104 protein-coding genes and 1 pseudogene (2 of these 105 running past the window's edge) are annotated in these 112,415 nt (G+C 65.2%); 58 read left to right on the top strand and 47 right to left on the bottom strand.

What is annotated here, in order from left to right; translation table 11 throughout:
• Positions 1–553 carry the 3' portion of a hypothetical protein gene (locus tag RYM47_RS10020; protein WP_315387608.1) on the top strand. It extends 68 nt beyond the left edge of the window, so only the last 553 of its 621 coding nucleotides appear in the window; its start codon lies beyond the left edge, outside the window; the stop codon is at positions 551–553.
• A 251-nt stretch (positions 554–804) separates the two neighbouring features.
• On the opposite strand, the gene RYM47_RS10015 is transcribed toward RYM47_RS10020, so the two are convergent.
• Entirely contained in the window at positions 805–1,962 is a 1,158-nt protein-coding gene (locus tag RYM47_RS10015; protein ID WP_315387606.1) for a PQQ-dependent sugar dehydrogenase, read from the bottom strand.
• A 177-nt stretch (positions 1,963–2,139) separates the two neighbouring features.
• On the opposite strand from RYM47_RS10015, the gene yiaA reads away from it, so the two are divergent.
• Positions 2,140–2,571: an inner membrane protein YiaA gene (yiaA, locus tag RYM47_RS10010; RefSeq protein ID WP_315387604.1), complete on the top strand. Its 432-nt coding sequence runs from the start codon at positions 2,140–2,142 to the stop codon at positions 2,569–2,571.
• Between the two features lie 23 nt (positions 2,572–2,594).
• Here yiaA and RYM47_RS10005 read toward each other — a convergent pair whose 3' ends face one another.
• From RYM47_RS10005 to RYM47_RS09980, 6 genes are all read right to left on the bottom strand, one after another.
• Positions 2,595–2,957, bottom strand: coding sequence for a hypothetical protein (locus tag RYM47_RS10005; protein ID WP_315387602.1), 363 nt, complete (start codon positions 2,955–2,957; stop codon positions 2,595–2,597).
• A 110-nt stretch (positions 2,958–3,067) separates the two neighbouring features.
• Entirely contained in the window at positions 3,068–4,363 is a 1,296-nt protein-coding gene (locus tag RYM47_RS10000; RefSeq protein ID WP_315387600.1) for an amino acid permease, read from the bottom strand.
• Complete coding sequence (locus RYM47_RS09995; RefSeq protein ID WP_315387598.1) at positions 4,360–5,154, bottom strand: L,D-transpeptidase family protein; 795 nt, start codon at positions 5,152–5,154, stop codon at positions 4,360–4,362. Before RYM47_RS09995 ends, RYM47_RS10000 begins: the two co-directional genes overlap by 4 nt.
• Positions 5,155–5,171: 17 nt before the next feature.
• Positions 5,172–6,020, bottom strand: coding sequence for a MurR/RpiR family transcriptional regulator (locus tag RYM47_RS09990; protein WP_315387597.1), 849 nt, complete (start codon positions 6,018–6,020; stop codon positions 5,172–5,174).
• A 7-nt stretch (positions 6,021–6,027) separates the two neighbouring features.
• Positions 6,028–7,134 carry a dipeptide epimerase gene (locus tag RYM47_RS09985; RefSeq protein WP_315387596.1) on the bottom strand — a complete coding sequence of 369 codons (1,107 nt, stop codon included), beginning with the start codon at positions 7,132–7,134 and terminating at the stop codon, positions 6,028–6,030.
• Positions 7,134–8,576 (bottom strand): SH3 domain-containing protein, encoded by a 1,443-nt coding sequence (locus RYM47_RS09980; protein WP_315387595.1) that lies wholly within the window; start codon positions 8,574–8,576, stop codon positions 7,134–7,136. The genes RYM47_RS09985 and RYM47_RS09980 overlap by 1 nt, the downstream gene beginning before the upstream one ends.
• 201 nt (positions 8,577–8,777) lie before the next feature.
• On the opposite strand from RYM47_RS09980, the gene RYM47_RS09975 reads away from it, so the two are divergent.
• From RYM47_RS09975 to RYM47_RS09935, 9 genes and pseudogenes are all read left to right on the top strand, one after another.
• Positions 8,778–10,193 carry a transglutaminase domain-containing protein gene (locus tag RYM47_RS09975; protein ID WP_315387653.1) on the top strand — a complete coding sequence of 472 codons (1,416 nt, stop codon included), beginning with the start codon at positions 8,778–8,780 and terminating at the stop codon, positions 10,191–10,193.
• Positions 10,194–10,235: 42 nt separating this feature from the next.
• Positions 10,236–13,262, top strand: coding sequence for a TonB-dependent receptor (locus tag RYM47_RS09970; RefSeq protein WP_315387594.1), 3,027 nt, complete (start codon positions 10,236–10,238; stop codon positions 13,260–13,262).
• Positions 13,263–13,332: 70 nt separating this feature from the next.
• Positions 13,333–14,820, top strand: coding sequence for a serine hydrolase domain-containing protein (locus tag RYM47_RS09965; RefSeq protein ID WP_315387593.1), 1,488 nt, complete (start codon positions 13,333–13,335; stop codon positions 14,818–14,820).
• Positions 14,774–15,501, top strand: a pseudogene (locus RYM47_RS09960) (M15 family metallopeptidase). The gene RYM47_RS09965 and the pseudogene RYM47_RS09960 overlap by 47 nt, the downstream one beginning before the upstream one ends.
• A gap of 43 nt (positions 15,502–15,544) precedes the next feature.
• A complete protein-coding gene (locus RYM47_RS09955) occupies positions 15,545–15,922 on the top strand; it encodes a hypothetical protein (RefSeq protein WP_315387592.1) in 378 nt (125 codons plus the stop codon).
• Positions 15,923–16,140: 218 nt separating this feature from the next.
• On the top strand, positions 16,141–16,554 hold the full coding sequence (locus RYM47_RS09950; protein ID WP_102946612.1) for a calcium-binding protein: 414 nt from the start codon (positions 16,141–16,143) through the stop codon (positions 16,552–16,554).
• Positions 16,555–16,689: 135 nt separating this feature from the next.
• On the top strand, positions 16,690–17,439 hold the full coding sequence (locus RYM47_RS09945) for an HAD family hydrolase (RefSeq protein WP_311183644.1): 750 nt from the start codon (positions 16,690–16,692) through the stop codon (positions 17,437–17,439).
• Positions 17,440–17,443: 4 nt separating this feature from the next.
• A complete protein-coding gene (locus RYM47_RS09940; RefSeq protein WP_315387591.1) occupies positions 17,444–17,998 on the top strand; it encodes a hypothetical protein in 555 nt (184 codons plus the stop codon).
• 214 nt (positions 17,999–18,212) lie between these two features.
• Positions 18,213–19,580 (top strand): VOC family protein, encoded by a 1,368-nt coding sequence (locus tag RYM47_RS09935; RefSeq protein WP_315387590.1) that lies wholly within the window; start codon positions 18,213–18,215, stop codon positions 19,578–19,580.
• A gap of 55 nt (positions 19,581–19,635) precedes the next feature.
• Here RYM47_RS09935 and RYM47_RS09930 read toward each other — a convergent pair whose 3' ends face one another.
• Positions 19,636–21,150, bottom strand: coding sequence for an acetyl-CoA hydrolase/transferase family protein (locus RYM47_RS09930; RefSeq protein WP_315387589.1), 1,515 nt, complete (start codon positions 21,148–21,150; stop codon positions 19,636–19,638).
• A gap of 367 nt (positions 21,151–21,517) precedes the next feature.
• On the opposite strand from RYM47_RS09930, the gene glnE reads away from it, so the two are divergent.
• Entirely contained in the window at positions 21,518–24,340 is a 2,823-nt protein-coding gene (glnE, locus tag RYM47_RS09925) for a bifunctional [glutamate--ammonia ligase]-adenylyl-L-tyrosine phosphorylase/[glutamate--ammonia-ligase] adenylyltransferase (protein ID WP_315387588.1), read from the top strand.
• A 290-nt stretch (positions 24,341–24,630) separates the two neighbouring features.
• Here the strand turns inward: glnE and RYM47_RS09920 are convergent, their stop codons facing one another.
• The 4 genes from RYM47_RS09920 to RYM47_RS09905 all read right to left on the bottom strand — a co-directional run bounded on the left by RYM47_RS09920 (position 24,631) and on the right by RYM47_RS09905 (position 28,033).
• Positions 24,631–25,185 (bottom strand): queuosine precursor transporter, encoded by a 555-nt coding sequence (locus tag RYM47_RS09920; RefSeq protein ID WP_315387587.1) that lies wholly within the window; start codon positions 25,183–25,185, stop codon positions 24,631–24,633.
• A 78-nt stretch (positions 25,186–25,263) separates the two neighbouring features.
• The gene (locus tag RYM47_RS09915; protein ID WP_315387586.1) at positions 25,264–25,785 is read right to left on the bottom strand and encodes a hypothetical protein; all 522 of its coding nucleotides are present in this window, start codon (positions 25,783–25,785) and stop codon (positions 25,264–25,266) included.
• A gap of 52 nt (positions 25,786–25,837) precedes the next feature.
• A complete protein-coding gene (locus tag RYM47_RS09910) occupies positions 25,838–26,707 on the bottom strand; it encodes a DUF2145 domain-containing protein (RefSeq protein ID WP_315387585.1) in 870 nt (289 codons plus the stop codon).
• A gap of 354 nt (positions 26,708–27,061) precedes the next feature.
• Positions 27,062–28,033 carry a mitochondrial fission ELM1 family protein gene (locus RYM47_RS09905; protein WP_315387584.1) on the bottom strand — a complete coding sequence of 324 codons (972 nt, stop codon included), beginning with the start codon at positions 28,031–28,033 and terminating at the stop codon, positions 27,062–27,064.
• Between the two features lie 136 nt (positions 28,034–28,169).
• Here RYM47_RS09905 and RYM47_RS09900 point away from each other — a divergent pair, with 136 nt between their 5' ends.
• Positions 28,170–28,760 carry a malonic semialdehyde reductase gene (locus RYM47_RS09900; protein ID WP_315387582.1) on the top strand — a complete coding sequence of 197 codons (591 nt, stop codon included), beginning with the start codon at positions 28,170–28,172 and terminating at the stop codon, positions 28,758–28,760.
• An 86-nt stretch (positions 28,761–28,846) separates the two neighbouring features.
• Positions 28,847–29,554, top strand: coding sequence for a YceI family protein (locus tag RYM47_RS09895; protein WP_315387580.1), 708 nt, complete (start codon positions 28,847–28,849; stop codon positions 29,552–29,554).
• Positions 29,555–29,622: 68 nt separating this feature from the next.
• On the opposite strand, the gene RYM47_RS09890 is transcribed toward RYM47_RS09895, so the two are convergent.
• The 3 genes from RYM47_RS09890 to RYM47_RS09880 all read right to left on the bottom strand — a co-directional run bounded on the left by RYM47_RS09890 (position 29,623) and on the right by RYM47_RS09880 (position 31,452).
• Complete coding sequence (locus tag RYM47_RS09890; protein ID WP_315387578.1) at positions 29,623–30,039, bottom strand: hypothetical protein; 417 nt, start codon at positions 30,037–30,039, stop codon at positions 29,623–29,625.
• 48 nt (positions 30,040–30,087) lie between these two features.
• Positions 30,088–30,882: a siderophore-interacting protein gene (locus RYM47_RS09885; protein WP_315387576.1), complete on the bottom strand. Its 795-nt coding sequence runs from the start codon at positions 30,880–30,882 to the stop codon at positions 30,088–30,090.
• 87 nt (positions 30,883–30,969) lie between these two features.
• Complete coding sequence (locus tag RYM47_RS09880) at positions 30,970–31,452, bottom strand: PadR family transcriptional regulator (RefSeq protein ID WP_315387574.1); 483 nt, start codon at positions 31,450–31,452, stop codon at positions 30,970–30,972.
• Positions 31,453–31,769: 317 nt separating this feature from the next.
• Here RYM47_RS09880 and aceE point away from each other — a divergent pair, with 317 nt between their 5' ends.
• The 4 genes from aceE to RYM47_RS09860 all read left to right on the top strand — a co-directional run bounded on the left by aceE (position 31,770) and on the right by RYM47_RS09860 (position 38,586).
• A complete protein-coding gene (gene aceE, locus RYM47_RS09875; RefSeq protein WP_315387573.1) occupies positions 31,770–34,457 on the top strand; it encodes a pyruvate dehydrogenase (acetyl-transferring), homodimeric type in 2,688 nt (895 codons plus the stop codon).
• Between the two features lie 156 nt (positions 34,458–34,613).
• Positions 34,614–36,683 (top strand): sensor histidine kinase, encoded by a 2,070-nt coding sequence (locus RYM47_RS09870; RefSeq protein ID WP_315387572.1) that lies wholly within the window; start codon positions 34,614–34,616, stop codon positions 36,681–36,683.
• Positions 36,680–37,810 (top strand): hypothetical protein, encoded by a 1,131-nt coding sequence (locus tag RYM47_RS09865; protein WP_315387570.1) that lies wholly within the window; start codon positions 36,680–36,682, stop codon positions 37,808–37,810. The genes RYM47_RS09870 and RYM47_RS09865 overlap by 4 nt, the downstream gene beginning before the upstream one ends.
• Positions 37,811–38,046: 236 nt before the next feature.
• Entirely contained in the window at positions 38,047–38,586 is a 540-nt protein-coding gene (locus RYM47_RS09860; protein WP_315387569.1) for a very short patch repair endonuclease, read from the top strand.
• On the opposite strand, the gene dcm is transcribed toward RYM47_RS09860, so the two are convergent.
• The 6 genes from dcm to RYM47_RS09830 form a co-directional block, all read right to left on the bottom strand.
• Positions 38,565–40,079, bottom strand: a complete 1,515-nt coding sequence (gene dcm / locus RYM47_RS09855; protein ID WP_315387567.1) for a DNA (cytosine-5-)-methyltransferase — start codon at positions 40,077–40,079, stop codon at positions 38,565–38,567. The genes RYM47_RS09860 and dcm overlap by 22 nt on opposite strands.
• A gap of 97 nt (positions 40,080–40,176) precedes the next feature.
• Complete coding sequence (locus tag RYM47_RS09850; RefSeq protein WP_315387566.1) at positions 40,177–40,938, bottom strand: hypothetical protein; 762 nt, start codon at positions 40,936–40,938, stop codon at positions 40,177–40,179.
• A complete protein-coding gene (locus RYM47_RS09845; RefSeq protein ID WP_315387564.1) occupies positions 40,935–41,834 on the bottom strand; it encodes a hypothetical protein in 900 nt (299 codons plus the stop codon). Before RYM47_RS09845 ends, RYM47_RS09850 begins: the two co-directional genes overlap by 4 nt.
• Positions 41,831–42,928, bottom strand: a complete 1,098-nt coding sequence (locus tag RYM47_RS09840) for a hypothetical protein (RefSeq protein ID WP_315387562.1) — start codon at positions 42,926–42,928, stop codon at positions 41,831–41,833. The genes RYM47_RS09845 and RYM47_RS09840 overlap by 4 nt, the downstream gene beginning before the upstream one ends.
• A 740-nt stretch (positions 42,929–43,668) precedes the next feature.
• A complete protein-coding gene (locus RYM47_RS09835; protein WP_315387560.1) occupies positions 43,669–44,676 on the bottom strand; it encodes a PD-(D/E)XK motif protein in 1,008 nt (335 codons plus the stop codon).
• Positions 44,666–47,248, bottom strand: a complete 2,583-nt coding sequence (locus RYM47_RS09830) for a Z1 domain-containing protein (protein ID WP_315387558.1) — start codon at positions 47,246–47,248, stop codon at positions 44,666–44,668. The genes RYM47_RS09835 and RYM47_RS09830 overlap by 11 nt, the downstream gene beginning before the upstream one ends.
• 757 nt (positions 47,249–48,005) lie before the next feature.
• Here RYM47_RS09830 and RYM47_RS09825 point away from each other — a divergent pair.
• Together RYM47_RS09825 and RYM47_RS09820 are read left to right on the top strand one after the other, a co-directional pair.
• Positions 48,006–48,356, top strand: a complete 351-nt coding sequence (locus RYM47_RS09825; protein ID WP_315387556.1) for a SymE family type I addiction module toxin — start codon at positions 48,006–48,008, stop codon at positions 48,354–48,356.
• Positions 48,353–48,574, top strand: coding sequence for a hypothetical protein (locus tag RYM47_RS09820; protein ID WP_315387554.1), 222 nt, complete (start codon positions 48,353–48,355; stop codon positions 48,572–48,574). Before RYM47_RS09825 ends, RYM47_RS09820 begins: the two co-directional genes overlap by 4 nt.
• A gap of 39 nt (positions 48,575–48,613) precedes the next feature.
• On the opposite strand, the gene RYM47_RS09815 is transcribed toward RYM47_RS09820, so the two are convergent.
• The 3 genes from RYM47_RS09815 to RYM47_RS09805 all read right to left on the bottom strand — a co-directional run bounded on the left by RYM47_RS09815 (position 48,614) and on the right by RYM47_RS09805 (position 51,697).
• A complete protein-coding gene (locus tag RYM47_RS09815) occupies positions 48,614–49,393 on the bottom strand; it encodes an NYN domain-containing protein (RefSeq protein ID WP_315387552.1) in 780 nt (259 codons plus the stop codon).
• A gap of 81 nt (positions 49,394–49,474) precedes the next feature.
• Complete coding sequence (locus RYM47_RS09810; protein ID WP_315387551.1) at positions 49,475–50,809, bottom strand: XVIPCD domain-containing protein; 1,335 nt, start codon at positions 50,807–50,809, stop codon at positions 49,475–49,477.
• A gap of 24 nt (positions 50,810–50,833) precedes the next feature.
• Positions 50,834–51,697 carry a hypothetical protein gene (locus RYM47_RS09805; RefSeq protein WP_315387549.1) on the bottom strand — a complete coding sequence of 288 codons (864 nt, stop codon included), beginning with the start codon at positions 51,695–51,697 and terminating at the stop codon, positions 50,834–50,836.
• Positions 51,698–52,014: 317 nt separating this feature from the next.
• On the opposite strand from RYM47_RS09805, the gene RYM47_RS09800 reads away from it, so the two are divergent.
• The 3 genes from RYM47_RS09800 (at position 52,015) to RYM47_RS09790 (ending at position 54,673) form a co-directional block, all read left to right on the top strand.
• Complete coding sequence (locus tag RYM47_RS09800) at positions 52,015–52,794, top strand: hypothetical protein (protein WP_315387547.1); 780 nt, start codon at positions 52,015–52,017, stop codon at positions 52,792–52,794.
• Positions 52,795–52,857: 63 nt separating this feature from the next.
• Entirely contained in the window at positions 52,858–53,709 is an 852-nt protein-coding gene (locus RYM47_RS09795; protein WP_315387545.1) for a hypothetical protein, read from the top strand.
• Positions 53,710–53,812: 103 nt separating this feature from the next.
• Complete coding sequence (locus tag RYM47_RS09790) at positions 53,813–54,673, top strand: hypothetical protein (protein ID WP_315387544.1); 861 nt, start codon at positions 53,813–53,815, stop codon at positions 54,671–54,673.
• Between the two features lie 206 nt (positions 54,674–54,879).
• On the opposite strand, the gene RYM47_RS09785 is transcribed toward RYM47_RS09790, so the two are convergent.
• Positions 54,880–55,095: a hypothetical protein gene (locus tag RYM47_RS09785; protein ID WP_315387542.1), complete on the bottom strand. Its 216-nt coding sequence runs from the start codon at positions 55,093–55,095 to the stop codon at positions 54,880–54,882.
• A 181-nt stretch (positions 55,096–55,276) separates the two neighbouring features.
• On the opposite strand from RYM47_RS09785, the gene RYM47_RS09780 reads away from it, so the two are divergent.
• Positions 55,277–56,419, top strand: coding sequence for a YncE family protein (locus RYM47_RS09780; RefSeq protein WP_315387540.1), 1,143 nt, complete (start codon positions 55,277–55,279; stop codon positions 56,417–56,419).
• A gap of 225 nt (positions 56,420–56,644) precedes the next feature.
• On the opposite strand, the gene RYM47_RS09775 is transcribed toward RYM47_RS09780, so the two are convergent.
• Together RYM47_RS09775 and RYM47_RS09770 are read right to left on the bottom strand one after the other, a co-directional pair.
• Positions 56,645–57,724, bottom strand: coding sequence for a S41 family peptidase (locus RYM47_RS09775; protein ID WP_315387539.1), 1,080 nt, complete (start codon positions 57,722–57,724; stop codon positions 56,645–56,647).
• Positions 57,725–57,928: 204 nt separating this feature from the next.
• Positions 57,929–58,918, bottom strand: coding sequence for an MDR family oxidoreductase (locus RYM47_RS09770; RefSeq protein ID WP_315387538.1), 990 nt, complete (start codon positions 58,916–58,918; stop codon positions 57,929–57,931).
• A gap of 108 nt (positions 58,919–59,026) precedes the next feature.
• Between RYM47_RS09770 and RYM47_RS09765 the strand changes: the two genes are divergently transcribed.
• The 5 genes from RYM47_RS09765 to RYM47_RS09745 all read left to right on the top strand — a co-directional run bounded on the left by RYM47_RS09765 (position 59,027) and on the right by RYM47_RS09745 (position 62,208).
• Positions 59,027–59,386, top strand: a complete 360-nt coding sequence (locus RYM47_RS09765) for a helix-turn-helix domain-containing protein (protein WP_315387537.1) — start codon at positions 59,027–59,029, stop codon at positions 59,384–59,386.
• Positions 59,387–59,494: 108 nt separating this feature from the next.
• Positions 59,495–60,139, top strand: a complete 645-nt coding sequence (locus tag RYM47_RS09760; protein ID WP_315387536.1) for a hypothetical protein — start codon at positions 59,495–59,497, stop codon at positions 60,137–60,139.
• A 3-nt stretch (positions 60,140–60,142) separates the two neighbouring features.
• The gene (locus RYM47_RS09755) at positions 60,143–61,087 is read left to right on the top strand and encodes an XVIPCD domain-containing protein (protein WP_315387535.1); all 945 of its coding nucleotides are present in this window, start codon (positions 60,143–60,145) and stop codon (positions 61,085–61,087) included.
• Between the two features lie 125 nt (positions 61,088–61,212).
• The gene (locus RYM47_RS09750) at positions 61,213–62,025 is read left to right on the top strand and encodes an alpha/beta hydrolase (protein ID WP_315387534.1); all 813 of its coding nucleotides are present in this window, start codon (positions 61,213–61,215) and stop codon (positions 62,023–62,025) included.
• Positions 62,026–62,034: 9 nt separating this feature from the next.
• On the top strand, positions 62,035–62,208 hold the full coding sequence (locus RYM47_RS09745) for a hypothetical protein (protein WP_172448155.1): 174 nt from the start codon (positions 62,035–62,037) through the stop codon (positions 62,206–62,208).
• 75 nt (positions 62,209–62,283) lie between these two features.
• On the opposite strand, the gene RYM47_RS09740 is transcribed toward RYM47_RS09745, so the two are convergent.
• Positions 62,284–63,213, bottom strand: coding sequence for a GAF domain-containing protein (locus RYM47_RS09740; RefSeq protein WP_315387533.1), 930 nt, complete (start codon positions 63,211–63,213; stop codon positions 62,284–62,286).
• A 112-nt stretch (positions 63,214–63,325) separates the two neighbouring features.
• Positions 63,326–64,168: an MnmC family methyltransferase gene (locus RYM47_RS09735; protein ID WP_315387531.1), complete on the bottom strand. Its 843-nt coding sequence runs from the start codon at positions 64,166–64,168 to the stop codon at positions 63,326–63,328.
• A 225-nt stretch (positions 64,169–64,393) separates the two neighbouring features.
• Here RYM47_RS09735 and RYM47_RS09730 point away from each other — a divergent pair, with 225 nt between their 5' ends.
• Positions 64,394–64,879 (top strand): transposase, encoded by a 486-nt coding sequence (locus tag RYM47_RS09730; RefSeq protein ID WP_315387529.1) that lies wholly within the window; start codon positions 64,394–64,396, stop codon positions 64,877–64,879.
• Between the two features lie 273 nt (positions 64,880–65,152).
• Here RYM47_RS09730 and RYM47_RS09725 read toward each other — a convergent pair whose 3' ends face one another.
• A complete protein-coding gene (locus RYM47_RS09725) occupies positions 65,153–65,578 on the bottom strand; it encodes a hypothetical protein (protein WP_315387527.1) in 426 nt (141 codons plus the stop codon).
• A gap of 112 nt (positions 65,579–65,690) precedes the next feature.
• On the opposite strand from RYM47_RS09725, the gene RYM47_RS09720 reads away from it, so the two are divergent.
• A complete protein-coding gene (locus RYM47_RS09720) occupies positions 65,691–66,032 on the top strand; it encodes a hypothetical protein (protein WP_315387525.1) in 342 nt (113 codons plus the stop codon).
• Between the two features lie 13 nt (positions 66,033–66,045).
• Here the strand turns inward: RYM47_RS09720 and RYM47_RS09715 are convergent, their stop codons facing one another.
• Positions 66,046–67,119: a cation diffusion facilitator family transporter gene (locus RYM47_RS09715; RefSeq protein WP_315387524.1), complete on the bottom strand. Its 1,074-nt coding sequence runs from the start codon at positions 67,117–67,119 to the stop codon at positions 66,046–66,048.
• A gap of 51 nt (positions 67,120–67,170) precedes the next feature.
• On the opposite strand from RYM47_RS09715, the gene RYM47_RS09710 reads away from it, so the two are divergent.
• Complete coding sequence (locus tag RYM47_RS09710; RefSeq protein ID WP_311183703.1) at positions 67,171–67,446, top strand: metal-sensing transcriptional repressor; 276 nt, start codon at positions 67,171–67,173, stop codon at positions 67,444–67,446.
• Positions 67,447–67,537: 91 nt separating this feature from the next.
• On the opposite strand, the gene RYM47_RS09705 is transcribed toward RYM47_RS09710, so the two are convergent.
• From RYM47_RS09705 to RYM47_RS09695, 3 genes are all read right to left on the bottom strand, one after another.
• Entirely contained in the window at positions 67,538–67,909 is a 372-nt protein-coding gene (locus RYM47_RS09705; RefSeq protein WP_102946574.1) for a MerC family mercury resistance protein, read from the bottom strand.
• A 170-nt stretch (positions 67,910–68,079) separates the two neighbouring features.
• Positions 68,080–69,690 (bottom strand): ABC-F family ATP-binding cassette domain-containing protein, encoded by a 1,611-nt coding sequence (locus RYM47_RS09700; protein ID WP_315387523.1) that lies wholly within the window; start codon positions 69,688–69,690, stop codon positions 68,080–68,082.
• Positions 69,691–69,865: 175 nt separating this feature from the next.
• The gene (locus RYM47_RS09695; RefSeq protein ID WP_315387522.1) at positions 69,866–71,467 is read right to left on the bottom strand and encodes an EAL domain-containing protein; all 1,602 of its coding nucleotides are present in this window, start codon (positions 71,465–71,467) and stop codon (positions 69,866–69,868) included.
• A 197-nt stretch (positions 71,468–71,664) separates the two neighbouring features.
• Here RYM47_RS09695 and RYM47_RS09690 point away from each other — a divergent pair, with 197 nt between their 5' ends.
• Positions 71,665–72,438, top strand: coding sequence for a lytic transglycosylase domain-containing protein (locus RYM47_RS09690; RefSeq protein WP_315387520.1), 774 nt, complete (start codon positions 71,665–71,667; stop codon positions 72,436–72,438).
• A 14-nt stretch (positions 72,439–72,452) separates the two neighbouring features.
• On the opposite strand, the gene RYM47_RS09685 is transcribed toward RYM47_RS09690, so the two are convergent.
• The gene (locus RYM47_RS09685; protein WP_315387518.1) at positions 72,453–73,964 is read right to left on the bottom strand and encodes a tetratricopeptide repeat protein; all 1,512 of its coding nucleotides are present in this window, start codon (positions 73,962–73,964) and stop codon (positions 72,453–72,455) included.
• A gap of 142 nt (positions 73,965–74,106) precedes the next feature.
• Between RYM47_RS09685 and RYM47_RS09680 the strand changes: the two genes are divergently transcribed.
• On the top strand, positions 74,107–76,191 hold the full coding sequence (locus RYM47_RS09680; RefSeq protein ID WP_315387517.1) for a gluconolaconase: 2,085 nt from the start codon (positions 74,107–74,109) through the stop codon (positions 76,189–76,191).
• A gap of 9 nt (positions 76,192–76,200) precedes the next feature.
• On the opposite strand, the gene RYM47_RS09675 is transcribed toward RYM47_RS09680, so the two are convergent.
• A complete protein-coding gene (locus RYM47_RS09675; RefSeq protein WP_315387515.1) occupies positions 76,201–76,575 on the bottom strand; it encodes a YciI family protein in 375 nt (124 codons plus the stop codon).
• A gap of 211 nt (positions 76,576–76,786) precedes the next feature.
• Here RYM47_RS09675 and RYM47_RS09670 point away from each other — a divergent pair, with 211 nt between their 5' ends.
• The 11 genes from RYM47_RS09670 to RYM47_RS09620 all read left to right on the top strand — a co-directional run bounded on the left by RYM47_RS09670 (position 76,787) and on the right by RYM47_RS09620 (position 88,062).
• A complete protein-coding gene (locus RYM47_RS09670; RefSeq protein ID WP_070208768.1) occupies positions 76,787–77,206 on the top strand; it encodes a YciI family protein in 420 nt (139 codons plus the stop codon).
• Positions 77,207–77,233: 27 nt separating this feature from the next.
• Positions 77,234–77,659 (top strand): VOC family protein, encoded by a 426-nt coding sequence (locus RYM47_RS09665; protein WP_315387513.1) that lies wholly within the window; start codon positions 77,234–77,236, stop codon positions 77,657–77,659.
• A gap of 16 nt (positions 77,660–77,675) precedes the next feature.
• A complete protein-coding gene (locus tag RYM47_RS09660; protein WP_315387511.1) occupies positions 77,676–78,083 on the top strand; it encodes a VOC family protein in 408 nt (135 codons plus the stop codon).
• A gap of 57 nt (positions 78,084–78,140) precedes the next feature.
• A complete protein-coding gene (locus RYM47_RS09655) occupies positions 78,141–79,394 on the top strand; it encodes a sigma-70 family RNA polymerase sigma factor (RefSeq protein ID WP_315387509.1) in 1,254 nt (417 codons plus the stop codon).
• Between the two features lie 100 nt (positions 79,395–79,494).
• Entirely contained in the window at positions 79,495–80,697 is a 1,203-nt protein-coding gene (locus RYM47_RS09650) for a hypothetical protein (RefSeq protein WP_315387507.1), read from the top strand.
• Positions 80,688–81,788, top strand: a complete 1,101-nt coding sequence (locus RYM47_RS09645; protein WP_315387505.1) for a hypothetical protein — start codon at positions 80,688–80,690, stop codon at positions 81,786–81,788. Before RYM47_RS09650 ends, RYM47_RS09645 begins: the two co-directional genes overlap by 10 nt.
• Positions 81,789–81,832: 44 nt before the next feature.
• Positions 81,833–82,495: a hypothetical protein gene (locus RYM47_RS09640; protein ID WP_315387504.1), complete on the top strand. Its 663-nt coding sequence runs from the start codon at positions 81,833–81,835 to the stop codon at positions 82,493–82,495.
• Between the two features lie 18 nt (positions 82,496–82,513).
• Entirely contained in the window at positions 82,514–84,151 is a 1,638-nt protein-coding gene (locus RYM47_RS09635; protein WP_315387502.1) for a CsgG/HfaB family protein, read from the top strand.
• 106 nt (positions 84,152–84,257) lie between these two features.
• Positions 84,258–85,907 carry a M28 family metallopeptidase gene (locus tag RYM47_RS09630; RefSeq protein WP_315387500.1) on the top strand — a complete coding sequence of 550 codons (1,650 nt, stop codon included), beginning with the start codon at positions 84,258–84,260 and terminating at the stop codon, positions 85,905–85,907.
• 129 nt (positions 85,908–86,036) lie between these two features.
• The gene (locus RYM47_RS09625; protein WP_315387498.1) at positions 86,037–87,299 is read left to right on the top strand and encodes a histidine kinase; all 1,263 of its coding nucleotides are present in this window, start codon (positions 86,037–86,039) and stop codon (positions 87,297–87,299) included.
• Positions 87,289–88,062 (top strand): LytTR family DNA-binding domain-containing protein, encoded by a 774-nt coding sequence (locus RYM47_RS09620; protein WP_315387495.1) that lies wholly within the window; start codon positions 87,289–87,291, stop codon positions 88,060–88,062. Before RYM47_RS09625 ends, RYM47_RS09620 begins: the two co-directional genes overlap by 11 nt.
• Before the next feature lie 46 nt (positions 88,063–88,108).
• Here the strand turns inward: RYM47_RS09620 and RYM47_RS09615 are convergent, their stop codons facing one another.
• On the bottom strand, positions 88,109–88,723 hold the full coding sequence (locus RYM47_RS09615) for a hypothetical protein (RefSeq protein WP_315387494.1): 615 nt from the start codon (positions 88,721–88,723) through the stop codon (positions 88,109–88,111).
• A gap of 322 nt (positions 88,724–89,045) precedes the next feature.
• Between RYM47_RS09615 and RYM47_RS09610 the strand changes: the two genes are divergently transcribed.
• Positions 89,046–89,960, top strand: coding sequence for an oxygenase MpaB family protein (locus RYM47_RS09610; protein WP_315387493.1), 915 nt, complete (start codon positions 89,046–89,048; stop codon positions 89,958–89,960).
• Between the two features lie 49 nt (positions 89,961–90,009).
• On the opposite strand, the gene RYM47_RS09605 is transcribed toward RYM47_RS09610, so the two are convergent.
• Complete coding sequence (locus RYM47_RS09605) at positions 90,010–92,127, bottom strand: M13 family metallopeptidase (RefSeq protein ID WP_315387491.1); 2,118 nt, start codon at positions 92,125–92,127, stop codon at positions 90,010–90,012.
• A gap of 315 nt (positions 92,128–92,442) precedes the next feature.
• Here RYM47_RS09605 and RYM47_RS09600 point away from each other — a divergent pair, with 315 nt between their 5' ends.
• From RYM47_RS09600 to RYM47_RS09590, 3 genes are all read left to right on the top strand, one after another.
• Complete coding sequence (locus tag RYM47_RS09600) at positions 92,443–95,391, top strand: EAL domain-containing protein (RefSeq protein WP_315387490.1); 2,949 nt, start codon at positions 92,443–92,445, stop codon at positions 95,389–95,391.
• Positions 95,392–95,493: 102 nt separating this feature from the next.
• Positions 95,494–96,288, top strand: coding sequence for a class III extradiol ring-cleavage dioxygenase (locus RYM47_RS09595; protein ID WP_315387488.1), 795 nt, complete (start codon positions 95,494–95,496; stop codon positions 96,286–96,288).
• A 72-nt stretch (positions 96,289–96,360) separates the two neighbouring features.
• The gene (locus RYM47_RS09590; protein ID WP_315387486.1) at positions 96,361–98,004 is read left to right on the top strand and encodes a Na+/H+ antiporter; all 1,644 of its coding nucleotides are present in this window, start codon (positions 96,361–96,363) and stop codon (positions 98,002–98,004) included.
• A 27-nt stretch (positions 98,005–98,031) separates the two neighbouring features.
• Here RYM47_RS09590 and RYM47_RS09585 read toward each other — a convergent pair whose 3' ends face one another.
• Positions 98,032–98,283: a DUF3297 family protein gene (locus RYM47_RS09585; RefSeq protein WP_145481390.1), complete on the bottom strand. Its 252-nt coding sequence runs from the start codon at positions 98,281–98,283 to the stop codon at positions 98,032–98,034.
• A 136-nt stretch (positions 98,284–98,419) separates the two neighbouring features.
• On the opposite strand from RYM47_RS09585, the gene RYM47_RS09580 reads away from it, so the two are divergent.
• Entirely contained in the window at positions 98,420–98,962 is a 543-nt protein-coding gene (locus RYM47_RS09580; protein WP_315387484.1) for a hypothetical protein, read from the top strand.
• On the opposite strand, the gene RYM47_RS09575 is transcribed toward RYM47_RS09580, so the two are convergent.
• From RYM47_RS09575 to msrB, 5 genes are all read right to left on the bottom strand, one after another.
• Positions 98,959–99,246, bottom strand: coding sequence for a DUF4031 domain-containing protein (locus RYM47_RS09575; protein ID WP_315387483.1), 288 nt, complete (start codon positions 99,244–99,246; stop codon positions 98,959–98,961). The genes RYM47_RS09580 and RYM47_RS09575 overlap by 4 nt on opposite strands.
• 14 nt (positions 99,247–99,260) lie before the next feature.
• Positions 99,261–99,758 (bottom strand): hypothetical protein, encoded by a 498-nt coding sequence (locus RYM47_RS09570; RefSeq protein WP_315387481.1) that lies wholly within the window; start codon positions 99,756–99,758, stop codon positions 99,261–99,263.
• A gap of 180 nt (positions 99,759–99,938) precedes the next feature.
• Entirely contained in the window at positions 99,939–100,937 is a 999-nt protein-coding gene (motB, locus tag RYM47_RS09565) for a flagellar motor protein MotB (RefSeq protein WP_315387479.1), read from the bottom strand.
• Between the two features lie 3 nt (positions 100,938–100,940).
• Positions 100,941–101,795, bottom strand: a complete 855-nt coding sequence (gene motA / locus RYM47_RS09560) for a flagellar motor stator protein MotA (protein ID WP_315387477.1) — start codon at positions 101,793–101,795, stop codon at positions 100,941–100,943.
• Between the two features lie 89 nt (positions 101,796–101,884).
• On the bottom strand, positions 101,885–102,352 hold the full coding sequence (gene msrB, locus RYM47_RS09555) for a peptide-methionine (R)-S-oxide reductase MsrB (protein ID WP_315387475.1): 468 nt from the start codon (positions 102,350–102,352) through the stop codon (positions 101,885–101,887).
• A 140-nt stretch (positions 102,353–102,492) separates the two neighbouring features.
• On the opposite strand from msrB, the gene RYM47_RS09550 reads away from it, so the two are divergent.
• Together RYM47_RS09550 and RYM47_RS09545 are read left to right on the top strand one after the other, a co-directional pair.
• Positions 102,493–102,912, top strand: coding sequence for a classical arabinogalactan protein 4 (locus RYM47_RS09550; protein WP_315387473.1), 420 nt, complete (start codon positions 102,493–102,495; stop codon positions 102,910–102,912).
• 147 nt (positions 102,913–103,059) lie between these two features.
• Positions 103,060–103,224: a lana protein gene (locus RYM47_RS09545; RefSeq protein WP_315387471.1), complete on the top strand. Its 165-nt coding sequence runs from the start codon at positions 103,060–103,062 to the stop codon at positions 103,222–103,224.
• 62 nt (positions 103,225–103,286) lie between these two features.
• Here RYM47_RS09545 and RYM47_RS09540 read toward each other — a convergent pair whose 3' ends face one another.
• Positions 103,287–103,766 carry an Lrp/AsnC ligand binding domain-containing protein gene (locus RYM47_RS09540; RefSeq protein ID WP_315387469.1) on the bottom strand — a complete coding sequence of 160 codons (480 nt, stop codon included), beginning with the start codon at positions 103,764–103,766 and terminating at the stop codon, positions 103,287–103,289.
• Positions 103,767–103,915: 149 nt separating this feature from the next.
• Here RYM47_RS09540 and RYM47_RS09535 point away from each other — a divergent pair, with 149 nt between their 5' ends.
• On the top strand, positions 103,916–105,226 hold the full coding sequence (locus RYM47_RS09535) for a D-amino acid dehydrogenase (protein WP_315387468.1): 1,311 nt from the start codon (positions 103,916–103,918) through the stop codon (positions 105,224–105,226).
• Positions 105,205–106,281 carry an alanine racemase gene (gene alr / locus RYM47_RS09530; RefSeq protein ID WP_315387467.1) on the top strand — a complete coding sequence of 359 codons (1,077 nt, stop codon included), beginning with the start codon at positions 105,205–105,207 and terminating at the stop codon, positions 106,279–106,281. The genes RYM47_RS09535 and alr overlap by 22 nt, the downstream gene beginning before the upstream one ends.
• Here alr and RYM47_RS09525 read toward each other — a convergent pair.
• Positions 106,268–106,834, bottom strand: a complete 567-nt coding sequence (locus tag RYM47_RS09525) for a DUF3016 domain-containing protein (RefSeq protein ID WP_315387465.1) — start codon at positions 106,832–106,834, stop codon at positions 106,268–106,270. The genes alr and RYM47_RS09525 overlap by 14 nt on opposite strands.
• Before the next feature lie 1,078 nt (positions 106,835–107,912).
• Here RYM47_RS09525 and RYM47_RS09520 point away from each other — a divergent pair.
• Both RYM47_RS09520 and RYM47_RS09515 read left to right on the top strand, forming a co-directional pair.
• The gene (locus RYM47_RS09520; RefSeq protein WP_315387463.1) at positions 107,913–109,976 is read left to right on the top strand and encodes an ATP-binding protein; all 2,064 of its coding nucleotides are present in this window, start codon (positions 107,913–107,915) and stop codon (positions 109,974–109,976) included.
• 50 nt (positions 109,977–110,026) lie between these two features.
• Complete coding sequence (locus RYM47_RS09515) at positions 110,027–110,317, top strand: DUF3247 family protein (protein ID WP_315387462.1); 291 nt, start codon at positions 110,027–110,029, stop codon at positions 110,315–110,317.
• Positions 110,318–110,369: 52 nt separating this feature from the next.
• Here RYM47_RS09515 and RYM47_RS09510 read toward each other — a convergent pair whose 3' ends face one another.
• Positions 110,370–110,633, bottom strand: a complete 264-nt coding sequence (locus tag RYM47_RS09510; protein ID WP_315387460.1) for a hypothetical protein — start codon at positions 110,631–110,633, stop codon at positions 110,370–110,372.
• A gap of 152 nt (positions 110,634–110,785) precedes the next feature.
• Between RYM47_RS09510 and RYM47_RS09505 the strand changes: the two genes are divergently transcribed.
• Together RYM47_RS09505 and RYM47_RS09500 are read left to right on the top strand one after the other, a co-directional pair.
• Positions 110,786–111,868, top strand: coding sequence for a class I SAM-dependent methyltransferase (locus RYM47_RS09505; RefSeq protein WP_315387458.1), 1,083 nt, complete (start codon positions 110,786–110,788; stop codon positions 111,866–111,868).
• Positions 111,865–112,415, top strand: partial view of a pseudouridine synthase gene (locus RYM47_RS09500; RefSeq protein WP_315387457.1) — the 5' portion only. Its footprint extends 154 nt past the window's final position; 551 of the gene's 705 nt are visible here — the first part of the coding sequence; the start codon lies at positions 111,865–111,867; its stop codon lies off the right edge, out of view. Before RYM47_RS09505 ends, RYM47_RS09500 begins: the two co-directional genes overlap by 4 nt.

Raw genomic sequence — 112,415 nt, 5'->3', positions numbered from 1 at the left:
AGACGAGACGGCCGCGCCGTCGACTTCACCGCCGGCCACCGCACCTGCTGCTGCTGAAGACGCACCGCAGGCAGGCCTCTCGCCGGATGCGGTGGAGCCCAGCACCGCGCCCACGCCTGACACAGCCCCGGCCGTTCCCGGCACCGATTCCGCCGCCACGCCTGCGCAGGCCGCACCGGCCGAAGGTGGCGCACGCGAGCGCATCAACAGCCTGCTTGGCGATGCCGACAAGTACGAAAGCGTGTTCAACGATCTGCAGCGCGGAATTGCCGCGAATGATCGTGCCGCCGTGGCGGCACTGATGCGTTACCCGGTACGGGTCAGCATCGCCGGCAAGACGCAGAAGGTGGCGGACGCGGCAGCCTTCCAGCGCGACTACGACAAGATCGTGACCCCGTCGCTGGCCAAGCTGATTGGCAAACAAAAATTCGATCAGCTGTTCGTCAACTGGCAGGGCGTGATGCTCGGCCAGGGCGAGGTGTGGATCAATGGGGTGTGCCCGGAGAATGACTGCAGCAAGGCCGAGGTAAAGGTCAACAATATCGGCGAGTGAGCCGGGGCGTGACCCGGCGCGGGGCTCGCTGGGTGCGCGCCGGTAGGGTCGCATCCCGATCGACCGCCGTGGAATCGTCCGCGTTCGGTTGGGGCATGAATACCGGCGGGGACGGCTGTTGCTTCGCTCAGAGTCCTGCGTTCCCGAACGTTGCACCGTTACCGGCGGTCGTTTGGGAACCGACCCTACCGGTGCGCCGGTAGGGTTTGCATTATGCGTAGAGCCGGGCTCTGCCCGGCTCCACCGGTCCCTCAACCCTTAGGGGTCAGCTTCAACAGCTTCGCATTGCTGCCATCTTCCAGCAGCCAGATCGCGCCGTCCGGGCCCTGTTCCACTTCGCGGATGCGTTCGCCCATCAGGAAGCGCTCGGCTTCACGCGCGTTGTCGCCGTCGAAGGCCACCCGCACCAGCGAGGTCGACGACAGCCCGCCGATGAAACCACTGCCGGTCCACTGCGGGAACAGCTTGCCGCTGTAGATGATGAAACCGGCCGGCGAAATCACCGGGGTCCAGGTCACCTTCGGCGCGGCAAATTCCGGGCGGGTGTCATGGTCGGGAATCTCCCGGCCATCGTAGTGATTGCCGTTGGACACGATCGGGTAGCCGTAGTTGGCACCGCGCGTGATCAGGTTCAGCTCATCGCCACCGGCCGGGCCCATCTCGTGCACCCACAGCTTGCCGCGTGCATCGAAGGCAATACCCAGCGCATTGCGGTGGCCCAGCGACCACACCTGCGCCGCCACGCCACCCTGCGACGCGAACGGATTGTCGGCCGGCACGCTGCCGTCGTCGTTGAGACGGATGATCTTGCCCAGGTTGCCGCTCATGTCCTGCGCCGGATCGAACTTCTGCCGCTCGCTGGAGGTGATCCACAGCTTCCCGTCCGGTCCGAAGGCCAGGCGGTGGCCGTAGTGGCCCTTGCCTTCCACCTTCGGCGTCTGGCGCCAGATCACCTTCAGGTCTTCCAGCGTGCCGCTGCCATCGGCGGCCAGCACCAGCTTCGCACGCGCCACTGCGGCGCCGCGCGTGTCCTTCTCGCCTTCCTCGGCGTAGCTCAGGTAGACGAACTGGTTCTTCGCGAACTGCGGGTGCGGCAGGATATCGCCGAAACCGCCCTGGCCGCCGTAGGCCACCTTGGGCACGCCGGTGATCTCTGCGCTCTTCTTCGTCTGCACATTGAAGTGCTTGAGCCTGCCTTCCTTCTCGGTCACCAGCAGGCTGCCGTCCGGCAGGAAGCTCATGGCCCAGGGCTGGTCGAATCGTGCGACTTCGGTGGCGGTGAACGGCCACTGCGCCTTTTCCAGCTGGGGCGCGGCAGCGGCGCCAGCCTTGTCGGCGGCAACGCAGGCGGTGGTGAACAGGGCGGGGGTGACGGCAAGGGCAACGCTGAGCAGCAGGCGGCGGGTCATGGGAAATCTCCAGGGTGGGGACGCGAATGGCCAACCCGTGTTGTACAGCATGGCCATCAACAGGGCGTGGACCAGACGTCACCCCATAGGCGGGTGACCCTGAATCGGCTACCGTAGGCCCCGGCTGTCCGGGGGACGGCTGGCGTGGCACACCGCCTTCAAAACGGAGTTTGAACAATGAAATCCCAGGTCACCAAGCCGTCTCCGGCCTTCATCGCCGCCTCGTGGACCGCCCTGCTGCTGGGCGCGGTGGCCTATCTGGTCGGCCTGTTCAACGCCGAGATGGCGCTGAATGAAAAGGGCTACTACCTGACCCTGCTGCTGTTTGGCCTGTTCGCCGCCGTCTCGCTGCAGAAGAGCGTGCGCGACCGCGTAGAAGGCATCCCGGTCAGTGGCCTGTATTACGCGCTGTGCTGGTTCGCGGTGTTGGTATCGCTGTTGTTGCTGCTGGTCGGGCTGTGGAATGCCACCCTGCTGCTCAGCGAGAAAGGCTTCTACGGCATGGCGTTCGCGCTGAGCCTGTTTGGCGCGGTTGCCGTACAGAAAAACACCCGCGACCTGATGGCCGCGGGTGATAGCGACATTCCGCCGATTCCGCGCGCGGAATAAGCGGCAGTGACGTCGCGCGGTACTCAGGTGCCGCGCGGCACACCCTTGTCCAGGTGGGCCTGGTGCAGGGCGGTGGACTCGTCCCAGCCCCGGCGCACTGCATTGCGGGCCTGGTTCCAAGTGAGTTTGCTGGTGGCCTGTTCACGCGCCCAGCGCGATTCCAGTTCAGCTTCCACCTGCTCATAGGCTTCAATCACTTCATCGGCGCGGGTGCGCGTGTGACGGAAGCTGTGGCCCAGGTAATAGGCCGGCTCGTAGTCTTCAAAGCGCTGGTCGCTGTCGTAGTACGGCTCGGCGCTGAAGCGTTCACGCCAATAGTCGGATACGGCTTCGCGCGGCACGCCATCTTCCGGCACCCGGCCGGGAATCTGGTAATCAGGGCTCATGTCTGGCTCCGGTGGGGTGAGGCTCTACCGTAGCCAGAACGCGGTTAACGCCGTGGGCGCGTGGGGTGAATGATGGGTCAAGGTTGCCACGCAGGGCGTGGCACTACCGGTCAACCGGTGTTTTTTCGGGGCAGCAGATAGATGACCGCCCCCACCGCAAACGCGATCAACGCAGCCGCGATGTTCTGCCAGCTCGCGCTCGCGAACAACGCCAGGCACAGCACCAGCGCCAGGATCGGAATCAACGGACCACCGGGCAACTTCAACGCACCGGGGCGATCGCGAAACCGCCGCGCCAGTACGATCACCGCCGCCGCCGTACCGATATACGCGAACAACCGCGTGGTCATTGACAACAACGCCAGCTGCACGAACGAACCCGACAACGCCAGCACCAGTGCGATCAACCCCTGGGTGACGATCGCCGCCGCCGGCGTGCGGAAGCGCGGGTGCACCTGCGCCAGCAGCTTCGGCCCATACCCGTCGCGGGCCAGCGCGAACAGGAAGCGCGGCCCCATCATCATCGTGTTGCTGTTGGTGCCCAGGATCGAGATCGTCGCACCCACGGTCAGGATCAACGCCAGCGCCTCACCGCCGAACCCCGCCGCCGCATCGGCCAACGGCGTGGCCGAATCAGCCAGTCCCGGCAGCGTGCCCTGCGCGATGAACTGCACTGCGCCGTAGATCACCGTGACCGTGATGATCATCGTGATCAACGCGAACGGAATATCCCGGCGCGGGTTGCGGTACTCGCCCGCCGCAGCCGGAATGTTCTCGAACCCCGCATAGGCATACAGCAACAGCAACGCCGCCTCGCCCATGCGCTGCAGGTCATGCGGATCCGGGCGGGTGCCGGAGAACGCCAGGTCGGTGTCCACGTAGAACGCACCGATCGCCACGAACAGCAGCAGCGGCAGCATCTTGCCGATCACCAGCACGATCCCGGTCCGCGCCGCCGAACGTACCCCGGCCACGTTCACCGCGGTCAGGAAGCCCAGCGACGCCACGATCACCAGCACCCGTCCGAGGTCATGCCCGGCCCACGGCCAGAACCGCGCCACCGCATCGGCCAGTGCATTGCTCAGCGCCGCCGCGGAGCTGATCCGGGTCAACCAGATCATCCAGCCGATCTCGAACCCGGCAAAGCGACCGAACGCCTCGCGTGCATACAGGTAACTGCCACCCGGCTCGTCGAAGTAACTGGCCGCCTGCGCGTAGCACAGCACCAGCAGCGCCACGACGATGCCCGCCGCGACCACGCCCCACAGGCTGAATGGGCCCAGCAGGAGCACCGTGGCTGCCGGCAGCAGGTAGATGCCACTGCCGACCACATCGTTGATCGACAGCCCCACGATCTGCCAGCGGCTGACCGCGCGTTCCAGTTGCGGTTCGGGCGTGGCGCTCATTCAGCGGCCCCGGCGAGCACCGGCAACTGCCAGTCCTGTTGCAGGCGCTGGTACTGCGCGCGCGGCAGCAGCACGAACACCGGCTTCTGCGCCGGGTCCAGCCATTTCAGCAGCGCCGCCATGTGCTCGGGCTGCATCGCGGTGCAACCGGCCGTGGCCTCACCGGGCGTGCGCCACAGATGCGCGAAGATGCAGCTGCCCCGGCGCGGTTCGGCAGCGGGGTTGTGTTCGATCACGAAGCCCTGGCGATACCGCACGTCGCCCTTGTTGTGCAGGTCCAGTCGCATCGGCTCGGTGGAGCCTTCCACCGCCTCGGCACCCACCACGTCCGCATCCACGATACGGTTGTAGTACTTCGAATCCGGCACGTCCATGCAGTAGCTGCTGTCCAGCATCGGCTGGTAGGGCAGGGACGTGGTGGCCTTGTCGGCGTAGCCGAACGCGGTGCCGATGGTGAAGATGCCGGCCGGGCTGCGCCCGTCGCCTTCCTGCTTGACCGGTTCGCCGGGCTGCTGCGGTCCGTCGCCGTTGGCCGCCGGCACCAGGCCAACGCCCCATGCGCTGCCCGTGCGGCCCACCGCCACAGCAAACGCCTCACCCTGCGCCTGCCAGCCCTTCGCCGTGCGCGCATACGCCTGCAGCCGGCCCTGGGTGGCGTCCCACCCATCGGTGGTGACCACGATCATCTGCCGGTGGTCCTGCAGCGGCGCCACCGCCGGGGTCAGCGCGGCAACGGGCAGGGCACTGGCAACCAGCACGGCGGCAACAGCGGTACGCAGCAACGACAGCATCGGGCAGGCTCCGGCAATCAGGTATCGATCAGGTGTTCGATCCGTTCCAGGTTCACCCCGAGCTGGCGGTGGCGGTCCGGGTTGGCGTGGCAGAGCAGCACGAACACGAAGTCCAGCAGCGACTGCAAGGCAGAACGGTACAACAGTTGCGCCACGTGCGGCGCCGGATCGTGCGCGCACACCACCAGCGCGCCGTCGGCATGCGCGCGCAACGGGTTGGCACTGTGCCGGGTGATCGACACCACTTTGCCGCCCATGTCCTGGAACTGGCGCGACAGCTGGAACAGCTGCGGCAGCTTGCCGAATTCGGAGAACACCAGCAGCACATCCCCGGGGCGCGCGGCCGAGAGGTTGGCCATCATCAGGATCGGGTCGGCGTGGTGCACGGTGAGCATGCCCAGCAGCGAGAGGCGCATCGCGAATTCACGCGCGTACAGCCCGTCGTCGCCCAGCCCGTACACGAACAACTTGGGCGCGTCGTCGATCAGCCGCACGATCGCCTCCACGTCGGCCTGCGGATTGGCCAGCCGGGTTTCCTCGTCGGCCGCCGTGCGGCTCAGGCGCAGGCGCTCGGCCAGCTGGTCGTAATCGTTGGCCGGGGCGGCGGTTGGGGGGCTGGTGCCGCCCTCATTGCCGGCGCGGGCTACCGCCTGGCCGATGGAATACTTCAGGTCCGGGTAGCCCTTGAAGCCCAGCTTCTGGCTGAACTTGACCACGCTGGACTGGCTGATCCCCAGCGCGCTGGCCAACTGCTGCGAGGAGTAGTCGCGCAGCAGGTGGGCGTTGTCGAGGATGAAGTCGGCAATGCGGCGTTCGATCGCCGACATGTGGTCACGCTCGGAGCGGATTTTCACCAGGGGCGGCATGCGCGCTTCACCATGTGGGCGGTTTCAACATCTCCAATCCTCGCACCTCTGTGATGCCCAACCCCGGCGCATCGCTGATGGTGATCTCGGACTCGTTGAAATGTACCCCGCCGGTGACCGGATTGAACTGTCCCAGTGACGGCCCGTCCAGGTCCACCTTGGTGATGATCTCGCTCTTGGCCACCGCCAGGTGCACCGCTGCCGCCACGCTGATGCTCGACTCGATCATGCAGCCGATCATGCACGGCACGCCGTAGATGGCGGCGATGTCGGCAATCCGGATCGCGTTGGAGAGCCCACCGGTCTTCATCAGCTTGATGTTGATGATGTCCGCCGCGCGCTGCTGGATCAGGTCGAACACCTGGCCCGGGTTGAACACGCTCTCATCGGCCATCACCGGCGTATTGACCCGGTCGGTCACATACTTGAGCCCGCTGATGTCGGCCGCCTTCACCGGCTGCTCCAGCAGTTCCAGCACCACCCCGGCGTCTTCCAGCGTTCGCATGGCATGTACCGCCTGCTTGGCAGTCCAGCCCTGGTTGGCGTCCAGGCGCAGCAGTGCACGACCCTGCACCGCCGCATGGATCGCCTTGACCCGCTCGATGTCCAGCCCGATGTCCTTGCCGACCTTGATCTTCAGCGACTCGAAACCCCGGTCGATGGCCGACAGCGAATCGGCCACCATCTTGTCGATGTAGTCCACGCTGATGGTGATGTCGGTGGTGATCACCGGGTCCCCACCGCCCAGCATCTGGTACAGCGGTGCGCCGTGCAGCTGCGCCCACAGGTCGTACACCGCGATCTCCACCGCCGCCTTGGCGCTGGTATTGCGCTCCATCGACGACTGGATCAGCGCGCAGATGCGGTTGAGGTTCGCCACTTCCTGACCGATCAGGCGAGGCTTGATGAAGCGGTCGATTGCTTCGACGATCGACCCGTGGGTATCGCCGGTGATCACGGCCGTGGCCGGCGCTTCACCGTAACCGGTATGACCGCTGTCGGTGCGGACCAGCACCACCACGTCTTCCACCGTATCCACGGTGCGCAATGCGGTTTTGAACGGGGTTTTCAGCGGCACGCGCAGCATGCCAAGTTCAATGTCGGTGATTTTCATCAAGGAGTCTGGGGCCGGATGCGCTGGATGTTGGTGATGCGGTCGATGTAACTGACGGTGTCGCTGGCCATCATCGGCTGCAGCGGGGTCACCGATACCCCATTGAGGTGTGCCTGTACGCGGGTGCCGGCCGGCCCGAACCAGCTGCCACCGGAGGTGTCGTGGATCATCCAGGTCTGTCCGTCCAGCTGGCCGATGGTGACCATCACATGGCCCGGGATGTAGACCAGGTCGCCCACCTGCAACTGCTGCGCGGCGGCGTTGCGTTTGGCTTTGTTGTCCGCCGCGGTGAAGGCGATGCGGTCCAGCGCCGGGCTCACCGCCTGCGCGCTGGTATTGCGCGGCATCAGCACGCCAAAGCTGCGGTAAATCTCCGAAACGAAGCCGCTGCAGTCGCGGGTGTCATACGAGTGACCCCAGCCATAGCGCTCGCCCAGGAATTTGAAGGCCTGGTTGAGCAGGTTGCGCGGGGTCAGCGGCAGGTAATCGGCGGCGGTGTCCTGCGAGCGCGGCAGCAGCGCCGGCACCAAGGCAAGCGAGCCGTCGGCATTGCGCACCGGCAGCTGCACCACGTGCGCGGCATGTGCCTGCTGGCCGTTCACGGTCTGCGCCTGGGGCCAGTCGGCCAGCACCGGCAGGCGCACGCCCATGTCCAGCTGCAACCGCGACACGCGCGGTTCCTCAGGCGTGAACGCAGTGAACGCGGTCGCGCCGGTCACCACCCGATACGGGCCGTGCTGGCCGTAACCGAGCACCGTGGCCGCATCGCCGATTCCTACAAAGCGTTTCTCGATCCAGGCCGAATAGCGCTCGCTGGTGATGAACAGCCACTTTCCATCCGCGCTTTCATGCAGCACCGCCACCGCATCGCCCGGGAACAGCGCGGACTCCTGGAAGCGGTCGATGTCGGTGTCGTCCTGCGAGGTGAACACCCGCAGCGCGGTCGGGAATGCGCGCAGGTCGGCGCGGTGGGTCACCAGTCCGTACTGCAGCGGTCGGGCGGCGGGAATCGCAGCCAGTGCCAGGTTGGCCTCGATGCTGCTGCGCGCCGTCGCGGCAACCGGCTGCCCGTCCACACCGAACAGCGCCTTTTCCGGCCAGCGCGACAGCTTCTGGATATCGGCCAGCACCTGCGCGCGCGGCAGCGACGCGGGCAATGCCCGCAGGTCGTGAATGGAGCCGTCTTTGGCGCGCATGCGCGCGTTCTGCGCTTCAATGCCGGCCCGGTCCAGGATCACCCGGTCCGCATCGGGCAGCCGCGCGGCCCAGAACGCAGGGTCCAGGTAGGCCTCGCGCAGCCCGACCACGCCGCCGAAATCCGGGGCGGTCGCAACCGAAGCCTCGGCCCACGCGGCAGTGCCGGGCAGGGCCAGCATCGCCGCCAGCACTACGCGTGCCGGCCACGCAAGCCGCGCGGGGCGGCGGGGGGAAGCCTGGATCATGGAGCGGTCATCCTCCTCGGAAGCGTCAGGAATATTTATTCCTTTTTTCAGCGAAAGCAAGAATAAATTATTGACCCCCTGTCAGGCCCGTGTTACACAGCGATTACCACCCGCACGTTGGGAAGTGTCGCTGTGGATCTGCCCGTTAGCAAACCGCGTTCTGCCTCGACCTTCGCCCGTCGCGCCGCCACGGCGTGCCTGCTGCTGGGCCTGGCGTCGTTGCAGACGCCGGTGCTGGCCGAGGACGCGCTGATCGTGCAGATCGACCAGGGCCAGTTCGCCGCGGCCGAGGCGGTCATCACCGACCGGCTGGCAGACCCTTCGCTCAGCACGGAGCAGCGGGCCGCGTATGCGTTCCAGCGCGAGCGCATGCGCCGCATGCGGTTGGATTTCAGCCTGGACCAGGCACAGGCGAAGGCCCAGGTGCGCAAGCAGATTCCGGACCTTCGCGATGACGAATTCGCGCGCTGGGACGCCGCCGGCCTGATCGAACACCTGGACATCGACGGCCAGCGCCGTTACTTCAAACGCGCGCCGTCCAATCTTTTCCGGGTGAGTGCCGAAGCACGCGCACGCCGCGCCCCCAACGTGCCGCTGCCCACCGACGGCCCGTACGAGAACCTCGCGCCACACCACTACGAGATCATCGCCGCAGCCAGGGAAACCAGCGCGACCAGCCTGGTGCCGCGCCGTGTCGAAGTCACCCAGTCGATCACGGTCAAGCCCGACGTCGTACCCGCCGGCGAACAGCTGCAGGCGTGGATCCCGTACCCGCGCGCCATCGCCGGCCAGCAGGAAGACATCACCTGGATCGCCCCGCAACAGGGCGCGGAGATAGCCCCCGAATCGGCCCAGCAGCGCACCGTGCACCTGCAGCAGAAGGCCGTGGCCGGAAAGCCGACCCGCTTCGAGATCCGCTACGCGGTCACCGTGTACGCGCGCCACATCGCCATCGACCCGGCCAAGGTGCTGCCGACCCCGAACGATCCGGCACTGCAGCCCTACCTGGCTGAGCAGCCACCGCACGTGGTGTTCACGCCGGCCCTGCGCGCGTTCTCGCAGCGCGTGGTCGGTACAGAAACCAACCCGTATGCCATCGCCCAGAAGCTGTTCGACGCCGTCGACCAGATCCCCTGGGCCGGTGCGCGCGAGTACTCCACCCTCTCCAACATCAGTGACTACGCCCTGCATGCCGGCCACGCCGACTGCGGCCAGCAGACGCTGCTGTTGATCGCCCTGCTGCGCCTCAACGGCATTCCCGCGCGCTGGCAGTCGGGCATGGTCTATTCCGATGACAAGGTGGGCTACAACAACCTGCACGACTGGGGCGCGCTGTACCTCGCCCCGTACGGCTGGGTGCCGATGGACGTCACCACCGGCCGCCTGAAGAGCGCCGACCCGGCCCTGCGCGACTTCTATTTCGGTGGGCTCGACGCCTACCGCATCGCCTTCAACGACGATTTCCAGCAACCGCTGCAACCGGCCAAACGACATCCGCGCTCGGACACCGTCGACTCGCAGCGCGGCGAAGTCGAATGGTCCGGCGGCAACCTGTACTTCGATCAATGGAATTACGACTTCCAGTCGCACGTCGTGCCGGTGAAGTCCTCGCACTAATCAGCAACATCACCATTTCACCCTTGAAGGAGAGAGCAGGGAATGAAAGCGAACGGTTTGAAGCGGGCGGCGCTGTGCGTCGCGTTGGGGGCGTGTCTGGGCAGCCTGGTGCCCACCGTGGCATTCGCACAGGCCGTCAGTGGTGCCGTGGCCGGTCGGGCCAGCGCTGGCGACCAGATCACCGTGGTCAGCACCAGTACCGGGCAGACCCGCACGGTCACCGCCAGCGCCGACGGCACCTATCGCCTGGGCCAGCTGCCGGTGGGCGACTACCAGTTGCAGCTCAGCCGCGACGGCCAGAACCTCGGTGAGCCGGTTGCGGTGAGCGTGGCCATCGGCGGCACCACCACGGTCAACCTGGGCAGTGGCGGCGGCGTGGTCAACCTCGACGCGCTGCAGGTAGTCGGCACACGCGTGGTCAACCGGGTGGACGTGTCCACCACCGAAACCTCGTTCAACGTCAACCGCCAGGAACTGGAGCGCCTGCCGGTGGCGCAGGACCTGTCCGCGGTGGCGCTGCTCGCCCCCGGCGTTGTCGGCGGCAATTCCACCTTTGGCGGACTGTCGTTCGCGGGTTCCTCGGTGGCCGAGAACGCGGTGTTCATCAACGGTCTCAACGTCACCGACATGTACACCCGGCGTGGCTTCTCCAGCGCACCGTTCGCGTTCTTCAACGAGTTCCAGGTCAAGACCGGCGGCTACTCGGTGGAGTTCGGCCGTTCCACTGGCGGCGTGATCAACGCCGTGACCCGCTCGGGCAGCAACGAACTCAAGGGCGGTATCGAGATCACCGCCGAGCCGAGCGCGTGGCGCTCCAGCGGGCGCGACCACTTCCATCGCGACGGCACGCCGCATTCCTACGCCAGCCGTGACGACAGCTCGTTCTTCAAGACCAACGTGTGGGGCTCCGGCGCCCTCGTGCAGGACAAGCTGTTCCTGTTCGCGATGTACGAAGATCGCAACGACAGCGGCCACAACACCTCCAACGACGCCCTTACCTGGTTCAAGAACGAAGCCGACAACGGCTTCTGGGGCGCCAAGCTCGACTGGAACATCACCGACAACCACAGCATCGCGCTGCTCGCGTTCTCCGACGAAGGCGATGTCACCAACGGTTCCTACAACTACGACTGGGACGAGAACGAGATCGGCCAGTGGGGCGGCGATTCGGTCACCGAGAGCGGCGGCCGCAACTACTCGGCCACCTATACCGGCCACTTCGGTGAAACCTTCACCGCGCGCGCCATGGTCGGCCAGAACAACCAGCGTGCCTTCACCAGCTCCTCGCTGGACGAAGCCTGCAGCCCGGTGTTCACCGACGCCAGTTACGCCTCTCGACTGGGCAAGCTCAACGGCCTGCGCCCGGGCTGCCACCCGACCGGCGCCGCCGTGGCCGAACGCGACGACACCCGCGACGTGGCCCGCCTGGACTTCGAATGGCAGCTCGGCCGCCACCTGCTGCGCTTCGGCGTGGACCGCGAGCTGATGACCACCGAGCAGTCCACCCGCTATCCGGGGCCGAGCCAGCTCAGCTACACCGCCTACGTGGCCCGCCCGGGCGACGAAGTGTGGGACGGCGCCAACGCGTTCGTACCGCCGGGCGTGACCGAGATGCTGCGTGGCCGCAACCGCGTCTCGGGCGGTACCTTCGAAACCGAAGCGAATGCCTTCTATCTTGAAGACATCTGGAACATCACACCCAACCTCATGCTCAACCTGGGCGTGCGCTGGGATCGCTTCGAAAACCGCACCGCCGACGGCGACGCCTTCATCAAGATGGACGACCTCATCGCGCCGCGCGTGGGCTTCTCCTGGGACGTGAAGGGCGACGCCACCACCAAGCTGTTCGGTAACGCCGGCCGCTACTACCTGCCGGTGACCAACAACATCAACGTCAACTTCGCCGGCGGCCTCACCGACGAGTACTCCTACTTCGTGCTCGACGGCTGGCAGCAGCAGGCCAACCCGGTCACCGGCGCGCCGTACGCGGCGCCGATCATCGGCCAGCAGATCGGCCCGGTCGACACCCGCATGAACACCGGTGCCGCCGACCTGCGCCAGAGCGTGGACCGCGACCTCAAGGCGGTGTACCAGGACGAATACATCCTGGGCTTCCAGAGCATGATCAACCAGGCCTGGTCGTGGGGCGTCAACGCGACCTACCGCACCATGGACCGCGCGCTGGACGACCTGCGCCTGAACTACACCCCGTGCGGCCCGACCGGTACCACCCTGTGGCCGATCGCCAACCCGGGCGAAAGCCTGACCATCTGGGGCGACTCCAGCATCGGCTGCGCCACCGAAGGCTGGATCACCATCGACACCGCCAACAGCGGCTACCGCAAGGGCGGCAGCGGCGAAGTGGTCGGTTACTCCAAGCCCAAGCGCACCTACAAGGCGCTGGAATTCCAGCTCGACCGCGGCTGGGACGAGAAGTGGCTGTTCAACGCGTCGTACCTGTGGTCGCGCAGCGACGGCAACTTCGAAGGGCCGGTCAATTCCGATACCGGCTATGGCGACACCGGCATGGTCCAGCACTGGGACCACCCCTCCAACAACGAACGCTATGGCGTGCTGTTCAATGACTTCCGCCATCAGTTCAAGCTGCGCGCGGCGTATGCGTTGAACGAAATGTGGTCGTTCGGTACCACCCTGCAGGTGCAGTCCGGGGGCCCGATCACCGCCTTCGGCGTGATGTGGCCGGGCGATACCGTGGCCGGCGGCAGCACCTCCAACGAAAGCGGCGGCGGTGGCACCGGCTGGCTGTGCGTGGCCAACTGTTCCGGCCCGTACGACCAGCGCCAGTTCGACTACACCCCGCGCGGCGCCTACGGTCGCCTGCCGTGGACCTGGACCATGGGCGCGAATGTCACCTGGCGCCTGCCGGTGGAGGGCATCGACCTGAGCGTGCGGCTGTCGGTGTTCAATCTGTTCAACAACCAGACCGTCATCAACGTACACCAGCGGTACGAAGCCCAGCCGGGCCAGTACCGCGAGAACACCTTCAACACCGGGACGCGCTGGCAGGCCCCGCGCTACACCCAGCTGATGGCGACCTGGAACTTCTGATCGCTGCACCACCGCCGGGCCGCAGGACACGCTGCGGCCCGGCATTTTCTCCACCCTGGAATCACCGGACATGCTCGCGCTTCGCCCGTTGCTGTTGACCGTTGCACTGGCTGCGTCACTGCCCGCCGCAGCGTCTGAGCCGTCGACGTTTGCGCCCATGCTCGACAGCACCGTCGAGCAGTACCGTCTCCCTGGCATTGCCATGGCCGTCGTGGAGAACGGCGAGGTCGTGTTCACCGGCACGCGCGGCGAACGCGGCGAGCCCATCAACGCCAACCCCCAGTTCCGGATCGCCTCCAACAGCAAGGCCATGACCGCCGCCGTGCTCGCGCGGCTGGTCGACCGCGGCGTGCTGGCCTGGGACGACCCGGTCATCAAGCACCTGCCACGGTTCCGCATGTTCGACCCGTGGGTCACCGAACACATGCAGGTGCGTGACCTGCTCATCCACAACAGCGGCCTGGGCCTGGGCGCAGGCGACCTGATGCTGTGGCCCGAGCAGAACCAGTACACCCGCGCCGACATCATCGCCGGCCTGGCCCATCTCAAGCCGGTCACCAGCTTCCGCAGCGGCTACGCCTACGACAACCTGATGTACGTGGTGGCCGGCGAAGTGGCCGCCGCGGCCGGTGGCCAGCCGATCGACCAGCTGCTCCGCGATGAGGTATTCGCACCGCTGGGCATGGCCGGGTGCCAAGCGCCCGCCGAGCTTACCTCGCTCGCCGCGGGTGGCATCCGTTGCAGCCTGCGCGACATGACCCGCTGGATGCAGGTGCTGCTGGATCCCACGTTGGTGCCTGGCTGGCTCAGCGACACCCAGCGCCGCGCGCTGTGGACCGCGCACATGCCGATGCCGCTGGGCGAGCGCCAGCGCGCCTGGGACAACGCGCACTTCTCCGCCTACGGCTACGGCTGGCGTTTGTCGGACCTGGATGGTCAGTGGAAGGTGGCGCATACCGGCACGCTGTCAGGCAGCTATTCCTCGCTGGCGTTGTTGCCGGACCGCAGGGTGGGCGTGGTGATCCTGATCGACGGCGAAGGCGAAGATGCGCGCACCGTGCTGATGCAGGCGGCGCTGAAGCAGTACACCGCGCCGGAGCAGAAGCAGACGGTGGCGGGGTATGCGGCGCAATTGCAGGCCGAGCAGGCCAGCCGCCGCAACGCAGGCCATGTACGCCCAAACACAGATGCCCGCACCGCGGTAGAGCCACGCCCAGCGTGGCTGCGCGGCGCCGACCATCCCGCAGCCACGCACGGCGTGGCTCTACAGGCCACCGGCCTCTACAGCGACCCCTGGCTCGGCCAGGCCCGCCTCTGCCCGGAAAACGGCCGCCTCCGCTTCACCGTCGACAAATCGCCCACCCTGCGCGGCACCGTGATGCAGCTCGACACCCGCTGGCTGGTGCAGTGGGATACGCTCGGGGCGGACGCCGAACCCTGGCTGCAGGTGGAGCCGGGCAGCCCGCCCGCGCTCACCCTGCGCGCGATCGATCCGGACATCGACTTCAGCTATGACTTCCAGGACCTGCACTTCACCCGTACCGGCGACTGCCCTTAGCCTGCTGCTGGCGCTGGCAACCCCAGTGGCCCACGCACAACCCGTCACCATCGCACTGGTGCGTACCACCGAGCAGGCCGGCCTGGTCGACATCCGCACCCTGTCGCCGGACATCCATCTGGACATGCGCTACGCCACGCCCAACAACTTCACCGGCCGCCCGGTGCCTGGCTATGACGCGCCCAAGTGCTTCCTGCTGCGCCCGGCCGCCACCGCGCTGGCCCAGGTGGAAGCCGACCTGCGCGAACGCGGCTACGGCCTGCAGCTGTTCGACTGCTACCGTCCGGCGCAGTCCGTGCGCGCCTTCGTCGACTGGGCGCGCGACCCGCTCGAGCAGTCGCGCAAGTCCACGCAGTACCCCAGCCTGGAAAAGCCGGCGCTACTGGGCGAGTACATCGCCGAAACCTCCGGCCACAGCCGCGGCGCCACCGCCGACCTGGGCCTGCTCGACTGCCGCAGCGACCCCTGCACCCCGGTCGACATGGGCACCGACTTCGACTTCTTCGGCCCGCGCGCGCATACCGACGCGCCCGACGTCACCCCGCCCAGCACCAGAACCGGCAGACCCTGCTGCAGGCCATGCAGCGTCGGGGCTTTGCCAACTACCCGCAGGAGTGGTGGCACTTCACCCTCAACCCCGAGCCCAGCCCGCGTACCGCCTTCGACGTCCCGGTGCGGTGAGCCACGCCGCTACAATGCGCGCTCACCGAACGTACGGACCACGATGAACCTGCCGCTGCACTTTGGATTGCTGGGCACGCTGGAAGCCGGGCTGATCGCCCTGCTGGTCGGCCTGCTGGTGTACGCGCTGTGGCACCGTGTGTGCCGCTGGGCCGGCTGGTCCATGGGTTACGCCATCGGCTGGGCCTGCGTCATGGCCGTGGTGATCTCGGCCGGCATCGACGCATGGAAGCTGTTCTACATGGGCGTCGTGCGGCTCGAGTCGCCGTTCTTCGCGCGCATGTACCTCGCCACCATCCATGACCCCAACGAACTGGGCTCGCGCGTAGTGATCGAAGTGGTCGGTGCACTGGGTGGTGTCGCACTGGGCTGGCTTCTGTTCAGTTCGCGCTCAGGCGAAAAAAGCGCCAGCCACGACTGAGTTTTCGTTCGCATCCGGTTAAATCGGGCGCGATTGAATGGGCGCCTTACCAATCACTCACCTGTGCGTAACCACAGCGGTAATGGAGCTCCGGGCGCGTGTGGTTAAGACCGCGTGCGCACGCCAATTCGCGCCCAAGATCGATTCACAAACGCGGTGGCAGTGTGGGGCCGTGCGGAAACAACAGCCGCGCAACATCCCTCAAGGAGACCACCCAAATGACTATTCGCAACCGCAAGCCCCTGATCGCCCTGATGATCGCCGCAGGCAGTGTGCTGGCCATTCCGGCGATGGCCCAGACCGCCCAGCAGAGTGCAGCGCAGGCCCAGACCCAGGCCGCGCAGGCCCAGCAGTCGGCGGCCCAGGCAAGCGACGCGGCTGACGCGGCGACCGGCGCGGCCGCACAGGCCTCGCAGGCCAGTGGCGGTGGTGGCCAGACCTGGGCCAGTGTCGACACCGACGGTGACGGCGCCATCAGCAAGACCGAGGCCCAGGTGAATGCCGGCCTTGCCCAGGTGTTCGACCAGGCCGACACCAACAAGGACGGCAAGCTCACGCCGGACGAGTACAAGGCCTACGTGGCCGCCCAGCAGGGCGCCGCTGGTGGTGGCAACGCCGCTCCGGGCCGCTGATCAGCAGGATTGACGCGCAACTGGCCTGAACCCGCTGGACAATGGTGGATGGCCCCGGGAGGGCGGCTTCGGCCGCCCTTCCTTCTGCCCGATTGCATCATTGGGTCCAACCCCGGCGCTTGCTATCCTTGGCCGATGATGACCTCCATGCCCACGCCCAACGGCGCCATCGGTCTGGTCGGTTTTGACGGTGACGACACGCTGTGGAAGAGCGAGGACTATTACCGCAAGGCCGAGCAGGATTATCTCGACATCCTGTCGCGCTACATCGACGTGCACGACACCGCCACCGCGCGGCACCTGCTGGAAGTGCAGCAGCGCAACCTCGGCGTGTTCGGCTACGGCGTCAAGGGCATGACCCTGTCGATGCTGGAAGCGGCCATCGAGATCACCGAAAAGAACATCGCCGCACGCGACCTGCAGCTGATCCTCGATATCGGCCATGACACCCTGCGCCACCCGGTCGAACTGATCGACGGCGTGCGCGAGTCGGTGGCCGAAATCGCGCGTGATTACCCGGTGGTGCTGATCACCAAGGGCGACCTGTTCCACCAGGAAGCCAAGATCAAGGTCGCCAACCTGCGCGACCTGTTCCCGCGAATCGAGATCGTGTCGGAGAAGGACCCGGAAACGTATGCCCGTGTGCTGGAAGAGTTCGACCTGCCGATGGAGCGCTTCGTCATGGTCGGCAACTCGCTGCGGTCGGACATCGAACCGGTGGTCACCCTTGGCGGCTGGGGCATCCACACCCCGTACGCCGTGACCTGGGCGCATGAAACCCAGCATGGCGTGGCCGACGACGAGCCGCGCATGGTCGAAGCGCCCACCGCATTCGACTGGCCGCAGGCCCTGCGCGCCATCGAAGCGAAGGCCGCCGGCGGCTGAGCCGGTGAAGCGCCTGCGCCCGCTGCTGGTTGCACTGCTGCTGTGGCTGCCGTTGCTGGCTGCCGCACAGCAGACCGCAGACGAGTCCGCCGCGTATCGCGTCGACACGGGCGATACGTGGGTAGACACCCAACTGCAGGACATCAACTACTACGCCGAGCGCTATCCCGAGAGCTTCCTCGACGAAGTGGCGCGCTACGCCGGCGTCTCGCGCGACTACATCGCCGCGCTGTTCTACACCCACAACTGGCAGGCGGGCGACATCTACTTCGCCTGTTTCTGGGCCAAGGCCACCGAGCATTCCTGCCGCGACAGCGTAAAAGCCTGGTCGCGCGCGGTGCCGGAAGAGGGCGAGCCCAAGCGCTGGGCAGACGTCGTCGCCAGCCTGCCCACCACCCCCACCAACCAGCACTGGCGCACCCTGCGCCACGCCATCGTCGCCAGCCACGACCACTGGGACCGCCCGGTAACCCTGGACGCCACCCTGAAAGGCCAGCTCGGCGACCGCGCCCAGCGCGACCGTGCGGCCGCGAACGCCGAGATCAAGCGCGCGCGGTAAGGGCCCGGATATCGAATTGGCATGACGCACGCCGGTAGGGTCGCATCCCAATCGACCGCCGATAACCGCCCCACGCCCGGTAATGGCATGAACATCATCGGGGACGGCTCCTGCCTGGCGGCTCCCAATGCTGCTCTGCACCTCGCCCGATCGCCCGGGCCTGCGCGACAATACGGGATTGCCGTTCCCCCCGTGATCCGTTGCCGAGTACGTAATGAGCGCCGACCGTTTCGTTTCACCCGACGATATCCGCAGCCTGTTCGCCCAGGCCATGTCCACCATGTACCGCACCGAAGTGCCGCTGTACGGCACCCTCGTCGACCTGGTGGCCGAGATCAACGACGCCGTCCTCACCGAGAACCCGGCGCTGGCCGAGCAGCTCGAGCGCAATGACGAGCGCGCCCGCCTCGCCCAGGAACGCCACGGCGCCATCCGCGTCGGCACCGCCGAAGAACTCGCCACCCTGGGCCGCCTGTTCGCGGTGATGGGCATGTACCCGATCGGCTACTACGACCTCTCCGTCGCCGGCGTGCCGGTGCATTCCACCGCATTCCGCCCGCGCACCGCGCCTGCCCTGGCCGCCAACCCGTTCCGCGTGTTCACCTCGCTGCTGCGCCTGGAACTGATCGAAGACGCCGCGCTGCGCGAAGAATCCGCCCGCATCCTCGCGCGCCGCCGCATCTTCACCGACGAAGCGCTGGCCCTGATCGACCAGGCCGAACGCGAAGGCGGTCTCGACCAGAACGACGCCCGCCGCTTCGTGCTCGCCGCGCTGGAAACCTTCCGCTGGCACAGCGACGCCACCGTGTCGCTGGCCACCTACGACGCGCTGAGCAACGCGCACCGGCTGGTCGCCGACGTGGTCAGCTTCCGTGGCCCGCACATCAACCATCTCACCCCGCGCACGCTGGACATCGACGCCGCCCAGGCCGGCATGCTCGCGCGCGGCATCGACGCCAAGGCCGTGGTCGAAGGCCCGCCGCCGCGCCGCTGCCCGATCCTGCTGCGCCAGACCAGCTTCAAGGCGCTCGAGGAAACCGTGAACTTCCCGGACGGCGAGGGCGGCGACGCCGGCACCCACACCGCGCGCTTCGGCGAGATCGAACAGCGCGGCCTGGCGCTAACTCCCAAGGGTCGCGCGCTGTACGACCAGCTGCTGGCCCAGGCGCGCGACGCTGGCGGTGCAGGCAGCACCGGTGACGACTACACCACGCGCCTCGCAGCAGCATTCAGCGCCTTCCCGGACGACCACGACACCCTGCGCCGTGAGGGGCTGGGCTACTACCGGTATGCGCTTACCGAAGCCGGTCGCACCGACCGTGCCGCCGTGGGCGATCTGCCGGCCGAAGCGCTGGTCAGCGCCGGTCTCGCCAGTGCAGATCCCATCGTCTACGAAGATTTCCTGCCGGTCAGCGCCGCAGGGATCTTCCAGTCGAACCTGGGTGGGAAAGAGCAGCGCGCCTATGCCGCGCATTCCAATCGCGATGCGTTCGAAAAGGCGCTGGGAATGAAGGTCGAGGATGAGTTCGTGATCTACGAACGCCTGCAGCAGGAATCGCTGGACAGCCTGCGCATCGGCTGATCGATCACGCGGAACAAAAAACGCCGGGAAATCCCGGCGTTTTTATTGCGTCACGTCAAAACTTCATCGAACCCGTATCCAGCCACCGCTGGTGCCACGACAACGCTTCCGGCAACAGATGCGGCGTGTGCTTGCCGTAACTATCGCGGCTCGCACGCTCGAAATAATCGTTCAACTGATCGCGGAATTCCGGGTGTGCGCAATTATCAATCACCATCCGCGCGCGCTTGCGCGGCGTCAGCCCGCGCAGATCCGCCAACCCCTGCTCGGTCACGATCACCGACACATCGTGCTCGGTGTGGTCCACATGGCTCACCATCGGCACGATCGCCGTAATGGTGCCGTTCTTCGCCGTTGAAGGGCTCAGGAACGCCGACAGGAACCCGTTGCGCGCGAAATCACCCGAACCGCCAATGCCGTTCATGATCCGCGTGCCCATCACATGGGTGGAATTGACGTTGCCGTACAGGTCCACCTCGATCATCCCGTTCATGCCGATGCAGCCCAGGCGGCGCACCAGTTCCGGGTGGTTGGAGATCTCCTGCGTGCGCATGATGATGCGCTCGCGGTAGAAATCGATGTGTTCCTTGAAAGTCTCATTGGCCTGCGGGCTCAGCGCAAACCCGGTGCACGAGGCGTAGCTCAGCACCCCGTCGCGCAGCAGGTCCAGCATACCGTCCTGGATCACCTCGGTGAACGCGCTCAGGTCGCGGAACCCGCTCTTGCCCAGCCCCGCCAACACCGCGTTCGGAATATTGCCCACGCCGCTCTGCAGCGGCAGCAGGTTGGCCGGCAGGCGACCGCGCGCCACTTCGTGTTTCAGGAAGTCGATCAGGTGCGCGGCAATCTGCTCGCTGGTGCTGTCGATCGGACTGAACGGGCTGTTGCGGTCCGGACCATTGGTGCGCACCACCGCCACGATCTTGTCCGGATCGCAGCGCAGCGCGGTCTCACCAATGCGGTCGTTGCCGTGCACCAGCGGAATCGGCTTGCGGTGCGGCGGCAGGGCGGTGCCGTAGTAGATGTCATGCATGCCGTCCACGCCGGCCGGCTGCCAGTCGTTGACCTCGACGATCACCTTCTTGGCCAGGTCCAGCCAGGTCTTGTTGTTGCCCACCGACGTGGAGGGCACCAGCGAACCGTCTTCACGGATCGCCGAAACCTCGATCACCGCCGTATCGATCTCGCCATAGAACCCAAACCACACATGCTGGGCCACGTGGCTGAGGTGGATGTCGATGTAATCCAGCAGCCCGGCATTGATGCGGTTGCGCGCATCCGGGTCGCTCTGGAACGGCATGCGCATCGCGATGCCATCTGCCTTGGCCAGCGCGCCGTCCAGTTCCGGGGCGGTGGACGCGCCGGTCATCAAGCTGATCTGGAAGGGCAGGTTGTCGGCGTGGAACGCCTCGATGCGCTGGGCCAGCGCGACCGGCACCGCCTTGGGGTAGCCCGAGCCGGTGAAACCGCTCATGGCCACCGTTTCACCCGGCTGGATCAGCGCGGCGGCGGCTTCGGCAGATACAACGCGATCGCGCAGACGCGCGTTGGCAATGCGATCAACGGACATGACGACCAGGTATTTCGTGGGGAAGTTCATTATCCGTCATCGCACCCCCCTCCCGGCTGCGACCAAGGTGGAATGGCGTTCGCCCGCCATGTGAGGTGCTATTCAGGTAAATGGGGGCTTCTGTACCCATGAGTATTGTTTTGCAGTGCAGCGTGCAACTTATTCGCGGAGCCTAGAAGATCGCCCTGCATCCCGACGTGGGGGAGGGAGCAGAGCCCGCTGACAGTTCGCTGTTAGCGGGCTTTTTAATGCCTCGCCTCCGGGAATCCGTGCGCCGGTTTGTGCGGCGCGTCGACACGCGCCCGGGGCTGACCGCGTCCCCCGGAACACCGGCCCGTACCCGTCCCGGGTCCCGCATAATCGTTCCATGCCGATCCCCGCCGATGCCGTCCCCGCCGCCCTTGTCCCCCTGGTCGACCGCGCGCTCGCCCGCCTTGCGCTCAGCCTGAACGACTCAGGTTCCTGGCCGCCGCCGGAACCTGTCCTGGCCCAACTCCGCCTGCTCGCCATCACCAGCGACTTCGCCATCGACACCCTGTGCCGACAGCCCGCACTGCTGTCGCATCTGACCCAGAACGACTGTCCCCCGCTGCCGCTCCCGGAGCTGGACCGCCAGCAACCCGCCGACTGGCCGGTCCGCCTGCGCCGCTACCGCACTGCCTGCTCCACCCGCCTGATCTGGCGCGACCTCGAAGGGATGGACGACGTCCCCGCCACCCTGGCCGGCGCCACCCGCCTGGCCGAGGAATGCCTCGCCCTGGCCCTGGCCGCGCTCGAGCAGGAATTCGCCACCCGCCACGGCGTGGTCCGCGCGCCTGACGGCAGCGCCCAGCAACTGGTGGTGTTCGGCCTCGGCAAGCTCGGCGGCGGCGAACTCAACTTCAGCTCCGACGTCGACCTGGTCTATGCCTACCCGCAGGGCGGCGAATCCGATGGCCCACGCCCGCTCGCCGCAGAGGAATACTTCGCCCGCCTCGGCCAGCGCCTGGCCCGCCTGCTCGACGAAACCACCGTCGACGGCTTCAGCCACCGCGTCGACCTGCGCCTGCGCCCGTTCGGCAGCGCCGGCCGCGTCGCGCTCTCTTTCGCCGGCATGGACCAGTACTTCCAGCGCGAAGGCCGCGATTGGGAACGCTACGCCTGGCTCAAGGCGCGCGCCGTGGCCGGCGACATCGACGCCGGCGAAGCCTGGCTGCAGACCCTGCGCCCGTTCGTGTACCGCCGCTACCTCGACTTCACCGCGCTCGATGGCCTGCGCGAAATGAAAGCGGCGATCACCGCCGAAGTCTCGCGCCGCGACATGTTCGACGACATCAAGCGCGGCCCCGGCGGCATCCGCGAGATTGAATTCCTTGCGCAGGCCCTGCAGCTCATCCGCGGCGGCCGCGAAGCCAGCCTGCGCGAGCGCCGCCTGCTGCATGCACTCCCGGCGCTGGTCGCCTGCGGCCAGATGGCCCCACAGGACGGCGACGACCTGCTGCACGCCTACGGCTTCCTGCGCCGCCTGGAAAACCGCCTGCAGATGCTGCGCGACGCCCAGACCCACGCACTGCCCACCGACGCCACCGATCGCCTGCGCATCGCCTGCGGCCTCGGCTACGCCGACTGGGACGCGTTGGTCGCCGCGCTGGACGTGCAGCGCGAAAGGGTCAGCACCGAATTCGGCGCGCTGCTCGCCCCGCGCGCTGGCCAGGCCGCTCCCGACGCGCTCGCCAACTACTGGCGCGGCCTGCCCGACGGCGGCAGCGCCGAGGTGCTGGCCGACGCCGGCTTCCACGACCCCGGTGGCGCCGACCAGTCGCTGCGCGACTTCGCCCAGTCACTGGGCGTGAAGTCGCTCTCCGACAGCGCCCGCGCGCGCCTGGACCGCGTACTGCCCGCGCTGCTGCACGCCGCCACCCGCTCGCCGCAGCCCGACGCCGCGCTCAAGCGCGTGCTCGGCCTGCTGCAGGCGGTCCTGCGTCGCACCAGCTACCTCGCCCTGCTCGACGAACAGCCCAGCGCGCTGGCCCGGCTGGTCGACGTGCTCGCGCGCAGCGCGCTGCTGGCCGAGCGCATCGCTGCCTACCCGCTGCTGTTGGACGAACTGCTGGACGTACGCGTCTCCGGCCCGATGCCCGACGCCGAGGCCATGCAGGCCGAGTGCGATGCCGCACTGGCGGTGGACGACCCCGAAGCCGCCCTGCGCTTGCTCAATGAAACCCGCCTCGCGCTCAGCTTCCGCATGGCCCTGGCCACGCTGGACGGCCGCCAGCGTGCGGTGGACAGCACCCGCCAACTGGCCCAGCTTGCGCAGGCTGTGGTGGTTACCGCTCTCGCCATGGCCGACGCCGACATGCGCCGCGCGCATGGCGAAGTACCGGGCGGGCGGTTTGCCATCATCGGCTACGGCAGCCTGGGTGGGCTGGAGCTCGGCTTCGGTTCCGACCTGGACCTAGTGTTCCTGCACGACCACCCGTCCGACCAGGACAGCAGCAACGGCGCGCGCCCGCTCGACCCCGGCCGTTGGTACGCGCGCTTGGCGCAGAAGGTGATGGCACTGCTTGGGGCGGTCACCGCCGCTGGCCGCCTGTACGACATCGACGTGCGCCTGCGCCCGGACGGCGGCAAGGGCTCGCTGGTGTCCTCGCTGGCCAGCTACACCGAATACCAGCGCGAACGCGCCTGGACCTGGGAGCACCAGGCCTTGGTGCGCGCGCGCGGCATCGCCGGCGACGCCAGTCTGCTCAGCGACTTCGAACAGATCCGTGCCACCACCCTGGCCCGCCCGCGTGAGCGCGAAGTGCTGTATGCGGACGTAGTGAAGATGCGCGGACGCATGCGCACCGAACTGGACCGCAGCGACGCCGCGCGCTGGGATCTGAAGCAGGGTGCAGGCGGCATCGTCGACCTCGAATTCCTGTTGCAGACCGGCGTGCTCGACAGTGCGGGCAGCGACCCGCAGGTGCTGGAGCCGCGCGACACGCCGAGCCTGATCGATGCGCTGGCAGCGATAGCCTGGTTGCCCGGCGGAACGCGCGAAGCGTTGCATGAAGCGCATGCCGCGTTGCTCGACGTAGGCCTGGCCTGCACGCTGGATAGACGCCCGAGGTTGGCGGTTCCCACGCCGGCATTGGAAGAAGCGCAGCGGGTGATCACAGCGGCGTGCGAAGCAGCGGAATTGCCGTTCGGGCCAGCGCCGGCGCAATGACGCGCCGGTGTATGCACGGAACGGCACCGACGCAATGACATGTCGATGCATGCATTGGGCGGAACCGATGCAATGACATGCCGACGCACGCATTGGTAGGGTCGGTTCCCAAACGACCGCCGATAACGGTGCCGGGTTCTATAACGCATGAACCCAGAATCGGAACAGCGCCTCCGTTCGCAGGTGATGCCTCCCCGAACGTGGTCAATGCCCGTGCGGTCGACCGGGGTGCGACCCTACCGCCGATTGCCCGAATCGGCGGATCCTCGAATAGGGCATACGCCGCCCCGTCACGCCACCCGCGGCGCCATCTTCCACAACAACGCGCGGAACGGCGCCAACAGGAACACCCCGATCGCCAGCTTCACCGCCAGATCGCCGGCCGCCCAACTCACCCACGGCAGGCTGGACCCTGCAAACGCGATGCTCCAGAAAATGGCCGTATCCAACGTCGCACTGCACGTTGTCGCCACCATCGGCGCGCGCCACCAATGCCCACGGCGCAGCCGGTCGAACACGGTGATGTCCAGCAGCTGCGCGGCAATGAACGCCAGGCACGACGCCACCGCAATGCGCGGCGTGGCGATCCAGAAACTCAGCACCACCGCCAGCGCAAACCCCGCCCACGCCACCCGCCGCGCTGCCGCCGGACCAAACCGGCGGTTGATCAGGTTGCTTACCAGGAACGCCACCGGGTAGCTGAAGGCGCCCCAGGTCAGCCAGTCGTTGATCGGGTACTGCACCAATACGTTCGAGCCCAGCACCACCGCGCCCATGGCCAGCACCGCCAGCAGCAGCGAGCGGGCGGTCAACGGGGCGAACACGATTGCAGGGCGCGCGGTCATGGCGAACCAGTGGGGTAGACAGGGAAGCGGCGGATTATCCCGGCTCGGGGCGGCCGCAGCCACCCCGCAGCCGTTCAGTCACCAGCGTTCGCTCAGGTTGCTCGCCGCCGCATCGGTGGTCGGCATGAACGCCAGCGCCGTGCCCTGGGCGTCGGCCACCATCCAGCCGGCGCCGGTCTCGGTGGGGGTGAAGGCCAATACATCGCCGACATTGGGCGTCGGTGCGGGCGTCTCGCCGCCGGCGGGCCAGTGCACCACCGCCAGGTCGTTCGGGGCTTCCGGGTTCTTCAGCGAAACCTTGCAACCACCATCGGCCTGCTTCTCCACCTTCTCCACGGTCAGCGGCGGCAGCGGTCCCGCCTTGCCTTCCTTGCCGGCGCCTTCGCGCTTGGCCGCGCTGCGCCGCTCCGAGCTCTTGGCCGAGCCCTTGAACCCGGCCACTGTCAGCCACACCGGCGCGGTGATCACCGCGATGCTCACATACGAGCCCAGCGCCGCGTAGCTGCTGGCCACCTGGCTGGGCGTGAAGTGCTGCGCGCCCGCCGGCGGTGCTGCAATGGCCACGCTCAGTGCCATCGCCAGGATCGAAAAACGCTTCATGCCAACTCCTTCTACATAGGCAGCACCGGCGATGTGCCGGTACCGCGACAAATCACTGCGGCTTCGGTGCCGACATCCCTGCCACCGGCACGTGCGCCACGCTCAATTCCTGCGCCAGCACCTTACGCTTCTGCAGGAAGTCGAACACCGATTCCACCGTCACCACTGAATAGTTCCCGGAAATCCGCTCACTTGCAGGATGGTCGGTGGTGGCGGCATTGGCCGCAAAGAAGCTCGCACCCAGCCGCTTGCCCACGCCGATGTGCAGCGAGCTCGGTTCATACATCTGTTCCTTCAACCATGTCTGCACCTGCGCGCGTCGCACCAGCAGCGTGCCGTCGCGCGATTGCGCAATCGCGGCCGCCAGCACTTCGAGCACCCACTGGTTGGAGTTCTGGTATTCGTCGCTGAAGGGATAGGCCACCACGCTGTAGCGCGGCTCGTGCAGCGCCTTGGCCTGGATACCCGGCGCGGTGAGCATGGTCTTCAGGGCCTCGCGCACCGCCGGGATGGGAACACCCACGCGCAGGTCGGTATGCGTGCCGGTTTCACCGATGAAGTTGCTCAGCCCTTCGCGGAACAGCGTGGACTGCGGCGACTTGCAGTGGTTGAGCAGGTGCACGGTACGCCAGCTGCCATCGTCCTCCCGCACCGCGAAGGCCAGATGGCTGTGGCGCAGGCCGTACTTGCTGAGGTCCTGGCCGCCGCGGGCGAGGATGACCACGTCTACGTCGTCCAGCGCTTCCAGGGTTTCGTCGGCGCGTTGGGCTACGTCGAACATGGCGGCAAGGGTCGCCGGGGTAGGGTGGCGCTCCACGCATTCGTGTTGGGATTGGGCGTGCGCGGCGGGGGCGGCCAGCAACAGCGCGCTGAACAGCAGCGCGGCGAACACGCGGGGTGAAGCGGAGCGGGGCACATCCATTGCGTGGTTCTCCTGCGGCTCGTGCCGCTGACGCGTCATAGCTTCGTCCAACATTTTGCCGACTTCACCTGCTCAACTCCCGCCCACACGACTCACTCACCGGCGGCGGCTGATCCACCGGCGGCCAATCCTCTTTCTTCTGCTGATCCGTACGCGGCGGCTGGTTGCGGTACGCGGTCAGCTCCTTGTGGCAGCTCCACGACACCGCGTCCTGCCCGGTAGGCATGCTCGAACAACCGGCCAACATCACGGCCATCAACACAAACACTGCACAGCGCATACGCACGCTCCTTCCTTGTGAACCCCGAACATAACGGCAACCCGGCACCGAAGGTACCCAGCCATCGCCCGCCGTTAAGCCGGGATACCCAATGCCGCCTTCACCTGCGCCGCCACCCGTGCGGTTTCGCGCAATGGTTCAATCGGCCCAGCGGTACTCCAATCCAACCAACGCTGCTGCAACCGTCCGCGCGCATGCAGCGCCTGCTGGAACGTCACCATCCGCCCCTGTGCCTGGTTCTCCAGCGCCACCGCCACCGGCAGCCTCGTACCGCACGCTTCCGAAAGCAGGTTCACCGAATCCGGCGACACCACCACCCGGTCCGCCCAGCCCAATAGGCCCGCATACGGGTTCACCCCGTCGCCGCCATCGCCCCAGATCACGCCGGGCACATCCGCAAACGCGCTGCGCAGCGCGCCCACCAAGGCTGGCGGCGTACGCCGCGACGTAGTCGCCAGCAAACTGCCCCCTTCCGCACGCAACTGCGCAGCCACCTGCTGGAACACCTTCACCATGTCCGGCTCATGCCACGGCGCATGCGGGGTCGGCCCACCCACCAACAGCGCGGTACGCGGCCCCTGCAGCTCGCCGAAGCTCGCAAATGCCGCCCGCCCCAGCGAAAGCCAATCGTCATCCACCGGGTTCAAGCTGCCCAGCAGCGTCAGCACGTTGCTGCCGCGCAGGCGGTCGTGTTCGGGCACCACCAGCAGGTCCCAATGGCGCGTGCCCAGGCGCGGGTCCAGGATCTGCACCACCTTGCTGCCGCGCCCGCGCAGTTCGCGCAGCGCTCCGGCCGCCTGCCGGCCACAGCCCACCGCCAGCTCCGGCGGTTGCGCAGCCAATGTCGCAAATGCCTCGCCATAGCCACCGGCCATCCCCGGCAACCAACCCGGTGCCACCCATTTCCATGGCGCACGCGGTTCCAACACCAGCGGCCGGTGGGCCCCCAGCTTCAGTGCCGTGGCCAGCGCCACCGCCTGCCGCACATTGCCGGCACGGCCGTCAGTGATCGTCCAGGGCGGACTCCATCGTTTCACGTGTGGCATTAATTCGTTTCAGTAAGGCTGGGTGTTGCAACAGTCGCGACACTCTACACTGCGAGCCTTCGCCAACCGCAGCGCCCGGTCAAGGTAGCGTACGGCGAGCGGAATTCCTCTTTACCCCTGTTCCACCGGAGGCTTCATGTCCAACGTGCTCAACGATGCTGCGCTCGACCAGTTGTTCCGTACCGCCCGTACCCAGAACGCCTTCCTCGACAAGCCGGTGGAAGACAGCCAGCTCAAGGCCCTGTACGAACTGGTGAAGTGGGGCCCCACGGCCGCCAACTCGAGCCCGGCGCGTTTCGTGTTCGTGAAGTCCGCCGAAGCCAAGGCCAAGCTCGGCCCGGCGCTGTCCGAAGGCAACCATGACAAGACCCTGGCCGCCCCGGTCACCGTCATCATCGGTTTCGACGAAGATTTCCACGAAAAGCTGCCGTACCTGTTCCCGCACACCGACGCCAAGGCCTGGTTCGACGGCCCGCGTGAAGGCCGCCGCGAGTCCGCGTTCCGCAATGGGAGCCTGCAGGGCGCCTACCTGATCCTGGCCGCACGCGCGCTGGGCCTGGACGCCGGCCCGATGAGCGGCTTCGACCCGGCCAAAGTGGACGAGGCCTTCTTCAAGGGCACCACCATCAAGTCGAATTTCCTGGTCAATCTGGGTTACGGTGATTCTTCGGGCCTGTTCCCGCGGCTGCCTCGCCTGGCCTTCGACGAAGCTGCCCGCATCGAATAAGCGTTCCCGCCGGACCCTGGCCCGTCCGTGCGGACGGGCTGTTGCATCACTTTTCCTTTTCCCTACGAATGCGAGAGAGATCTGCCATGACCGTTACCCGCAAACTGCTCCTGCCGCTGGCCCTGACCCTGGCCATCGCCGCCTGCTCCAAGCCGGCTGAAGAAACCGCTGCGCCGGCCGCCGACGCGCCCCCGGCTGCTGCTGCCACCGCCCCGGCTGACGCCGCTGCCGCCCCGGCCGCTGCCCCGGCTGCCGAAGCCATCCAGATCGCTTCGGGCACCTACAAGCTGGACCCGAGCCACACCGACGTGCTGGCCCAGTGGAGCCACTTCGGCTTCTCCAACCCGAGCGCGCACTTCGGTAACGTTGAAGGCACCCTGGTGTACAACGCCGAAGACGTGACCAAGTCCACCGTGGAAGTGAAGCTGCCGCTGAGCGGCCTGAACAGCTTCACCGCCAAGTTCGACGAACACCTGCGCAGCGCCGATTTCTTCGACGCCGCCAAGTTCCCGGCCGCCACCTTCAAGAGCACCAAGGTTGAAGCCGCCGGCACCAACAAGCTGACCGTCACCGGCGACCTGACCATCAAGGACATCACCAAGCCGGTGACCCTGGACGTCACCGTCAACGCCGGCGGCGAACACCCGATGGCCAAGGTCCCGGCCGCTGGTTTCGACGCCACCACCACCATCAAGCGCAGCGATTTCGGCGTCGGCGCGTACGCCCCGAACGTCAGCGACGAAGTGAACATCCGCATCACCACCGAAGCCACCGGCGAAAAGCCGGCCGCATGATCGGTTCGATGTGAAACGCAAAAATCCCGCCGAAAGGCGGGATTTTTGTTTGGGTCATGCGGTGTGGATCAAACCGCCGCGATCTTCGCCAACCATGCGGTCGCGAAATCCGTGGGCAACCGGCGCGCCGGCGCCACCAACGCGCTCTCACGCAGGAACACATGCGTGGCCTGCGCGAAATTCTGACGTGCAATCAACGCCGCCTGCTTCACCGTCGCCTGCTGCTTGCGCAGCTGCACGATCTGCAGGCTCGGCTTCCCCGGCAACGCGTACTTCTGGTACCGGCGCAGCTCATCGGCCACCAGGGTGATATCCGCATTGGCCTGCACCAGCGCCAGCTGCGCCTTGGCCAGCGGCAGCACCGCCTCGCGCATCGGCACCGTCGCCTGCGGGGCGGCGGTGGCCAGGGTGGCGTCCAGCGCGGGATCGGCGCGCTCCAGGCGCGCGATCAGGTCGGCCAGGGCCGGGAGGGAAGCAGGTTGCATCGAAAGGGGGCCGGCCAAAAACGGGATTGTCGCACGGCCGGCCGGGGCTCAATCCCCCTCATGCTCCGGATGCGCCTTCCAATACCCCTTGGAGCGGATCCAGTCCTTCGGCACCGCCAGATGCCCCTCGATGTACTTGCGCATCATCCGCGCCCGGCGCGATTCGGTGGCGATCCAATAGAACGTGTCGCCCTCCGGCTCCTCGAAATCGGTCAACACATCCTCCAGCAACGTGCTGGTAGCCGCATCGAACCCGTTCCGCTCCAGCCAGGACACCGAAATCCGCTCATCCACCGGCAGCTCCTGCCGATCCTCGGCCTCCGGAATCTCGATATACACCTCTGCCCGCGCCTGCTCCGGCAGCGTCTCCAGCCAGCGGCCAATCGCCGGCAGTGCCGTCTCATCACCAAACAGCACGTAGGTGTCGAAATCCTCCGCCGTGATATGCGAGCCACGCGGCCCACCCACCGCAATCGCATCGCCCGGCTGCGCGTTGGCCGCCCAGCGCGAGGCCACGCCGTCGCCGTGCATCACGAAGTCGATCGCCAGCTCGTTGCTCTCCAAGTCCCACCAGCGCGGCGTGTAATCGCGGGCGGGCGAGGGCGCTTGGCCCTCCGGGTAGCGCGGGCCTTCCGGGGTCATCGTCGGCACCACGAACTGGCCTTCCGCATTCGGGAAGAACAGCTTCACGTGGTCATCGGGCGAGGGCGAATCGAAGCCCTCCAGCGCCTCGCCACCGATCACCACCCGGCGCATGCACGGGCTGATCTCCTCGGTGCGCAGCACCTGCAGCGGGCGGAACTTCACGGTGTGGCGCACCAGCTTGCTTTCATGAAGAGCCATGGGGGAATACCTGTTTCAATGCCGCCGCAGCGGCGTAGGGGGAAGACCTGGCTGGCAACAACGCGGGCGGGGTCGAAGTAGGGGGAATCACCGGCCCTGCGCGCGGATCCGCGCAGCAGCCTCACTCAATGCCTGGGCCACCACCGCCGCGTTGTCGTCCTGCCAACGCGCATGGTGCACGCCCAGCGCCTGTTTCAGCTCACGCATCGCATCGCGCACCACCGGCGGCAGGTTGGCCTTCGCGATCGAGCGCGCGCTGTGCCGCACCCGGTGCAGCGCCGCCTCAACCTCCTCACGCTGCGCCGTCAGCTCAGCCTGGCCCAGCGCCGTGAGCTGGTAGCGCTTGCGCCCGGCCTCCTCCAGCGCGCTCACCCAGCCCGCCGCCTCGAACTGCGAAAGCACCGGGTAGATCGAGCCCGCGCTGGGCGTATACACCTGCACGAACATCTCGCTGATGCCCTTGATCAGCTCATAGCCATGGCGCGGCTGCGCCGCCAGCAGCGAAAGCACCAGCAGGCGCAGGTCGCCGCGGCTGAGCGCACGGGAGGTAAGGGGGCGCGAAGCAGTCATTTCGATATATCGAATCAAGTGCGTTAACGATATATCGAAAACACCCGCCCCGCAATCGGCACCCATCACCGCGACGCTCCGTCCCCCACATGGAACGCTCCGCGCCCTCCTGTCCCATCTGTCCCACGCAACACCGCCGATTCCACCCTCAAAACCCCATGAAACCCTGCGTCCCGCTGCCGCACCTTGTCCCGAAGACACAACGCCAGCACTTCCATACGCACCCGTAGCGAAGTAAGCAAACCCGTTGGTGCGCTACACTTTGCGGCTAGAAATCTAAAACAGTCGCGCGCGTGCGTGCGGTAATGGGAGCGCTAATGAACTGGTTGAACGAGGTGCTGAACAACGACCCGAATCCTGTGGAAACCCAGGAGTGGATCGAGTCGTTGAAGGCCGTTATTGATGTCGAGGGCTCCGAGCGCGCGCATCAGCTGCTGGAAGGCATGGTGGAACTGACCCGTCGTTCGGGCGCCTACCTGCCGTTCTCTCCCACCACCGAGTACGTCAACACCATCGAGCCGCAGCTCGAGGCCAAGAGCCCGGGCAATGCCGAGCTGGAATGGCGCATCCGTTCGATCATCCGCTGGAACGCGATGGCCACCGTCGTGCGCGCCAACCGCAAGCCGGGTGACCTGGGCGGCCACATCGCCTCGTTCGCCTCCGGCGCCACCCTGTACGACGTGGGCTTCAACCACTTCTGGCGCGCCCCGAGCGAGAACCACCCGGGCGACCTGTTGTTCATCCAGGGCCACAGCGCCCCGGGCATCTACGCGCGTTCCTTCCTGGAAGGCCGCATCAGCGAAGAGCAGCTGGACAAGTTCCGCATGGAAGTGGACGGCGGTGGCCTGTCCTCGTACCCGCACCCGTGGCTGATGCCGGAGTACTGGCAGACCCCGACCGTGTCGATGGGCCTGGGCCCGCTGGCCGCCATCTACCAGGCGCAGTTCATGCGCTACCTGGAAAACCGTGGCCTGATCGAGAAGTCCGACCGCAAGGTGTGGTGCTTCATCGGCGACGGCGAGAGCGACGAGCCGGAAACCCTGGGTGCCATCGCCCTGGCCGGCCGTGAAGGCCTGGATAACCTGATCTTCGTGGTGAACTGCAATCTGCAGCGCCTGGACGGTCCGGTGCGTGGCAACGGCAAGATCATCCAGGAACTGGAAGGCGTGTTCCGTGGCGGCGGCTGGAACGTGATCAAGCTGCTGTGGGGCGGTTACTGGGATGCCCTGCTGGCCAAGGACACCAACGGCGTCCTGAAGAAGCTGATGATGGAAACCGTCGACGGCGAATACCAGAACTGCAAGGCCTTCGGCGGCGCGTATACCCGCGAGCATTTCTTCGGCAAGTACCCGGAAACCGCCGCGATGGTCGCCGGCCTGAGCGACGACGACATCTGGCGCCTGAACCGTGGTGGCCACGACCCGCACAAGGTGTACGCCGCCTACCACCAGGCCGTGAACACCAAGGGCATGCCGACCGTCATCCTGGCCAAGACCGTGAAGGGTTACGGCATGGGCAGCGCCGGTGAGGCACTGAACCCGACCCACCAGACCAAGAAGCTGGACGACGAAGCGGTGCGCCACTTCCGCGACCGCTTCAACATTCCGGTGACCGACGCGCAGCTGGCCGATGGCCAGGTGCCGTTCTACCACCCGGGCCCGGATTCGCCGGAAGTGCAGTACCTGCAGGAACGCCGTGCCGCGCTGGGTGGTTACCTGCCGCAGCGCCGCCGCAAGGCCGACAAGACCTTCGTGGCGCCGAAGCTGGAAGCCTACGACCGCCTGCTGAAGAGCAGCGGCGAGCGCAGCTACTCCACCACCATGGCCTTCGTGCAGAGCCTGAACATCACCCTGCGTGACAAGGAACTGGGCCCGCACATCGTGCCGATCGTGGCCGACGAAGCCCGTACCTTCGGCATGGAAGGCCTGTTCCGCCAGATCGGCATCTACGCGCCGTTCGGCCAGAAGTACAAGCCGGTCGACGCCGACCAGCTGATGTTCTACCGCGAAGACCAGAGCGGCCAGGTGCTGCAGCAGGGCATCAGCGAGCCAGGCGCCATCAGCTCCTGGATGGCGGCCGGTACCAGCTACTCGGTCTCCAACGTGCCGATGCTGCCGTTCTACATCTACTACAGCATGTTCGGCTTCCAGCGCGTGGGCGACATTGCCTGGCAGGCCGCCGACATGCGTACCCGCGGCTTCCTGCTCGGCGGTACCGCCGGCCGCACCACGCTGAACGGTGAAGGCCTGCAGCACGAAGATGGCCACAGCCATCTGGCCGCTGGTGGCATTCCGAACGTGCGCAGCTATGACCCGACCTTCGGTTTCGAAGTCACGGTGATCATGCAGCACGGCACCAAGGCCATGATGGAAGACCAGATTGATGAGTACTACTACATCACTCTGATGAACGAAAACTACACCCACCCGGAAATGCCGGAAGGCGCGGCCGAAGGCATCATCAAGGGCATGTACCTGCTCACCGATGCCGGCAAGCCGAAGAAGGGCGAGCTGCGCGTGCAGCTGATGGGTTCGGGCACCATCCTGCGCGAAGCCATTGAAGCGGCCGCGCTGCTGGAGAAGGACTTCGGCGTTACCGCCGACATCTGGAGCTGCCCGAGCTACAACGAACTGCGCCGCGATGGTTTCGACGCCGAACGTTGGAACCGCCTGCATCCGGAAGACACCCAGCGCAAGGCGTATGTGACCGAGCTGCTGGAAGACCGCCAGGGCCCGGTGATTGCCGCAACGGACTACGTGCGTGCGTATGCGGACCAGATCCGCGCGTTCGTGCCGGCTACGTTCACCGTGCTGGGTACCGATGGCTTCGGTCGTTCGGACACCCGTGCGAACCTGCGTCGCTTCTTCGAAGTTGACCGGTACTACATCGCGCACGCCGCGATTGCGGCGCTGGCGAAGGACGGGAAGATGACCGGTAAGGATGTTGCCCGGGCTATCAAGCAGTACAAGATTGATCCTGAGAAGGCTAATCCTGTCGGGGTTTGATTTCGAAAAGGGGCGGCGAGAGCCGCCCCTTTTTTTTGCATCAGAGAACTTTACAAGGGAATTTTGACCAAATTCTTTGGTCGCGAGTATGCGCGCGGCGGCGAACGATATAACCTTCGCGAGACAGTCAATCAAGATATTTTCAGGGAGGAGCTGATGTCAGTACCCACTCACGGCATTACGACGATGAGGCCGAGAGCGCGCCTCATTGGGCTTCTGGGTGAAGAGCTTATCAGTGATGAGCCGGTCGCCTTGGTGGAGCTTGTGAAGAACGCATTCGATGCTGATGCGTCTCAAGTACGCGTGTCATTCGAGCTTGATAAGTACGCGGAAGTTGCTCGTATCGTTATCGAAGATGATGGAGTAGGCATGTCCATCGACACCGTTCTCGGCGCTTGGTTCGAACCCGGAACAATCAATAAGAAGGCAAGCAGTCGCTCTCCGGGCGGCCGGCCATACCAAGGGGCGAAGGGCATTGGACGCTTTGCGTCGGCACGGCTTGGCGACACACTCTTGCTTGAGACAAAGGCAGAAGGCTTCGACGCAGTTAGCGTTTTCCTAACTTGGGGGGAATTCAGCGACTCGGCCTACTTGGACGACGTGAAACTTGACTACTCTGTGGGTCCGTCAGTGGGCATAGCTCGAGGAACAAGACTGACCATAGAGGGACTCGACAAGGAGAAATGGAGTCCAGAATCATTCCAACGAGTCCATTCGCGGCTCTCGCGGCTCATATCTCCCTTCAGTGAGGTGGACAACTTCTCCATTGAGCTATCGATACCGGGACATCCGGACATTTCCGGAACGGTGGATACACCTCAAGAGATTCAATCACCGAAGTACCGGATGGCAGGGCAACTCGATAGCCAGGGGCTGCTTCATGCCACCATTGAGGTTGAAGGAAGTCCGGACATAGAAATAACAGCTCAGCAACTCTTGCAAGCCGGCATCCGCCCGGAGTGCGGGCCGTTTGAGTTTGAGATCCGTGCGTGGGACCGTGATCGAGATGGACTGGAGCCCATCGCAAAAAGACTTGGGACGACTGTCGCCCTCCTGCGAAGCACACTCAATATTTACTGCGGGGTTTCCGTCTACCGCGACGGGTTTAGAGTCTACCCGTATGGAGAGCCTGGGAACGATTGGTTGCAGCTGGATCTTCGCAGTCGCCAGCGTCCGGGGCAGAACCTTGCGAACAATCAAATCGTCGCCGCGATCCGGATATCGAGAGAGCATAACGAGCAGCTTCAGGACAGGAGCGCTCGAGAGGGGATGATAAAGAACCAAGCCCACGACGCGTTGGAGACGTGGTTCAAAGCCATTATTCAACGATTGGAGGAGGCGCGGTATCGCGTTCGTCCTCGCCAGCAAACTAAGCAGTCTGACGCGCTATTCGAAGCCTTCGATGTCTCACCCGCAGTGGCAAAAGTGAAGGAGGAGCTCGGGAAGGATCATCCTGTCACGAGGCTTATCGAAGCGGCTGAGGTTCAAGTGAACATTGGTGTAGAGCGCGTACAGGAGGTGTTCTCACGCCTGCTGCTATCCGCCGGCCTCGGACATATGGTAGATGTTGTGCTCCACGAAATTGGTGCGCCGCTGGGTAAAATAAACAGGCAGGTCGAGATCACAAAGCGGCTCATCCACAAGGAGGTTCAGGATCCCACTCCGTATGATGATAGTTTCAAAAAGATTCTGTCTTGGAGTGAGCAGATATCAGGTCTACGAAAGCGGCTCGAGCCACATACGGCTGGAAGGAGGGGTAAGGCAACCTCGTTCAACGTGAGGGAAGAAATTGAGCTAACACTCTCAATCTACGACGCACTTCTAGCTCGCCAGAAGATTGCAGTTACCATCCATGACAGCGGCACGATTTCTGCGAAGATGTCCTCAGCCGCTTTTGGGCAAGTGGTAGCCAACTTAATAGACAATGCGATCTACTGGTCGACGTTTAAGAACGGGATCGGAGGCGGTGGTCGGATAGATGTATACATCGATAGGCTTGATCAAGGTTTCTCTGTTGCAATACACGATGACGGTCCTGGAGTGGCGGAGGAAGACGTAGACCGGATCTTCGAGTCGTATGTTTCAAATAAGCCTAATGGCATGGGGTTGGGCTTGTACATAGCGAGGCTGGTCATCGAGCAGTACGGGCGCGTTGTATACGAAGGGGACTCCGCACATGGCGGAGCAAACTTCATCGCAAAATTCGAAAGAGGAGTAGGTTTGTGAATGATGCAGTGCCAAAGGATGCGGTGCTAAACGCAATGTTTGTCGATGACGACAAAGAGATCATTGAGCAGTGCAGGCAGTTGGTTCCGGATCAGATTGGCGAGTACGTAGTTCGATGGACTATGTTCGACAGCTTCGAAGAGGCTGTGAACATGATGGACGAGAAGAAGTACGACATTGTTGTGACCGACGTCTACAAAGGGCGCGCACTCTCCGGAAAACTCAACGTAAATGAGGCCGACAATCGTGCTTCTAGTGTCGTGGAGAGAGCAAAGGCCTTAGGCTTCTCTTTTATCGTGATGTACTCGGACGGGGCGTGCCCTACTGATATCGCACTTTCGCCATCTCTGCAGTTCGTTGACAAGGCCACTCCAAGCCCCCCATTTCCGCAGTCAATCACTGCCGTCCTCGGCAGTATGTTGGAGACGCGTGGGGCGATCGTGCAGGTGATGACGAAGTTGAGACGGGAACTTGAGAGCGATGCGGCAGGTTACATTTGGGGATTTCTAGAGGCGAACTGGGATGCACTTTCCGTCGATGCAGATTTTGCGACTTCTGGCTTGGAGCGGCTGATACGACGTCGCGCTTCGATCCAGATGAATGAGATGATCGGTGCCCAGGGCATGACTCGACGGCTGAATGCAGACGCGTACGACTACTACGTTATGCCGGTCCTGCCAGGCGACCTAAGGCTCGGAACACTACTATTAAAGAAGTGCAATGACGGAAACTCTGCGTTTTTCATCGTCCTTACTCCCCATTGCCATATGGCGAGACAGGGGGATAAGCCGCCGCGCGCGGACAGAATTCTTCTCGCCGAGTGTATTCCATCAATAGTGCTCACAGAAAAGGGGCTGCGGCAGCTTGAGGGAAAGAAAACCCGAATTCCCGCATCCAGCGTAGGGACCCCAGAGGGCAGGTACTGTTTCTTGCCGGAGTTCTGCGGCGTGCCGGATCTTTACATTGATTTGATGCGATTGACATCCGTTGAGATGCAAAGCATCGACGCTGAGTACACTCGCGTTGCTCTGGTTGACTCTCCCTTTGCCGAAGCGGTGCAATCATCAATGGCGCGCTTCTATGCAAACGTTGGACATCGGAATTTGTTCGACTACACAGCAAAGTAGGGGCTACTGAAACCGCGCTCTCGGGCGCGGTGTTCCCGCCGCGGCCTTTGTGGAGAGCTGCGTGCCGATGATTGCATGGTTACAGAAAGTCGCCTTTCGATCGGGTCTGTGCCAGAGGAACTGGCTGTCGATGTGTGATCTTCGCGGCTCCGCGCGCCGATTGCAGCGCGAGAAGCCAGCTTGCGCTAGTTGTATGATCTTCGTCGAGATAGCTGCCCCATGTGCGCGTCCGCTCGATGTTGGCAGTACTCTCGTTGGGTTCATCTCGCGGTAGGCAGGATTCTGACGTCACAGTCCGAATCAGTGGAGTGCAAATGAGTGACATTGTCAGCTCTGAGGCCCGATCCAAGATGATGTCAGGGATCAGAGGCAAGGACACGAAGCCAGAGGTTCGAGTGCGGCAATACTTGCACGGCCAAGGCTTTAGGTACTCGCTCCATCGGCGAGATCTACCCGGACGTCCCGATCTGGTGCTGCCCAAGTATCACGCCGTCGTTTTCGTGCACGGCTGCTTTTGGCACGCGCATCCTGGCTGCCGGTACGCCACGACTCCATCGACGCGCAGGGATTTCTGGACCACGAAGTTGGCTGCCAATCGTGAGCGCGACGCGAGGGCGGTCCGCGAGCTGACTGTACAGGGTTGGCGTGTTGTTGTTGTCTGGGAGTGCGCGTTACGGCGCACCCCCTCGAAAAGCTTGTCGGACCTCAGTGAGTTCCTTCGATCCGACAGAGGCTACCAAGAGATAGCTTGGAATCAGGATTCCAGTATCGAGTAGACGACGTCTGCAATCTGGTTTGCCATCCATGGCGGCACGGCATTTCCGACTTGTCTAAACTGGGCTCCTCTAGAGCCCTCAAAGAAGTAGTTGTCGGGGAACGTCTGAAGTCGAGCGGCCTCCCGGACGGAAAGGCTTCTGAGCTGTGAAGGATCAGGGTGGATGAAGTAGTGACCGTCCTTCGATAGATGGCTAGTCACAGTGGAGCTAGGCCCCTTCCATTGCTGGACCTTGAAGCGGTCAACGAACTTGCCGGACGACCAATTTGCGTGGGCTGGATGCATAGCCTCAGGGAACTCGCTTGACCCACGCGGCGACTTGCCGTGGGTCAAAGTGAACGCTGATGCGTACGCGTAGCGCACAAGGTCCATCCACATATGCTGACGCACCTCATGGTTCAGCAGATACGCGAGCTTTGGATCTAGCAGCCATCCCTCAAGATGCGGCGGGACCTTGCTGCACCCTGAAGTCCAAGTTGCCGTCCTCGAGCCAGACCCAGGATCGGTCTTAGTGACCTTGTGAATTTGTTGCTTGAGTTCCGTGGCAACCTCACGATCTTCTGAGAGCTTGGCTGCATGTGCAAGAATCGCTTGGGCCTCTTCGGACCATGAGTCAAAGTCTACGTCAGTCAAGCCGCTCCTCAGCCTCGGGAGGTTGCGAATCACTGAAGAAACGTCAACCCGGTCAAGCGAGGGAACCATCAGGCGCGCTTTGGAGACGTCAATGTCCTCAAGGACGCCGAGTAGCACAACGCGATGACGTGCTTGGGGAACCCCTAGCTCTTCCGCGCGAAGGATGTATCGCCGACCATCCTCCTCATTAAACAGTGTGCCGCTATCACTTTTGATCATTGGAATGATGCGGTAGCGCGGTCCACCCTTGCCGCCAGGAGCATGGAGATCTGCCAAGATCTTCGGGAACATCAGCTCGCCACCCACTTTGGACGAGAGAATTCCCTTGACGTTCTCCATGACAAACGCTGCCGGACGGTGGTCCTTCAGGATCTTGAGGTAGTGCTTGTACAAGAAGTGGCGGTGATCCTCCTCCGGCTTGTAGTCGGAAATGCCCTTGTTACGGGCGCGTCCGACAAGTGAATAGGCCTGGCAAGGTGGACCACCAATAAGAATCCATGGATCTCCCTTCGCGGAGATCTGCTTGATCCGGTCGTGCAGAACTTTGTCGTCCTTGGGTACTCCGAGCTGGAGCTGGCGTGCTTCCTCCCCGGACTCAATCCACTGTGCCTTTGTAGCTTCGGTCCACGGCTGGTCAGCTCGCCCGCCAACGTAGTCGTAGTAGCTCGCGGGAGCTTTGCCCGGTTCAAACTGGCGGAAGAAGGCCCGCAGACGCAGGGTTTTCGCCGCGTTAACCTCCATCTCAGCTGAAATGGCAATCTTGAAGGGTCGGTTCTTGGACCGGCCATTCGGACTGTACGCGGAGAATCCTTCACCCAAGCCGCCAGGGCCAGCAAAGACGTCAACTACAGGGATCAGCATACGTTTCTTCACAAATATAAATAGCGGCGCCGTTGCGCCGCTTCTGCGGCGCCAGGATGGCACGCGCACCCTAAGATTTCAAGTTGTGGCACTTGGCCTACTTGGTGGCCGTCAGGTCGTCTACCGCTAGCGCAAACGCCTCTTTGACTTGCTGTTGGACATCTTCATCGGACAGGACTGAGAGGTCGATGATTTGGTGCTTCAGACGAAGAACCTTGATCGACCTACGCATCACTTCCTCCATAGCGCCCCGACCAATCACCTCTGACACCCTTAGCCATTCCGCCGCGCTGGCTTTGGCCAGAACGGCATTACCTCCGATGGATGGTCGCTCGAATATTGCTACGTGAGCATCTTCTGAGAGCCCGCGCAGCAGCGTCCAGCGCTCAAGATTGCCTGCGCCGAGGTCCAGCGCCCAAGCACGCATCCAGAGGCGTTGGAAGGTGTTTCGAACTCCCCCCAAGTAGCGCTCCGCAGGTGCCTTTCCAAAGCGCCACCTAACTACATCGGGCAGCAGGACCGCAGCTAGATATGCCCAGACATCATCGCGAAGCGCTTCCGCGCTCCTGAGAATCACGCACTCGCCCAAGGCTATGGCCGCGTCACGATCAAACATTGCTTTGGCAGTCGTACCGGGGGGCGAGGGCATGTTGCACTTCACCGCGATCTCCCTTAGGCGATCCGCCAAGGCTTCAAAGGATCTGGCATCCCTCAGCCCTCCGCTGGCTCCAAATCCGCCTAGTGAGGAGTGATCGGAAAGAAAGCTTTTCGCAGTTGCGGTTGAGTAGCCTTCGCCCAGCTCATCGGCGAGGCGCCTGACTCCCAGACGCGAAAGTCGGGGTAGCAGGAAAGTAGTCATGGAGCCTCACTCATCGCCGAAAGCATGGATGCAAAGAACGCGCCAGGGTCTCTTTCAAGCTCACCCTTTGCCGAGCGCGCCAAGGTTTGACCGAACGCTTGAATCAGCCAGTGAGAAATGACTGCCCCGACAGAGCCCTCTTCAAAGGTATCGATTTCGAAGCCATCTACAGACCCAAGTGCCACGCTACAGAGCTCAAATGCCACGCCGCCGAGAACACTCTGGACAGTGAGGCGATCGCCGGCGTGGAATCTCGCGTGAAACTCCTTGTCGTCCTCATTGACATAGAGTGCGACGCTGGAAGAGAAGTCCGAGTGCAGGTCTCCTGGCCGCCAGTCAAGGTACCAAGGAGAGAACTGATGCGTGCTATCGGGGAACGCCGCACGGAAGCTCAAGGAAGAGACTGGGAATCGAGAGCTGCCACCATCCTCGATGAGGATATCGAAGGCTGTAGACCAGAGCCGAGAACCAGGAACTACGGGAGACAGATCCGAGTGGCCTTGAACGCCCGGTCCTAGTGATAGATGAAGGTGGCCAGTAATGCGTGAGGACAGTTGCGACCCGTCGAGCTCTGTCTCAAGGACAACTCGGGTCCGCGATTTGCTGATTCTCTCTACTGCCAGGATAGCGGTGCGCCGCGGTAAATTCCCCTGGCCGGTACCTACATGAAGTGCTGCAGTAATGACCAGCGAACTCGCGTCAACCTCAAGCATAGCTGCCGCAGCCTCCCAGCTCACTTGGACGGACGCCCTCAGAGTGAGATCTCTGGCGTAGTCCCAGTCATGAAGAAGCTCGCCTACCGGCTCAAGCGGTGCGTCCTTGTCGCCGAGCTGCCAGCCCTCGAAGCACACAACGTCATCAGAGAGCACGAGAAATGGAAAGGCGGTTCGCCTCATTGTGCGCCCTCAAAGATGGTGTCCAGCTCCACTTCCACGGCAGCCCCAGTAGGCACGGTCGTTCGGATAAACAGTGTTCCCCCGAACTTCCCAACTAGTAGGAGTGCGCCATCGGCCTCGATGGAGTGCTGAGGCAGGGATACTCCTAAAGCTCGGGGAAGAAACGAAGCTGGAACGTCGCGGTCCGACGCCTTGGCACCATCGGCGACCAGGCGCGGATGAACGCTAATCCGAAGTTCCGGGGCGGAACCGTCGTTGTGAAGTTCCGCCTTAAAGGTGGCCACTTTGGTCCCATCTTGATCAATGGACAGCCCAACAAACTCAGGCGGACCAATCCGAACTCGGCTTGCAACACCAGGCTTCGAGCTTCTCCGAGCGGGAATTCCAGGGCCGGTCGTCGATACCTGAGCTAGAAATCGTCCCATTCGCCCCGCAGTTGCAGCAAGGCTGGGGGACGAAGACTTGGCATCCGGCACATGGTTTGGGCGAGGAGCAAAGTCATTTGCCTCTCTCTTAAGCCTCTGCATTGCAAACTTCACAATGGCCTTTGCATCTCCAGCTTGGAGGTTTTCCGGAACCCAATCGTCGTGAGTGGGGGGCTCAGAGTCCGCGAAGGCCCCCTCAATGCCATCTTCGTCCGAACTAACAAACACCCCGGCCCATTCGTACCGATCGTCAGCAAAAGGCTGGCCGGGCAGGTACTTGACGACCAGCTCAACGGGTCGCATCAAGGCAATGTGCGAGGAGCGCGCCAGCACATCCAAACCTTCGGCAGCCGCGGCTCGGTGTCGATCACTTCTGGCCCCTCGTTTGAAACTCAGCCGCCCCAGCTCCTTGGAGTACCTTGTGATAGGCGTACCTTCGGTTCGACTTCTCAGCGAGGCGAGTGCGGAGGAATAAAGATCCAGCGGCGGAAAGTCTTCGGGGCAAGGAAGCTCGACTAGTTCGTCATCCACATAGACCTCCAGATGCAGGCGCTTCTCCTTCGGAGTAGACGCGCACATTCTCGGCCAGAAATTCATCAAAACGCTTGTCACAATCCGATTACCCAACGAGGCAAGATCTGCGGCGTCCACCGAAGGATCAATAACCATGATGGATGTTCCTGTCTCATGGGTTTGCCTGGATGGAAGACCAAGCTCAAGTGCCAACGCCGATGCAGACGAGTCAGTCAATGGGTCAACTCGGCCGTCCTCATGACTCACCCCCCACCAGTGTCTACCGGTGAAGCGAAGGTCCCTTGATCCATCTCGAGAGGGGGCGTCGAAAGCGTCGCCAAGGTGGCACGCCATTAGTCGTCTCACCGGAGAGCCGCCGCAGGTGGTCTGACTGTCCACAATGATTGTTGAGCACTCGCTTAGAGCGTAGAAAGAGCTCTTCCCGTAGCCATATGTACCGCCGCCATGAGGGGTGTCTCGAGTCGCACCCACGTTCTTCAAGAAGTTAACAAAGTTAAGCTTCTCGCCGGCTGCAGGAGGTGCGTCGGCGTCTGTCGGACCTGAGAGTCCGGCAGTGTCGAAGTCACAGAGCTCAAGTACACGGATGGTCTCACCCCTCAAGCTGGAGCCAATGAGCGAGGCCGATTCGCCGCCATGGGGGAGCATCGCCAGTGCGGACGTTCGAAGGGCATCTCGCTGGGACGTAGTGAGAGTGCGAACTCTGATCGTCGCGCGAGGCGGATAACCTCGGTCAGCGGCATCGACGACGTTCTGCAGTCCTTCGCGGATTACGGTCTGCAGCAGGTCCATAGAAGGGCGCCCAAGCAGACGACGGTAGCCGGACCCTGCCAAGTTCCCGTTTGGCGAGTAGGGTTCGCTGAATATCTCAAGCGCATTCACTGGGACATTTCCTCAATAACAATCTTCAAGTCCGACTCCGAGACCAAATAATCGCGTGCAACGGAGAGGTCGATCTGGTAGATCAGCTCTGAAACTCCTAGGGGAAGCGTTCCGCCCTCAAACAAGGCTGAATCCAGCTTTGGGAAACCTTCCGTGACTGAGTACAGGTCAAAGCCCTCAAGCTCGTAAGACTGACCGTTCCAGGCCAGGCTGTGGGGATCCATGCATCCAATCGCCGCCAGCCTGGAAGAAAGCTCATGTGGAGACACACCTTGTCCAACGAGTTCTTCCACGAGAGTCGAGACAGACAGGCGACCTGAAGACGCGCGCTCGATCCTGAAGTGCGCTAGCCAAAGCGGAGATCCTGCGGGCGCTGTCAGTTGCTCAATTCCGTGAATGTGGATGCGGGCAGTCGCTTTCCTCAGTGAAGTCTTCACCTCGACGGCGCCTTTTCTCGTTCTGAAATCATGCCGCTGGCCGATCGGTCCAGTCCACGCCGACGCAGATGAGTTTCCGCCTTGAGTGATCTTGAGCAGGAAAAGAAGTTCCCCTATCAGCCCACCTATGGCCGTCTCTGATACGACCTGGGATGATGGGTCGGCAAGAAGTGCCCGAAAGTCTTGGATCGTATTGGAAACCGCGTCAGCCGGATTCCCCCCTGCCGAAAGCCGTCGCAGGATCTCTTGGCACAATTCTGCGAAAACCTTGGAAAGCGCAGGTGTGGCTAGAGTCAAGTCGATGTAGATGGATCGACCACTCTGCCCTTGTAAGCTCGAAAGGCGCACGCTGAGGCTAGGTCCACTTAGTTTCGTCAGAGACTCAAGGCCGTCGACCCACGTGCAGGGAATGAGCAGTCTTGGGGATCCAGAATCGTCCAGCGCATAGCGAACCGGCCCGTAACCAGTCTGGACGGTGCTAGGGATGCTTGCGATCTCGATGACATTGTCCGAGGCGCTCTTGCTGCGCAGCGCGACCCAAACCTCGTGAGGCGACTCAGGCTTCATCTGTTGCCTCAGCGAACACGTCGTCCCCTTCATCCAGCTGCTCCGGGGTGGGGACGTTCAGTTCCACGCTGTAGTAGGCTCCCGCGCGATCCTTGGCTCCTGGGAACACCCAGCCAAGTCCAATGAGGTGCCCCTTCGCATCTAACGCGCGGCGGTTGAGAGACTTCGACTTCGGTGCGGAGACCTTGTCAATCGGGTAGATAAGCAGGAGAGGGACTTGGCTCCTTTGTGCCTTAAGTTCTTCCCAGCTGCCTACCGGGTTTCGATCCTCCTTCACTACGTCGACAAGAATGTCACCCTTGGACATAAGTGCTTTGATGTCAGCGTAATCGTTCGGCTCATCCAGGCGAGAGCGAGTGAACAATGAGACGCTGCCAAACTTTCCGAGGTCCGTACTGTTGGCATCCCTGCTGCTGTTGCTCATCACTGCCACGTTCCAAGCAGGAAGCTTCGTCATATTCTCATCGAGGTACCCGAGGAGCATTGACTTGTTAAGATCGAGGTGCTTGTCGCAAATGGAATACTCAACAAGGAAACGCCTTACCATACCGGCGGGGACGCCAAAGAAGACGTTCGGATGAGAATTCTCATTTGACTGATCAATCAGTGAGTCAACGAAGGTCTCTGTAGCCGCCCAGTTGGTCTCTTTCTTATGATCGAACCGGATGGTCTGAAGATGGCGACCATCGAAGCTGATGCTAGTCTTGTACGCATGGCGCATCTTCGCCGCAGAAGTGATGGCTAGGCCAGGAATCTCGCGAACCTTCACGGCAAACTCGGTCGGCTTCACCTCCGCAGTCTTGTAAACCGCAATCTCCCTGCGGATTTCTTCTTCGACCTGGGCCAAAGATCGGAAGTTGGAGATTAGGTCTGAAGTTGTCCAGAGTCGTGGCAGATCCTCATACCCGTGCCGGAATCCAAACCAGCGGCCCATCTGAAGCAGTGTGTCGTACTGGCGGGAGGTTCGCAGAAAGAAGGAAACACAAAGTCCCTCGAGTGTTAGTCCTCGTGCGAGAACCGAGCCACCAATCACGATGTAGGTCTTGTGGTTCTTTGTGAAATCGAGCCGTTCGTCGCTGTATCCGTTCTCTACAGCTACTTCAAGTGCATCTAATACATCGGCAAGGTGCGAAGAGAGGTCCGTGCGGAAGTTTCCGGTCGGCAGTGCGTGCTCCAAAGGCACGCGACTGGTCTCCGATGCAAATACGTCATCGAACAGAACTCCCATCCGGCCAGCGAGATTGCGGATATCGGAGCTATTCCCCTTAAGCCAAGCGTTGACCAACGTAGCCATGTTGTCATGCTGGACAACAAACGACGATGTGTGAATAAGCATCGTCATGTGGGACGCTTGCTTTCGGCTGCGCCGGATGGCGCAGGTGATCAGGTACCAGACAAGTGCCCGCTCAAGTTGCTCAGACATCGTTGGCACAAATGTCTTAAATTGATTCTTCCCACTGGGAGTGAGCTTTGCTACTTCAATAGCGGGAATGGGGCGGAGCATGCTCTTCCCATAGTCTCCGTCACTCTCGTCATCAGCGGAAATGTCGGACGGGCCGAACACTTCCCGCGTTCCGAAGTAGCCTTCGGGCCGGGGCAGCGCGGTGATGAAATCCTCTGGGTACAGGTCATCAAGCTCCTCCTTCCGCAAGGGGAACGGGTTGATGAATACGTTTGCAAACGGCGTGGCCGTATACCCAACGTAGCTCACGGCGGGGAATGCATGAATGATCCGACGAATGGCTTCATTGATCTTGGTCATCTCTTCCTCATCCGCGGAAGAGTTGACCGAGGCTTGGTCGCACTCGTCATCGATGATGAGTACTCTCAGGCGATGGAGCGTCTGCCTTGAAGTAGCTTTGGCTGTTGTCAGGAGACGATCAAGCCGCCTGGATTCCTTCTTGATGACGGCGAGCTGGGCGCCTCCCTCGAGCGGCATGGTGAACTGCCCGTTCTTAGGTCTTACAAAATCGCCATCGTCGGTATCGTCCGTATAGGCGTGCCAGAGGTGACGATGGCGATTCACTACGTCGTTCTCAATACGCCGTTGGGTCTGCGCGCGGAGCTTGTTGGTGACGCCGCCCAGCAAGATGATGAGGTTGTATCCCGCATCCACTGCCTTTGCGATGACGGCAGTCATGTTCGCAGTCTTGCCTGATTGCACGTAACCAACCACCAAGCCCCGGCACCGGAATTTATCGTCAGTGGGATTGGCCAGAAGCGAGACCACTTCTGAGGACGAGTCGTCAAGCGACTCGATGGAGTCCTTCCAACCCTTGACGTCCGTCAAGTAGGAAGAGAGGGCTGGCCAATGGCGATCTTTCGGCCCTGGACCCCTGTACCAGATGCGCCTCGGATTGACCAAGGAATTCCTTCTCAGAATCTCAACGTTCTGGAAGGATGCCTTTACACTCGACAGCGCTGCTGCGAAGTCTGCCTCTAGCTCTTCCGAGAAAGGCCCGGTGAAATTCATCATGTGTGATCGGACGGCTAGAGCTGCCTGCTCAATACTGTCGTGCTTGGGGAGGTTATCCCGAAGCATGGTCACAAATGAATCGAACTGTTTGCTCACGTTGTAAGCGTCCCTTCTTTGAGAAAAGAAGCGAACGGGTGCCCTGTCGCTACTGCTTGCTGGACATCCGTGCGCAGCTAACCGAGGCACAGAGTTGTAGAAACTGTGATCGAGTTCGCTGATTGTTGTTGACTATCGAAGTCAGCGCAAGAGGGGTGTTCTGCCAATCGTCCGAGGGGGGCGGGCGTCGGGAAGTTGACGCTATCCATAAACCGTCTATCTACTTGGTGATGGCGCTGCGGAGGTAGCGAAGTCGCAATTGTCCAGCATCAAGTCAAGAAATTGGCTGCCTTGCAACTCTGCAACCTTTCCCAAACTAGGCTCCGTACCCGCCCTCTTTCGAGAGTGGCCACGTCTTTGAATGCTCGGAAAGAGGGCGTCATGTCGCACGCAGCTCTTCTGGACATGCATCGTCCGTACGCATTTCCTATCGCTCTTGACTGCGCTTGTTCGCAATCGTGACAGTCATCCCGAAAGTTAGGGCTGAATTAGGTCAATAACGTCACCGGTAGCCACGGTCTAACGTTTCTGCAATTTCGATAGAAAAGAACGACTTCCAGTGACCTTTCGTAACGTGCAGTGTGGGGCTCGGAGCGTAGAAACTCCTCTGGCTGCAGCATGTTGGACGTCCCATGTCGGGAGGGTGGCTAATACAACACCTCCTGAGGAAATACGCCCGCCGATTGCAGCCAGACGGTTTCTAACCTCCCGACTCCCTCGTCATCCCGGCGAGGGCGATCCATACAGGAGGTCCAGCATGCACACGCACTGGGACGACACACCGTACGACGAACTCCCTTCCCAACCCACCCCCAAGCGCCCCGCAAGCGCTTCCACCGCAGCTTCCGCACCCACACCACCGCCAGACTTCGCAGAAGACGCCAAGATCCCCTTCATGAAGCTCCAGGGCCGCTGGCTTCGCCAGATGGGCTTCAACGTGGGTTCCAAGCTCCAGATCGACGCATCGGAAGGCGTCATCACCATCTCCATCATCGGCCGCCCGATCCTGCCTTACCCCGGCGTGCCCAGGAGCCTGCAGCGCCAGATCCACCACGCGGTTGTTGAGGCCGACACGCGCCAGCCGATTCTCAGCGGAGATCCGCGATGAACAAGCGCGTGGTGATGAAGGTGAAGGTGGCTGACAACCTGCGCCACCACTTCCAGGCGGCGGCGTGGCGTACCAACCAGACGCCTTCTTACCTGCTGCGGAAGATGATGATGGGCTACGTGTGGCTGGCGAACGAACCGAAGTCCATCGACCTCACCGTGGTGAGCAACTCGTACAAGTATGCGGAGGGCATGGATGCGCCTGACGAGCAGCCGTAGGTTGCAAAGGGCCGGGGAGGTGTTCCCGGCCCTTGTCGTTCAGGCATCGGTCTTGGGCGTCAGGCTCACGGTCCAACTGCCGTGTTCTTCTTCATGCGGCGTGAGCAGGTCGTAGGTTTTCACCATGCTCAACAGACCAGAGTGGCCGTAGACACTGGGGCTGAAGGCCGGGTCGGCGCGCTTCAGGTATTGGCCCAAGGCGTTCAACGCGACGCGTCCATCCGGGCTGGACGACGCCAGCAACTCAACGGCCTCCACCAGGAACCGGGGGCGGCGCTTGGGTAGCGGGCCGTTCGCGGCGGGCTTGGCTTCCGGCTTCGGGGTGGCGGCCGCCGGCTTGGCTTCCGGGGTGTCCACGTCCTTGGTCTTGGCGTCGTTGTCTGCCTCCGGCACCCATTCGAAGAACCGGTCGCAGGCGTTGCGCAGGGCGTCTGGGGTTTTGGCCTCGCCCACGATGTAGACGTTGGCGCCGCGCTCGCGCAGCTTGCGGCAGAGGTAGGCGAAGTCGCTGTCGCTGGTGACCAGGCAGAAGGTGTCGGCACGCTTGTCGAACAGCGTTTCCACGGCGTCCAGTGCCAGGGCGATGTCGGAGGTGTTCTTCTTGGAGGCGTACTGGAACTGCAGGCAGGGGGTGAAGGCCTGGCGCACCAGTGCCTGTTCCCAGCTCCTGCCCAGCGTGGTGGTGTTGCCGTAGCCCCTGCGCACGGTTACGCGGCCGGCCTGCGCGGCCATGCGCAGCGCGAAGTCCACGATGTCCGGCGGCACGTTGTCGCAGTCGATCAGGATGGCAACAGCGGTTTCCTGGGAGGTGTGTGCCATTGCGGTTCCTTGTCTTGGCCGGGGCGGGGGGCGGTTTGGCGAACTATAGGCAATCCGGCCCCGGCGTGTTGGCCGCCCGGGTCAGCCCATGCGCATGGCGTGGCTCTGGGTCTCGCGCTGCTGGGCTTCCTGATGCTGCTGCTGGGTCTGGGCGAAGGCCTGCTGCTGGCGTTCCTGGTCGGCTAGCTCCAACTGCTGCAGGGAGTGCTCCACGGGCGTCTGTACGGCTACGTCGGTGGGCATGGAGGCGCGGCGGTGGGCGGGGTCGGCCAGATCGCCCTGCACAACGAAGACATTCCGCCCGGCGGGGCTGTCGGCGGTCTGCTGGCTCAGCACTACGTGGTCGGCACGCTCAAGCCCGTTCTGGCGGGCCAGTGCCACTACGCTTGCGGTGAGGCGCTCGCTGGTTTCGTCCGGGGCGCGGCCCTGCCTGGCGTCGATGGCGGCTACGCCTTCGCGTACCTGCTGGACCAGTGCGTAGTCCGCGTGCCCGGGGCCGATGTCGGCCAGGCGGGTAGCAGGGCGGGGGCCGCCCGGGGTGCCGTCGAGCGAGGCGGTGAACGGGCTGGGGGTGATGGTGCGGTACGGGTCGTCCGGGTGGAACTGGGTGGCCTTCTGCTGGCGCTCCAGACGCACCTCGCGGGCATCGTTCAGATCAGCAATCCGGCTCAGGCTGGTCTCTTCCCGCATGGAAACGTGGCCGCCGCCTGTGCTTACGTTGACCCACTTCCGCTCTCCCTCGAAGTACATGGCGTAGTAGCTGTTGCCGCCAATGACGTTGGGGTCGGTGGCTGAGCGGCCTTCCAGCAGCTGGGTGGCTTCGGTGGCGCCCAGCCTGGCCAGGTACTGGCCGCCTTCCACCATGCCCATCTGGGCGAAGGCGTCATAGCCGGTCTTGCCTATGCGGGTTGCGCCCGCGTAGTCGTTGTCCAGCATGTTGCTCCAGATCTGCTCCATCTTCTCGGGGCCGCTTTCTTTCACCGCGGCCTGCAGGAGCACGCGGGGAGTCCAGCAGTTGGGGTCCAGGCCATGCTGCTCGAACGCGCGGTCGTGCGCTCGCATTACGTCCTTGCCGGGCAGGTTCAGCGCCTTGTCGGGCTGGTTCTGTTCCATCCAATAACTGCGCAGCTCCAGATCCCGCTTGAGCAGGGTCTGGCCGAAGGCCTCCCACTGCCGCTCGCTCAGCTCGGCATTGGGGAAGCGCGAGCCGTTGTCGTGCTGGTTCCGTGCATGCTCCTGCGCGTAGCTGTTCGCCACCCGCCCCGGCAGGCTGTCGTTACGCACCACGCCCAGCGCCAGCGTTCCATAGCCGTCGGCGCCGGGGAGCTGGGACAGGTAGTTCCAGTAAAGCTCGCGGTTTCCCGCGTCGGCGTAACTGGTCAGGATACGGATGTCGTTCTGCGTCAATCCACTCATGTACTCATCCCTGTAAACGTCCGGTTACCTGGCCTTGGTGCGCGCCAATAGATCCCGCACTGCTTCTTCCATGCGCTTCCAATCTTTCAGGAAGGCTCGCTTGTAGTCGAGGGTGATGGAGAGCTTGTTCTCCACATCGGTGAAGTAATGGATGCAGCCGGCCGCAACAGCGCCCTCTTCGGGGATGACCTGGTCACCTTCGAGCCGTACACCGTCTTTGCGGGAGGTGGTGCTGTCGCACTTGATGAACGTGGTGAGGCTGCCGCTTGGGCCGCGCGCTACGTACCAGTCATCCTCGAAGTCAGGGTTGCGGGGATGGGGCTTTCCATACTGCGCTTCATAGGCCTTTGAGTACGCCGCCATCCTTGCTTCGTCGATGGCGTAGGGGATGAGCCCCATCGTCTCTGGCTGGGCAACACGCAGATCAAGGCGATCCTTGGGGTTGTCACGCTCGACGGAACCTTCCACGGTTACCGCAGTGTTGGAGGACAGCCGTTCCAGTGAGGTCTCGATGGGCGCGGAATCGATGTAGTCGATGGAAACAGCGATCTCCTTGCGGAAATCATTGGTGCGCGGATTGACACGCGCGCCTGGTGCCGTGGGCTTCATCTCCGGCCACTCGATGATGAGGCTGACACCGTCGCCGGGCCAGGGTGCGATCTGGCTGTCCAGGTAGTTGGCGGGAATGCGGAATGTGTGTGGCCCCAGCTTCACGTCCACCGGCGCATCGGTGTAGGTGTGGCCATCGAGGGTACGGCTGGTTTCGCTTGCTTCCGACATGTTCGAAGTCCCTTTTTGTTCGGTTGGCGGCGTCCGTGCGCAGGCGCTGGCGCTCAGGGCGGCGGCGAGTGCGATTGTGAGGCACCGGCCGGATGACATCACGCTCATGGGGCGTTCCATTGCTTTGATGGAGGTAACTATAGGCAATGGGGTGTCAACGGGGAAGGAATGGGGGCGCTGTGACCGGTTTCCCGAGCCTGGGGTCCACTGGCCGTCTATTGCCAGTCCGATACTGCTGACGCATGCTGCGGAACTCAAAGGGAGCTTGAGTCATGGCGAGAGGAAGGGCCGTTCTGATGGGGGTGGCGGCTGTTGCTGCGATCGCAGGGTTTGTCGCCTGGAAGTACTCGCCTGCTCCCCCGCCTGATGTCGCGAGTAAGGCTGCCCAGGACTACCCGGCGCCGTTCCCGCCTGCTGGACCGCGCATGGTGCTCCCCGTTGTTTCATTGGAGCCCTCTGCCCTGGAAAAGAAGGTGGCGGCCTTCCAGGACCTGAAGTCTCGCGCCGAACATGGCGAGCGCGCCGCCCAGCGGGAGTTGGCAGATACCTACGCAACCTGCTTCAGTGCCAGGCGCACCGCAGAAGAGGTGGCGCGTGGAGATGTGCCGGTGCTGTTGTCCATTTCTCCGCCCGATACGGTCGCGGTGGCGCTGCAGATCGTGGCGAAGCGTATCGCGGAGTGCCAGGCCGTCGACGATGGGAACGTATTCCCGTTGATCGACAAGTGGTACGGCGAGGCCGCCCGGAAGGGAGACTTGTTGGCGCAGATGGCGCTCATCGGCAGAGGCGAGCTTATGCCTGATCCGGCTGCCTCCACCCGGCTTGTCCAGCGGGTCATTGCCTCGCGCGATCCGGTCGCTGTGTTCAACATGGGGCACCTCATCCTGAGCGGGCATCCACGTACCGATAAGCTGAAGTACGACAAATACCTGGTGGGTCCCATCTCATCGGTTGCATGGGAGATTACTGCCTGCCGGATGGGGCTCGACTGCGGCCCTGGAAGCACCGTGATGGAGGACGCGTGCCTGTTCTCTGGAAGATGCACTGACCAGACGTACGAGGAGCTCGCACGCTCCACCTATGTGCCACCAGCGGAGTCTGAGTCGCTGGATCAACAGATCGAAGAGATCACGCGCCTGTTCAAGGAGCAGTGCATCCCGCCGCAGACAGAGCGCGATGGAGTCTGTTCGTTGCGGGTAGAGTGACTGGGTCAACAAGGGACGCGCATCGTGGCGAGGAGAGCTGGGGTTTGGTTGGGGGCGGGGGTTGTGGCTGTGCTCGTTGGCCTGGTGCTGTGGCGTCACGTGCCTGCGGCGCAGAGTGGGGCGCTTCGACCGGACGATACGCGTGCTCAGGCCTCGCCGGCAGAGGCGTCGCCCCGTGCTGCATCCGGCGCCCGGCAACTTCAAGCATCGCTTACGCGGGAGCATACGGGGCAGGCGTTCGAGGCCCTGAAGCAGCGCGCTGAAGCCGGCGACGGGGTGGCGCAGCGCTTGCTGGCCGAATCCTATGCCGACTGCTACTTCGTCAATCTCGATCGTGAAGCATTCCTGGGTGGTCTGGACGAGAGGAAGCGCCTGGCCAGTGACAGGGCACAGGTGCGTGTGCTGGAGCAGGCAGCGCGCGAACGCATTGCCCAGTGCGACGCAGTGAATCGCGGCACCCCGCTGGAGCTTGAACTTGCCGCTCGCTGGTATGCCGAGGCCGCCAGGAACGGCGACCTCGCAGCCCGGACAATGGTCCGGGCGCACGATCTGAGGCGTCATGATCCAATTGTGACTGCCCAGCTATTGGAAGAAGTGCTTGCCTCGGGCGACCCTGCGGCCGTCTTCTACTTCGGCAACACGCTTCGGGTGGATGACGCTGCCAATCCTGGCGAGCCCACCGAAGCGCTGGCGACCGGAGAGATGGCAACCTGGGCATGGATGGTGGCGGGGTGTCGCATGGGGTACGACTGCGGGCCAACTGGCCGAGTGATGGTGGGCTTCTGCCTGGAAGGAAATGGTTGCACTGGCGAAGACGCGGAAACCTACGTTCGGAGGGAGCTACCTACCGACGCGGAGAGGGCGGAGCTGGATCGCAGGGTGGGGGAGATTCTGGGGCTGGTTGAGGGGCAGTGAGATCGAGCGCGGGCGGTTACACTCGCGTTGAGCACACGGGGAAGTGGCTGTCATGACAGATGGAGTTGGTGCGAGGAACAGTAAGGCTTGGATCTGGCTGGGAATGGCAGTGGTTGCTGCGATGGTGGGCTTCGTCTTGTGGCATGACGTTCCGGCGGCGCAGCTCGAGCGACCAAGTGTTAAAGCGAAAGCAGCGCAATCGCCAGCCTCTGTTGATGTGCAGACTGATGGGGACGTCATCAGCACCGGCCAAGGGCGCCCCGCAGAAGCAGTCAGGTTGAAGACCTTCGAGGACCTGAAGCGGCGGGCCAGGGCAGGCGATGCCGTGGCCCAGCGTCTGCTCGCAGATACGTACGAGTCTTGCTACATCGCCAACTTCAACCGCGAACACTTCCTCAACTTTGTGGATGTGACTGGCGGAATGATGACCGACCCTGCAGAACTGCGGGGGTTGGAGCGGGCAGCTCGCGAACGTGTCGCACAGTGCGACGTGGTGGATGGCGGCGCCATCGTGCCACTGGAGCTCATTCGTGGCTGGTACGCGCAAGCGGCCGAGAACGGTGACTTGGCCGCCCGTTTGACGGACAACGCCTTGAACAACAAGAGCGTAAGCGCAGCGGAATCTGCCAGCCTGATGGAAGAGGTACTCGGTTCAAACGATCCTGCTGCAGTGTTTGCCATGGGCAGCACGCTGGGACGAAACTTCCCGGCCGGGTTAAGCGGCCCCGCCGAGGAACTGGTGACGGGGGATCAAGCCAGCGAGGCATGGCAGGTAGCTGCCTGCCGCATGGGGTACGAATGTGGACCTTCCAGCGTATTGATGGGAACCATGTGCCTGGCGATGATGGGTTGTGCCAGCGACGATTACGAAGGCGTCGTGAAAAGGCTCCTGAAAAGTGATTTGGAGCGGCGGAACTTGGAGCGCAGGGTCACGGAGATTCTGCGTTCGATGGAAGGTCGGTAAGGAGGAAGCAAGATCATGAATCAGGAAGATACGAGCAAGACGGCAGACAACAGGTACTACACGTTCAGGGTCAGGAGGCGAGACGTGCATGGTCTCGCATTGGTGCTGTCCTTTTGGCTCCTGTGGAGCGAAGGCGCGGAGATCGCCAAGTTCTTTGTCAATCTCTTTGACGCAATAAAGTAGTTCGTGCCTCTTGAGGCCCGTCTTCAGCTGTTCCACACCAACCCAGCCAGCGGCCAGATCGCCTCACTGCGATCCAGATCGTAGTCATTCCCGATCGCCACTGCCGCCTCCCGGGGCTCCAGGTCGTAGTAACTGATCAACAGCCGCTGATCCAGTTCCGGGTCGTGGGCCCTGATGGCAAACAGGCTGCGCATGGCGTCGTTGAGTTCTTCCAGCCAGTCGGCGTCGATCGTGTTCATGGTGTTCCTCCGAAGGGGCTGCAGGATGGCGCAGGGGCGTCTCACAGGCTGGGACGGGCCACCCCTGTTAAGATGTCGGGGCCAGCCAGCCTTCCCACGTCTTTAGACCGTGTGGTTGGCCGCTCCTCCCAGCGGCCACGCGAGCCAGGATCCTTCCTCTGCCTCTCACAAGGACGCTCGCATGCACCCTCGTTCCCTGTTCCGCTCGGCCGCCCTGGCGCTGGCCGTCAGCCTGACCCTTGGCGCCCCGGTTGCCTTTGCTGCCGAAAAGGCCGGCACCACTGCCGCCGCTTCCTCCGTCCAGCGCACCGCCGTGGCCCAGGGCCTGTACGAGCTGGCCTTCAGCCCGACCCAGAACGCGCTGTTTGTGGCCTCCTCGGGCGGGTTCGGCGACGCCGCCGGCCCTTCGCAGGTGCTGCGCCTGAATCCGGATTCGCTGGCCGTTGAAGCCAAGATCCCGCTGGAGCGCAAGGCGTTCGGCGTGGTGCTGGACGACGCTCACAACCGCCTGTACGTGGGCAACACCGTGGACACCTCGGTAACCGTGGTGGATACGGCCACCAACAAGTCTGTCGGCATCGTGCAGCTGATGGAAAAGAAGGTAGGCAAGGACGGCAAGGCCGGCTACACCCACGACCTGCGCGAGCTGGTGGTGGATTCGCCGAACAACCGCCTGTACGTCACCGGCCATTCCGGCGAGGGCAGCGTGCTGTTCGTTGTGGACACGCAGTCGCTGAAGCTGATCAACACCATTCCAGGCCTGGGCAACGCCAAGGCGCCGGGGCTGGCCCTGGATGCGGCCAACAAGCGCGTGCTCACCTCCAACCTGCTGGGTGAAGTGGTCACCGTGGGCACCGAGAGCGGCAAGGTGGAGCAGCGCTTCAACATCAGCGCCGAGCAGCCGATGAACCTGGCGCTGGACCCGAGCGGCAAGCGCCTGTTCGTGACCGACCAGGGCCTGGAGATGATCCGCAAGTACCAGGGCAGCAGCATCCCGGGCTTCGTATCCAAGCACCCGGGCCAGCGCGTGCTGGTGCTGGACCCGAAGACGGGTAAGGAACTGGCGAGCATTGCTACCGATGCGGGCCCGCTGGGGCTGCTGCTGGATGCGCCGCGCAAGCGTTTGTACGTGACCAACCGGGAAGCCGGTACGGTCACTGCGTATGACAGTGAGAGCTACAAGCAGGTGGGTACGTATGACGTGCCGACCCACCCGAACAGCTTGGCGCTGGATGCGAAGAAGAACGTCCTGTATGTGACCATCAAGAATGGGGACAAGGACGAGAAGGAGAGTGAGGAGTCTGTGGCGCGGATTGCGCTTTAAGGGCGACTGACTTCGGATGCCCGGCGGCTCTGTTGGTTGCCGGGCATCGCCAGACAGGATGCGCGTGGCGTGTCCCTACGCATGGGGCATTGTCTGACAGGACACGCATGGCGTGTCCCTACGCGTAGTGACACGCCATGCGTGTCATCTCGGACCAAACGACCTCCATAACATTAATTTCGACCGTAACAGCACCCAGTGTTACGGTGAAATCGAACGTTATGGTCAGGTTCTCCGGAAGGCCTTGCAGCTTGGCTGCTCAATCAACCAGCTGCGCGCGGCCTTCGTGGCGTCTTCCGTGTCGCCTACGGTTACGTCCGGCTTGAGCTTCCCGCCATCTCCTCTCAAGTTCCGATCAACCGCAACCGAGCCGGTGAGCAGCAGCATGCCGCCGTCCGGCAGGTGCATTGGCATGTTGGCCGTGGAATACCCGGCGGTCGGTTGCCCGAAGCTGCGGGTGGCCGGTCGTCCCCTGAAAGCCAAGGCAAGCATTTCTCCGGAACTCCCTGTGTCCGGGCCCATGAGGACTGCCACGGGTGGAGCGGGATGCCTCAGTACATAGGCCGGAGCATCCAACTCCACTGGCGCGCGGGTACCCTGGAGGACACGACCGGATTGGATGCTCCAGATCTGTTTCATTGCTCCAGTGTCGAACGCGCCAATGATTTCCTTCCGCTTTGGATCCGTCGAAAGAAGCGGTGCTACCCCCACCAACATGGGCCACATGCTGCCGCCATGATTCGCACGGAGGTCTACGATCCAGCCGCAACGGTTGATCGCATCTTCAGCTTTGAGTTGCGATTGCAGGAGTCGTGCGAAGGTGACCTTCTGCTGATTCCGCACGGAACTGGGCGCCGTTGAGTCTTCTTTAAAGTATGGGACGGATATCCAGCCGATGGGGTCTGCTTGACCATACTCATCTTGGCGCGGACCGGACGCGGTTGCAGCCACACTCGGACGCCGTAGCTGCTCGGGTCTCGCAAGCCGCTGCATGCGTCCAGCTGGGGTGGACATCGCCGATGCGCGGATCCAGAGGCCGTGCTTGCCTGTGCTGCGCGCGATGAGCTGGTCGACAAGCTTGTCGGCTTCGGCGGTGTCGTTGGTTAGTTGGAGCTGTTTGCGGGCCGCGGGCCAGTCGACCTGGTCGCGATAGAGAGCGCCTCGTTCGAGCAGGTGCAGGATCTCTTGGCGAACGTCTGGGGGTTGGCCCGCCGGCTGGGATGAAGCGGCCAGGGACGGGAATGCGAGGGCTGCTGTCAGGGCTGCGGTGGTTCCAAGTACTGCTAGTCCTTTAGCGGTTGTCACCTGTTGTGCTCCTTGGTTGCCTGGGTTGCTGCTGCGCCTTCGTTGGTGTTCATGCCCTACCGGGTGTTGCGGTGTTACGTGCAGTCGACTGGGGTGCGACTCTACCGGTGGCCTGTCTGGTTTCCCGAGTGACGTCGGGCACCCGGTGGGGCGCCCGACTAGAGTGTTCTACCCGCTGATCGCGCCGATCTTACGGCCAAATGCTCAGGCGTTTACATCCACGACCAGTCGGCCGCGTACTTTGCCTTCTAGGAAGTCCGGGAACACCTCGAGCACCTTCTCCAGCCCAATCACTTCCACCGTGCTGGCGAGCTTCCCAAGATCCAGATCGGTAGCAAGCCGCTTCCACGCTTCCGCACGTACTTCATGCGGCGCCTGCACCGAATCGATGCCGGCGAGAGTCACGTTGCGCAGGATGAAGGGCAGCACGGAAGTAGTCAGATCAGTGCCCTGCGCCAGTCCGGCTGCGGCCACCACGCCACGGTACTTGGTCTGCGCCAGTGCATTGGCCAGGGTGTGGCTTCCAGCCACGTCCACCACGCCTGCCCAGCGCTCGGCGTCCAGTCCTCGCGTGCGCGGCGCGGCCAGCGTGGTGCGGTCGATGAGTTCGTCGGCGCCCAGGTCCTTCAGGTACTGCGCGTGCTCGGGGCGGCCGGTGGAGGCCACGGTGCGGTAGCCGAGCTTGGAAAGGATGGCCAGCGCGATGGAGCCCACGCCGCCGTTGGCGCCCGTCACCAGGATGTCGCCGTGCTCCGGCTTCACGCCGCCGTGTTCCAGCGCCAGCACGCACAGCATGGCGGTGTAGCCGGCGGTGCCGATGGCCATGGCGTCCTTGCTGCTGATGCTGTCGGGCAGCTTCACCAGCCACTCGCCAGGTACGCGCGCGCGCTGGGCCAGGCCGCCGTGGTGGGTCTGGCTCAGGCCGTAGCCGTTGAGCACCACGCGGTCGCCCTTGTGGAAGCCGGCGTTGGTGGACTCGAGCACGGTGCCGGCCAGGTCGATGCCGGGAATGAGCGGGAAGTTGCGGATCACCGGCGAGCGATTGGTCATCGCCAGCGAGTCTTTGTAGTTCAGGGTGGAGTACTCCACCTGCACCAGGACGTCGCCATCGTGCAGGTCTACTTCGTCGAAGCTCACCAGCTGGGTGGAAACCTTGTCGCCATCTTTGCTGGCCAGCAGGGCGTTGAATGTCATGGGCGTGCCTCACCGTTGGGGGTATGACGTGCATGCTATGGTCGTACCGTGGTTGCCACAAGAACTATGCATTTCCATAGCTACTACGGTTTTCAGGAGTATCCAGCAATGGCGCGGCGCGTGTATGGCAAGACCGGTTGCAGCGTAGAGGCCACGCTCTCGGTGATGGGCGGCACGTGGAAGCCGGTGATCCTGTTTTATCTGGTGCCGGGCACCAAACGGTTCATGGAACTGACCCGGCTGATTCCCAATGCAACCCAGTCGATGCTGACCAGCCAGCTGCGCGAGCTGGAGGCCGACGGCGTGGTGGTGCGGCATGTGTACCCGGAGGTGCCGCCGAAGGTGGAGTATCGGCTTTCGGACCTGGGGCAGACGCTGGTGCCGGTGCTGCTGGCGATGCGGGACTGGGGGACTGCGTATAAGAAGATGAATCGGGAGAAGGCGGCGGAGGACGAGGAGGAATTGTGACCTGTCGCATAGCTTGGGGTAGGGATTTCCCTATTTTCCGGGCCTTGTGCGTCTTCCAGGCGCTCCCAGAGATACGATCGGCCCTATCAGCTAGAGACGTGATCAATGATGCCAAAGGCACGTACTTCCATCCTGTTGGGCGCCCTGACGCTTTTCACCGCAGTGAGCCTCGCAGGTTGCGGTCGCGCGGAGCAACCTGTGCTGCCCGAACCGCAGGCCGCCAAGGAGAATGCAGCGATGCGCACCGAAGCTCCGCTAATCCGACCTGTGGTCCTGGACAAGGCTGGCGAGGTGGTGAACCTGGAATTCGAGCTTCCCCCACCCATTGAAAATGCCTCCTCCACACTGTTGCTGGGGTTGCGCGTAGTAGCGCCGGACGCGGAGACGGGGATCAAACGGTCGAGCGAGATCATTCGCTCCCAGCTCTCAGCGCGGGTACGCCTGCTGCGCATTGAGGAAGGCTCCATCACCCAGGTGCCGCTGTTCGGGAACACGCCGGACTTGAAGGATCGGGTAGCTGTCGGTGTGGATGGCATCGTCCCGGGTGTGACGTCATCGGATGTCGAACGCACCCAGCTCGGTGCAATGGGGCTGACCGATGACGCGCTGTTCTACGACGTGATGTTGCTGGCCGGCGTGCAGGATGCCCAGCCAGGACATTACAGACTGACCGTGGAGCTGCAGGGCGACCATCCCCAGCTGGGCCCGGAACCTGTTGAGCTGCTGATCGCTTACATGGAAAAGGGGAAGTAACCCATGGCAAAGGAAGCGCCTTACACGGTGACGGTGTACGTGGCAGCGCCGGGCACTCCGCTCAAGAACGGTGGGACCTCCGCTGCGGGGCATATGTATCTGTCGGTGTCTCACGAAGGCGAAACGCGTAGCTTCGGTTTTGCCCCTGCGGTACATGGTGCAAGCAGTGGGCCAGGTGCTGTGACCGGCGGAGATGTAACCAACTACAGCAATCCGTTTTATGCGCGGACGATGGAGATCTCCCGGGAGCAGTACGACAAGATCATCGCCTATGGAACCCAACCACAGAAGCATGGGTTCAACCAGGAGTACAACGGGTTCTCCAACAGCTGCATCGACTTCACGTGGGGCGCGCTCAACCACGCGGGCATCCACCGTCAGGTCCTATCACGGCAGGACACCACGTTCGAAGGCGCGCTCAAGCCGCTGGACAACAAGCGTGAGATCAAGAGCATCCAAGCGCCGTTCCCCAACAGCGAACTCAACCACGAGGTTGATCATCCGATGCCGAAGCGGACGTTCGGGCAATGGTGGATTTCGGACAACGAGCAGCGCGATCCGATGCATGAGCAGATTCGGGAAAAAGTCGCCGAGCTGGATGCTGCGAATGGTCGGTCATTTGATCCAACCAGTGAGCGCATCAGTGCCAGCCTGCTCGTGCTGGCCAAGGAGAATGGGTTGTCTCGTGTGGACCACGTGGCGCTGAGCGAGCGCACCGCGAATGCCGCTGCGGCGGAGAACATCTTCGTGGTGCAGGGGGAGCTTGGCGACCCTGCTCATCTGCGGGCCGCCATGCCGACGGCGTTGGCCGCACAGACGCCGGTGGAGGCGTCGCTCGAGCGCAGCGAGCAGCTGGCCGGTGCCCATCAGCTCTCGCAACAACAACTGGTGGCGCAGACCGAGCAGAACCAGGCGCAGGAGCGTGAGGCCGCTGTCCACCGGATGTGATGGGTGGTTGTGTGCGCCTCACGGGTGTGCACGGCGTGTCATCGTGACACGGAAAAAGTTCACGGCCCGCGTCTGCTCCGCTCCTTAGCATCGGCCACTCCAAACAACAGAAGTCGGAGTTGCCCATGACTGCATCACGCGTTCGCCTGCACGTTGAAGACACCGGCGGTACCGGTCGCCCGGTGGTGCTGATCCACGGCTGGCCGCTTTCGGCCGAGTCCTGGAAGGCGCAGGTGCCGGTGCTGAAGGCGGCGGGGTATCGGGTGGTGGCGTATGACCGTCGCGGCTTCGGACGCTCGGACAAGCCGGCGGATGGCTACGAGTACGACACGCTGGCCGACGATCTGGCCGGGGTGCTCAATGACCTGGACTTGCGCGATGCCACGCTGGTGGGGTTCTCGATGGGCGGTGGCGAGGTGGCGCGTTACATCGCGCGGCATGGCGAACAGCGCCTGCGTAGCGTGATGTTCGCCGCTGCGGTGCCGCCGTACATGCTGAAGACCGCAGACAACCCCGAAGGGCCGCTCACCGAGGAGAAGGCCGAGCAGATGCGGCTGGGGCTGCAGAACCATCGGGATGAGTTCTTCGATGGATTCACCACTGATTTCTTCAGCGCCAAGGGTGAGCTGAAGGTCACCGAGAAGCAGCGACAAGAGGCGATTGCGCTCTGCAAGCAGTCTGACCAGACGGCTGCGCTGGGGTGCATGAAGGCATTCGGTACTACGGATTTCCGCGAGGATCTGAAGAAGGTGACGGTGCCCACGCTGGTGCTGCATGGTGACAGCGATGGTACGGTGCCGTTTGAAGGGTCTGGTGCGCGTACGCGTGCGGCGATCAAGCACAGTGAGCTTTCGTTGATTGAGGATGCGCCGCATGGGTGTAATGCGAGTCATCCGGAGCAGTTCAATGCGGCGTTGGTTGCGTTCTTGGCAAGGTGAGGAGTTGGGATGAGGAAGACGGCCAAGCCACCCTGGGAGAAGCCCAATCCCAAAGGGAAGAAGGGGCAGCCGCTTTCTGCTTCGCAGAAGGAGGCGGCGAAGCAGCGTGCTGATGAGAATGGGCGCGCCTACCCCAATCTGGTCGATAACATGTGGGCGAAGAAGTTGCCGCGCGGGGATTGATTGACCGCTTGGCACATATGACAACGGCGCGGTGAGTGTTCACCGCGCCGTTGTTGCAACTGTGTCGCAGTGGGATCAGCGCAAGGTGTCTTTGGCAGCACTCAGGGCCTGGTCGGCGCGGAGGAACACGGCGGTGGTGGATTCACCGGTGCTGGTGGACGCCGCGCCCAGCAGCAGGGTGGCGCCAGCATTCTGGTTGGCTTCGCGGGCGACCTGCTTGAAGCGGGTGAGGGTCTCTTCGACATCGCTGCTGCCGAGCACTGCGATGAACTCGCCACTGCCGCTGACGCGGTTGATGCTGTCGCCACGATCGGATTGCAGGCACTGCTCCAGTGCCTGGTCGAGCTGCTGCAGCTGGCGGTCCAGGCCGCGCTCGCCGAGGCGCTGGGCCAGCTCGCTGAGGTCCTGCAGCTCCAGGATCACCACGCTGTAGGCACCGGCGGCGTCGGGCGCGGCGGCGGCTTCTTCGGCCACGCCGTGGTCCAGGATGGACGCCACCTGCTGGTCACGCTCGCGGCTGCGGCCTTCCATCAGGGTCATGGTCAGGCGGGCCAGTGCTTGCAGGGCTTCGCGCTGGGTGGTGCTGAGCTCGCGCGGGTTGAGGTCCACCACGCACACGCTGCCCACGGCGGCGCCGCTTTCGGTCACCAGCGGCATGCCGGCGTAGAAGCGGGCGCCGATGTCCTTGAGCACGGGGTTGTCGGCAAAGCGCGCGTCCTGGCTGAGGTCGCCTACTTCCATTAGCTGGGTCGGCTGGCGAATGGCGTGGTCGCACACGGCCACATTGCGTTCGGTCTGGATGCCGTCCAGCCCGGTGCGGGCCTTGAACCACTGGCGGTCGCGGTCAATGAGGGTCACCAGCGCCATCGGGGTGCCGCAGACGGCGGCGGCCACTTTCACGATGTCGTCGTAGGCCGGTTCGGGCAGGCTGCCCACGATATGCAGCGCATCGAGGGCGCGCTGGCGTTCGGCTTCGTCGAAGGTGGCGGTGGGGCTTGCGGTCATGCAGTTACCTGTAGCGGGTGGACATGGCGCTAGGGTAGGGCAGCTCCAGGGTGTTCAGGTTAAGCTCGGGTGGAGGCGGTCGGGCCGGTTCACGTGGGCGTGCAGTTGCGCCTCAGCGCTTGACCGCGAGCACGCCGTCCAGCGCCAGCTCGGCCTTGAATCCGGCCTTTTCCAGGCGCTTGGCGACCTCGCGCGGCACGTCGCGGCCGCTGGTGAGCTTGTTGGGGGCGCCGGTGTAATGGAACATGCGCCCGCCCTTGCGGATCACCCGCGCCAGCTGGTCGTAAAACACCTGCGAGTACAGTTCGCCGGCAATGCCGAAGCGCGGCGGGTCGTGCAGGATCGCGTCCACGGAGCTGGTCTCAAGGCCTTCGATGGCCTGCGAGACGTCGCCGTGGGTCAACGACAGGCGGCCACCGCTGCTGGCGGCGTCCGGGTCAGGCGACCACGGGTTGAGGGTGCGCAGCCACAGCACGTCCGGGTTCTTTTCGAATGACTGGATGCGGGAGACGCCGGCCTCCAGACAGCAGGCGGCGAAGTAGCCGAGCCCGCCGCAGGTGTCGAGCACGGTCTTGCCGGCCGGGGCCACCAGCGCCACCTTGCGGCGCGCGTCTTCGTAGGGCGACACCTGTGCGCTGGGCAGCATCTTGATGCCGTCGATCTCGAAGGTGGGGGCGTCCCAGTCGGTGGGCACCAGCTTGATCAGCGCCGAGCCGAACCGCGACACCGCCAGGAATTCCTCGCCGTCCCAGTAGTACAGGGTGCGGTCCTTGGTCTTGCCCGGGTAGGCGTAGGTCTCGCCCTTCCACTGCCAGCTGTCCTGGCTCAGTAACGCGGTGCCGGTGGAGCGCGCGAGGTCCAGCGAGCCGGTCCATTCGGTGGCACCGGCGTCGCGCGCGCGGACCAGGGCTTCGGCAAGGGGGCGGGTAAGCAGGGGACCGGTGTAATGGGGCACGGGATCAGGCTGGGGCGGGGCGGCAATGGGTGGGCATCGTAACCGAGATGGGCGGAAGGCTGGGTCAGATGGGCGGTTCCGTGAGGTGTTCGAGTGCCGCCAAGTGCGGTGGGATAGCTTGGGCCGTAGGTTGATCCGGTCCTACGGTAGTAAAGGGCGCTTGCTGACGCCTTGGTGCGTTCTGGCCTGATCGTTCGGGTGGGTGCAGGTTTGCACACTGCGGGCATGGGCATTCCACACGACACCTGGCAACCCGGCGGCGCGTACTACTTCAGTGCGCACCTGCGTGATCGCCGCAGCCAGCTGCTGGTGGAGCACGCGCAGGCGCTCGGGCTGGCCTTCAGGGTGGCGCAGCAGGCGCGACCGTTCCGCATCAATGCGATCGTGGTGCTGCCCAATCACCTGCACGGGGTGTGGACGCTGCCGGCGGGTGACGAGGATGGACACCGGCGGTGGCTGCAGATCCAGGCCGTGTTCGATCGCCAGCTGCCTGGCCAGCCGCCGCGTGCGGTGGTGCACCGCGACCGAAGCGTGCGGCCGCTGTGGCACGACGACTTCCGCGAACACCGGTTGCTGGATGCGGAAGACGTGCAGCGGCACGTGGCCTACGTGCATCACAACCCGGTCCGGCATGGGCTGGTGCGCGATGCCTGCGAGTGGCCGTACAGCTCCATTCATCGCAGGCGGGTTGGGGAGGCGGAACCATGCTGACGCTTGGTTGGAACGGGCTTCTCAGCACGCGGTGCACGTGCTGCTTCTTGATGGAACACGGCCATGCGGGGGCATGGCCTGTGGCGCCGTTGCAGGTGGGGAGCACTGCCTGCAGGGCGCGTTACAGGGGACGGGGAATACGGCGAAAGCATCGCCGCTGCATGCATGGGTCACCCCGGGGTTGGGCGCGGAGGGGAACCGCGCCGACGAGGCAACGCCGGCGGCAGTTGCATATTCGTGGATCGCCTAACGAGAGCGCCAGCGATGCGGCGCTCAGGGGCAGTTGACCTGGAACACCGGGCCGGCACCAATGAGGACGAGCGCCATGTAGTCGCTGTCCTTGTCCTTCCCCTTCAAGGTGGCGCCAGGGTTGAAATGGAAAATGCCGAAGCCGCCCGTGGGACGCACCAGCGCCTTGTCGATCTGGTCGGCATCGTCCTTGAAGAAGTGCGCGATGTCCGCGCGCGAAGAGACCTGCAGCGGGCTGCTGTCGCGCTGCCATTGTTCGTCACGGTTGAAGGAGACGAAGTACTGGCCGGCCTGCTGTTCGATGCGGAACTCGGCTGGCTTGCGCGGGTGGGTGGAGAAGCAGCCCAGCAGGGGATCGGAAGAGAACGTGCCGGGACTGGTGTCGCGGTTGCCGCAGGCGGCCAGCAGCAGGGCGCTCGGCAGCAGAAATACCAAAGGCAGTTTACGCATGATGGATTCCCCCCCTGGGAAAGGTGTGGGGACATGGTGCGCCTGTGCCAGGTGAGGGGATGTGCACGGGCGTTGATGGTGTACGGTTGGACCATCACACGGAGCACGTCCCATGTCAGAACACGGCGCAACGCCGCTATCGAATTCCGCCAACCCTGCACCACCAGCTGCGCAAGGGCGCTGGCCGCTGTTGGGGGCGCTCAGTTGGCTGGTGGCGCCCGTTCTTCTGTCGGGTGCCTACGCGGCCGGGCAGGCTTCACCGGAGGTGGCCCGGTTCCTGGTCGGGAGTGCCGGGGTTGCCGTGGGGGTGCTGGCGTCTTCGGTGCTGGGGTTGCTCTGCACGATTGGTTCGCGGGTGCGCGGGGAGCGTTGGCCCTGGGTGGGCATCGTCGGCGCGGTCATCAGCGCGCTGCCGTTGTTGTTGTTCCTGGCGGGGATGCTGTTCCGGTTCTGAGGCCCGCAGCCAGTCAGGCGGCGAGCGGGCGGTGCAGTTCGACCGTGATGTGGACCAGCTCTTCGTGCACGGACAGGGCTTCGCGCAGCTGGTCGGGCGTGACGTCTGAGTCGGTGACCACGCTCGCTACTACAGCGTACTTGCCCCGTCCTACCTGCCACACGTGCAGGTCGGCAAGGTGCGCTGCCCAGGGGCCCTCTTCGATCACTTCGCGTACTTCCTCCACTACCGGCGCGTCCATCTCGGCGTCCAGGAGGATGCGGCCGGTGTCGCGCAGCAGGCCGATCGCCCATACGGTGACCAGTACGGCACCGACCAGGCCCATCAGCGGGTCCAGCCATGCGGCGCCCCACAGCTTTCCGCCGATCAGCGCGACGATGGCGAGGACGGAAGTGGCGGCGTCGGCGATGACGTGCAGGTAGGCCGAGCGCAGGTTGAGGTCTGCAGCGTGGCCGTGTGCGTGGCCGGCGTGAGGTTCGTGGTCGTCCTCGTGATCGTGTGCGATTTGATCTGCGTGACCGTGACCGTGACCGTGACCCTTGCCGTGCCCATGACCATGACTGTGTCCATGTCCATGTCCATGTCCATGTCCATGACCATGACCGTGGCCGTGACTGTGCCCATGCCCTTCACTGTCATGCAGCCACCACGCGCAGATCAGGTTGACGACCAGTCCGACTACGGCAATGGCGATGGCCTGGTTGTAGTGGATGCTACTGGGCGAGAAAAGGCGCTCCGTGGACTGCACGGCCATCAGCAGGGCGACACCAAGCAGGGCGATCGCGCTGGTATAGCCGCCGAGGATTTCGATCTTCCAGGTGCCGAACGCGAAGCGGCCGTCGTGCGCGTAGCGGCGCGCGCAGGCGTAGGCGAATGCCGCCATACCGAGGGCAAGGGCGTGCGAGCTCATGTGCCAGCCGTCGGCGAGGACGGCCATGGAGTTGAACCACCAGCCGCCGACGATCTCGACCACCATCATCACAGTGGTGAGGTACAGGGCCTGGCGGGTGCGGCGTTCGGCCAGCGGGTTGCCGTCGTCGAAACGGTGGCTGTGGCGGCGGGCGTCTGCGGTTGCGGCGAGGGACATGGGGGAACGGAGCCTTGGAAGATACCCCCATAGGGTATATGCTTTGGCCCCATGGCGCATGTTCAATCACAACGTAAGGCTCTGCTGGCACGGGTGCGGCGGATGGCGGGGCAGGTGTCTGCCCTTGAGACGTCGTTGCAGTCGGAGGAGGCCGATTGCACGGACGTGCTGATGCAGGCCTCGGCGGTGCGCGGTGCGGCGCACGCGCTGCTGATGGCGCTGCTGGATGACCACCTGCAGGCGCACGTGGTGTCGCCGGAGGATCCGGAAGAACGGGCGGCGGAAGCGCAGGTTTTGGTGAAGCTGTTGCGCGCCTACGGGCGGTGACGCGGCCGGGGTGGAGCCGGGCCTTGCCCGGCTTTGCTGCAGCCAGTAGATCCCGGTGGCACACGGGCTGCGGCGCAGCAGGGCGCTGCGCTCAATGCCTGTGGCGGCGCCAGGCATTCCAGATGTGGGTGCTCGCGAGCAGCAGGCTGCCGGCCACGGTCATCGGGGTTTCGGCTTCGTGGCTGGGCCAGCCGGCGGCGCCGGCCAGGAGCAACAGCAGACCCGAAGCGGCGCTCACGAGCGCCAGAGCCGGCAATGGATGCTGGACATGCGCGCGCCACAACGCGAACCCGGTGGTCGGCGCGGCGATGGCGACGAACACGATGTGCACCCATTCGGCTTCAGCCCAGACGCCCATCAACGGTAAGGCGGCGGCCAGCAAAGGTAGGGCCAGGCAGTGCAGGAGGCAAAGACTGGACAGGGCAATGGCGCCTGCGTCGAGCAGGGCGGAACTTGGCTTCATGGGCGTGGGGGCCTGGAGCAGATGGTGTTATACAGTAACATTAGATGAAGGGGGCTGCACCGACTGGCGCCGCTGATCTGGATCCGCGCGTGGAACGCTGCGGGTCACCTGCGACCCGCAGTGCTCCCCGCAGCACGCCTTCGGCCAGCGTCACTGCCCACCGGCTTTGCCTAAAGAATCTTCAGCTCCCAACCTTCATCCGCAGCATCCAGCTGGTGGGTCAGGTGCACCGCGTCCAGCAGCGCCTGATCGTGGGACACGATCACCACGCTGCCCCGATACTGGTTAAGCATCTGCTCCAGCGCGGCCAGCGAGGCCAGGTCCAGGTGGTTGCCGGGTTCGTCCAGCAGCAGCAACTGCGGTGGTACCTCGTCATACAGCACCGCACCCAGGGCGGCCTTCATGCGCTCGCCACCGCTCAGGGTGGCGAGCGGGCGCAGGCTGCGTTCGGCGTCCAGTCCAAGCAGGGCCAGCTGGGTGCGCAGGGTGGCGTCGCTGGCCTGCGGGTTCGCGCGCTGCAGCAGTTGCAGCGCCGAGTCCTGCGCAGGCAGTGATGAAAGGGTCTGGTCGAGCAGGGCGGTGCCCGCTGCGCGTTTCACCTCGCCTTCCAGCGGCTCCAGCTCTCCCGCCAACACCCGCAACAGCGTGGACTTGCCGCTGCCATTGCGACCGCGCACGCCTACGCGGTTGCCGCGTTGCAGGTGCAGGTCGAGGTGCTGCCAGCGCGGCTCCACCCACGGCAGCGAAACGCCAGAGAGCGACGCCACCTGCTGTGGGCCAGGCGCGGCCAGCGATGGTCCGAGCATGGCGATCTGCGTGGCCGCGTCCACGCCCGCTGCTGCTTCGCGCACGCGACTGTCGGCGGCCGCGCGCCGTTCGGCGTGCTGTGCCTGCAGGCGGCCCGCACTGTTTTCGGCGCGGTTCTTCATGCCGCCGAGCAGGATCGGCGCCTGGTTGGCGGTGCGTGCGTCGCGCTGCGCGCGCGACTGGCGGTGCTCCTGGCGCTCGCGCTGTTCGCGCAGCGCGTTCTGCTCCTGCCGCCGCTCGCGCTTGCGCAGCGCCAGCTGCGCTTCGGCCGTGGCCTGTTCGTCCAGGCGCTGTGCGGCGTAGTGGTCGTAATTACCACCGTAGCTGCGCAGCCCGCCGGGGCTGAGTTCGACAATGCGCTGCATCTGCCGCAGCAGGGCGCGGTCGTGGCTGATCACGATCAGGCCGCCACGCCACTCCGCCAAGGCGTCGATCAGGCGCTGGCGGTGCGCGCTGTCGAGGTGGTTGCTGGGCTCGTCCAGTACCAGCGCGTCGGCGTCGGAAAGCAGGGCGCCGGCCAGCGCCACCTGCATGGCCTGGCCACCGCTGAGCCGGGACGCCGGCGCGGCCGGGTCCAGCGGCGGCAGGCCAAGCCGCTGCCACTGCGCCTGAAGCTGCTCGCGCAGTGTCCAGCGCTCGCCTACCAGGGTGAAATCATCTGGATCCACGCTGCCTTCTTCAATGCGGTCCAGCGCGTCCAGCACCGGGGCGACACCGGCGAGGTCAGCGATGCGTCCCGGTTGCACGCCACTGTGCTGGGCAAGCAGATGCACTTTGCCATGGCGCTGGATATGGCCGCTGCTGGGCGCACGCTGGCCGGCCAGCAGGCGGCCAAGCACGCTCTTGCCCACGCCATTGCGGCCGACCAGGCCGGTGGGGGTGGTGTCGAACGAAGCGGAAAGATCGGAGAAGAGCACCCGGCCGTCGGGCAGGGTGAGTGTCACGCGGTCGAGCGTGAGAGCGAATGCGGTCATGCGACCTCCAGGAATGCCAAGGACTCCCCCTGCGGACAGGGCGGGAAGGAGACTGGCCGTCAGACGACGGCGGCATTACTGGCGCATGCAGGCACACCTCATTACGGGGGCGGCTGGATGCCGCGCGGCCATTATAGGCACCCGCCGGCGGCGGCCGATGAATGCTGGCCCAGCACTATTCGCTGATGCTGTTGGGGTTCTGCATGTTTTCCGGCGCTTCGCCGTACTGGGTGCGGCGCTGCTCGTGGAAGGCGATGAACTCCGCCGCTGGCAACGGGCGCGAGAACAGCCAGCCCTGCCCGAATTCGACCTGGCGGGACTGCAGGTAGGCCAGCTGCGCGGAGGTCTCAATGCCCTCGGCCACGGTGAACAGTCCGAGCGTGCGGGCCATGTCGATGATGTGCGCGGTGACCGGGCTGGTGGCGCTGTGGGTGCCGATGGAATCGATGAAGGATTTGTCGATCTTCAACGCATCCAGCGGCAGCTGTTGCAGGTACTGCAGGCTGGAATAGCCCACGCCGAAGTCGTCGATCGCCACGCAGTGCCCGGCCCGACGTGCGGCGGCCAGCGAGGTGCGTGCGGACTGGATGTCGAGGATGCCGCGCTCGGTGGCTTCGAGCCAGATCTGCTGCGGATGGATGCCGGTGCCGACCAGCTTGCCGGTCAGCACCTTCAATGCGCGGCCCGTGCTGACATCGCCGGCCGAGAGGTTGATGGCGATATGCGCGCTGCGGTCGTGGAGCAGGAGCTCGCGCATGTCGCTCAGCACCAGGTCCATGACGTGGTCGGTGAGCGGTTCGATCAGGCCGGTTTCTTCGGCGACGGGAATGAACAGGTCCGGCCGTACCTGGGTGCCGTCGGCACGCGTCCAGCGCACCAGGGCTTCGGCGCCCACGCAGATGCCGGTGTCCAGTTCGATGATGGGCTGGTACTCCATGCGGAACTCGCGACGGCGCACTGCGCTGGCCAGCTCGCTGCGCAGCGACAGGCGACGGCGCGAGAACCAGATGCCGGCGGCGATGGCCAGCACCGCGCCGACCGCGCCCAGCGGCAGCAACTGCCAGAACTGCTGCTGGAATGCGGCCACCAGGCCGGTGCGCGGGGCAATGGCGATGGCCAGCCACTCCTGGTCCTGCGCGCTGGCAAACAGGGTGCGCGGCGTATGGCCACTGTGCGGCTCGCGCAGCAGCCGCTGCAGCAGCTCCGGGTCGGCCATGGGTTGCTGGGCGATTACCCGGCCATCCGGCGTGGCCACGGCCAGGCGCACGTTGGTCTCGGCGATGACGTCGACGAAGCGTTCCGGGTCCATCAGGACGTCATGGCCGCCCAGCTGCACCGACAACAGCGTGCCGGGACCGTCGCCGGCGCTGGGGCGCACGCCCAGGGTGATGGATGCGCCATCGGCCGTGATGTGGTCGGGGGTGGGTTCCGGGACCAGCTCGTCCACCGGACCCCAGGAGGTGCAACGCAGCCGGCCTTCGGAGAAATAGCCGACCTGCTCGGCCGAGATGGTCGCCAGCGCCAGGCTGCGCATCAGCCGAACGTGCTCGGGCGAGCAGATGGGCAGCGCAGACTGGTTGAGCTTGCGCAGGGCCAGCAGGCCGCCCTCGTAGGCGCGGTGGGCGCGCTGCAGGGTGCGCTCGGCAGTGCGCTCCAGGCGGTCGGCTTCGGCCACCTGGGCACGGCTCCAGCTCAGGTAGAGCAGCGCCGCCATCGGCAGGATGGCCCCGAGCACGGCGGCTAGCGCGATGGCGGCGATGGTGCTGACGCGCTTCAAGCGGACCTCTCTGCCGGTTCGGGCGTGGGAATGAGCGCTATATGACCATCTGGGCCAGCGGTTTGGAACAGGGCTTTCCGCACAATCCTGTCGGGTTTTCCCCAGTGTCGGCATCAGGGCGCCGAGGCAAGGTGAAGCCGACAGACGTCGCCGGATTCACCTGCGGTTCGCGCCACCGGCAGGATGATCGCGCCACCATGAAACGCCTGCTGCCCGTCGCGTTGGCCCTGCTGCCGCTGCTGATGCCCGGTACGGTCGGGGCGCGCACGGTCTATCGGTGCGTGCAGAACAATACCGTGAGCCTGGCCACCGCACCGGAGCCCGGCTCGAAGTGCAAGGCACAACAGGTGGACGACAACGCGGTGCAGGCCCCCAACCTGTGGGGCAACATGGGGGTGTTCAGTGGCACCCTGTATGAGCGCGAGCAGGAGGGGCAGCTGGTCTATTCCACCCGCAACCTGCCCGGCTCGCGGGTGTTCCTGAAGTTCACCGTGGCCACCCCGCCCGGTGAACCGGCGCACGAAGGCATGGGCAAAATCGGCAAACCACAGCTGAATCGCCACGCAAAGCAGTTCAAGGCGGCCGCGCGCGCCACCGGCGTGGACGATGCCTGGCTGCGCGCGATCGCCCATGCGGAAAGCAACTTCGACGCCGGCGCGGTGTCACCAAAGGGTGCGCAGGGGGTGATGCAGCTGATGCCCGATACCGCCACCGAACTGGGTGTTTCAGACCCGCTCTCGGCCGAGCAGTCGATCAACGGCGGCGCGCGCTATCTGAAAGCACTGCTGACCCGCTACAAGGGCGACCGCACGCTGGCGGCGGCGGCCTACAACGCGGGCATTGGCGCGGTTACCCGTTACAAGGGCGTGCCGCCGTATGCCGAAACGCTCGCCTACGTGGAGAAGGTCAGCACGTTGTATGTGCGTTATCGCGAGGCGATGGGCTTCAAGCCGGAGACGCCGGCGCGCTGACAGCGCCGGCAGGATCAGTAGGCAAACAGCGGATAGGTGGCGATGCGCCCGACCTTGGCTACCGCCGCCTGCACGTCCGCACGCTTCTCCATCTGGTTCCAGCGGTCGTGATAGTCCCGTTCGCCTACCAGCACCGGTCCCTCGCGCATGTCCTGCAGTTCCAGCAGGACCTGGCCGCGCTCCATCGGATCGGCCAGCTGCGCGATCACGGTCTGCGCCGCTTCGTCCATGCGGTTGTCGGTGATCAGGGCGTCGCGGTACTGGCCGGGTGCTGCGGTACGGTTGGCCTGCAGCACCGTCCATGCCCGCTGCGCCGCGGCTTCGTCGTTCAATTGCCGTGCGGTCATCAGCGACACCAGCGCGTGGCTGCTGATGCCGTACACGCTCATGTCGGCCGAATCCAGCTCGCGCAGGACCTCACGCGCCATCATCGGTCGGTGCAGCGCCATGTACAGCGCGGCAAGGTTGAGCTTCTGGCTGACCATGTCGGTGGCGCCAGCCATGCGCACCGCGATCAGCTGGTTGGCCACGGCACGGTCGTTCTCGCCCAGGCGGCGCAGCGCACGGCTGCGGGTGTCCAGCATCCAGCCAATGGAGAAGCCCTCCTCGTCCGGTGCTTCGGTGGCAGCGTTGGCTGCGGCAGCCAGTTGATCGGTCATGCCCACCACGTCGCCCAGTTCGCCCGCAATCATCAGGGCGGTGGCGAGTTCCACGGCGGTCTCGTTGAGGCCCGGCCGCAGCATGGTCTCCACGCGCAGCCTGTCGATCTGCCGGCGCGCGGCGGCCACCGGCTCATGGCGCGCATCGTCGCGCTGCAGGTAGGGGTCGAAGCGCTTGTCGCTGCGGAGCCGCACCAGTGCGATGGGCGCGTCGACGCGCTCCAGCGTGGCCGCCACCCGGTCGCCATGGCCGGCTTCGACCTGCAGCGTTGCCAGCGTGACCCACAGCTCCACCGGCTCCACGCCGTCGTTCTTCCAGCTGCGGTCGAACAGGGCCTGCAACAGCGCCAGGCGCTTTTCAGGCAGGTCCTTCAGCTCGGTATCCAGCTGCCAGACCATGTCGGTGGTGATGTCAGGCGAACCTTCGCTGTCGGCAGCACCGCGGATGACGCTGTCGGCGGCGGCAACGGGTTGCTGGCCGTGCAGCTGGAACCAGGCCAGGCGCAGGCGTGCGTAAGCGTTGCGTGGGTTGATCGCCAGCGCCTGCTGCAGGCGCTGGGTGGCCAGGGTGAAGTCCTTCTGCTCGGCCGCCACCATCGCCGCCGAGGCCCACACGTGGCTGCGTCCTTCCACTGGGAGCGTGGCCAGGCGCGGGTCGGCCAGCAGCCGTTCGAACACGATGGCCGCACCCAGGGTGTCGCCGCGCTCGGCCTGCTGCGCGGCTTCGCCGACCTCCATGTAGAAGGCGCGGTCGCCCTCGGGCAGCGGCGCGGTGGCATCCACGCTTGCAGCAGCAGCGGTGGCCGCCAGCGGGGCGACGCACAGCGACAGCATGAGGGCGAGGGCAATGCCGTTGCGGCAGGTCATGCGGTGCGTCCTTCCTTGGCTTGGACCTTGATTGAAACCGGAACGCGGGTTCCAGACAAGTCGCGGCGCGCGCACGCGGGGTTTGCACGCGCACATACACCGGCTAAGGTCATGGCCCGAACGGCAGCAGGCAAGGATCGCGATGACGCGTGTACGATGGACGATGGCGGGGCTGGTCGCCGCAGTGGTGGCGGCTGCGTTGGCCTGGACGTTCCTGCGCACGCCTGCCGAGCCGGCGCCACCGCCGGGCCCGCCGTCCACAGTGCTGGGCTGGACGCCCGACATTTCGCTGCTGGCCGGTGACGGGGTGGGCGGGATGCGCGACGGTGCAGGCGCGCAGGCGCGTTTCGCCGATCCCTATGGGCTGGCACTGGATGCGCAGGGCGTGCTGTACGTGGCAGATGGGGGCGACAGCAACCGCATCCGCCGGATCCATCCGGACGGCCGGGTAGACACGCTGGCAGGGCAAGGCGAGGGCTGGCGCGATGGTCCTGCGCTGCAGGCGCAGTTCAACACCCCTTCGTCGATCGCGCTGGACGCGGCCGGCAACGTGTTCGTGGCCGACACCGGCAACCATGCGATCCGCCGGATCGGCACCGATGGCAACGTCACTACCATTGCCGGTGATGGCAAGCCTGGATACGTGGACGGCCCGGCCGCGCAGGCCCGCTTCGACGCGCCGATGGGCGTGGCGGTGGACGCTGCGGGCCGTGTGTACGTCGCCGACACCTGGAACGACCGGATCCGCGTGATCGAGTCGGATGGCCAGGTGCGCACGCTGGCCGGTGGTGACTCGCCGGGCAACGTGGACGGTGCCGGCGTCGGCGCACGGGTGGACACCCCGGTGGCGCTGGCGCTGGATGGCCACGGCAACCTGCTGATCGCGGACATGCTCAACAATGCGGTGCGCCGGCTGGCGCCGGACGGCACCGTGGACACGCTGCTCGCCGACGGCAGCCTGCTCAACGGACCGATGGCGCTGGCGGTGACCCACGACAACGTGGTGTACATCAGCGACTTCGACGGCAAGGTGGTGCAGCTCACCGCGCAGGGCCACGTGCTGGCGTTGGGCGGCGTGGCACCGCAGACGCGCTTCTCGCGGCCGGCCGGGTTGGCGCTGGATGCGGACGGTGGGCTGTACCTGTCTGACGCGGCGTCGTATCGCGTGCACAGGGTGCGTGCGCTGGCGGCTGGTGCGACCCCGGCGCCGGTGCTGATCGGCCCGGCTGCCGATGCACCGCTGCCCGACACCGGCGGGCGCTGGCCGCTCGCGCCGCAGCTGGGCTGGCACGAAGTGGTGGGCACGCTGGGCGAGGTGCGCGGCAACTTCAGTGGCGAAAGCCGGCACCACCTGCACGATGGTTTCGATATCCGGGGTGACGTGGGCCAGACCGTGTTGGCCATTGCCGATGGCAAGGTCAGCAGCCCGTTCTCCAGCTGGTCGGTGGGCGGGCAGGGCGAAGGGTTGTCGCTGGACCGGCTGCGCTACATCCACATGAAGGTGGGCCGCGATGCGCGCGATCGTCCGCTGGATGCGCGCTGGCCGCAGCTGCGCGACCTGGACGGCAAGCTGGAACGCGTGCGGGTACGCCGTGGCACGCGGTTCAAGGCGGGCGATCCGCTGGGCAGCATCAACCGCATGGCGCATGTGCACCTGAGCGTGGGCGCCAGTGGGTTCCAGCGCAATGCAGTGGCGCTGGGGTTCGTGGACTACGCCGACAGTTTCGCGCCGCGCATCACCGAGGTGGCGCTGCTGGACGACATGGACCAGCCGATCACGGCAGGCCCGGGGGCGCGCGTGGAAGTGCCGCGCCAGGGCCCGGGTGTGCAGATCGTGGTGGAGGCGTGGGATCAGGTGGACAACAACCTGCCGCGCCGACGTCTGGGGGCGTACCAGGTGGGGTACCAGATTCTCGACGCGGCCGGCACGCCGTTGCCGGGTTATGAGCAGCCGCGTTTCAACATCGTGTTCAACCGGATGCCGCGCGAGAACAGCGCCACGGTGGTGGCGTATGCGCCGGACAGTGGGATCACCGTGCATGGCAGTGCGGTGACGCGATTCCGGTACCTGGTGACCAATACCGTGCGCGATGGGTTGGTGGAAACCGGGCGCTGGCAGCCGGATGCGTTGCCGGCGGGGGAGTACGTGATTCGTGCGAGTGCGCGCGATTACAGCGGGAATGAAGCCGTGGGCGTGCGCGAATTGAGGGTCACGTTGCTGCCGTGACCGGCAACGTCACGCACCCACGCGCTCGCGCTCCACATCCATGTCCTCCACCGGCCGCACTTCGATGCTGCCGTAGCGCGACCACGGGAACTGCTGGGCGATGCGCATGGCTTCTTCGTGGTTGGGCGCGTTGATGAGGTTGAAGCCGGCCAGCAGTTCGCGGGTTTCGGCGAACGGGCCGTCGGTGATGCGCGCCTGCGCATCGCGCGTACGCAGTGTGCGTGCCTGGTTGACCGGCTCGAGCCGCTGCGACAGCACCAGCGTGCCTTCGGCTTCAAGCTTGTCGGCGTGCTGGATGCAGCCGCGCATGACGCGGTCGTATTCCTCGGCCGGCAGGTCCTGGATCAGGGTCGGGTCGATGTAGATCAGCAGCAGGAATTGCATGGCGGCACCGGGGCTGCGGGGGAGAGGCCATCATGCCCCAGCCCGCGCGACGGTCCTGTTGCAGTGCAGCGCCCATGGCGTGTTCAGGGCTGTATCCGACACGGGGTGGCGGCATCGAATTAATTTTTGGCGACCGTGTCGATTTCCGGTCCACTGGGGCGTCGTAACCAGTGAAGGGCCCGCCAACCGGGTCGGCATCGAGGACAACGCAATGAAAGTCATGGTGATCGTGAAGGCGACCGAGGCCACCGAGGCCGGGCAGCTGCCCACCGAAGCGCAGTTCAAGGCGATGGGGGACTTCAACGAGGAACTGATCAACGCCGGGATCATGCTGGCCGGCGACGGACTGCGCCCCAGTTCGCACGGGCGGCGGGTGGCCTATACCGGCGCCGCACCGCAGGTGATCGACGGCCCGTTCGCGGAAACCCGCGAGCTGGTGGCCGGGTTCTGGCTGTGGCAGGTGCGCTCGGTGGACGAAGCCACCGAATGGCTCAAGCGGGCGCCGTTCCTGCCCGGCGACGTCGTGGAAATCCGTCCGTTCTATACCGAAGAAGATTTCGGCGAAGCCTTCACCCCGGAATTACGTGCACAGGAACAGCGTTTGCGCGAGCAGATCGGCCAGGCCGACTGACCCACCCCCGACCCTCTGGAGAGTCCCATGAAACTGATTCCCTTCCTTGGCTTCAACGGCAAGACCCACGAGGCGATGGCCTTCTACGCCCAGGCCCTGGGTGGCAAGGTCACTTCGGAAATGAAGTACAGCGACATGCCGCCGAGCGACAACATGGAGGGCTGCGGTGACAACCAGGGCCCGAGCGATCCCGATCTGATCGCGCACAGCCAGCTGGAAGTGGACGGCGCGATCCTGATGGCCGCCGATGGCCCGGGCGCCGGTGACGGCGGCACCACCACCATCAACGTCGACGTGGAGACCGAAGATGAAGCCGAGCGCGTGTTCAAGGCGCTGGCCGAAGGCGGCAAGATCACCTTCCCGATCGGCGAGACGTTCTGGGCCAAGCGCTGGGGCATGCTCGAAGACAAGTACGGCAAGCCGTGGATGGTCAACTGCATGAAGCCCTACTGATTACCAAGGACAGACCATGAGCGATGCACCGCAGATGATCTTCGTGAATCTCCCGGTCAAGGACCTGGAGAAGAGCAAGCGCTTTTTCGCCGCACTGGGCTTCACCCCCAACCTGACCTACACCGATGAAAAGGCCGCGTCCTTCAACATCAGCGACACCATCATGCTGATGCTGCTGAAGGAGGACTTCTTCGCCACCTACATCAACCGCCCCATCGGCGATGCGCACAAGCAGGCGCAGGTGATACTGGCGCTGTCCTCGCCCAGCCGCGCCGCCGTGGACGCCACCGTGGAAAAGGCGCTGGCCGCAGGCGGCACCGAACCGACCGAGCCACGCGATTACGGCTTCATGTACCAGCGCAGCTTCGCCGATCCGGACGGCCACCTGTGGGAAGTGGCGCACATGGACGGCGAACCCGGCTGACGCCCGCTGCCGCGCCGCACCTTGTGCGGCGCGGTGGGCGATGCTCTCATTCGCCGCATGGATGCCGCACTCACGCAACGACTGGATACCCTCTGGCGGATGGAGTCGCCGGCCCTGATCGCACGCCTGGCGCGGATGCTGGGGGGCGACATCGGGCGTGCCGAAGAACTGGCCCAGGACACCTGGCTGGCCGCGCTGGAGCGTTGGCCCACGCAGGGTGTTCCGGAGAATCCGGGAGCGTGGTTGATGACCACCGCACGCAATCGCGCCATCGACGTGCTGCGCCAGCACCAGCGCGTGGCCGGCCAGCATGCGCAGTGGGGCAGCGAGCTGGAGCCGCAGCCGCTACCGTTGCCCGACGACAGCGACGCGCTGCAGGACGACATCGGCGACGACCTGCTGCGGCTGATGTTCGTGGCCTGCCACCCGGTGCTGTCGGCCGACGCGCGGGTGGCGCTTACCCTGCGCCTGCTCGGTGGACTGACCACCGACGAGATCGCGCGTGCGTTCCTGCAGCCCGAACCCACCATCGCCCAGCGCATCGTGCGTGCCAAGCGCACGCTGGCCGCAAAACAGGTGCCGTTCGAGGTGCCGCGCCAGGCCGCGTTGCCGGAACGGTTGGGTTCGGTGCTTGCGGTGGTGTACCTGATCTTCAACGAAGGCTATGCGGCCAGCAGCGGCGATGACTGGATGCGCCCGGCGCTGTGCGAAGAAGCATTGCGCCTGGGCCGGGTGCTGCAGCAGCGCCTGCCGGCGTGGCCGCAGGTGCACGGATTGCTGGCGTTGATGGAACTGCAGGCCTCGCGCGCGGCAGCGCGGGTGGACGCGCACGGCAACCCGATCCTGCTGCCCGAGCAGGACCGCACCCGCTGGGACCACCTGCAGGTGGCGCGCGGCCAGGCCGCGTTGCGGCAGGCGCTGGCGCTGGGCGGTGCGGACGAGGGCTATGTCCTGCAGGCCGCGATTGCCGACTGCCACGCGCGCGCGCGGCGTGCCGATCAGACGGACTGGGCGCGCATGGCTGCGTTGTATGCGCGGCTGGCGCAGGTGCAGCCGTCGCCGGTGGTGGAACTCAACCGCGCGGTGGCGGTGTCGCGTGCCGAAGGCGCCGCTGCTGCCTGGCCACTGGTGGAAGCGCTGGCCGGTGATCCGCGCCTCCAGGACTACGCGCCGTTGGCGGCGGTGCAGGGCGATCTGTTGTCGCAGATGGGCCGCCACGCGGACGCTGCAGAAGCCTTCGCGCGCGCGGCACGCCTTACGCCCAATGCGCGGGAGCGGGCACTCCTGCAGGCCCGCGCGGATACCAGATGACGCTTTTGACTTGATTGTGTCGCATTCATCTTCTATCGTGTCGCATTCATAAAAGTGGCCTGGCACTCGCCAAGGTCCAGCCGATAAGGGATGCGGGACGATGGTTTCAGGGAAGAAGCGCACGCGCGCGCATGGCGCGTGGCTGTTGTTGTGCGGGCTGTTGCTGGTGGGAACTGCCTTTGCCGGCAGCGCACAGGCCGCCGACAAGTCGCAGCAGGCCTATTGGGCCGGATTCGCCTACACCGCCGATCAGAGCGCCGTAGAGGCGAGCACGCCACGTGCGGCAGCCGTGTTGGAAGCGCGTGGCCTCGCTCCGCTCAACCAGGCCCTGTGGGCACGCCTGAAAGCCAAGCCACCGGCGACCCTGGAACTGATCGACCAGCCGCTGGCGATGCTCGATGGCACCACCAGCGCCACCGTGCTGGCCACCGCGCTGGACCGCGAGCTGGTCTCCATCGAACCCATTGGTGGCCAGTACAAGGTGCTGGTGGAAGTGGCGCTGCAGGCGCTGTTCTTCGACTTCCGCGAACGCCAGGTGGTGGCCTCCTACCCGATCACGCTGCAGCGGATCGACGTGATGGACTTCCTGCCGGACGAAGACGACATCGACACCATCGTCGCCGACCTCCTGTACGGCAACGCCGCCACCGGCCTTCCGCAGGTGCTGGCCGACACGTTGTCCAAGGCCAAACTGCCGGCCGCCTCCACGCGCCGCCTGCAGGTGGGTGAAGTAACCCTCTCCGACGCGGTGCGCGCCAGGCTGCCCGACGCGGTGAACGAGCAGGTGCTGCGCGCCACGCTGGCGCATGAATTGTCCAAGACCCTGTCGTCCAACACCGGCATCGGCCTGCTGCCGCCGGCCAGTGGCCAGGCGATCGGCGGGGCGATGGCGGCGCGCTTTGCCGACGGCAAGGTCTACCAGCTGAAGATTCCCGAGCCGGACTACGTGGTGAAGCTGCGCCTGGACGCGCTGAAGAACGGCGTGATCAATGAAACCCCGGCGATGAAGACGATGCTGTTCGGCGCGTTCTTCCAGGCCACGGTGGTGGAGCCGTTCTCGGGCAAGGTGTTCTTCGACCAGCCGCTGCGCAAGGGCGCCACCAAGGTGGTGCCAGCCACGCAGTGGCACGTGGACCAGTGGTCGGCCAGCTATGAAACCGTGCTGGCCGGGCTGGACGCCTTCGCCGGTGCCGCCGCCAAGCGCGCCGATGCGCGCGCCTGGCTGGACGAACAGAAGCCCGGCGGCAAGCCGCTGCAGCAACAGACCCAAGCCCTCCAGGAGTTGATCGCCTCATGCCGTTGATTCGCGCCGTACTGCTGATTCTCATTGCCCTGATGGTTGCCGCGCCGGTGTCGGCGCAGACCGCCAGTTCCCGTGGTACCGGTTCGGCCAGCTATGGGCTGCGCCTGAGTGCCGACACCCGTGCCGAAGCCTTGAAGAAGGCCAAGGTCAACGCGCTGGAGGCGTACATCGCCGAATCCGGTGCGGCCAAGCTGCGCCTGTTCGAAGACCGCCGCGCCGAGTTCATCGGTGAAATCGACCGCTACGTGCTGTCGGCGGTGCCGCTCTCGGACACCGAAGACAAGAAGGCCAAGACCTACACGGTCAGCGTGCGTGCCGAGATCAACACCACCCTGCTGCAGACCAAGCTGGATGCCGGCTCGGCCACCGCCGGCGCGCGTGGCAACGAGCGCTCGCTGCTGACCTTCCTGTTCATGGCGCGCTCGCAGGACACCGTGCAGTCGTTCCAGGACAAGGAATACCGCCGCGTTGACGCCAGCCAGAGCTATGACGAGAAGACCCGCGAAGGCGACAGCTTCCGTGGCAACTCGGTGAGCACCAGCGGCAGCGTCAACCAGAACGCCTCGGTGTCGATCACCTCCGGCGGCAGCACCACCGCACGCAGCGACAACGTCAGCTGGAAGGTGGCCAACGCCAACGAGATCAACACCGCCATGACCGGGGCGTTCAGCGCCGCCGGCTATGAGGTGGTCGAAGCGGAGTACGTGGAAGGCGAGAGCCGTGGCCTGCTGAGCATCGAGCGCATCCGCAAGGACTTCAGCACCGGCAACGACCTGTCTGCCGCCACCCTGCGCGACACCGCCAACGGCATCAAGGCCGCCAACATTCCGTACCTGGCCGTCGGCACGCTCGACGTGGGCATGCGCGACCGCGACCCGGTCAGCGGCAACACCCGCGTGTTCGTGACCGTCACCGGCAAGGTGCTGGACGTGAGCGGTCGCTTCCCGAAGACGGTGTCGTCGGTGGGTCCGGTGCAGTTCTCCGGAACCGGTCCGAACGAGACCGTGGCCCGCACCAATGCACTGCAGATCGCGTCTGAAAAGGGCGCGCAGCAGATGATCAACGAATTGAACGTCAAGGCCGTGCGCTGATCGCACGCCGGCACCGCAACCCGCATTTCATCAAGGAATACACCATGATCCGCAAGACCCTCATCGCACTGGCCCTGGCCACCACCTTCGCCGCACCGGCCCACGCGCAGTTCGGCAAGCTGAAGGACCTGGCTGGCGGCGGTTCGTCGTCGTCGTCCTCGTCGGCCGCCCCGAGCGAAGCCGACCAGGAAGCGCTGGTGCGTCGTTTCGCCGCTTCGCAGTCGCACTCGCTGGAAGCGCAGACCGCGTTCGCCAAGGCCTTCGGTCTGGCCGAGCAGGTGCAGCTGCTGGAAGCCGAGCGCCAGGCGCTTTCGTCCGGTTCGGTCAACGTCGACCAGATGAAGAAGTCGGTCTCGGTCAGCGAAGCCGCGCAGGCTGCGATCGATGAGCGCGTGGCCGCCAAGCCGGAGCTGAGCGCCGAGTCCAAGCAGCACTACACCGACGGCCTGATCGCGCTGGCTGCCTCGGCCGTGGAAGGCCAGAAGCTGAGCGGTGAAGCCAGCAATTTCGCCAGCGGCATGAAGAACCTGGGCGCCACCCAGCTGGCCACCGTGGGCCGCAAGCTGGCCGCCGGTGCGTGGGTTGCCAAGGAATCGCCGGGCTACCTGAAGGGTCTGTACAGCTCGTCCAAGGCGGCGCTGACCTTCGCCCGCGCCAGCAAGATCAAGGTGCCGGGCAACGCCGAGTCGCTGCTCGACACCCTGTAAGCCAACGGAGCGCCACGCATGCAGACCGCAACCCGACTGATCGGCCTGGCCCTCACCGCGACCCTGCTTGCCGCCTGCGGCAAGCAGGAGGCACCGGTGGAGGCGACGGCAGCCAAGGTGGAATCGAAGCTGGAAGCCCCGGCCGAGAAACCGCTCCGCGGTACGCCCGATTTCGGCGGCACCACCAAGGTGGCGCGGGAAGCCGACGGCATCGGCAGCACGCCGGAGCTGGCGGTGCTGGCGGCGTTGCAGTCGGCGGTGGCGCAGGTCAATGGCGTGCGCGTGGCCAGCCAGATGCAGAGCCTGCGTGCGGGCCTGCATGTGGACGTGGATGGGGAGCACGTCGGCGATATCCGCGCCGACGCGTTCGCCCAGCAGATGATTGCCGCCTCGCAGGGGGCGGTGCTGGGCTATGAAATCCTCTCGCAGGAAGAAGTGACCCAGCTCGATGAAGAAGTGACCGCCCGCGTGCGCGCCAGTGACGCCGGCTACAAATATTCGGCGTCTGCCTCGGCCAGTGGTTCGGCGCAGGCGCAGGCGGAAGCGTCCGACGGTTCCGCGTCGGCCTCGGCCAGCATCAAGGAAAGCTACAAGGAACAGGCCAGCGTCAACGCCGAGCGCGGCGCGCAGTCGTTCGAGTCGGACGTGAGCCGCCGCACCCTGCGCAGCTACTGGAAGGTGCGCGTGCGCGCCGATATCGCCCAGTACCGCGCCCCGGACGAGCAGGGCCGGCCGAAGATCGTGGTGGCCCAACCGCACGTGCGCAGCGGCAGTTACGCGGTGGGCGACGGCCGCGTGGCCAGCGAAGAAGTGGCCGCGGCGATCCGCGCGCGCCTGAACGATACGCTGACCCAGACCAAGCGCTTCATCGTGCTCGACCGTGAATTCGGCGAGGAGATGCAAACCGAGATCGACCACATCAACAGCGGCAACGTGCGCCTGCAGGACACCGCGCGGCTGGGCCAGCAGCTGGCCACCGACCTGATCCTGATTCCGACCATCGAACGCTTCGAGTACCCGCGCAGCGTGCGCAACCTGCGCATGTCCGACCGCCAGGTGACCTCGTACTCCGGCGGCGGGCGCATCACGCTGCGGCTGATCAACGCCACCACCGGTGAGGTGGTGATGTCCGACAGCTTCGACCACCAGCTGGCCTCGACCGGCCCGAGCACCCTGCCGCGCGTGGTGGATGGCAAGGGCATGGCGGCGGCGATGATGGAGTCGCTGTCCGGCCAGATCGGCACCGCGATCATCACCGAGATCTTCCCGGTGTCGGTGGTGGCGATGACCGGCGACCAGGTGGTGCTGAGCCAGGGTGGGGACACGTTGAAAGTGGGCCAGCGTTGGCAGGCGGTGATGCTCGGTGACGAGCTGAAGGATCCGCAGACCGGTCGTTCGCTGGGCCGCAATGAAACCCCGTGCTGCACGATCCGGGTGGACCGGGTGGCCTCGCAGACCTCCTACGGCACCATCGAAGGTGGCGCGGATGTGGGCGGGAGTGCGTTCAAGCCGGGCTCGATCGAGCTGCGGCAGCAGGCGGGTGCGGTGAAGCAGGCGGCTGCAGCGGCAACCGCCGGCAGCGGCACCGCCAAGCCCAAGCCCGCCCGCGCAGCCGCACCGAAGGCCGCAGCACCTGCGGAAGATCCGAACTGGTGAGGAACAGACCCGGTCGCGCCGGCCGTTGGCCGGCGCGGGCGGTCCATGCCACGCGCGGGACGGTTATGATCCGATGACGGGCAAAAACCCCGCATTGGAGAGAACAATGAAGCGAGTGGTACTGAGCGTGCTGGCCCTGTCGGTGTCCAGCGCCCTGATGGCGGCGACGCCGAAATTCGACGGCGCGCGGATCTCCGCCGACGTGAAGGAACTGGCGTCCGACGCCTATGAAGGCCGCTCCCCGGCCACCGCCGGCGAAGAGAAGACCATCGCCTTCCTCAGCAAGCAGTTCGCCGATGCCGGCCTGCAGCCGGGCGGTGACCTCAAGGATGGCAAGCGCCTGTGGACCCAGGCCGTGCCGCTGCGCAAGGGCGACATCGTCGGCGCCCCGAGCCTGGCGCTGTCCAGCAAGGGCAAGCCGCAGACCCTCACCCAGGGCAAGGAAATCGCCGTGCGCGCGGCCATGAACGGCGCCAGCGAAGTGGACATCCAGAACGCCCCGCTGGTGTTCCTGGGCTACGGCGTGAACGCGCCGGAGCGCAACTGGAACGACTTCAAGGACGTCGACCTGAAGGGCAAGATCGCGGTGGTGCTGATCAACGACCCCGATTTCGAAACCGGCGAAGGCAGCTTCGACGGCAAGGGCATGACCTACTACGGCCGTTGGACCTACAAGTACGAAGAGGGCGCCCGCCAGGGTGCGCTGGGCGTGCTGATCGTGCACGAGACCGCGCCGGCCTCCTACGGCTGGGCCACGGTGGCCGGCTCCAACACCAACACCATGTTCGACGTGGTCCGCGACAACCCGGCCGAAGCGCACCCGCTGCTGGAAGGCTGGATCCAGCGCGACCTGGCGGTGGAGCTGTTCAAGCGCGCCGGGCATGACTTCGAGGCGCTGAAGAAGAAGGCGCAGCGCAGCGACTTCAAGCCGGTGGAACTGAAGGGCGAAACCCTGTCGGCCAAGTACGCGGTGAAGACCGAGGTGATCACCTCGCACAACGTGGCCGCGCGCCTGGAAGGCAGCAAGCACCCGGATGAGACCGTGGTGTACAGCGCGCACTGGGACCACATCGGCGTGGGCAAGCCGGATGCGAATGGCGACACCATCTTCAACGGCGCGCTGGACAATGCCAGCGGCACCGCTTCGCTGGTGGAACTGGCCCGTGGCTTCGCCAAGGGCCCGCGCCCCGAGCGTTCGGTGCTGTTCCTGGCGGTGACGGCGGAAGAGAAGGGCCTGCTGGGCTCGGAGTACTACGCCACCCACCCGCTGTATCCGCTGGCCAAGACCGTGGCGGTGATCAACATGGACGGCATGGCGCCGTTCGGGCCGTCGCGCGACTTCGGCATCTACGGGTCGGCCAAGCTGGAACTGCTGGACCAGCTCAAGGACGTGGCCAAGGGCTGGGACATCCGCTACACGCCGGACCCGAAGCCGGAAGCCGGCCTGTTCTTCCGTTCCGACCACTTCCCGTTCGCCAAGCGTGGCGTGCCGGCGGTGTCGTACTCGGCGGGCCAGGACTGGGTGGACGGTGGGGTTGAGGCGGGCAAGAAGGCCTCGGACGACTACACCGCCAAGCGCTACCACCAGCAGGGCGACGAATGGCAGCCGGACTGGACGTTCGCTGGCGCCGCCCGCGACCTGGAAGTGGTGTACACGCTGGGCAACCAGCTGGCCAACAGCCGCGCCTGGCCGAACTGGAGCGATGATTCGCAGTTCCGCGCCACCCGGGATGCCTCGGCGACCGACCGGAAATGATGTACCGCCCCGCCGGCAACTGCCGGCGGGGCACCGTTTCATCCCCCGATTCCCTGCCTCCATCGCATACCGCTTGTGCCCCACCGGGGCGCGGCTATCCTCACACCATCCCATCGTGAAGACGCCGCCGTGTTCGCCAGTCTCTCCCTGATTCTTCGCATCCTGCTGGCCTGGGCCGCTGCACTGGTGGTGGCCGGGTTCGTCTGGAGCGGCTTCTTCCACGGCATGGACGAGGGTCCGGGCTGGGTGTTCGGGCTGCTCTCCCTGTTCCTGATGGTCACCGCGCTGGGCAGCTGCATCACCCATCTGCGCCGTGTCTCGACCCTGGCCGGCCGCCTGGATTCGGCCACCCTGTCCAGCCGCCAGCGCCGCCAGATCGAGCTGCCGATGGACGCCGGCGCGGCATTCACCCTGGTCGAACAGGCGATCAGGGAACTGCCGCGGGTGGAAGATATCGAAAGCGCCGCCGGCAGCCTGCAGGTGCGCGCCTGCGTGCGCCGCGTGGATCCTTACAACGGCCGCCCGCCGTCGCGCTGGAATCTGCCGGCGCGCTGGGCGATCAAGCGCAACACCGTGCTGGCCACGGTCACCCCGGGGCAGGGCACCAGCAGCGTGACCCTGGTGTTCGAACCCGACGCGGGCGTCTGGGCCGACCTGCTGGCGGTGGACGAAGGCAGCAACTACGAAAACGCCGAAGCGGTCGGGCGCGCCATCACCCGCCATGTGGCTGAGCAGCGCCGCGACGAACAGGCCGCGGCCGAACAGACCGCGACCGAGAAGGAGCTGTCGGTGGCCCGGTTGAACCTGCTGCACGCCCAAGTGGAACCGCACTTCCTGTACAACACGCTGGCCAACGCGCAGGTGCTGACCCGCACCGACCCGCCGCGTGCCGACCAGATGCTGGGGCACCTCATCCAGTACCTGCGCAGTTCGCTGCCGAGCGTGGACGAGTCGATGTCCACCCTGGGCGTGGAACTGGAGCGCACCCAGGCTTACCTGGAAATCCTCAAGATCCGCATGGGTGCGCGACTGGCGCTGCATGTGGACGTTCCGCCGGCGCTGAACAGCCTGCCGCTGCCGTCGATGGCGCTGCAGACGCTGGTCGAGAATGCGATCAAGCACGGGCTGGAACCCAAGCCCGGTGGCGGTACGGTGTGGATCATCGCGCGCGCCTTCGACGACCACGTCACCCTCACCGTGGCCGACGACGGCCTGGGCTTTGGCCAGGGCGGCAGCAGCGGTACCGGTATCGGGCTCAAGAACCTGCGCGAACGGCTGCGCCTGACCTGCGGCGAACGCGCCGGCGTGGCCATCGTGTCCAACTTCCCCAGCGGCGTGGCGGCAACGATCACCCTGCCGCGCGACGCACGCGAGGCGATCCATGCTGCTTGATGCCCTCATTGCCGAAGACGAAGACCTGCTGCGCCAGTCGCTGGTCGCCCAGCTGCAGCGGTTGTGGCCGGAACTGCGGCTGGTGGCCGAATGCGAAGACGGTGCCAGTGCACTCGAACGCCTGGCCGAACTGAAGCCGGACCTGGCCCTGCTCGACATCCGCATGCCCGGGATCAGTGGCATCGACGTGGCGCGCGCGCTGCCGGAAATCAGCCCGCGCACCCAGGTGGTGTTCGTGACCGCCTACGACCAGTACGCGATCGATGCGTTCGAACAGGGCGCCATCGACTACCTGCTCAAGCCGGTCAGCGACGAGCGGCTGCTGGCCACGCGCGAACGCATCCTGGCCCGCATGCAGATGGGGCGCCCGGACAATGCGATGCTGGAACAGTTGCTGCAACGGCTCGGGCAGCAGCCGGCCGCGCATTCGAACGCGCCGCCGCTGGCCTGGATCACCGCCAGCAACGGCCGTGACACGCAGCTGATCATGCTTGAAGACGTGGTCTACTTCCGCGCCGACAGCAAGTACACCACCGTGGTGACCGAAGCCGGCGAGAGCCTGCTGCGCACGCCGTTGCGCGAGCTGCTGGAAGTGCTGGACCCGCAGCGCTTCCGCCAGGTGCACCGTTCCACCATCGTCAACATGAAGGCGGTGGCGGCGGTCACGCGGGATGACACCGGACGCGGGCAGTTGAAGTTGAAGCATCGCCCGGAGCTGCTCAATGTAAGCCAGCCGTTCATGAGCCTGTTCCGGGGGATGTAACGAAAAACGCCGGGCGATGCCCGGCGTTCGATTCCGCGTGTGCTCGTCAGAAAGCGGGCTGCAGGTGCATGTTGTCTCGCGGGTCCGGCTCACCCACATGGTTCAACTGTCCCACCAGTTCCGAATGCTGCTTCATGCGGCCGATCTCGCGCATGATGCGGATGTCTTCGTGGCGAAGCTCGCGCTTGGCGGACACCGCCTGCTTGTAATCGAGCACTTCCGGGTAATGCTGGGCCATGTCCAGCGCTTCGGCCACGCACTCGACGGTGTCGGCATCCGAGGTGATCCGCGCGCGGCTGTTGAACGCCTTCATCCAGCGCTCGAAACCGGCGGTATGGTCGAACATGTTGGCCATGAACCAGATCACGAACAGGATCGAGACCCACGAGCCGAACACGATCACCACGCGGGTGAAGGTGATATGGAAGTCGTCCTTCCACAGGTAATTGGCGATCAGGCCGAGGATCAGCAGCGACGCCGCCTGCCAGCCGACGATGGACGCCATGAGCCACTGGCCCTTGGCCTTGGCCAGCGTGGACACTTCCTCGCGGATCTGCTGCTCACTCTTGTTGCGCCAATGCGCGACCTGCTTCTCGAACGGGCTGCTGTACAGCTCGTTGTCCTGGAGCAGTAAACCCAAACCTTTGAACAAAGCGATCATCACGGGCTCCTTCGGGAACGTGCAGCAGCGCATTGGACTTACGGTGAGGCGGATTCAGTTCTAAGCAGGTTCTCGGCGCTTGGCAATGGGCAGTGCGACAAAACGCCGCAGGGGGTCTGGCTGAATGGGCGGGATGTGAAAAATATTGCGCGGCGCATCATGGCAATCCAAGGCGGAAAGCTGAAGAACGTGCTCAATTCATGTTGCAGTCGCACAATCTTGAACGACGGCGCGACCACACCATGGCCGGGATGTCGTACATCACGCAGAATTGACGCAACCGCGCAGGACGGCGGTGTCCCGAACGCCCCAGGAACCCGCAATGTCGTCACTGCTGCACCGCCTTGCCCGCCCCGCCACGGCGCCGATCCGCCGCTGGGTGCTGGAGGCGTTTCCCCGCGACCAGAGCGGCATCGATTACGACCATCCGCTGGGCGATCCGGGCTGGTTCGGCCCGGACAGCGCCACGTGGCGGGTCCACGCCGAACTGCCCGGCATGCTGGCCGGCGGGTTGTGTGCGCTCATGCTGCAGACCCTGCATCCGCTGGCGCTGGCCGGGGTGTACGACCACTCCAATTTCCGCGATGACCTGGTTGGACGCCTGCGCCGGACCACTTCGTTTGTGGCCGGCACCAGTTACGCGGCGGCAGGCGAAGTGGAAGCGCTGGTGGCGAAGGTCAAGTGCATCCACGCACAGGTGCGCGGAACGACGGCGGACGGGCGGGCGTACTCGGCCGACGATCCGGACCTGCTGACCTGGGTGCACGTGACCGAGGCCTACGGGTTCCTGCAGGGCTGCCGGCGCTACTGCCGCGATGTGCCTGAAGCGATCGCGGACCGGTACTACAACGAGTACCGCCGCGTGGCGGAAGCATTGGGGGCGACCAATGTGCCAGCGACCGAAGCGGAGGTCACCGCCTACTTCGAGCGACAACTGCCGGTGCTGCGCTTCGACGCACGTTCGCGCGAAGTGCTGGCGGTGCTTTCCGGAATACGCCTGCCGGTCCCGATGCCCGGGGTATCGCGCGACCTGTTCCTCAGCGCGGGTGCGGCGCTGCTGCCGGAGTGGGCCAACACGATGCTGGAGCGCACGCCGTTGCAGCGCACGCAGGCACGTGCATCGGCGAAGGTGTTGCAGGGCATTTCACCCTTGTTCCGCCGCGCATTGCACGACGGCACCGCGCCCCGCGCGTGTGCACGCGTTGGCGTGCCAGCGAGTGTGTTGTCGCACTGGTAAAAAAAACGGACGCCGAGGCGTCCGTTCTTTATTCAACCGTTCACACCAATCACCACACCTTGACCCGCTTCTCCGGAGCCAGGTACAGCTTCTGGCCTTCCTTCACCTCGAACGCCGGGTACCACGCGTCCAGGTTGCGCACGGTGAGCGCGCGGAACTGGCCCGGTGCGTGCACGTTGGTCAGCAGCGAGTTGCGCAGTGCCTGCTCGCGCGCCTTGCTGCGCCACGCCTGCGCAAAGCCCAGGAAGAAGCGCTGGTCCGGGGTGAAGCCTTCCAGCGTCTGGCCCGGCTTGCCCTGCAGCGACAGCTGGTAGGCGTCGTACGCGGTGGCCAGGCCGGCCACGTCGGCGATGTTCTCGCCCAGGGTCAGGCGACCGTTGACCGAGACCCCCGGGAACGGCTCGTAGCTGCTGAACTGCGCGGCCAGCGCGTCGCCCGCTGCGTTGAACTTCTTCAGGTCCTCGGCCGTCCACCAGTTGTTCAACTTGCCGGTCTGGTCGAACAGCGCACCGGCATTGTCGAAGCCGTGGCTGATTTCATGGCCGATCACCGCACCGATGGCGCCGTAGTTCACCGCGTCGTCGGCCGCGCCGTCGAAGAACGGCGGCTGCAGGATCGCGGCCGGGAACACCAGGCGATTTTCCAGCGGCACGTTCATCGCGTTGATGGTCTGCGGCAGCATCGCCCATTCGCTGTGGTCCACCGGCTGGCCCAGCTTGGCCAGGTTGCGGCGGTACTCGAACAGGCTGGCACGCTCGGCGTTGCCCAGCGCGTCGTCGCGCTTCACTTCGAGGCCGCTGTAGTCGCGCCACTTGTCCGGGTAGCCCATGCCCACGGTGAGACCTTCAACCTTTGCCTTGGCATGCGCCTTGGTTTCCGGCGACATCCATTCCAGTGCGTCGATGCGCTTGGCGAACGCGGCGATGATGTTCTTCGCCATCTCATCGGCACGCGCCTTGGTGGCCGGGTCGAAGTGTTTCTCGACGTAGATCTTGCCGATCGCTTCGCCCACCGCGTTGTTGCTTTCATCCACCCCACGCTTCCAGCGCTCGCTCTGCTGCGGAGTGCCGTTGAGCGTGGTGCCGTGGAAGGCGAAGCGCGCATCGGACATGGCCTTGGGCAGGTACGGCGCGGCGCGGTCCAGCGCGTGGAAGGTCAGGTAGTCCTTCCACACGTCCAGCGGTTCGGTGGCGACCAGGCGCGAGATACCGGCCACGGCCTTGGGCTGCCACACGATGAAGTCGTCCTGCTTGTCCAGGCCGGCGGCGGCCAGGAACGCGGCCCAGTCCATGCCGGGTGCCTTGGCGCTCAGGTCGGCCTGCTTCCAGGCGTTGGCGCCCTTGGCCACGTCGTTGGTTTCTTCCTGGGTGGCATGCGCCTGGGCGATGCGGGTTTCCAGCGCGACGATGCGCTGCGCCTTGGCCGCCGGGTCGGCCACGCCGGCCAGCTGCAGCACCTGGGCGATATAGGCCTGGTACTGCTTGCGGATCTCGGCCATGCGGCCGCCCTGCAGGTAGAAGTCGCGGTCCGGCAGGCCCAGGCCGCCCTGCACCAGGTACGGGGCGTTGCGATCCGGCTGCAGCAGGTCCACCGACACCCAGGTGCCGAACAGGCGGTCGGTGTAGAAGTTGGTGGCGTTGAGCAGGTCCACGTCGGCGCGCAGGGTGCCGCCCAGCGCGGTGGCCAGCGCGGACTTGTCGGCGATGCCGCCGATGGCGTCCAGCTCCGGCTTCACCACGCCCATGCCGCGCGATTCGATCCCGGCTTCGTCCATGAACGCGGCGTAGTAGTCGCCGATCAGCTTGGTTTCACCGTCGGCCTTGGTGTCGGCGGCGGCGCCTTCGAGGATCGCGCGGGTGTCGGCCAGGGTTTTCTCGGAAATGACATTGAAGCTGCCGAAACTGGAGCGGTCGGCCGGGATCTCGGTGTTCTTGACCCAGTTGCCGTTGGCGAACCCGAAGAAATCGTCACCGGCGGCGACGCTGCGGTCCATGCCGGTGGCGTCGAAGCCGAAGCTGCCCAGCTGCGGCTTGGGGGCGGCAGGCGCGGCGGCGGTATCGGCGGCCGGGGTGGTCGGCGCGGACGCATCGCGGTCGCAGGCGGCCAGGCCCAGCGACAGGCTGGCGGCAATGGCAAGCATCAGGGTGGGGCGGCGCAGCTTGGACATGGACTTCTCAGGCAACGGGGAAACCCCAAGTTTAATACCCGGCCGTGTCTCGATTCTTTGCCGATTGCTGCCTGGCAGGGTCACGATCATGGGGGGTTCACCCCGGGGCGGTCCGCATAAAACCTGTGACGGCCGTCGCACCCCTTCCCGAGCCGCCCGGGCTCGTGCATGCTGGGGCCAAGGCGCTGGGCCAAGGCCTGGCCCGTGGGGAACGGGTCCGCAGCGCGTCAAGAAATTGCGACGTCGGCCGCTCAGGTTGGGGAAACCAGGAAGCGTTTACATGAAGTCAGGCCGTCACGCTGGTAGAGGTAAGCAATGCCCGCACTGAGCCAGCCGATGGCGCGGCCGCTGCGGACGATCGTCTGGCTGGGCATCGGCATGGGCCTGCTGCTGGGCGTGGGCCTGGTGGTGATGCTGGCCAATGACTACCAGCGCCGGCAGGAAGCGGCGCAACGCCAGAGCACCGCGCTGGCAATCGGATCGCAGCGCCTGCTGCGACTGGAACTGCGCAATCTCGAGCGCGCGATGCGCGGCATCGCCGCTGATGGCGCGCAGCTGTTTGACCGGGTGCCGACCCAGGCGCCGGACCTGCTGGACGAGGCCATCGACGGGGTACTGCAGCGCCATGCCGAGCTGGAAAGCATCGTGGTGGTGGACCAGTTCGGCCGCGCGCTGACCAGCGGCGGCGGCGATCTGACCCTTCCGCTTTGGATCGTGGAAAACCATCGCGGTGCCGACAGCCAGCTGTACCTGGGCCCGCCGCAGGACCTGGGCATGCGGCGCTGGGTGCTGCCGCTGGCGCTGCGCATGGGCCAGGATCGCTGGTTGCTGAGCCGGCTGCATACCAGCGAGCTGCAGTCGATCATCAGCGGGCTGGATATCGGTTACCACGGCGTGCTGTCGATCAGCGACGTCACCGGTCACGTGCTGGCGCGCAGTCCGGACAATGAAGGGCTCACCGGGCGCCGATTCACCCTGCAGCGCCGCGACCTGGTCGGCCGCGATGCGATCACCCCGCTGGGTATCGAATACAGCCCGATCGACAAGGTCGAGCGCATTTCCACCCTGACCACTCTGTCCGACTATCCGCTGGCGGTGTATGCGGGGCTGGCCCGGCAGGACGTGCTGGCGCCGTGGTGGCCGTACGTGCAGGCTTCGGTCGGCCTGTTCCTGCTCTACTGGGGTGCGTTCGCGCTGGTCTACACCAGCCTGCGCCGTGCCACCCGTCGCCAGGATGCGATGAGCGCGGAGCTGCGCACCGGCCACGCCGAGCTGCGCATGGCCCACCAGGTCGGCAAGATCTGTACCTGGACGGTGGACGAAGACGCCGCCGTGCTGCGCTGGTCGCCGCTGGCCCGCGAGATCTTCGGCATTCCGATCGACGCGCTGCCGGTGTCGGAGTTCTTCCAGCGCGTGCATCACGAAGACGCGCCGCGCCTGCAGGACGCCTTCCACCACGCGTTCGCCGGCAACGGCGTGCTCGATGAAATGTTCCGCATCGTGCTGCCGGGGGGCACCACGCACTGGGTATCGGCGCGCGGCCAGCAGGTTGGCGGCAGCGACCAGGAACGGCGCATGATCGGCGCCCTCACCGACGTCAGCGAGCGGGTCCAGGCGCTGGCGCGCGCGCAGCAGGCCGAGCGGCAGTTCCGCCTGCTGTTCGACCGCAATCCGGCGCCGTTCTGGGTGTTCGACCCGGATACGCTGCGCTTCCTGGAAGTCAACGAAGCGGCCGTGCGCCAGTACGGCTACAGCCGCGACGAATTCCTGGCGATGAGCATCCTCGACATCCGCCCGCGCGAAGGCTGGGAAGAGATCCGCGGCGCCATTGCCAGTGCCGCCAACGGCGACCTGCAGGACGCCAAGGTGCGCCTGCACCGGCGCAAGGACGGCACCGTGTTCGAAGTGCGCGCACACCTGGCGCGGTTGGACTTCGATGGGCGCGAGGCCTGCCTGGTGCTGGCCGAAGACATCAGCGACCGCATGGCCTACGAGCGCGACCTGGCCTACCACGCCACCCACAACCCGGCCACCGGCCTCCTCAACACGCGCGCGCTGGCCGCGCAGCTGGATGAGGAAGGGGGCAGCTACACCATCGCCTACGTGCAGTTCCGCGGCCTGCAACTGGTGGCCGACACCCTCGGCCGCGAAGTCGGCGATGTGGTGCTGCAGGCCATGGCCAAGCGGCTGGGTGGACTGGGCGTGCGCTATGGCCTGCTGGCGTTCCAGCCGGCCGAGGATTTCATCTTCGCCATCCGCGACGACCACGAGCGCCAGACCGCGCTGGATACGCTGGTGCAGACCGTCTCTGAACCGGTACGTGGGCAGGATTGGCTGCACCAGTTCGAGCCACGCATCGGCGTGGCGGTGAAGTTCGACGGCGACGTGGTCAGCGCCGAACAGGTGATCGGCATGGCGGCACAGGCCGCGCATGCCGCGCGCGACGAGGGCAGCGTGATTGCCTGGTTCGACAGCACGGTGAGTTCGCGGCTGGCCGATCGCCTGCGCCTGGCCGGGCGCATCCACAGCGCGATCGATGCCGAGTTCGCGCTGTATTTCCAGCCGATCTGCCACGCCAGCGACGGCACCCCTGCGGCGTTGGAAGCGCTGCTGCGCTGGCCGCAGGCCGACGGCAGCTTCATTCCGCCGGGTGAATTCATCCAGTTGTGCGAAGACACCGGGTTGATCCTGGCGCTCGGGCGTTGGGTGATCCGCGAAGCGGCGCGCGCGCAGCGCCAGCTGGTGGACGCCGGCTGGGACCTGCCGATCGCGGTGAACGTGTCGGCGGTGCAGTTCTTCAACAGCGACCTGGTGGCCGAATTCCAGCGGGCCAGCCAGGAATTCGGGCTGGCGCGTGGCGCGCTGCACGTGGAGCTGACCGAGAGCAGCCTGATGCGCAAGCCGGGCCAGGCCAAGCAGACCATGCAGCGCATGCACGAGCAGGGCATCCACATTTCGCTGGACGACTTCGGCACCGGTTACTCGAACATGTCCTACCTGCAGCACCTGCCGCTGGACATCCTGAAGATCGACCGCAGCTTCGTGGCCGACGTGGAAACCAACCCGCGCAATGCGTCGATCTGCCGCGCGCTGCTGTCGCTGGGCCACAGCATGGGCCTGACCGTGATCGCCGAAGGCGTGGAGACCCCGGGCCAGCACGAATGGCTGGCCGCACACGGCTGCGACCAGGTGCAGGGCTACCTGCTGGGCCGGCCGGCACCGTTGGTGGATGTGATCGGGCGGTTGGAGATGGCGGCGGTGTGAGGCCTATTGTTCCATGTTTGGAACTAATCGCGGTTATTGTGGTTATTCAAGTTCATCCTTATTGGTAATAGGCTGGTCGTCTGGATCCCCCGGAGCCCCGCCATGACCCGCCTGCCGTCGCTGTACATCTCCCATGGTTCGCCGATGACTGCCCTGCACCCGGGGTTGGTGGGCGTGCGCCTGGCCGAGCTGGCCGCGCAGCTGCCGCGCCCGCGCGCGATCGTGATGGCCTCGGCGCACTGGCTGACCCGCCAGCCGGTGGTAGGGGCGCATCCGCAGCCGCCGACCATCCACGACTTCGGTGGCTTCCCACAGGCGCTGTTCGACATCCAGTACCCCGCGCCGGGCGACCCGGCGCTGGCGGACGAGATTGCCGAGCGCCTGGACAAGGCCGGCTTGCCCACGCTGCAGGATCCCACCCGTGGCCTCGACCACGGCGCCTGGGTGCCGCTGCGCCTGCTCTATCCGCAGGCCGATATTCCGGTAGTGCCGCTGGCGCTGCAGCCGCTGCAGGGACCGGCCCACCAGTTCGCGCTGGGCCGTGCGCTGGCACCGCTGCGCGACCAGGGCGTGCTGCTGGTCGGCTCCGGCAGCGTCACCCACAACCTGCACGACTTCCGCGAGTACCAGAGCGGCGGTGAAGCGCCCTATGTGCGCCCCTTCATCGAATGGGTGGAGCAGCGCCTGCAGGCCGACGACAGCGCCGCGCTGCTCGATTACCGTCGGCAGGCGCCGCATGCCGAGCGCGCGCATCCGACCGATGAGCATTTCCAGCCGCTGCACTTCGCGCTCGGCGCGGCCGGGGGCGATACGCTCGGCGCGCAGCGCATCGACGCGGGCATCGACGCCGGCATGCTGGCGATGGACATCTACCGCTTCGACGGGCCCGCACACTGAGGCAGGGACGCGCCTGTCGTACGCGGTTACGGATGGGTGTGGTAATTTTTTTCCAGGCTTTCTGGAAAATGCATGCATACGATTGAAGTCGTGCTGGCGATGCTGGTGGCGGTGGTCGCCAGCGGCTACCTGGTAAGGGTGCTGCCGTTGGCGGTGCCGCTGCCGTTGGTGCAGATCGGACTGGGCGCGGTGATTGCCGGGGTGTTCAACCGTGGCCACGCGCTGGAACCGGAAATGTTCTTCCTGCTGTTCCTGCCGCCGCTGCTGTTCCTGGACGGCTGGCGTATTCCCAAGCAGGGCCTGTTCCGCGACAAGGGCGTGATCCTGGAGCTGGCGTTCGGGCTGGTGGTGTTCACCGTGCTCGGCGCCGGCCTGCTGATCCACTGGTTGATTCCGGTGATGCCGCTGGGCGTGGCGTTCGCGCTGGCCGCGATCATTTCGCCGACCGATCCGGTGGCGGTCAGCTCGATCGCCAAGAGTGCGCCGATCCCCAAGCGCCTGATGCACATCCTGGAAGGCGAGTCGTTGTTGAACGATGCCTCCGGCCTGGTGTGTTTCCGCTTCGCGGTGGCGGCAGTGATGACCGGCGCGTTCTCGCTGGCCGACGCCTCGCTGACGTTCCTGTGGGTGGCGGTGGCCGGGCTGGCGATCGGCGTGGCGGTCACGCTCGGCGTGTCCACCTTCCAGCGCTGGCTGTGGCGGCGCTTCGGCGAAGAACCCGGCGCGGCGTTGCTGGTCAACCTGCTGATTCCCTTCGCCGCCTACCTGCTGGCCGAAGAAGCCAATGCCTCGGGCATTCTGGCGGCGGTGTCGGCGGGCATCACCATGAGCTACGTGGAGCTCACCGGCCGTGTCTCCGGCAGCATGCGCGTGCAGCGCATGGCCGTGTGGAACATGCTGCAGTTCGCCTTCAACGGCATCATGTTCGTGCTGCTCGGCGAGCAGCTGCCGGGCATCGTCGACCGCGCGATGACCACGGTCAGCGAAAGCGGCCACCACAGCGCGTGGTGGTTGCTGGTGTATGTGGTGGTGATCAACCTGGCGCTGGTGCTGCTGCGCCTGGCCTGGGTGTACCTGTCGCTGCGCTGGAGCCTGCTGCGTGCGCGGCATCGGGGCGAGGCCGGGCAGGGTACCTCGTGGCGGATCGTGGTGGCCACGTCGCTGGCCGGCGTGCGCGGTGCGATCACGCTGGCCGGTGTGTTGACCCTGCCGCTGTTCCTGCCCGATGGCACGGCCTTCCCGGCGCGCGACCTGGTGATCTTCCTGGCGGCGGCGGTGATCCTGGTGTCGCTGGTGGGCGCCAGCGTCGCGCTGCCGCGGCTGTTGAAGGGGCTGGAACTGCCGGCCGATTCGGGCGAGCGCAAGGAAGAAGACCTGGCGCGGCGGCTGGCGTCGAAGGCCGCGTTGGCCGGGGTCGAGCGGATGCGCCAGCAGCTGGTGCAGAACCAGACCACCGACAACGTGCAGCTGTACAACGATGCGGCCTCACGCGTGAGCCTGTTGTATCAGCGCGTTCTTGAAAAGGATGAAGGCCCGGATGCTGACCCGGAAAAAGTGCGGCGGATGGAGCAGGGGTATCGGCAGCTGCGCAGCGCGGGATTGACCGCCGAGCGCGAAGAGCTGTTCCGGCTGACCCGGCGCGGCCGGATTTCCGATGAGATCTCGCGGAAGCTGATCCGGAACCTGGATCTGCTGGAGACCCGGCAGCGGGATTGACGACAAGGTCGTCAATCCCGCGTGCGGTTATTCCGCCGGCTTCTGATCCAGGTAATACGCCACCACGGTGCCCTTGACCTTGATCGTCATCGGGTTGCCGCGGCGGTCGCGGGCCTTGCCGGCCTGCACGCGGATCCAGCCTTCGCTGACCGAATATTCCTCGACGTTGTCGCGTTCGACATCGTTGAAGCGGATGCCTACGCCGCGCTCCAGCGCTGCGGCATCGTGGAAGGGGCTGGCCGGGTTGATCGCCAGGTGGTCGGGAGGGGTATCGCTCATGGGTATCGGTCGTTGAGGGCCACCACGGCCGTCTTCAGGCGCACAGGATAAACCGTGTGGCCGCCAGGGCCGAATTTCGCTTCCTGCCAACGCCCGTGCAGGTCAGAATGCCTGCCTGTCTCCAGGAATACCGGTCATGCCCGACAACAGCGATTATTTCGACTTCGAAGAAGAAGAACGCGATTTCGACGAAGACGACTTCGAGGCGCGGATCTGGAACCTGTTCGTTCTGATCAACCCGGCCGACGAGGAGCTTGGCCTGCAGCAGTTCAACCGCTGGCGCGAGGCGCTGCTGGAAAGCGGCGAGGAAGTGGATGAGGAAGCCGACTGGCTGCCGCCGCTGATGACCGCCATTGCCTGGCAGTCCGGGTTCGAGGTGGAACGCGATGATGCCGATGCACTGGTGTCGGCGGTGAACGAGCTGTCCGCGCGCTGGAACGTACAGGTGGACTGGGGCGGTGACCTGGACGATGAAGACTTCGCCGCCGAAGTGGACGCGCCGATGCTGATGGCGACCGCGTACGACCGCCTGCGCGAGCATAATTATTCGCTGTGGAGCGTGGACACCGGCAATGGCGGCCTGGCCGGCTGGATGGCGCTGAACCGCGACGACGACGCGATGCTGGCGCTGTGTTCGCTGCTCGGAGTGGAAGTGCGCCCGGGTTCGGACCCGTTCTAAACGACGCCCGGATCGTTGTACTGCGATCTTGCGTTGGCAATGACCGCCTTTACCAACGCCCGGTCGATATGCCGGGAAATCGCCCTCGCACCGAGGGCAACCGCCTTCTCGCGCAGCGGCGCCGGCACGTCGTAATGCGCGCCGCTGCGGCGGTTCTGGAAGGCCCGCCGGGGAATCCCGAGCTGCGCCGCCATGGCGTGCAGCTCGGGCAGGGTGTCGGCCATCAGATGCGCCCAGCGCTCGCCGCGCCAGGGATGTACCGCATCGTCGATATAGACCGTCACCGGGTCGCCGTGGCTCAGGCCTGCGGCTTGTCGTCGCTGGCGGCCGGCTTGGCGTCGGCGTCGGCCGGAGCGTCCTCAGCCGAGGCTTCAGCGGTTTCAGCGTCGTCGCCTTCTTCGCCCTCGGCCGCTTCCACGCCCTCGAATTCGGAGACCAGCTGCGACAGGTACTCGTCGGCGGTCTTGCCTTCATCGGCGGCCAGGTCGTCGATCAGCTGCTGCAGCTGGGTCGAGTACTCCAGGGTGACCTTGCGGCCTTCCTTTTCCTGCACGTTGGAGAGGTGCTTGAGCATGGCCAGCATCGGCACCGGGTTGTCGGCGTTGCCCATGGTCTGGCCGCCGATGGCCAGCAGCCATTCGGTGCCCTGCAGGCCGATCGCGGCGACGACCTGGCCCTCTTCGTTGGTCAGCACGGCATGGTTCTGCACCGGCTGCTGGGCGTTGAGGCGGTTGATCGGGCGCTTCGGCTGGAGCTTCTTGCGCTTGTCGCGCTTGGCTTTGGACTGCTTGGACATGGGGTTCGTTCGTTCTGGATCGGAAAGAACCCATTGTAGAGGCCACAGCCGATTCCGGGCGTTTTCATGCCGGAATCGAGCGTTGCCGGTGCGCGTGCGGTCGGCTGGGGCGCGACCCTACCGGCGTAGGGCGGCGCAAGGGCTGCCCGGGACCGCGCAGCCCGTCAGCCGCTGCCCGCCTCAGGGCGACGCGTTGGCGGGAGCTGCCGCGGGGGCTGGGGCGGGTGCCGGGGCTGGAACCGCAACCGGGGCGCCCTGCGTGGCCTGGATGTCGGCGTCGTGGGCGGTGGGCGAGAGCGCCACTTCCTGGCCGGAACCGGCCAGGGCAGCGGCTTCGGCGGCCTTGGTCATGACCACGATGCTGATCCGGCGGTTGATCGGGTTGTCGGGCTGGGTTTTGTCGAACAGCACCGACGAGGACAGGCCGACCACGCGGGTGACCTTCTCGTCGGCCATGCCGCCGTCCAGCAGCGCGCGGCGGGCGGCGTTGGCGCGGTCGGCGCTGAGCTCCCAGTTGCTGTAGCCGTGCGCGGCGTTGTACGCGGTGATGTCGGTGTGGCCGGTGATGCTGATCCGGTTCGGCACGTGGTTTATGAACTGCGACAGCTCGCGAAGGATGTCGCGGGTGTAGCCCTTCAGCGCCGCGCTGCCCACGTCGAACATCGGCCGGTTCTGCTTGTCCACGATCTGGATGCGCAGGCCTTCCGGGGTCAGGTCCAGCAGCAGCTGGTCCTTGAACGGCTCCAGTGCCTGGCTCTTGCTGATTGCTTCCTGCAGTTCCTTCATCAGTGCTTCCAGCTGCTGCTTGTCGCGCTGCTGCTGGTCCACCGGCTGCGGTACTGCTTCCTTCTGGTTCTTGAAGGGATCGTTGCTGCTGCCCCGCGAGATGTCGGTGGCACCGCCCAGCTTGATCATCGAGGTGCTGGCGCCGCCCGGGCCGGCCATGCCGGGCGCCGGCGTGGCGTTCTGCCCGCTCAGCGGGCTGGGGTTGCGGAAGTACTCGGAAATGGCCGCACGGTCGTTCTTGTTGGTGGTGGCCATCAGCCACAGCACCAGGAAGAACGCCATCATCGCGGTCACGAAGTCGGCATAGGCCACCTTCCACGAACCACCGTGATGGGCGGCGTGGCCGGCCTTCTTGACCCGACGGACGATGACGGTGGGCTTGGTCTCGGCCATGGCTTACTTGACCGTCTTCAGGTGCTGCTCGAAATCGGAGAAGGCCGGGCGCACGTTCGACGGCAGCGTCTTGCGGGCGAATTCCAGCGCGATCTTCGGGTTGTAGCCGCGCAGGCAGGCCAGCAGGGCGGTCTTCACCGATTCGTAGATGCGGCTGTCCTGCTCGGCGCGGGCCTCCATCGCGGCTGCCATCGGGCCGACGAAACCGTAGCCCAGCAGGATGCCGAGGAAGGTGCCGACCAGCGCACCGGCGACGTGGCCACCGACCTCGACGATGTCGCCACCGATCGAGCCCATGGTGATGACGATGCCCAGCACCGCCGCCACGATGCCGAAACCGGGCAATCCGTCGGCGACCTTGGTCAGCACCTGCGACGGCGCCATGGCCTCGGCATGGTGCTTTTCCAGCTCCAGTTCCAGCAGCGGCTCCAGCTCGTGCGGCTCGATGTTGCTGCCGATCATCAGGCGCAGGCAGTCGGTGATGAAGTCGACCAGGTGGTGGTCGGACTGCACCTTCGGGTAGTTGGCGAAGATGGCGCTGTCGGCCGGGCGCTCGACGTGGTCTTCCAGCGCCATGAAGCCCTCGCGGCGGGCCTTGTTGAGCAGTTCGTAGAGCAGGCTGAGGACGTCGATATAGTCCTGCTGCTTGTAGCGCGGGCCCTTGAACACGCTGATCGAGGCCTGCAGGGTCTGCTTGACCGTCTTCATCGGGGTGCCGACCAGGAATGCACCCAGTGCGGCACCGCCGATGATGACCAGCTCATAGGGCTGCCACAGGGCGCCCAGCTTGCCGTGCGCGCCTACATAGCCGCCGAGCACGCTGAGGATGACGATGAGGAAGCCGACAATGATGAGCATGGGGCAGACGCGGAGGTGGGGATATCTCCTTGTCGGCCCCGCCCCCCACTTCTGAAGGGGGGCGTCCGCTCGAGTTCACAGTTTTGCGATCAGCCGGCCGGCTGTGCTTCGGCCCCGCCGCGCTGCAACGGGTCGGGATAGGCCGCGCCGTTGGGGGTGAACGACAGCGAGACCGAGTTGAGGCAGTGGCGCTCCAGGCTGGGCAGCGGCCCGTCCGGGAACACATGGCCCAGATGGCTGTCACAGCGTGCACAGACGATTTCGGTACGGACCATGCCATGACTGGTGTCACGGATTTCACGCACGTGGGCCGGGTCGAACGGGGCAAAGAAGCTCGGCCAGCCCGTACCGGAGTCGAACTTGGTGCTGGAACGGAACAGCGGCAGGCCGCACAGCCGGCAGCAGTAGACACCGTCCTGCTTGTTGTCGAGGAACACGCCGCAGAACGGGCGCTCGGTACCGTGCTGGATCAGCACGGCCCGCTCCTCTGCGCTGAGGCCGGCAATCAGCGCCTGGCGCTGGGCATCGCTGGGCGGGGTGAGATCGAAAGCAGTCATGGGCGGTCCTCGTGGGGGTAACGGCAAGATGGGGGCGGGCGCGGCGCTGGGCAAGCAGGGGCGTTTCGAGCGTGGGTGTTCATGGTGCTGACACGCGGGCAGGCGCAGGGTGAATGCCTGTCCCGCCGTGAGCACCTGCCATGAAACGCCTTTCCCGTTTGGCCCTGTCGCTGCTGGTGCTGCTGCCAATGGTTGCAGCCGCGCAGATCGCCGCGCCGCGCAAGCCCACCGAGACCCGTCCGGTGACCGGTCCCACGCCGAGCCAGCCTGCGTCGATGCGGCCAGCACCCGCCGAAACGCTGTCCGCACGACCGCAGCCGGTCACAGCACCGGTGCAGGGCGTGCCGCAGCTGCCTACGCATCCGATCCAGAGCCAGGGCCCCGCACGCGTGGTGCCGCCTGCACCGCCGGCCACCACGGCACCGCCGAAGGTATACGACCGCCACGGCCGCATCGTGCCGGGCATGCAGCAGGCCGGGCCGAACCGCGTACTGGATACGCGCACCGGGCGCTACTACGACTCTGTACCCACGGGCGATGGACAACGCATCAAGCCGTAATGCATGAACGCTTTACGAACGCAGGCCCACAGTCAGCGGTGTCAACGCCATAACTCACTGCTTTTTCGCCTGTGATTAACCGGATTGGGGGGACTCTGTACGTGCGCCGCAACACCGCGCATCCCAACGGTAGAAGGTGTATTTCTTATGGCTAACCAGCAGAACCAGAATCCCGGCAAGTCGCCGCAGGACCAGCATGGCCAGCAGAACCAGAAACCCGGCCAGCAGAACCAGCAGCAGTGGGATCAGCAGAACCAGAAGGGTGGCAAACAGCAGGATCAGCGCAATCCGGACCAGAAACAGCAGCGTTGATGCGCTGGTAACAGCTACGAGGGCGGTGCGCATCAGCGCGCCGCCCTTCTGCTGTGCGCGGGTCAATCCGGAATCGGCAGGGTCAAGGTCTCCTTGACCTCTTCCATCACGATGTAACTCTTGGATTCGCGCACGTGCGGCAGGGTCAGCAGGGTGCTGCCGAGCAGCTTGCGGTAGGAGGCCATCTCGCTGATACGCGCCTTCAGCAGGTAGTCAAAATCGCCCGACACGAGGTGGCACTCCAGCACGTTGGGCAGCTTCAGCGCGGCGCGGCGGAACTCTTCGAAGATGTCGCCGGACTTGTAGGCCAGGCTGATCTCCACGAACACCAGCAGGCTGGCCTTCACCGCGGCCGGGTCGAGGTGGGCGTGGTAGCCGGTAATCACCGCTTCGCGCTCGAGCCGGCGCACACGCTCGGTGCACGGCGTGGTCGACAGGCCGACCCGCTCGCCCAGTTCGGTGAAGGAGATACGGCCCTCGGCCTGCAGGATGCGCAGGATCTTGCGGTCGATCTTGTCCAGTTCGCGGGTACGGGTGGCCATGGCCGTCAACCTTGGGGAATGAATTGCAGGAGAACATCCTGCCGGTTGATTTCAAAACAGGCAAATCAACTGGGAATGGCTGTCTATACTTCCCCAATTATGGTCCCGGCACGCTCCAGTGCAGGGAATGATCGGGTTGGAGAAGTCCCATGCGAGTCCTAGTTCTCGGCAGCGGCGTGATCGGCACCACCAGTGCCTGGTACCTGCGACAGGCCGGGTTTGAAGTCACGGTCATCGACCGTCAGCCCGGCCCGGCGCTGGAAACCAGCTTCGCCAATGCCGGCCAGCTGTCGTTCGGCTACACCTCGCCGTGGGCGGCCCCGGGCGTGCCGAAGAAGGCCATCGGCTGGCTGTTCGAGAAGCACGCGCCGCTGGCGATCAAGCCGGGCATGGACCTGGCCCAGTACCGTTGGCTGTGGCAGATGCTGCGCAACTGCACCCATGAGCGCTACGCGATCAACAAGGCGCGCATGGTGCGCATGTCCGAGTACAGCCGCGACTGCCTGAACGAGCTGCGCGCGCAGATCGGCATCGAATTCGAAGGCCGCGACCTGGGCACCACCCAGTTGTTCCGCACCCAGCAGCAGCTGGATGCCTCGGCGCAGGACATCGAGATCCTGGCCCAGTACGGCGTGCCGTACGAGGTGCTGGACCGCGCCGGCATCATCCAGGCCGAACCGGCCCTGGCCCACGTCGATGGCCTGGTCGGTGCGCTGCGCCTGCCGCGTGACCAGACCGGCGACTGCCAGCTGTTCACCCGCCGCCTGGCGCAGATGTGCGTGGATGCCGGTGTCGAGTTCCGCTTCGACCAGGACATCACCGGCCTGGAGTTCGATGGCGACCGCATCACCGGCGTGCGCATCGACGGCAAGCTGGAAACCGCCGACCGCTTCGTGGTCGCGCTCGGCAGCTATTCGCCGGCGCTGGTCGCATCGCTGGGCATGCGCCTGCCGGTGTACCCGCTGAAGGGCTACTCACTGACCCTGCCGATCACCGACCCGGCGATGGCGCCGACCTCGACCATTCTCGACGAGAGCTACAAGGTGGCGGTGACCCGCTTCGACGACCGTATCCGCGTCGGTGGCATGGCCGAAGTGGCCGGTTTCGACCTGTCGCTGTCGCAGCGCCGCCGCGAAACCCTGGAGCTGGTGGTCAGCGATCTCTACCCGAAGGGCGGCGACCTGTCGCGTGCGCAGTTCTGGACCGGCCTGCGCCCGGCCACGCCGGACGGTACGCCGGTGATCGGCGCCACGCCGTTCCGCAACCTGTACCTCAACACCGGCCACGGCACGCTGGGCTGGACCATGGCCTGCGGCTCGGGTCGCTACCTGGCCGACCTGATGAGCGCGCGCCAGCCGCAGATCAGCACCGAAGGCCTGGATATCTTCCGTTATGGCGGCCACCACGCCGCGTCCGTCCAATACAGTGAACCCAAAGCATGCGTCCAGCCCGCGCGTTGATCGACCTGGAAGCGTTGCGCTCCAACTTCCGCCTGGCCCGTGAACTGGGCGGCGGTCGCAAGACCCTGGCCGCGGTAAAGGCCGACGCCTACGGCCACGGTGCCGTGGACTGCGCGCGCGCGCTGGACGGCGAAGCCGATGCGTTCGGCGTGGCCTGCATTGAAGAAGCGCTGGAACTGCGCGCGGCCGGCATCACTGGCCCGATCCTGCTGCTGGAAGGCTTCTTCGATGCCGACGAGCTGCCGCTGATCGTGCAGCACCGGCTGTGGTTCGCGGTGGCCGCACCGTGGCAGGTGGACGCGGTGGAAGCGTTCCAGACCGAGGCCACGCTGCAGATCTGGTTGAAGCTGGACAGCGGCATGCACCGGCTGGGCCTGGCCCCGGCCGAGTTCCGCGCCGCACATGCGCGCCTGTCGGCCCTGCCGCAGGTGGCGCCGATGGTGCTGATGAGCCACATGGCGCGTGCCGACGAACTGGACAGCCCGCGCACGCGCGAACAGGCCGACCTGTTCGCCGCCACCATCGAAGGCCTGGCCGGCGAAACCAGCCTGTGCAATTCACCGGCCCTGCTGGGCTGGCCGGACGTGCGCAGCGACTGGGTACGCCCGGGCCTGATGCTGTACGGGGCCAACCCGCTGGCGGCGCACAATGCGTTCACCGAGCGCCTGCGCCCGGTGATGACCATGCAGTCGAAGATCTTCGCGACCCGTGAGATCGCGGCCGGTGAACCGGTCGGTTACGGCGCCCGCTTCGTCGCCGAACGCCCGACCCGGGTCGGCGTGGTGGCACTGGGCTACGCCGACGGCTACCCGCAATTCGCCCCGAACGGCACCCCGGTGCAGATCGACGGCCAGCCCGGCCACCTGATCGGCCGGGTCTCGATGGACATGCTCACCGTGGACCTCACCGACCTGCCGCAGGCCGGGGTGGGCAGCACCGTCACCCTGTGGGGCGACGCGCCCCGCCTGGACGTGCTGGCCCCGCTGTGCAAGGTCAGCGCGTATCAATTGCCGTGCGCGGTCAAGCGCGTGGCGCGGGTGCTCAGCGGCGGCTAGACGGCGAAGGCAGCAGGCGGCGCAGCCAGTCGTCCAGCAGGCGCTTCTCGAAACGCAGCGGGTCGTTGTTGCTGAGCAGGCCGGTGTTGGTGAGATAGCCCATGTCGATCAGCTTCTCCTCGCCCTGCTGCAGCACTGCGCCCTGGGCATCGCGCAGGGTGAAGGTGAGACTGATCCGCGGCGGATAGATGTTGCGCATGATCCGGATGTCGTTGCCGCGCGGGCCGTTCTGCGGCTCGAAATCCCCCGCGCGCTTGATGTCGGTGATCTGCACGTCGAGGGTCTGTCCCGGCGCCAGGCGCTTGCTGGCGCTGCTGCGCAGGTAGTCGGCCAGCTGGTACACCCAGTTGCCGCTGCGGGCCTCGAACGCGTTGGGGCTGTTGCGGATTTCGGTGAACTGGGCCGGGTCGGTCCACGTCACCTGCACCGGGCTCGTGCCCGTGAGCGCGCGCGGTGCGTCCGGCGCGGTAACCGTGCGGGGACCGGCCGAGGCGCAGCCGGCCAGAAGCATGAGACAGGTGAAAGCACCAGCCAGCAAGGGTTTGCGGTTCATGGCACGACCTCGGTCAGGGTGTTGAAAGGGTGGCACAGTGGAGTGTGACCCTGTTCACGCGATGGAACAATTGGCCCGCCGCAGATCCTTCATCTCAGTCAGGATCCATTTCGTCCGGCATCATCAGGACGAGCGCTTCGCAATCCGCGGCCCTGCACCCGAAGAACCGTTCATCCTTGCCATTGGTCAAGACAGCGGTCGCGCCTGCGTTGACAGTGAAATTCCAGTTTCTGCCGTTTTGGTCGAGGCGGCCCCCGATGGCACATGGCAGCTGGTAGAACTGGGCGTACGGGAGTTCTTCGTACTCCGTACTTAGCATGAAGAACGTTTCGATCTGGCCCGGTGAAAGCGCCCATGCCCTGCATTCTCGTCGGACAGAGTCATTGCGTGGCTCATATGCAGGGGGATCAAGTTGAACGCTACCTACCTGCAGAACGCGAAGCCATTCCTGCCCCGCTTCAATCCCCGGAGAAGTCGCAGAAGGGTGGGGGCCCGCGCAGGCCACCCACGGCGCCGCCGTCATACATGCCAGAACCTTCGCCAAGCGTCTTATAGGAAATGTCGTCGTGCGCATGAACGTCGTTATCCGGCAGAGGGTATGCATTTCTGAGGAAACCGATGAGCATCCTGATGGACTGCTTCTGCTCCGCAATAGCCTCTTTTCATTGGTCGCCGCCGCCGTGGTTTCCTGCTACAGAACAGCGCCGCCGCCCGTCGTGGTATCCCCTACTACGATGAAATAGCGACGTGCCATCGTGGCTCCTCCGCGTTGGCCTGAGTAACAGGCGCGGTCGATGGAAGCACAGGCTCCATGGTCGGATAAGAGGCAATCCCGACTCGTGACTGCGTACGGTGGCCCCGCCGGGATTGCGGACAGGCGCGTCGGAGTGCGGGTTGGCGTCAATGGCCCTTTAATATGGCGTGCCGAGCCAGGCTAAAGGTAATTCCGTAAGTTCTTTTGTATCAACAAGTTAGGGTTTGCCATGGTGCAGGGGAGCCGTGCGCGGCGATCGATGGGATAAGCGCACCGGAACATGGGAATCCTGTAACTTGACGCGACGAATACGCGCTCTGAACGATGCTGTGCCCCTCCGCGCCATCCGCTACCTCCTTGACGCCCTTGTCCAGCCTGACTGCCTCGACCCTCACACGTGCGCCGCACCCGGCCCCAGTGTCCGACCCGTCCCTGCACCGCACGGTGCTGGAGGGCCTGAGTGCGGGCTTCTGCATCATCGAAGTGATGATCGAGAACGGCGTCGGGGTGGATTACCGCTTCCTGGAGGTGAACGACGCCTTCGAACGCAACACCGGCCTGAGCGAAGCCTCCGGGCGGCTGATGAGCGAGCTGCAGCCCAGCCATGAAACCGAGTGGTACCGGGTGTATGGCCAGATCGCGACAAGCGGTCGCTCGCAACAGTTCGAGCTGGAAGCCCGCGCGCTGGGGCGCTGGTATGCGGTGGAAGCAATGCGGGTCGGCGAAGCGCATGAGCGCCGGGTGGCGGTGCTGTTCTTCGACATCACCAACCGCAAGCAGATCGAAGTGGAGCTGGCCGAGAGCGAAGCGCGCTTCAGCGCGTTGGCTGACGGCCTGCCGATGCCGGTGTGGGTGCTGGACGAACTGGGCCATGCGCGCTTCGTCAACAGCGCCTTCAGCGAATTCTTCGGCGGCGACGAACAGCGCGTGCCGGAAGATGTGTGGCGTGGGCTGGTGCAGCCCGACGATGTGTCTGTGTTCGATTACGAGCTGCAGGCGGCGCTGCGCGCGCAGCGTTCGATGCAGGTGCTGGTGCGCGGGCTGCGTGCCGACGGCGAATGGCGCTGGCTTGAAATGAACGCCAAGCCGCGCTTCTCGCGCGCGGGCCGTTTCATCGGCCTGGCCGGCAGCAGCACCGACGTGACCGAGCGTCGCGAGATCGAAATGGCGCGCGAAGAGCTGCTGCAGTCCGAGCGCGCCGCCCGCAACGCCGCCGAAAGCATGGCGCGCCTGAAGGACGAGTTCCTGGCCACCCTGTCGCACGAGCTGCGCACCCCGCTGACCACCATCCTGGGCTGGAGCGAGCTGTTGCTGCAGCGGGTGGACGATACCAGCCCGCTGTACAAGGGGCTGGGCGTGATCGCCAACAGCGCCATGGCGCAGAAGCGGCTGATCTCGGACATGCTGGACCTGAGCAGCATGCTGCTGGGCAAGGTGCAGCTGGAAGTGGAAGTGCTGGACCTGCGCGCGCAGCTCACCGAGGCGCTGCGCGCCCAGGAGCTGGTGGCCGAAGGCAAGGCGCTGGACATGCAGCTGGTGATGCCCGACGAACCGGCCCTGGTGCTCGGCGATGGCACCCGCCTGCAGCAGGTGCTGTGGAACCTGCTCAGCAATGCGATCAAGTTCACCCCGGCCGCTGGCTCGGTCACGGTCACCCTGTCTACCGACGGCGCGCATTGGACGGTCAGCGTGGCCGACTCCGGCGATGGCATCGCGCCGGAATTCCTGCGCCATCTGTTCAGCCGCTTCCGCCAGGCCGATGGCACCACCACCCGCCGCCATGGCGGCCTGGGGTTGGGCCTGGCGATCGTGCAGCAGCTGGTGGAACTGCATGGCGGCACCGTGGCGGCCAACAGCGAAGGCCATGGCCTGGGCGCGGAATTCACCGTACAGCTGCCGCGCTACCAGCCGCAGGCCGACGGCCGGCCATTGCGCGAGGTGTTCAGCGGACCGATCCACGAACAACTGATCGAACCGTACCCGCTGAAGGGCCTTCGCCTGCTGGCGGTGGAAGACCAGCCGGAAGTGCTCGAATACCTGCGCCGGTTGCTGGAGGAGCAGGGCGCACAGGTGACTGCGGTGGCCTCGGCGGCCGAGGCCCTCGCGCTGCTGGATGACGGCGGCCACGAAGACGTGGACGTACTGCTGACCGACATTGGTATGCCCGGCATGGACGGCTACGGTCTGACCGCCGCCCTGCGCGGCGAGTTCGGGCTGGATGCAGCCGCGCTGCCGATCGTGGCGGTGACCGCTCTGGCCCGCGCTGACGATCGCAAGCGCGCGCTCGCATCGGGCTTCCAGGAACACGTGGCCAAACCCTATTCGGTCGCCCAGCTGGTGTCAGCAGTACGCACCGTGCTCGCAGCCAACCGCCAGCACGGCGCGTGATGTACCGGTAGAGCCACGCCCTGCGTGGCTGCAACCTCAAAGGATTCGATATGTCCCGTTACGCCCCCACCATCCACACCCACCAGGCCGACATCGCCGCGCTGGAAGCCCTGCTTCCCCAGCTCAAGGGCCAGACCCAGGTCGAAGTGGCGCTGAAGGACGGCACCCGCGTGTCCGGCACGGTTGCAGTACAGCCCACCGTGCAGCAGTACCGCGACGCGGACGAGAACGAGGGCACCAACGGCGAACTTCGCCTGGATGACCTGAACGACCCGGCCCAGCAGCACCTGGTGTGGCTGGACCAGATCCAGTCGGTCCGCGAACTGCCGCCGCACCCGTAACGCCGGGGGTGCCCGGCTTACGGGGGCCTGCCGGGCAGGGCCCGGCACTACCTCAGTGTTCGAAAACCTCGGGTGTAGCCTCGAACCGGCGCGCATAGGCGCGTTCATCCGCGATCCGGGATACCTCGTCATCGGCCATGTCCGGTGCGCCATACACCGCGTAGGCCACTGCGCCGTCGGCCTGCTTGCCGACTTGGTGCAGCCGGTAACGGGAATGCCCGCCGCCGGTGTCTTCGGGGTAATGCACCGGCGGCTGTGCGCCTTCCAGGTCCATTTCGCTGTTGTCGACCACGCCACCGACGAACAATGCGCGCATGAGCTACCTCCGTTGCAAGTGAGCCTTCACCCTGACCGAGGGCATGTTGCGGTGGCATCAAGACAGCGTTGAATAAACGCAAATCGCGTCAGGAACGAGGCGGATCGGGCGAAACGGTAGAATGGCGGTCACTTTTCAAGATCTGCCCCCGCATGGCTGCCCAGCACGACGCTCCCCTGGAAACCCTGTTCCTGCCCTTCGGCGGCGCGCTCACGTGGCCGGCCGGCCCGGTGCTGTTCCTGCGCGCCCGCGACGGTTGGCCGCTGCGTGAACGCGCGCAGCCGGGCCAGCTGGTCTGCGAACAGAGCTTCCGCCCGTTCGCCGACGCACTGGAAGCCAGCGGCTGGACCGTGCGCGACGAGCAGCAGCTGGGCGAAGACGCCACCCGCTACGCAGTGGTGCTGGTGCTGCCGCCGCGCCAGCGCGAGGAAGCCCGCGCGCTGTTCGCCCGGGCCCTGGCCCTGGCGGCCCCGGGCGGCATCGTGGTGGCCTGCCAGCACAACAACGAAGGCGCGCGCTCCGGCGAGGGCGACCTGCAGCAGCTGGCCGGGCTGGGCGTCAAGATGACCAAGAACCACTGCCGGGTGTACTGGACCGCGCCGCTCAACGGCCAGCACGACGCCGCGCTGGCGCAGCGCTGGGCCGCGTTGGACGCCCCGCGCGCGATCCTCGGCGGCCGCTTCCAGAGCCGTCCCGGCATCTTTGCCTGGGATCGGATCGATCCGGCCTCCGCCCTGCTGGTGGAGCAGCTGCCGGCCGACCTGGCCGGGCGCGGTGCCGACCTCGGCGCCGGGTATGGCTACCTCTCCACCGAGGTGCTGCAGCGCTGCCCGCAGGTGACCGGGCTGGACCTGTTCGAGGCCGAAGGCCGCGCGCTGGCGCTGGCCAAAGTGAACCTGGAAAAGCTGGCCTCGCCGGCCAAGCTCTGCTTCCACTGGCACGACGTCACCGCCGGCGTGCAGGGCCAGTACGACTTCATCGTGACCAACCCGCCGTTCCACACCCCCTCGCGCGGCGACCGCCCGGACATCGGCCGTCGCTTCATTGCCGTGGCTGCCGAAGCGCTGCGCCCGGGCGGGCGGATGTGGCTGGTGGCGAACCGCCACCTGCCGTACGAGCAGATCCTCAATGAGAGCTTCGGCGACGTTCGCGTCGCCGCCGAGCGCGATGGCTTCAAGCTGATCGAGGCGACCAAGGCAAAGGCCGGCCCGGCTCGCAACGGGAAGCGCGCATGAAACTGGTCAAGCTGCTGGCCAACCTCGGCTACGGCAGTCGCAAGCAGGTCCAGCTGATGTTCCGCGAAGGCCTGGTCACCGACGCCGACGGCGAGGTGCTGTATGCCGACGACCAGGTGGAACACGCCGCGATCCGGGTTGAAGGCGAACCGCTGGACCCGCCGGCGGGGCTGACCCTGATGCTGCACAAGCCCCGCGACTACACCTGTTCGACCAAGGACAAGGGCCGGTTGATCTACGACCTGGTGCCGCCGCGCTACCGCGAGCGCTCACCGCTGTTGTCCTCGGTGGGCCGGTTGGACCGGGACACCAGCGGCATGCTGTTGATGACCGACGACGGCGCGCTGCTGCACCGGATCGTCTCGCCCAAGTCGCGCCTGGACAAGGCCTACCAGGTGACCCTGGCGCAGGACCTGCACGGCGACGAAGCCGCGCGCTTCGCCAGCGGCGGCCTGATGCTGGAGTCGGACGACAAGCCGCTGCTGCCGGCCGAACTGCACGTGCGCTCGCCGCGCGAGGCCGAACTGGTACTGCACGAAGGCCGTTA

The organism is uncultured Stenotrophomonas sp. (genome assembly GCF_963519125.1).
Taxonomy (GTDB): domain Bacteria; phylum Pseudomonadota; class Gammaproteobacteria; order Xanthomonadales; family Xanthomonadaceae; genus Stenotrophomonas.
Note: the sequence above shows the minus strand (reverse complement) of the source record. Positions and strands in the feature narration are given on the sequence as shown.

What these genes read in the sequence shown, in the direction of transcription:
- motA (WP_315387477.1), bottom strand. Translation starts at nt 101,795, where the DNA reads ATGCTCATCATTGTCGGCTTCCTCATCGTCATCCTCAGCGTGCTCGGC.
- RYM47_RS09715 (WP_315387524.1), bottom strand. Translation starts at nt 67,119, where the DNA reads ATGTCCCTCGCCGCAACCGCAGACGCCCGCCGCCACAGCCACCGTTTC.
- RYM47_RS09770 (WP_315387538.1), bottom strand. Translation starts at nt 58,918, where the DNA reads ATGACATTCAACGCCCTGCTGGCCAGCAAAGATGGCGACAAGGTTTCC.
- RYM47_RS09930 (WP_315387589.1), bottom strand. Translation starts at nt 21,150, where the DNA reads ATGTCCGTTGATCGCATTGCCAACGCGCGTCTGCGCGATCGCGTTGTA.
- RYM47_RS09810 (WP_315387551.1), bottom strand. Translation starts at nt 50,809, where the DNA reads ATGAGTGGATTGACGCAGAACGACATCCGTATCCTGACCAGTTACGCC.
- RYM47_RS09590 (WP_315387486.1), top strand. Translation starts at nt 96,361, where the DNA reads ATGCATACGATTGAAGTCGTGCTGGCGATGCTGGTGGCGGTGGTCGCC.
- RYM47_RS09525 (WP_315387465.1), bottom strand. Translation starts at nt 106,834, where the DNA reads ATGAACCGCAAACCCTTGCTGGCTGGTGCTTTCACCTGTCTCATGCTT.
- RYM47_RS09580 (WP_315387484.1), top strand. Translation starts at nt 98,420, where the DNA reads ATGCCCGACAACAGCGATTATTTCGACTTCGAAGAAGAAGAACGCGAT.
- RYM47_RS09755 (WP_315387535.1), top strand. Translation starts at nt 60,143, where the DNA reads ATGGCAAAGGAAGCGCCTTACACGGTGACGGTGTACGTGGCAGCGCCG.
- RYM47_RS09935 (WP_315387590.1), top strand. Translation starts at nt 18,213, where the DNA reads ATGAGCGCCGACCGTTTCGTTTCACCCGACGATATCCGCAGCCTGTTC.
- RYM47_RS09610 (WP_315387493.1), top strand. Translation starts at nt 89,046, where the DNA reads ATGTCGTCACTGCTGCACCGCCTTGCCCGCCCCGCCACGGCGCCGATC.
- msrB (WP_315387475.1), bottom strand. Translation starts at nt 102,352, where the DNA reads ATGACTGCTTTCGATCTCACCCCGCCCAGCGATGCCCAGCGCCAGGCG.
- RYM47_RS09785 (WP_315387542.1), bottom strand. Translation starts at nt 55,095, where the DNA reads ATGAACACGATCGACGCCGACTGGCTGGAAGAACTCAACGACGCCATG.
- RYM47_RS09885 (WP_315387576.1), bottom strand. Translation starts at nt 30,882, where the DNA reads ATGGCTCTTCATGAAAGCAAGCTGGTGCGCCACACCGTGAAGTTCCGC.
- RYM47_RS09600 (WP_315387490.1), top strand. Translation starts at nt 92,443, where the DNA reads ATGCCCGCACTGAGCCAGCCGATGGCGCGGCCGCTGCGGACGATCGTC.
- RYM47_RS09765 (WP_315387537.1), top strand. Translation starts at nt 59,027, where the DNA reads ATGGCGCGGCGCGTGTATGGCAAGACCGGTTGCAGCGTAGAGGCCACG.
- RYM47_RS09880 (WP_315387574.1), bottom strand. Translation starts at nt 31,452, where the DNA reads ATGACTGCTTCGCGCCCCCTTACCTCCCGTGCGCTCAGCCGCGGCGAC.
- RYM47_RS09750 (WP_315387534.1), top strand. Translation starts at nt 61,213, where the DNA reads ATGACTGCATCACGCGTTCGCCTGCACGTTGAAGACACCGGCGGTACC.
- RYM47_RS09675 (WP_315387515.1), bottom strand. Translation starts at nt 76,575, where the DNA reads ATGCAATTCCTGCTGCTGATCTACATCGACCCGACCCTGATCCAGGAC.
- RYM47_RS09860 (WP_315387569.1), top strand. Translation starts at nt 38,047, where the DNA reads ATGTTGGCAGTACTCTCGTTGGGTTCATCTCGCGGTAGGCAGGATTCT.
- RYM47_RS10015 (WP_315387606.1), bottom strand. Translation starts at nt 1,962, where the DNA reads ATGACCCGCCGCCTGCTGCTCAGCGTTGCCCTTGCCGTCACCCCCGCC.
- RYM47_RS10005 (WP_315387602.1), bottom strand. Translation starts at nt 2,957, where the DNA reads ATGAGCCCTGATTACCAGATTCCCGGCCGGGTGCCGGAAGATGGCGTG.
- RYM47_RS09725 (WP_315387527.1), bottom strand. Translation starts at nt 65,578, where the DNA reads ATGCGTAAACTGCCTTTGGTATTTCTGCTGCCGAGCGCCCTGCTGCTG.
- RYM47_RS09950 (WP_102946612.1), top strand. Translation starts at nt 16,141, where the DNA reads ATGACTATTCGCAACCGCAAGCCCCTGATCGCCCTGATGATCGCCGCA.
- dcm (WP_315387567.1), bottom strand. Translation starts at nt 40,079, where the DNA reads ATGCTGATCCCTGTAGTTGACGTCTTTGCTGGCCCTGGCGGCTTGGGT.
- RYM47_RS09635 (WP_315387502.1), top strand. Translation starts at nt 82,514, where the DNA reads ATGCAGACCGCAACCCGACTGATCGGCCTGGCCCTCACCGCGACCCTG.
- RYM47_RS10000 (WP_315387600.1), bottom strand. Translation starts at nt 4,363, where the DNA reads ATGAGCGCCACGCCCGAACCGCAACTGGAACGCGCGGTCAGCCGCTGG.
- RYM47_RS09890 (WP_315387578.1), bottom strand. Translation starts at nt 30,039, where the DNA reads ATGCAACCTGCTTCCCTCCCGGCCCTGGCCGACCTGATCGCGCGCCTG.
- glnE (WP_315387588.1), top strand. Translation starts at nt 21,518, where the DNA reads ATGCCGATCCCCGCCGATGCCGTCCCCGCCGCCCTTGTCCCCCTGGTC.
- RYM47_RS09835 (WP_315387560.1), bottom strand. Translation starts at nt 44,676, where the DNA reads ATGAAGCCTGAGTCGCCTCACGAGGTTTGGGTCGCGCTGCGCAGCAAG.
- RYM47_RS09640 (WP_315387504.1), top strand. Translation starts at nt 81,833, where the DNA reads ATGATCCGCAAGACCCTCATCGCACTGGCCCTGGCCACCACCTTCGCC.
- RYM47_RS09980 (WP_315387595.1), bottom strand. Translation starts at nt 8,576, where the DNA reads ATGATCCAGGCTTCCCCCCGCCGCCCCGCGCGGCTTGCGTGGCCGGCA.
- alr (WP_315387467.1), top strand. Translation starts at nt 105,205, where the DNA reads ATGCGTCCAGCCCGCGCGTTGATCGACCTGGAAGCGTTGCGCTCCAAC.
- RYM47_RS09690 (WP_315387520.1), top strand. Translation starts at nt 71,665, where the DNA reads ATGAAACGCCTGCTGCCCGTCGCGTTGGCCCTGCTGCCGCTGCTGATG.
- RYM47_RS09800 (WP_315387547.1), top strand. Translation starts at nt 52,015, where the DNA reads ATGGTGCTCCCCGTTGTTTCATTGGAGCCCTCTGCCCTGGAAAAGAAG.
- yiaA (WP_315387604.1), top strand. Translation starts at nt 2,140, where the DNA reads ATGAAATCCCAGGTCACCAAGCCGTCTCCGGCCTTCATCGCCGCCTCG.
- RYM47_RS09760 (WP_315387536.1), top strand. Translation starts at nt 59,495, where the DNA reads ATGCCAAAGGCACGTACTTCCATCCTGTTGGGCGCCCTGACGCTTTTC.
- RYM47_RS09505 (WP_315387458.1), top strand. Translation starts at nt 110,786, where the DNA reads ATGGCTGCCCAGCACGACGCTCCCCTGGAAACCCTGTTCCTGCCCTTC.
- RYM47_RS09570 (WP_315387481.1), bottom strand. Translation starts at nt 99,758, where the DNA reads ATGTCCAAGCAGTCCAAAGCCAAGCGCGACAAGCGCAAGAAGCTCCAG.
- RYM47_RS09780 (WP_315387540.1), top strand. Translation starts at nt 55,277, where the DNA reads ATGCACCCTCGTTCCCTGTTCCGCTCGGCCGCCCTGGCGCTGGCCGTC.
- RYM47_RS09585 (WP_145481390.1), bottom strand. Translation starts at nt 98,283, where the DNA reads ATGAGCGATACCCCTCCCGACCACCTGGCGATCAACCCGGCCAGCCCC.
- RYM47_RS09900 (WP_315387582.1), top strand. Translation starts at nt 28,170, where the DNA reads ATGTCCAACGTGCTCAACGATGCTGCGCTCGACCAGTTGTTCCGTACC.
- RYM47_RS09990 (WP_315387597.1), bottom strand. Translation starts at nt 6,020, where the DNA reads ATGCCGCCCCTGGTGAAAATCCGCTCCGAGCGTGACCACATGTCGGCG.
- RYM47_RS09650 (WP_315387507.1), top strand. Translation starts at nt 79,495, where the DNA reads ATGGTTTCAGGGAAGAAGCGCACGCGCGCGCATGGCGCGTGGCTGTTG.
- RYM47_RS09945 (WP_311183644.1), top strand. Translation starts at nt 16,690, where the DNA reads ATGATGACCTCCATGCCCACGCCCAACGGCGCCATCGGTCTGGTCGGT.
- RYM47_RS09895 (WP_315387580.1), top strand. Translation starts at nt 28,847, where the DNA reads ATGACCGTTACCCGCAAACTGCTCCTGCCGCTGGCCCTGACCCTGGCC.
- RYM47_RS09700 (WP_315387523.1), bottom strand. Translation starts at nt 69,690, where the DNA reads ATGACCGCATTCGCTCTCACGCTCGACCGCGTGACACTCACCCTGCCC.
- RYM47_RS09730 (WP_315387529.1), top strand. Translation starts at nt 64,394, where the DNA reads ATGGGCATTCCACACGACACCTGGCAACCCGGCGGCGCGTACTACTTC.
- RYM47_RS09995 (WP_315387598.1), bottom strand. Translation starts at nt 5,154, where the DNA reads ATGCTGTCGTTGCTGCGTACCGCTGTTGCCGCCGTGCTGGTTGCCAGT.
- RYM47_RS09540 (WP_315387469.1), bottom strand. Translation starts at nt 103,766, where the DNA reads ATGGCCACCCGTACCCGCGAACTGGACAAGATCGACCGCAAGATCCTG.
- RYM47_RS09720 (WP_315387525.1), top strand. Translation starts at nt 65,691, where the DNA reads ATGTCAGAACACGGCGCAACGCCGCTATCGAATTCCGCCAACCCTGCA.
- RYM47_RS09520 (WP_315387463.1), top strand. Translation starts at nt 107,913, where the DNA reads ATGCTGTGCCCCTCCGCGCCATCCGCTACCTCCTTGACGCCCTTGTCC.
- RYM47_RS09615 (WP_315387494.1), bottom strand. Translation starts at nt 88,723, where the DNA reads ATGATCGCTTTGTTCAAAGGTTTGGGTTTACTGCTCCAGGACAACGAG.
- RYM47_RS09870 (WP_315387572.1), top strand. Translation starts at nt 34,614, where the DNA reads ATGTCAGTACCCACTCACGGCATTACGACGATGAGGCCGAGAGCGCGC.
- RYM47_RS09545 (WP_315387471.1), top strand. Translation starts at nt 103,060, where the DNA reads ATGGCTAACCAGCAGAACCAGAATCCCGGCAAGTCGCCGCAGGACCAG.
- RYM47_RS09595 (WP_315387488.1), top strand. Translation starts at nt 95,494, where the DNA reads ATGACCCGCCTGCCGTCGCTGTACATCTCCCATGGTTCGCCGATGACT.
- RYM47_RS09820 (WP_315387554.1), top strand. Translation starts at nt 48,353, where the DNA reads ATGAACAAGCGCGTGGTGATGAAGGTGAAGGTGGCTGACAACCTGCGC.
- motB (WP_315387479.1), bottom strand. Translation starts at nt 100,937, where the DNA reads ATGGCCGAGACCAAGCCCACCGTCATCGTCCGTCGGGTCAAGAAGGCC.
- RYM47_RS09605 (WP_315387491.1), bottom strand. Translation starts at nt 92,127, where the DNA reads ATGTCCAAGCTGCGCCGCCCCACCCTGATGCTTGCCATTGCCGCCAGC.
- RYM47_RS09550 (WP_315387473.1), top strand. Translation starts at nt 102,493, where the DNA reads ATGAAACGCCTTTCCCGTTTGGCCCTGTCGCTGCTGGTGCTGCTGCCA.
- RYM47_RS09985 (WP_315387596.1), bottom strand. Translation starts at nt 7,134, where the DNA reads ATGAAAATCACCGACATTGAACTTGGCATGCTGCGCGTGCCGCTGAAA.
- RYM47_RS09825 (WP_315387556.1), top strand. Translation starts at nt 48,006, where the DNA reads ATGCACACGCACTGGGACGACACACCGTACGACGAACTCCCTTCCCAA.
- RYM47_RS09970 (WP_315387594.1), top strand. Translation starts at nt 10,236, where the DNA reads ATGAAAGCGAACGGTTTGAAGCGGGCGGCGCTGTGCGTCGCGTTGGGG.
- RYM47_RS09905 (WP_315387584.1), bottom strand. Translation starts at nt 28,033, where the DNA reads ATGCCACACGTGAAACGATGGAGTCCGCCCTGGACGATCACTGACGGC.
- RYM47_RS09920 (WP_315387587.1), bottom strand. Translation starts at nt 25,185, where the DNA reads ATGACCGCGCGCCCTGCAATCGTGTTCGCCCCGTTGACCGCCCGCTCG.
- RYM47_RS09790 (WP_315387544.1), top strand. Translation starts at nt 53,813, where the DNA reads ATGGCAGTGGTTGCTGCGATGGTGGGCTTCGTCTTGTGGCATGACGTT.
- RYM47_RS09515 (WP_315387462.1), top strand. Translation starts at nt 110,027, where the DNA reads ATGTCCCGTTACGCCCCCACCATCCACACCCACCAGGCCGACATCGCC.
- RYM47_RS09630 (WP_315387500.1), top strand. Translation starts at nt 84,258, where the DNA reads ATGAAGCGAGTGGTACTGAGCGTGCTGGCCCTGTCGGTGTCCAGCGCC.
- RYM47_RS09815 (WP_315387552.1), bottom strand. Translation starts at nt 49,393, where the DNA reads ATGGCACACACCTCCCAGGAAACCGCTGTTGCCATCCTGATCGACTGC.
- RYM47_RS09845 (WP_315387564.1), bottom strand. Translation starts at nt 41,834, where the DNA reads ATGAGGCGAACCGCCTTTCCATTTCTCGTGCTCTCTGATGACGTTGTG.
- RYM47_RS09670 (WP_070208768.1), top strand. Translation starts at nt 76,787, where the DNA reads ATGAAAGTCATGGTGATCGTGAAGGCGACCGAGGCCACCGAGGCCGGG.
- RYM47_RS09710 (WP_311183703.1), top strand. Translation starts at nt 67,171, where the DNA reads ATGGCGCATGTTCAATCACAACGTAAGGCTCTGCTGGCACGGGTGCGG.
- RYM47_RS09805 (WP_315387549.1), bottom strand. Translation starts at nt 51,697, where the DNA reads ATGAGCGTGATGTCATCCGGCCGGTGCCTCACAATCGCACTCGCCGCC.
- RYM47_RS09955 (WP_315387592.1), top strand. Translation starts at nt 15,545, where the DNA reads ATGAACCTGCCGCTGCACTTTGGATTGCTGGGCACGCTGGAAGCCGGG.
- RYM47_RS09510 (WP_315387460.1), bottom strand. Translation starts at nt 110,633, where the DNA reads ATGCGCGCATTGTTCGTCGGTGGCGTGGTCGACAACAGCGAAATGGAC.
- RYM47_RS09740 (WP_315387533.1), bottom strand. Translation starts at nt 63,213, where the DNA reads ATGACCGCAAGCCCCACCGCCACCTTCGACGAAGCCGAACGCCAGCGC.
- aceE (WP_315387573.1), top strand. Translation starts at nt 31,770, where the DNA reads ATGAACTGGTTGAACGAGGTGCTGAACAACGACCCGAATCCTGTGGAA.
- RYM47_RS09660 (WP_315387511.1), top strand. Translation starts at nt 77,676, where the DNA reads ATGAGCGATGCACCGCAGATGATCTTCGTGAATCTCCCGGTCAAGGAC.
- RYM47_RS09655 (WP_315387509.1), top strand. Translation starts at nt 78,141, where the DNA reads ATGGATGCCGCACTCACGCAACGACTGGATACCCTCTGGCGGATGGAG.
- RYM47_RS09705 (WP_102946574.1), bottom strand. Translation starts at nt 67,909, where the DNA reads ATGAAGCCAAGTTCCGCCCTGCTCGACGCAGGCGCCATTGCCCTGTCC.
- RYM47_RS09745 (WP_172448155.1), top strand. Translation starts at nt 62,035, where the DNA reads ATGAGGAAGACGGCCAAGCCACCCTGGGAGAAGCCCAATCCCAAAGGG.
- RYM47_RS09665 (WP_315387513.1), top strand. Translation starts at nt 77,234, where the DNA reads ATGAAACTGATTCCCTTCCTTGGCTTCAACGGCAAGACCCACGAGGCG.
- RYM47_RS09645 (WP_315387505.1), top strand. Translation starts at nt 80,688, where the DNA reads ATGCCGTTGATTCGCGCCGTACTGCTGATTCTCATTGCCCTGATGGTT.
- RYM47_RS09620 (WP_315387495.1), top strand. Translation starts at nt 87,289, where the DNA reads ATGCTGCTTGATGCCCTCATTGCCGAAGACGAAGACCTGCTGCGCCAG.
- RYM47_RS09840 (WP_315387562.1), bottom strand. Translation starts at nt 42,928, where the DNA reads ATGGTTATTGATCCTTCGGTGGACGCCGCAGATCTTGCCTCGTTGGGT.
- RYM47_RS09680 (WP_315387517.1), top strand. Translation starts at nt 74,107, where the DNA reads ATGACGCGTGTACGATGGACGATGGCGGGGCTGGTCGCCGCAGTGGTG.
- RYM47_RS09685 (WP_315387518.1), bottom strand. Translation starts at nt 73,964, where the DNA reads ATGACCTGCCGCAACGGCATTGCCCTCGCCCTCATGCTGTCGCTGTGC.
- RYM47_RS09850 (WP_315387566.1), bottom strand. Translation starts at nt 40,938, where the DNA reads ATGACTACTTTCCTGCTACCCCGACTTTCGCGTCTGGGAGTCAGGCGC.
- RYM47_RS09535 (WP_315387468.1), top strand. Translation starts at nt 103,916, where the DNA reads ATGCGAGTCCTAGTTCTCGGCAGCGGCGTGATCGGCACCACCAGTGCC.
- RYM47_RS09915 (WP_315387586.1), bottom strand. Translation starts at nt 25,785, where the DNA reads ATGAAGCGTTTTTCGATCCTGGCGATGGCACTGAGCGTGGCCATTGCA.
- RYM47_RS09910 (WP_315387585.1), bottom strand. Translation starts at nt 26,707, where the DNA reads ATGGATGTGCCCCGCTCCGCTTCACCCCGCGTGTTCGCCGCGCTGCTG.
- RYM47_RS09965 (WP_315387593.1), top strand. Translation starts at nt 13,333, where the DNA reads ATGCTCGCGCTTCGCCCGTTGCTGTTGACCGTTGCACTGGCTGCGTCA.